Here is an 85,347-nt window from a genome sequence, read left to right as displayed (position 1 = left end):
GTGGCGGGGTCCAAGAGCTGGGGAGGATTTGGGGGTTGTTGGGGCAACCTGGGGAATGTGGTTGCGGTGGGGGTTTTTTTTTTTTTGGTGCTCCCTGGGCCGGGGGCGCACCGGCGTGCGCGGGCCCGCGCACACGAACGCGCCCCCGGGCCCCCGAACCCACCCCCGCGCTTTCCCGGCAGGCCGGTTACGCTGCTGGAATGAACGGCAGCGGCACCGCCCCAGCAGTACCCCGACCCGCCTACCGCAGGCTCAGCGTCGAGCAGCGCCGCTCCCAACTCCTGACCGCCGCCCTGGGCCTGTTCGCCCAGCGCGCCCCGGAGGACGTCTCACTGGACGACGTCGCGGCCGCCGCGGAGGTGTCCCGGCCGCTCGTATATCGCTACTTCCCGGGCGGCAAGCAGCAGTTGTACGAGGCCGCACTGCGCAGCGCGGCCGACATACTGGAGGGCTGCTTCGACGAGCCGGAGGACGGCCCGCTGACGCAGCGCCTCGGCCGGGCGCTCGACCGCTATCTGGCGTTCGTCGACGAGCACGACGCGGGGTTCAGCGCCCTGCTCCAGGGCGGCAGCGTCGTCGAGACGGCCCGTACGTCCGCGATCGTCGACGAGGTACGGCGCACGGCCGCCGAGCAGATCCTGCACCACCTCGGCGCCACCGCCCCCTCCCCCCGGCTGCGGATGGCGGTCCGTACGTGGATCACGGCCGTCGAGGCCGCCTCCCTGATCTGGCTGGACGAGGACAAGCAGCCGCCGCTGGACGAACTGCGGGACTGGCTGGTCGACCACTTCGTCGCCCTGCTGACCGCGACGGCGGCCACCGACGAGCAGGCCGCACAGGTGGCGCGGGCGGCGCTGGCGATGGAGACCTCCGAGGGCCCGGTCGGCGTGCTGGCCCGGCGCATCCTGCCGATCGTGGCCGACGCCGCCCACCTCCTGTGACCCGGGCCGCGTTCCACGGCCCGCGTTCCGGCACGGCCCTGCTCCAAGTGGCCTGACCTGCGCTTTCACCGGCCCGTCAATCGATGTGAGACTGGTGGGGTGAGAAGCGAGAACACCCCGTTCACCGGCGGCCCGCTCGATGGGCGGGTGCTGCCGGTCCTCGTCGGCGCGACCGGCCAGCCGCCGAAGACGTACGAGATCCCGGTACCGAACGACGACGGCACCCCGCCGACGGTGCATCTGTACCGGCGGGCGCCGGGGCGCGTGGGGCGGCTGGGGCTGCCCCGGGGGTGGAAGTACGAGTACGACCCGGAGGGCAGGCCGCAGGGCGGGCCCAAGTGGGCGTGGATGAAGCGGCGTTGAGCGATCGGCGAGACAGCGTCCACCCCTTCCCGTCTTGGTCCGGACCATTGACAGTACTGGTCTAGTCCTGTTTGCTGCCTGCCCAGGGGGAGCCGCGCCTGCGCCTCCCTGGCAAGGCCCCGCTCCGCAGGGGCGGCCCCCTCCCACCTTCGGCACCCGCGTACGTCCCCTCCGTACCGCCGTCGACAAGGAGACCCCCCATGCGCCGCAGCCCCAGTCATGGACGCGTTCCGTTCAAGAGACCCCTGGCCGCCGTGGCCGCCGGCCTTCTCGGTGCCGCGGCCCTGTTCGCCTCCCCCGCCCAGGCCGGGCCGCCGCCCGCCACGGCCGGCCACCCGGGACCGGCCGCCCGCACCCAGGCCCTCCCCGAGCACGCCCTCGTCGGCTACCTCCACGCCAGCTTCGCCAACGGCTCCGGCTACACCCGTCTGGCCGACGTACCGGACAGCTGGGACATCATCGACCTGGCCTTCGGCGAGCCGACCTCCGCCGCCTCCGGCGACATCCGCTTCTCGCTCTGCCCCAGGACGGAGTGTCCCGGAGTGGAGACCGAGGCGGAGTTCAAAGCCGCGGTCAAGGCGAAGCAGACCGCCGGCAAGAAGGTGCTGATCTCGATCGGCGGGCAGAACGGGCAGGTGCAGCTGACCACCACGGCCGCCCGCGACCGGTTCGTGCAGTCGGTCGGCGCGATCATCGACCGGTACGGGCTGGACGGCCTGGACATCGACTTCGAGGGCCACTCCCTCTCGCTGGCCACCGGCGACACCGACTTCAAGAATCCGAAGACCCCGACCATCGTCAACCTGATCTCGGCGGTGAAGACCCTCAAGGCCCGGTACGGCGCCGGGTTCACCCTGACCATGGCGCCGGAGACGTTCTTCGTCCAGCTCGGTTACCAGTTCTACGGTTCGGGGCCCTGGGGCGGCCAGGACCCGCGCGCCGGCGCGTACCTGCCCGTCATCCACGCGCTGCGCGACGACCTGACCCTGCTGCACGTACAGGACTACAACTCCGGCCCGATCATGGGCCTGGACAACCAGTACCACTTCATGGGCAGCGCGGACTTCCACATCGCGATGACCGACATGCTGCTTACCGGCTTCCCGGTCGCCGGCAACCAGAACAACCTCTTCCCCGCGCTCAAGCCGTCCCAGGTCGCCATCGGCCTGCCCGCCTCCCCGTACGCGGGCAACGGGCACACCGCGCCCGCCGAGGTCACCAAGGCCCTCAACTGCCTCACCCGGGACACCGACTGCGGCGGCTACCGCACCCACGGCCGCTGGCCCGGCATGCGGGGCCTGATGACCTGGTCGGTCAACTGGGACCGCTTCGGTACCTGGGAGTTCCAGAAGAACTTCGATGCGTACTACGGAAGCTGACTGCACCTCAGCAGCGCGACGACAGCACGCCGGGGGCGCTTCCGGGCGCCGGGACACGCCGTCGGCCGCCGATCGGGTGACCATACCGCTCCGGTGGCCGCACCCCCACGGCAGGGATACGGCCACCGTGGCACGATCCGAACGAATCGGGCGGCGGGCCACGGGTCCGCCGGGCCGCAGCTGTCCGTCGGAGGTGGGTTCGTGTCGCAGCGGTGCATGTCGGCCCGGCCCGGGCCGGGTCGGTCCCGGCCGGGGCGGATCGTACGGTCGGTCTGCGTGACGGCGCTGGTGGGCGCGGTCGCCCTGACGCTGCCCGCCGCCCCCGTACACGCCGTCCCGGAGCCGGACCCGGCCGCGACCACGGCCGAGACCACGGCCGGGACAGGAGAGGTGGCTGGGGCGGCGGGGGCCGGTACCGAGGCAGCAGCCGGGGCCCTGGAGCTGCCGGATGTGTCCGGCGCGGCCGGCACCGGCGACGATGCCTCGCTCCGCCGTCTGCTGACCCGGCTCCAGGACCTCTACCGGCGGACCGAACAGGCCACCGAGACGTACAACGCCACCGAGGAGGACCTGAAGGCACAGCGCAAGGAGACACAGGACCTCAACGTCCGGCTGGCCCGGGCGCGTACCCGGCTCGCCGACGGGCAGGCCGACGCGGGGCGGCTGGCGCGCCAGCAGTACCAGGGCAGCGCCGCCGCCGGACTGTCCACGTACCTGCGCATGCTGCTCTCCGCCGACCCGCGGGAGGTGCTGGAGGAGGGCCACCTCCTCCAGGAGGCGGCCGGCAGCCAGGCCGCCACCGTCGCCCGGCTCACCGGCAACGAGAAGCGCGCGAACGAGCTGGCGAAGGCGGCGCGCGCCGCGCTGGACGAGCAGCAGGTGCTCACCGAGCGGCGCCGGCAGCAGCGGGACGCGGTCGAGGGCCGCCTCAAGGAGGTCGAGGAACTGCTTTCGACACTCTCCGAGGACCAGCTCGCCGAACTGGGACGGCTGGAGCAGGAAGGTACGGACGAAGCGCAGCGCAGCCTGCTGTCCTCCGGCGAGCTGAGCGGGTCCCGGGAGCCGTCGGCGAGCGGGGACCGGGCCGTCCGGTACGGCCTCCGGCAGGTCGGCAAACCGTACGTATGGGGCGCGCAAGGGCCCGACTCCTTCGACTGCTCCGGCCTGACCTCACAGGCCTGGTCGCACGCCGGACGCGCCATTCCGCGCACCAGCCAGGAGCAGTGGCGGCGACTCCCGCATGTGCCGCTGCGGGCGCTGCGCCCCGGTGACCTGGTGCTCTACTTCCCCGGCGCCACGCACGTCGCGATGTACCTGGGCGACGGCATGGTGGTCCAGGCGCCCCGCCCGGGCGCCCGCGTCAAGGTCTCCCCCATCGCGTCGAACCCGCTCCTGGGCGCGGTCCGCCCCGACCGCGGGGTGGCACTGGTGCCACCGCACAAGTGAAGCCTGTGTGATCGATTCGCCCGGCCCCGCACCGCAGCATCGTTCCCGTACGGCTGCACAGCAGTACTGCCATACGGGCGTACGCATGCCTCGGGGAGGAACGACGACGATGCGGATATGGGGAAAACGGCGGCGTGGCTGCGCCGTCGCGGGACTGGTGACCGCGACGGTCGCGGCCCTGCTGCCGGCGGCCACCGGGCCGGCGGCGGCAGCGACGGGAGCCGTCACGGCGGCAGGCAGTGGCGGTACGGGCCTTCCCGCGCGCTATACGCAGCAGCGGCTCGCCTGGCAGGCCTGCGAAGGCGCGCCATCGCTGGAGTGCGCGACGATGACCGTGCCGCGCGACTGGCACCACCCGGCGAACGGCCCGGACATCAGCGTCTCCGTGTCCCGGCACCGGGCGGCCGGACCGGCGGCCCGGCGGGGCGTCCTGATGATGGCGGCGGGCGGGCCGGGCGGCCAGGGCCTGCTCAGACCGGCGGGCTTCGCCGAGGAGTCGCCCGCGGTGGCCGCCGCGTACGACATCGTGAGCTTCAACCAGCGCGGCCTGCCGCTCAGCACGCCCCTGACCTGCCAGACGCAGGAGGAGTTCGACGCGTTCTTCGGCGACGACTCCCGGGACCGCTCGCCCTCGGCGGTGCGGGGCGTCGTACGGCGTTCCCGGCAGTTGGCCCGGGCCTGCCAGGAACGCGGCGGCGGCCTGGCCCCGTACCTCACCACGGACCAGACAGTCCGCGACATGGATCTATTCCGTGCGCTGCTCGGCGCCCGCAAGGTCGCGTATTACGGGCCCTCGTACGCGGGCATGATCGGCGCCTATTACGCGACGGAGTTCCCGCACCGCGTGGACCGGCTCGTCCTGGACAGCAGTGTCGCTTTCGACGGCACCTGGGAGTCCTTCCTGGTGGACCAGCCGCGCAGCTTCCAGCGCCGGTTCGAGCGGGACTTCCTGCCCTGGCTCGCCGCGCGCGACGCGACGTACCACTACGGGCGTACGGCCGCGGCGGTGCAGGCGAAGTGGGAAGCGCGGCGCCGGGCCCTGCGCGACCACCCGTCCGATCTGGGCAATGGGCGGCGAATGACGCCGAACCGGCTGGACTCCGGCACCAGCCAGGCCCTCTACAACGCGGCCGAGGGCTTCGCCCCGCTGGCCACCGCGCTCGCCGCCCTGGACCACTGGGACACCGCCACACCGGCCGAGCGCGACACGGCGGAGAAGGTCTTCGGCCGCTACCTCAGCCCGGGGTTCCTCGCCGAGTACACGGCGGTGACCTGCAACGACACTCCGTGGAGCCGGGACATGGACGGCTGGATCCGCCGTACGGCCGCGTACACCACGACGTACCCGCTGCTCGGGGCGCGGGCCCTGGCCTTCACGGCGGCCTGCGCCGCCTGGCCCGCCTCCCGCGCCCCACGCGTCCACGTCACCGGCAAGGGCCTGCCGACGACGCTCATGCTCGGCTCACGGCACGACCCCGCCACCCACTACGAGGGCGTCCTGCGGTCCCACCGTGCCCTGCGCGGCTCCCGGCTGGTCACCGTCGCGGGCGGCGACCACGGCCAGTACCGGAACCACAATCCTTGCGTGGACGCCCTCGTGGACCGCTACCTGCTCACTGGCGCGGCCCCGGCGAAGGACGTCAGCTGCCCGGCTCCCGGATCGGCCCGCTAGGCGAGCGAGGCGAGGTACGCCTCGGTCTTCTCCGGCTCGAAGAAGAAGTTCTCGAAGTCCGCCGGGTCGTTGAACCCGTTCGCGAACCGGTCGGCGACCGGCTGGAGCTGCCCGGCCGCGCCGATCAGGTTCAGCACGTGCTCCGGCGGCGGCGCCAGCATCGCGTTGGTCCACTTCGTGACGTGCTGGGCGGTCTGCCAATAGCGGTCGAACGCGGTCTGCATCCACTCCGCGTCGAAGGGCCGGTCGCCGTGCTCGACGATCGAGGCGAGGTACGAGGCGGCGCACTTGGAAGCCGAGTTGGAGCCCTGGCCGGTGATCGGGTCGTTGGCGACGACGACGTCCGCGACGCCGAGGACCAGCCCGCCGGAGGGGAGCCGGCCGATGGGGTTGCGCACGGTCGGCGCGTAGCGCCCGGCCAGGGTGCCGTTGGCGTCGGTCAGCTCGACCTTCGTGGCTCGCGCGTACTCCCAGGGAGTGAAGCGCTCCATCAGCTCCAGGGTCGTCGCCAGGTGCTCGTTGGGGTCCCGCACACCCGCGAAGGCGTCCAGCGGGCCGCCGGGTATCCCCTCCCAGAAGAGGATGTCGGCACGGCCGGAGTTGGTCAGCGTCGGCATGATGAACAGCTCGCCGACGCCCGGTACGAGGTTGCAGCGCACCGCGTCGAAGTCGGGATGCTCGGGGCGCGGGCCCAGGCCGTGCACGTACGCGACGGACAGCGCGCGCTGCGGGGCGTCGTACGGGGAACGGGAGGCGTCCCGGCCGAACATCGACACCAGTTCGCCCTTGCCGGCGGAGACCAGCGTCAGGTCGTAGCGGCTCGCGAAGAAGTCGAGGTCGGAGACGGCGGCGCCGTGGATGACCAGCTGCCCGCCGCGCTGCGCGAAGGTCTCCATCCAGCCGGCCATCTTCAGGCGCTGGTCGACGGACTGGGCGTACCCGTCCAGCTTGCCCACCCAGTCGATGGCGCGCTGGGTGCCGCCGGGCTCCGCGTGGCTCCCGGGGGCGGCGACGGAGACGCCCAGGCCCTCGATGCGCGGGGCCTGGCTCTCCCAGAAGTTCAGCGCCAGGTCACGCTCGTGCTGGAGCGCGGTGTGGAACATGCACTGCGTGGACATGACCCGGCCGGAGCGGATCTCGTCCGCGGTGCGGTTGGACATGAGGGTGACCTCATAGCCCTGGGACTGCAGCCCGAGGGCGAGCTGGAGACCGGACTGGCCGGCTCCGACGATGAGTATCTTCCGCATGGTGGTGCTCTCTTCCCAGGTACGGGGGGGCGGCGGTACGGGGGGGCGGTACGGGGCCGCTCGGGTGCTATTCGGGAGTGGCTTCGAGGGCGTGGGCGACCAGCGCGAGCAGCGCTTCGACGACCGTGATCCGCCGCCGCGCGTCCATGATCACGACGGGTACGTGCGGCGGCACGGTCAGCGCCTCGCGCACGTCCTCGACGGCGTACTCGGCCGTCCCCTCGAAGTGGTTGACCGCGACGATGTACGGCAGGCCGCAGCTCTCGAAGTAGTCCAGCGCGGGGAAGCAGTCGTCCAGCCGGCGGGTGTCGGCCATCACGACGGCGCCGATCGCGCCGCGTACCAGGTCGTCCCACATGAACCAGAAACGTTGCTGCCCCGGCGTACCGAACAGGTACAGCACCAGGTCGGAGTCGAGAGTGATCCGCCCGAAGTCCATCGCGACCGTGGTCGTGGTCTTCTCCGGCGTGGCGGACAGATCGTCCGTGCCCTCGCTGGCCTGCGTCATCACCGCCTCGGTCTGCAAGGGGGTGATCTCGGAGACCGAGCCCACGAACGTCGTCTTGCCCACGCCGAAGCCGCCCGCCACCACGATCTTGGTCGCTATGGGGGCGCGGGAACGATCCGTCTGCCAGCTCTGCAGCCCCGCCTCCTCGGCGGCCACCACGGGCGCTTCGGGCGCTCCGGCGGCCCCGCCCGCGGCGGCCGTCATCGTGTCAGAGCCTGCGAAGTCCACCCAACACCCTTTCGAGCAGCGCGCGGTCGGGCCGGCCGGTGCCGTGCCCGGTGCCGTAGACGCGGATCTTTCCTTGGTCGGCGAGGTCGCTGAGCAGCACGCGGACCACGCCCAGCGGCATCTTGAGCAGCGCGGAGATCTCCGCCACCGAACGCATCCGGCGGCACAGCTCGACGATCGCCCGCATCTCCGGCATCACCCGGTCGCCCCAGCCGCCGGAGGTCAGCTCCCGCCGCTCCTCGGGAGCGTCCAGCGCGGCCACGAACGTCTCCACGAGCAGCACATGGCCGAAGCGGGTCCGCCCGCCGGTGAGCGAGTACGGGCGCACGCGCGAGGGTTTCTTGTCCCCGCCGCGCACGGGGAGCTTCGGTGCGGTGCTCACTGGGCGCTCTCCATCGACTTGCGCAGCTCGCTGCGGAGTTCGGGGGTCAGGACGTGGCCGGCCCGGCCGACGAACAGCGCCATGTGGTAGGCGATGACGTTCATGTCGCAGTCCGGGGTGGCGTGCACCCCGAGCAGCGAGCCGTCGCTGACCGACATGACGAAGAGACTGCCCTCGTCCATCGCGACCATCGTCTGCTTGACCGACCCGCCGTCCATCAGCCGGGCGGCGCCCGTGGTGAGGCTGCCCAGCCCAGAGACGATGGTGGCGAGGTCCGCGCTGGACCCGCGGGGTCCCCTCGGCGCACCGGGCTGCCCGGCCGTGAAGACCGCCGCGGCGGCTCCCGGGTCGGAGGAGAGCAGCAGCAGTCCGTCGGAGGAGACCACGGCGACCGAGCGGATGCCCGGCACCTCATCGACCAGGTTGGTCAGCAACCAGTGCAGATTCCGTGCCTCACTGCTCAGTCCGTAAGCAGCCGGCGCTTGCGCGTTCAATCGCGTGCCTCCTCGACAACGTGGCTCTGTCCCGGGGCCCCCGCTCCGTCGGTGTCCGTCTGTGGGATGGTCTGCTCCGCTGTACGTTCCGCGATCTCGGCCTCGACGTCGCGCCGGCCGTTCCGCGCCCCCTGCTGGAAGCCGCCGAGCCGGGCCCGCAGCGACTCGGCGGTGGCCGCCGCGTTGCCCGTACGGGGAGCGGCCGGCGGCTTCTGCGGCACGATCCTGGGTGTGCGCTTGGGCAGGCCCTGGCTGGTCAACCGGGGCCGCGGCGGCGCGTCGGCGCCCTCGTCGGCGGGTACGGCGTCGCCCTCCTGCGGACGGGCGTGCCGACCGGGGGGCGGGGTGTCGGTGGTCGCGTTGTCCGGGGTCGGGGCGTCGGGCGTTGTGGTACCCGGCCGGGTGTGCTCGTCGGTGCCGGCGGCGTACGGGCCGGGCGACTGCGGTCCGTACGGGCTCGCCGAGGGCTCCGGGCCGTCGCCCGGCGCGGTCGCGGCGGGCGCCCCGGGTCCGGCGGGCGCCTCCGGTCCGGCGGGCGCCTCGGGTCCGGCCGCCTGCACCGCGCGCTCCGCGGCCTCGACGAAGGGGTCGGTCGCGGCGGGCGCCGGTGCGTTCGCGGCGGGCGCCGCGTTGGGTTCCGTACCGGGTGCCGGGGCACTCGTTGTGGCGGGTTCCGTGGCCGGTTCGGCGGCCGGAGCCGTGGCCGGTTCCGGGGCCGGAGCCACGGGCGCATCCGGGTTCACGTCCGGGGCCCCGTCCGCATCCGAAGTCGCCTCCGCGGACTGCGGCTCGGCGTCCGCCCCGCCCGGTGCCAGCCGCGGCAGCCGCGTCTGGAGCGTGTTGGAGTTGGCCTCGGCGACCGAGCCCGGCAGATTCTGGATGACGCCACCCTCGCCGGGCAGCGGCGGCGCGACGGAACCCGGCGCCGGCCGGGTGGGCAGGATGGCGGCGGGCAGCACGACGACGGCCGTGATCCCGCCCTGCTGCTGGTCCCGCAGCTGTACGCGCACACCGTGGCGGGCGGCGAGCCGTACGACGACGTACAGGCCGAGCCCGAGAGTCTCGTCCGCCGTGTCCGGACTGTCGCCGCCGGACCCGTCCGCGAGGCGGTCGTTCAGCTCCGCCAGCCGGTCCGCGGTCATCCCTATGCCCTCGTCCTGCACCGAGAGCATGACCTCGCCGCTCTCCAGCAGCCAGCCGGACAGCTCGACATGGGCGTCCGGCGGGGAGAAGGCGGTGGCGTTCTCCAGCAGTTCCGCGACGAGGTGGCTGATGTCGTCGGCGGCGAACCCGGCGACCTGGGAGTGCGGCGGCAGCGACTGGACGCGTACCCGCTCGTACCGCTCGATCTCGCTGATCGAGGCGCGCAGCACGTCCAGCAGCGGCACCGGCCCCGGCTGCCCGGCACTGTGCTCCGTACCGGCCAGGACCAGCAGGTTCTCGCTGTTGCGCCGCATCCGGGCGGCGAAGTGGTCCAGCTTGAAGAGGGTCTCCAGCCGGTCCGGGTCCTGTTCCTTCTGCTCCAGCGACTCGATGACGGTCAGCTGGCGCTCGACCAGGTTCAGGGTGCGCAGCGCCAGGTTGACGAACCGGCCCTGGACGCCGTCGCGCAGCGCCGCCATCCGCTCGGTGAGGTCCGCGATCTCCTGGCGCAGCGACTCCCGCTCGCCCTGGAGCACCTCGCGCTCGGCGGCCAGCCGCCGGCGTCCGCCGACCAGCCGGGAGCGTTCGCCCTCCAGTTCGGCGACCCGGCGCCCGACCTCGCCCACCTGGGCGTGCAGGGCGTTGACGGACCGTACGGCGTCCGCGAACTCGTCGTTGCGGCCCTTGAACGCGACCGGCGGCTCGCCCGCCGGATCGGCCGCCACCCGCTTGGCACCCAGCCGCAGCGCCGCGAGGGGCCGGGTCACCGAGCGCCACGCGGAGACGCTGGCACCGATCGCCAGCAGCAGGCAGACACCCACCAGCGCGATACGGATCTCCAGCGCCGTCACGTCGTCGTCGCGCAGCGCGCCCAGCCGGTCGATGTCGGCGGTGGCCATCGACGCCTCGACGCTGCGCATCAGACCGATCCGCGCGGTGAGGGCGGTCTTCACCCGCGCGCTGCTCAGCCGCTGGTCGTCGGAGTCCAGGCGTGGCTGGTCGGTGAGCTTGGCGAGGTAGCTCTCGGCGGTGTTGACGTCACCGCCGTTGACGGTGCGGTCGTAGGACTCCCGCGCCTTGGGGCTCGCGGACTGCTTGAAGGCGGCCAGCGCGGCCTGTTCGCGTACCGAGGCCCGCTGCGCGGCCGCGGTCAGCCGGGGCTGCGGGCCGCCCGAGGCGAGCGCCGGGACGAGCAGGGCGCGGGCCGCGGCCGCCTGGTCGGTGGCGCGGCCGAGCTGCGGCAGGGCCCGTACGTCCGGGGCGACGCCGCTCGCACGGGCGGGCAGGTCGCGGGCGATGGCGTCGGAGAGCGCACCCAGCGCCTCGACAACGGCCGTGTAGGCATCGAAGGTGTCGATGACCTGCCCCGGCCCGGACAGCGCCTTCTGGCGGGTCTGCGGCAGCGCGGCGAGCAGCTTGTCGGCCGCCCGGTACGCCTCGGTGGCGCCGGCCACGCCGGGCGACTCGGCGCGCAGTTCGCTGATCTGGCGGTCCACGCGGCCCCGCTGGGCCTCCGTCACCCCGGCGCCGCCGGACTTGGCGGAGCGCCCGCCCGCGACGTACTCGGTCATCGCGTCCCGCTCGTCGGCGAGGGAGTGCGCGAGGGTGACCGCGTGGGCGTTCAGACCGGCGAGGTCGACCAGCCGCTGGGAGTCGTGGGTGTCGTCCACGGCCGACACGACGGCGGGCGCACCGGCGCCGAGCACGGCCAGCGCGGCGACAGCCACCGCACCGACCAGCCGGTTGCGCACGCGCGCGGGACGGCCGGTGGGGGCGGGGACGGGGGTGGTGGGGGTGGGGGCAGGCTTGGGTGCGGGTGCGGGCTCGGGGGGCTTCGCGGCCTCGGAGGTGTTCGCAGCCTTGGGGGTGTTCGTGGCCTCGGGCTTCTCAGGCCCGGCGGGCACGGAGTTTCCGACCCCTTCGTCGCTGGGCACGGTGTCACCGGACGCCGGCTTCCCCGGCGGGACGGCTCCGAACGCGGTGTTGCCCGGCACCGCACCGGTCACGAGAGGCGGCGTGCCGGAGGCCGGGGGCAGGCCGGCGACCGGAGGCACGCCAGAACCCGCGTCCACACCCACGCCCGGAGCCGTACCCGAAAACGAACCGGCCGGTGATCCCGGCCCGACCGCGCCGTCCCGAAGCCGCTTCTTCCGCACCGCTGCTCGCATTCCTGTCTCGCCTGCCCACACCGTGTGGTCCCGCGGACCCGGTTCGCCCTCGCTCGCGGCGCGTACCTGCGCGAAGACCGCGGCAATTCACACGTCCGCGAGGGAAGCAGCCCGGCTCTGCGCGTCGCGACGAGCGTTCTGGCGCCTCCCAAGATCCGGGCCACGACCATTCCACCGGCATCGCGCAGCGGCCCGGCAACGTACACCCGGCCACTCGAATGAGTGAACATCAATCGGAAGTTGGCCATCAACTTGCGACGCAGGCCGTTCCGGGATGCAACCTCGCGCAACCCCCGAGCGGGTTTGGAGAACCGTGCGGCTCCTGGAAAGATGCGCGCCCGCACCTTGGACGACCGCGATTTTTGGCCCTTGTCACGCCCCCTGACCTGCTGATACGTCCCCGAGCCCGGCGAAGTCCGCACACCGCGGGAAACCGGACGCGCTGCGGCAGACTGGCCGCCATGCGCATCGAACTGGCCACCGAGCCGGGAGACCCCCAACACCCGAACGAGGACTACGCGTCCGTCGCCCTGCCCGCCTCCGGCCAGGGCGGAGTGCTGGTCCTGCTGGACGGTGTGACCCCACCGCCGGACGACACCGGCTGTGCGCACGGCGTGCCGTGGTACACCGCACGACTCGGCGGAGCGATGCTCGAACTGTCCGGTTCATTCCGGGATATGACGCTCCCTGAGTCACTTTCGGCCGCCATCTCCCGGACGGCCGAAGTTCACCGTTCCACCTGTGACCTTTCTCACGCACGGACTCCGCAGGCAACCGCGGTGGCCGCCCGGTGGTCGCCGGACACCGTCGAGTACCTGGTCCTGTCCGATTCCGTACTGCTTGTCGAGCATCCGGACGGTACGGTCCGGCCGGTCCTGGACACCCGCCTGGACGAACTGCCGCCCGCCGTACAGGCCCTGCGCGACGCCGTGCGGGCCCTGCCGCGCGGCTCCGCCGAACGCGTCGCCGCAGGCCGCGAGTACGGGGCTGCCGTCGAGGCGCTGCGCAACGCCGAGGGCGGCTTCTTCACCGCGGCGGCCGATCCGTCGGTGGCCGCCCGCGCGGTCACCGGTTCCACCCCGCGCGCCGAAGTACGGTCGCTGACCGCGCTCAGTGACGGCGCGTCACGGTGGGTCGAGGTCTTTCGTGAGGGTTCGTGGGCGGACTGTCTCGCGGTGGTGCGCAAGGAGGGGCCGCAGGCGCTGGTCGACCGGGTACGGGCGCTGGAGGGTGCCGATCCGGAGGGGGCGCGGTTCCCGCGCGGCAAGTCGCGGGACGATGCGACGGTGGTGCTGGTCGAGCCGTAAGAGCTTGTGTCGCGACCCGGCCGGACCGGACGCCGGTTGCCGTCCGCCGCCGATCACCGGGCGCCGCACCGATTCTCGCCGTACGGCCGGAAACAGCCTTACTTGGCAGGCGCCTCCCCTCCTACGTTGACTCTGTGACCAGATGAGAAATCTGGTCACAGAGTCAGGGAGGACCGTGGAAGCCGACGAGCGTACGGAACGGGGCGAACGCATCCTGGACGCCGCGAGCGAGCTGCTGCTCGCCTGGGGCTACCGCCGCGTGACCGCCGACGAGATCGCCCGCCGCGCGGACGTCGGCAAAGGCACGGTCTACCTGCACTGGAAGAACAAGGACGCGCTGCTGCTGGCCGTGGTGCTCCGCGCCAAGGCGGCCGACCACGGCAGACAGCTGGCACGGATGCGGGCCGACAGCCGCAACATCCTGCCCAGCCGGGCCCTGCGCGGGTGCCTGCTGGACTTCATGGACGACCCGGTGCTGCGCGCCCTCTACCTCGACGACTCCGACATCCTCGGGCGCCTGAACGACATCGCCAAGAAGGAACTGGTGGAGCTGGTCGAGGCGGGCACCGACACGCTGCGCTCCCAGCTGTCCACCCTGCGCGCCCACGGTCTGGTGCGCGAAGACCTGACCGTCGACCAGCAGATGTACGTCTGCATGTCGACAGCCACCGGCTTCTTCCAGGCCGAGGTGCTGTTTCCCGAACGCGCTCCGGCCCGGGACGAGGAGCGGGCCGACCTGCTGTGCCACACGGTCCGCAACGCCCTGGAGTCGCCCGGCGAGCCCGACCCGCAGGTCACCGCCGCGGCGGCCCCCGCCATCGTCAAGCGCTTCGCGCGCCTGGAGGAGCTGAGCCGGCAGGAAGTGCGGCGCCAGCTCCGCCAGTGACCCCCGGTCACACCCTGATCAGGAGGAGAACGCACGATGACCACATCGCACACCGAGTCCACGGCGGTCACCCCGCCCGACTCCACCACCTCCCCCTCGACCACCACCATCGAGCCCACCGCCGACGCCACCACGCTGCCCTCCTACGTCGGGCTGCACCCCGGCGAGCCGAACCTGATGGAACCGGAGCTGCTCGACAACCCGTACACCGGGTACGGCACGCTGCGCGAACAGGCCCCGCTCGTCCGCGCCCGGTTCATCGACGACTCGCCCATCTGGCTGGTCACCCGCTTCGACGTGGTACGCGAGGTGATGCGCGACCAGCGCTTCGTCAACAACCCGACCCTGGTGCCCGGCAGCAGCGCGGACCAGGACCCGCGCGCCCGGCTGATCGAGCTGTTCGGCATACCCGAGCACCTGGCCCCGTACCTCGTGGACACCATCCTCACCAGCGACCCGCCGGACCACACCCGGCTGCGCCGCCTGGTCTCCCGGGCCTTCACCGCCCGCCGTATCCAGGACCTGCGGCCGCGCGTCGAGCGGATCACCGACGAGCTGCTGGACCAGTTGCCCGGACACGCCGAGAACGGTGTCGTCGACCTCGTCGAGCACTTCGCGTACCCGCTGCCCATCACGGTCATCTGTGAACTGGTCGGCATCGACGAGGAGGACCGGACACTGTGGCGGCGGTTCGGCGCCGACCTCGCCTCCCTGAACCCCAAGCGCATCGGCGCCACCATGCCCCAGATGATCGCGCACATCCACGAAGTGATCGACGAGCGCCGCGCGGCCCTGCGGGACGACCTGCTCAGCGGGCTCATCCGGGCGCAGGACGACGACGGCGGCAAGCTGAGCGACATCGAGATGGTCACCCTGGTCCTCACGCTGGTGCTGGCCGGCCACGAGACCACCGCCCACCTCATCAGCAACGGCACGCTCGCCCTGCTCACCCACCCCGACCAGCGGCGGCTGCTGGACGCGGACCCGGAGCTGCTGCCGCGCGCCGTCCATGAGCTGATGCGCTGGTGCGGGCCGATCCAGGCCACCCAGCTGCGGTACGCCACCGAGGACACCGAGGTGGCCGGGGTCCGGGTCAGCCGGGGTGACGCGCTGGTGTTCAGCCTCGTCGCCGCCAACCACGACCCGCGGCACTACACCGAGCCGGAGCGGCTCGACCTGACGCGGCAGCCGGCGGGCCGCGCCGAGGACCACGTGGGCTTCGGCCACGGGATGCACTACTGCCTGGGCGCCACGCTGGCCCGGCAGGAGGCGGAAGTCGCTTACGGCAAGCTGCTCGCGCGCTACCCGGACCTGGCGCTCGCCCTCACCCCGGAACAACTGGAGGAACAGGAACGTCTGCGCCAGCCCGGCACCTGGCGGCTGCGCCGGCTGCCGCTGCGGCTGCGCGCGGAGAACTGACCCGCCCGAGATGCCGGCCGTCCGCGGAGGAGGCGGCCGTCACGGATGACCGACCGAGAGCCGGTGCGCCAGGGCCCGCAGGGGCCCGCGCGCACCGGCTTCTCCCCTGCCCACCATCCCTCTCACGCCCCTACCGGCCGTCCCGCTCCCCCTTGCCGGCGGCCCCGCACCCCTCTTCCGCGTCCTGCTCCCCGTTCAACCGGTGCAGCAGCCGGGCCAGTTCCGCGACCTCGCGGCGGTCCCAGGAGGCGAGCCGTCGCGCGTACTGGGCGCGGCGGCTGTTGCGTACGCGGCCGAACCGGTCGCGGCCCTCGTCCGTGAGCCGGACCAGGACGGCCCGCCCGTCGGCCGGGTCCGGCTCGCGGGCGATCAGACCGAGGTCCTCCAGGGCACGCAGCTGCCGGCTCATCGTCGCCTTGCCCACGCCGAAGTAGCCGGCGAGTTCGGTGGCCCGCTGCTGCCCCGCGTCGGCGAGCCGTACGAGCAGGCCGTACGCGGCCGACTCCAGCTCCGGGTGCACCTCCCGCGCCAGCTCGCCGGACGTGGCGCGGGCGCGGCGCAGGAAGACCGCCAGCTCCCGCTCCAAGGAGAGGAACACCTGGTCCACACCACTGGGTTCGTCCGCCCCGGCCATGCCGTCGGATCTGGTGTCGTGCACGTCAGCGCCCTCTCCCGCTTTCCGGACCGTGAAAGTTTCTTCCAGCGACGGCCGAAGCCGCAGCTTGTCCAGTATTTCGCAGGATTAGACCAACGGAAGCCCGGCTCCCCTCTTTGCCCCTTGCATCTACGCGCGTACCGTCAACCGCACGCACTTGGCATGACCACACCACACGGGTCGGTGCGGCCGCACCACTCCCCTCGTTCCGCTCCGCGCGCCCCACGGCGCGCCGCGGCCCGCCCGGCCGGTCCCCCCTCAGGTCAGTTCACCGAAATCCTCGGAGGCACGTATGCCCGTGCACAGATCCGGCCCCGCCGCCCGTCGCCGCCCGCACCCGACGGCGGCCCTGCCCGGCATCCTCCTCGCCGTCCTGGCCCTCCTCCTCGGACTGCCCGGCACCGCCGGCGCCACCCCGCACGGCCCGGCCCCCGAACCCACCCACCCCGGCCAGGACTGGGCCGGCTCCCAGATCGCCCGGCACGAGGGCGACGCGCCGGGCGAGGCGCCACCCCCCACCCTCGCCTCCGTAGAAGGCGTCGACGTCAGCAGCCACAACGGCAACGTCCCCTGGCAGACCCTGTGGAACGGCGGAGTCCGCTTCGCCTACGTCAAGGCCACCGAATCCACCAGCTACACCAACCCCTACTTCGCCCAGCAGTACAACGGCTCCTACAACGTCGGCATGATCCGCGGCGCCTACCACTTCGCCACCCCGGACACCTCCAGCGGCGCCGCCCAGGCCACCTACTTCGCGGACCACGGCGGCGGCTGGTCCAAGGACGGACGCACCCTGCCCGGCGCCCTCGACATGGAGTACAACCCGTACGGCTCGACCTGCTACGGCAAGAGCCCGTCCGGCCTGGTCAGCTGGATGAAGGACTTCTTCGCCACCTACAAGGCACGCACCGGCAGGGACGCCGTCATCTACACCTCCACCAGCTGGTGGAAACAGTGCACCGGCAACTACACCGGCTTCGGCTCCGTCAACCCCCTGTGGATCCCCCGCTACGGCTCCTCGGCCGGCGAACTCCCGGCGGGCTGGGACTTCCACACCATCTGGCAGTACACGTCGTCGGGCACCACGGTCGGTGACCGGAACCGGTTCAACGGGGCGTATGAGCGGTTGCAGGCGTTGGCTGACGGGTGAGACGCGGCCGGGCCCAGGCGCGGGGTGCGTCGGGGCCCGGGGCGGCGTGCGCCGTCACTCCCGGCCGAATTCCGCCGTCTCCAGCGTCAGGCCGACGACTGTCCCGGTCAGGTCGACCGGATCGCCGAACTTGATGACCGGGCCGAGGCGGTAGGAGCCGTCCTGGGGATCCGTGTAGAGGTGGCACTGCCCGAGATACGGATCGACGATGAGGTAGACGGGCACTCCTGCCAGCGCGTAGGCGTCCTTTTTGGGGCCGTAGTCGTTGCGCGACGTGTCCTTGAAGATGACTTCAGCGACGAAGTCGATGTCCTGGTACCGCCAGCGCCCCTTCTCGTCGCTCTCCGCGCCCTCCCTCAGCGCGATCACGTCGGAAGCGAAACCGTTGAGGCGGCCGGGAAAGTCGATGCGAACATCGGACTTCACTCGCTTCCTCGGATAGCGGGTCCGCAACTGGTCATAGATCGAAGCGATGATGTCCCAGTGGTTGTCCCGTTGCGGCGACATGAAAATGGCCCGCTCCAGCCAGTCGAACATCATGTCCAGGCTGAGCTCGTCGCTGTCGGCCATCTCGATCTCGATCCTGTTGTCGGTCAGCTCGATGGTCATCATGCGCTCCTCCCCACCGCCGCGAAGTGCGGGCAGTCGCGCAGTACAACGATACGCACGGTGGCCCGGAGTCCCCTGACACGCGCGGCCCGGAGCCCCCGTGTCAGGGGACTCCGGGCCGCTGTGGCCGGCCGCGTCCGTCACGCCGCGACCGGGACCTCCGGAGCGGCCGGGGCCGAGGCCGGGGTCAGGGCCAGTTCGAGGACCTGACGGACGTCGGAGACCGGGTGGACGTCCAGCTTCTCCAGGATCTCCGCGGGCACGTCGTCCAGGTCCGGCTCGTTGCGCTTGGGGATGACCACGGTCGTGATCCCCGCCCGGTGCGCCGCGAGCAGCTTCTGCTTGACGCCGCCGATCGGCAGCACCCGCCCGGTCAGCGAGACCTCACCGGTCATCGCCACATCCGGGCGCACCTGCCGCCCGGACAGCAGCGAGGCCAGCGCCGTCGTCATCGTCACGCCCGCGCTCGGACCGTCCTTCGGCACGGCACCCGCCGGTACGTGCAGATGGACGCCCCGCTCCTTCAAATCACCCACCGGCAGCTCCAGTTCCGCGCCGTGCGAGCGCAAGAAGGACAGCGCGATGTGCGCGGACTCCTTCATCACGTCGCCCAGCTGGCCGGTGAGCTGGAGCCCGGACGCGCCGGTCTCCGGGTCGGCGAGCGAGGCCTCGACGTAGAGCACGTCACCGCCCGCGCCGGTGACCGCCAGACCCGTGACCACACCGGGTACGGACGTCCGCCGCTCGGACGGGTCCTGCGCCGCCTCCGGGGTGTGGTGCGGCCGCCCGATCAGCGGGCGCAGTTCCTCCACGCCCACCGTGAACGGCAGGTCACGCTCGCCCAGTTCACTCTGTGCCGCGACCTTGCGCAGCAGCCGCCCCACGGCCCGCTCCAGATTCCGTACGCCCGCCTCGCGGGTGTACTCCCCGGCCAGCTTGCGCAGCGCCCCGTCCGTGAGCGTGACCTCGCCGGACTCCAGGCCGGCCCGCTCCAGCTGACGCGGCAGCAGGTGGTCCCGGGCGATGACGACCTTCTCGTCCTGGGTGTAACCGTCCAGCCGGACCAGCTCCATACGGTCGAGCAGCGGCTCCGGGATGGCCTCCAGGACGTTGGCGGTGGCCAGGAAGACCACGTCGCTCAGGTCCAGCTCGACCTCCAGGTAATGGTCACGGAACGTGTGGTTCTGCGCCGGGTCGAGGACTTCGAGGAGAGCCGCCGCCGGGTCGCCCCGGAAGTCCGAGCCCACCTTGTCGATCTCGTCGAGCAGGACGACCGGATTCATCGAACCGGCCTCCTTGATGGCACGCACGATACGGCCGGGCAGCGCGCCGACATACGTACGCCGGTGACCGCGGATCTCCGCCTCGTCCCGTACGCCGCCGAGCGCGACCCGTACGAACTTGCGGCCCATCGCACGGGCCACGGACTCACCCAGCGACGTCTTGCCGACACCGGGCGGCCCGACCAGCGCCAGGACCGCACCCCCACGGCGCCCGCCGACCAAGCCGAGACCACGGTCCGCGCGCCGCTTGCGCACGGCCAGGTACTCGGTGATCCGCTCCTTGACGTCCTCCAGGCCCGCGTGGTCGGCGTCCAGGATCTCCTTCGCGCCGGGGATGTCGTACGCGTCCTCCGTACGCTCGTTCCACGGCAGCTCCAGCACCGTGTCCAGCCAGGTCCTGATCCAGCTGCCCTCGGGGCTCTGGTCGCTGGACCGCTCCAGCTTGTCGACCTCCTTGAGGGCCGCCTTGCGGACGCCCTCGGGCAACTGGGCGGCCTCCACGCGGGCGCGGTAATCCTCGCCCTCGTCTTCCGGGTCGCCGTTCAGCTCCGCCAGCTCCTTGCGTACGGCCTCCATCTGGCGGCGCAACAGGAACTCGCGCTGCTGCTTGTCGACGCCCTCCTGGACGTCCTTGGCGATGGACTCCGCCACGTCCTGCTCGGCGAGGTGCTCGCGGAGTGCTTCGGTGGCCTGCTTCAGGCGCGCCACCGGGTCGGTGGTCTCCAGCAGGCGCACCTTCTGCTCGGTGCTCAGGAACGGCGAGTAGCCCGAGTTGTCCGCCAGCTGCGAGACATCCTCGATCTGCTGCACCCGGTCCACGACCTGCCAGGCACCGCGCTTCTTGAGCCAGTCGGTGGCCAGCGCCTTGTACTCCTTGACCAGCTCGGTGACGGCACCGGGCAGCGGGTCGGGCACCGTCTCGTCGACAGTGGTGCCCTCCACCCACAGGGCGGCGCCGGGACCGGTGGTACCCGCGCCGATCCGCACACGGCCGAGACCGCGTATCAGCGCACCCGGGTCCCCATCGGAAAGGCGCCCGACCTGCTCCACGCGGCCGAGCACACCGATCGCCGCGTACGCGCCGTCAACCCGGGGCACAAGCAGCACCCGCGGCTTGTTACCCGGTTCAGCGGCGGACTGCGCGGCCTCCACGGCGGCCCGCACGTCCGCCTCGGACAGGTCCAGGGGCACCACCATGCCGGGCAGCACTACCTCGTCATCGAGGGGCAGCACGGGCAGAGTGAGCGAGGTGGACGTCGAAGCCATGATCTCCCCTTCGGCAGGCAAGTTGAGCTATGCCCACTCAATGCGTTTGGGGTGGTGGATGTTCCCTGGTCCCTGTTCGCTGTGAGCGATCACCCACATACCGGTGTTCGGGTGTCCCGCCGCGGGGGTGCGGTTCGGGTGTCCTCAAACGCCGGACGGGCTTGAATTGGCGCTGGTCGGGAGGGGGGACAGGCTGGCTGGCTGCGCCTACGGTTCGGTGAGTGGGGGCGCGCGAGCGGCGCGGTCTGTGCGTGGGTGGGGGCCCGGGCCCCAGCGGCCAACCCACCGAACCCCGACTACCCCTGAGCCATGTACATCAGCTCCCAGACATGCCCATCCAGATCCTGGAAACTGGCCCCATACATGGGCCCAGCCTCCATAACCGGCTTCCACACCCCCGCCCCACCCTCGCGAGCCTTGGCGAGCATCGTGTCGACCTCGTCGCGGCTGTCGCAGGACAGGCAGGTGAGGACTTCCGTCGTCTTCGTGGCGTCGGCGATGTCGCCGTTGATGAAGTCCCGGAAGCGGTCTTCCTGGAGGAGCATGACGCAGATGTTCTCTTCGACGATCATGCACAGGGTGTGCTCGTCGGAGAACTGCGGGTTGAAGGTGAAGCCGAGGCGGGTGAAGAATTCGCGGGATGCGGCGATGTCCTTGACCGGCAGGTTCACGAAGATCATGCGCATGGTGTGGGCCTCTTCCTGACGGAGCGGGGCCCCGGTCGTCGCGGCCGGGTGCAACCCTCGCTCCACCTCCCCGTGAAGCCGTGGAGAAGCGTGTTCAGGAAGCTAGCAACGGCCACTGACAATCGCCCCCCGGTGCGGCCCGCCCGGCCGTCCCAGGAGGGGCCGGGCGAGCGTGCCGAGGATGAGGGCGAGGAGGTGGCCCGCGTCGCTGACGGGGTCGCCGGAGACCAGGAGGCTGGTGACGGCGAACCAGGTCACGCCTGCCAGGAGCGGCCATCGGGCCCAGGCGGGCAGCAGGCCCGCCAGGGCACCGGTGCAGGCCATCACGCCGAAGCTGATGCCGTAGTCGAGGCGTTGCAGGGAGTCGGCGGGGAGGTGGCCGAGGGCGACCGCGGCGCCGACCGGGAGTTCGGTGGCGAGGGTGGCGATCGCGTGGCCGCCGAAGAAGACCGCGGCGGTCCGCAGGGCGCCGGCCCGGCGTTCCAGTGCGGTCAGGACGAAGAGGAAGGCGATGGCGTACGCGGAGGTCATGCCGCCGGCGATCCACAGGGCGCTGGCGACGAGGACCAGCAGCGGAGCGTGCGCCAGGTGTTCGACGTCGGTGCTGGAGCTCTGGAGCAGGGCGTGGACGAGGTCGGGGTCGGCGTGTTCGGCGAAGAGGGAGGTCGCGACGAGGAGGGCGGTGTAGGCGAAGGTGAAGGGGGTGCTCAGGGGGCCGGGGAGCAGGCGCCAGGGTCTGGGCAGGCTCCGCGCCGGCCGGACGGCTCGCGGGAGGCCGGGGCGCGCCACGATGTCGACCCTCGGCGCCGGTTCGCGCTGCCTCGGTACTCCGTTCAGAGGCTCCGCCTCCCCGCTTCGCGTTCCCGCGGAAGAGGCCGTTTGCCCGGTGGGGGCTCCCTCGTGGGGTGGCGTCTCCTCGGAGGCGTCTGCCGCGTTCGCCCGGCTCACTGGTGCCTGGCCCCTTCCGTTCGTGCCCCTCTGAGGTCTACGTAGGGCACAGCCTGCACGTTCATTCCATGAGCCCGCTGTGTGCGTGAGGTGCGTCACGCACCGGCGGCCCGGGAAACCGGTTGGACCCGTGGCGCACCGGTTCGCCAGGATGGCCGCCATGTCCGTCCCCGCACAGGTAACCGGTTCGCCCGCGCCCGGCAGTGGGCCGCGGGTCCTCGACCGCCGTGAGGGCCCGTACGGCGAGGTCGTCCTGCGGGAGCGGGGCGCGCACTTCGAGATCATCGCCAACGGGTGTTTTCTGATGGACACCTCGGACGGGCGCTCCGAGCGGCTGCTGGTGGATGCGGCGCTGGGGGAACTGGGGCGCGAACGGGCGCTGCCCAGTGTGCTGATCGGCGGGCTGGGGGTGGGGTTTTCGCTGGTCAGAGCGGTGGAGGAGGCCCGTTGGGGGCGGATCACCGTGGTGGAGCGGGAGGCCGCGGTCATCGACTGGCACCGTGGCGGGCCGCTGTCCGCCGTGTCGGGGGCGGCGTTCGACGATGCCCGTACCGAGATCGTCGCCGCCGATCTGGTCGCGTACGTGCGGGAGGGCGCCGGGGCGCGGACCTTCGACGCGCTGTGCCTGGACATCGACAACGGGCCGGAGTGGACGGTCACCGAGGACAACGGCGGCCTCTACTCCCCCGCCGGTCTCGCGGCCTGCCGGGAGCGGCTGACGCCCGGCGGTGTGCTCGCGGTGTGGTCGGCGCAGCCGTCGTCCGCGTTCGAGGATGCCCTGCGAAATGCCGGGTTCACCGGCGTACGTACCGAAGAGATCCCCGTTGTCCGAGGCGTCCCCGACGTGGTGCACCTCGCGCGCAAGGGCGCGTAGCCGACGGTCACACCCTGCCCTTACGCTGCTGCCCAGCAGTACGCGACCATGCAGCACGGGGACACGCAGGGGCGGGCGATGGATCAGACGCAGACCACCCAGGGCGGCACCGCCGCGGCCACGCCCGGCGCCCAGCGCCGGATCCTCGTCGTGGAGGACGACCCGACGATCGTGGACGCCATCGCGGCCCGGCTGCGCGCCGAGGGTTTCCAGGTGCAGACGGCCACCGACGGGCCGGCCGCGGTGGACACCGCGGAGGCGTGGCAGCCGGACCTGCTGGTCCTGGATGTGATGCTGCCGGGCTTCGACGGGCTGGAGGTGTGCCGCCGGGTGCAGGCGCGGCGCCCGGTGCCGGTCATGATGCTCACGGCGCGCGACGACGAGACGGACATGCTGGTCGGGCTCGGTGTCGGCGCGGACGATTACATGACCAAACCGTTCTCCATGCGGGAGCTGGCGGCCCGGGTGCACGTACTGCTGCGGCGTGTGGAGCGGGCGGCGCTGGCCGCGCACACACCGCGCAGCGGCATTCTGCGCCTGGGTGAGCTGGAGATCGACCACGCGCAGCGCCGGGTGCGGGTGCGCGGCACGGACGTACATCTGACGCCGACCGAGTTCGACCTGCTGGTGTGCCTGGCGAACACGCCGCGCGCGGTGCTCTCCCGTGAGCAGTTGCTGGCCGAGGTGTGGGACTGGGCGGACGCCTCCGGCACCCGTACGGTCGACAGCCACATCAAGGCGCTGCGCCGCAAGATCGGCGCGGAGCGCATCCGTACGGTGCACGGTGTCGGGTACGCGCTGGAGACTCCGCCGGTATGACGGCTCCCACCCGCCAGCGGGAGCGGGCCGGACGCCAGGACCGCGAGCACCCGCCGGACGGGCTGCGGGAGCGGGTCTGGGACCCGTTCTGGCGGCGGGTCTGGGAGGGGCTGCGCCCGCTGGACCCGTACCGCTCGGTCAAGGCGGCGCTCGGCGCGCTGGTCATCGTCTCGGTGATCATCACGACGCTGCTGGTGTTCGTCGCCATCCACTCCGACACCGAGCTGCGGGTCATCACGGTCTTCTCGATCATCGCTTCGCTGCTGGTCACCCAGTTCGTCGCGCAGGGTCTGACCGCACCGCTGGACGACATGACGGACGTGACCCGGGCGATGGCGGACGGTGACTACACCCGCCGGGTGCGCGGCGGGCGGCGCGACGAGTTCGGTGACCTGGCGGACGCGTTCAACCGGATGGCCGCCGACCTGGAGGCGGTGGACACCCACCGCAAGGAGCTGGTCGCCAACGTCTCGCACGAGCTGCGCACCCCGATAGCGGCCCTGCGCGCCGTCCTGGAGAACGTGGTGGACGGGGTCTGCGAGCCCGATCCGGAGACGATGCGTACGGCGCTGAAGCAGACGGAACGGCTGGGGCGGCTGGTGGAGCATCTGCTGGACCTGTCGCGGCTGGACAACGGTGTGGTGCCGCTGCACGCCCGCCGCTTCGAGGTGTGGCCGTACCTGTCGGGGGTGCTGAAGGAGGCCAACATGAGCCGCGGCGCCTCGACGCTGTCGGGGCTCGCCGGCTCCGGCACCCACACCCGTACGGATGTCCATCTGCACCTGGACGTCTCGCCGCCGGAGCTGACCGCGTACGCGGACGCCGAGCGGCTCCACCAGGTCGTGGCGAACCTGATCGACAACGCCATCAAGCACAGCCCGCGGCACGGCCGGGTCACGGTACGGGCGCGGCGCGGCGAGGCGCCCGGGGGCCTGGAGCTGGAGGTGCAGGACGAGGGTCCGGGCATCCCGGAGGCCGAGCGGCACCACGTCTTCGAGCGTTTCAACCGGGGCGACCCGGCGACGCCGGGGCCGGGCAGCGACGGCGGTACGGGGCTGGGCCTGGCGATCGCGCGCTGGGCGGTGGATCTGCACGGGGGCCGTATCCGGGTCGCCGAATCGCCTCGCGGCTGCCGTATCCGCGTCACTCTTCCGGGGAGCGACTCCGTACGGGGCTGACGTCGGGTGTCGTAGGGTCGGTGGTGGAAGCACACAGTCCTGGGTGCGGCGGCGATGCCGCGTACCCGAACGCAGGCAAACCAAGTGTGTTTCCCACCAAGTCATGCCCCGAAACCCGCTGCGGAATGTGACGTGCGCGACGACTGACGGCCCCGGACTGCACCAAAGGTCCGGAGAGGCGTAGCCTTTATTCCCGCTGTCCACCACCTTAGGAAGCGGAAGAGGGCGGTTGCCGCCGTGTCGCCACAGTCCCCCAACAGTTCGAGCACTTCGACTGACCAAGAGGGGCAGGGTAAGAACCCTGCTGCCGCGTTCGGTCCGAATGAGTGGCTCGTCGACGAGATCTACCAGCAGTACCTCCAGGACCCGAACTCGGTAGACCGAGCCTGGTGGGACTTCTTCGCCGACTACAAGCCGGGAGCGGGCGCCAGCACGCCGGCCCCGGCGAGTGAAGGCAGCCCCGCCGCTCCGGCCTCCGGAACGCCCCAGGCGGCGCCGAACGCGCCCGCGGCACCCGCCGCGCAGCAGCCCGCGCCGAAGGCCGCCGCGCCCGCCGCGGCGCAGCCCGCCGCCCCGGCCAAGCCCGCCGCGAGCGCCCCGGCGCCCGCCAAGGCCGCTCCGGCGAAGACCGCACCCGCACAGCCCGCTCCCAAGAAGGACGACGTGAAGCCCGACGAGGCGCCCGCAGGCCCGGAACTGGTCACTCTCCGTGGCCCCTCCGCCGCCGTGGCGAAGAACATGAACGCCTCTCTGGAGCTGCCCACGGCCACGTCCGTGCGCGCCGTCCCGGTGAAGCTGCTCTTCGACAACCGCATCGTCATCAACAACCACCTCAAGCGCGCCCGCGGTGGGAAGGTCTCCTTCACCCACCTCATCGGGTACGCGATGGTGCAGGCTCTCAAGGCCATGCCGTCGATGAACTACTCCTTCCAGGAGAAGGACGGCAAGCCGACGCTGGTCAAGCCCGAGCACGTCAACCTGGGCCTGGCCATCGACCTGGTGAAGCCCAACGGTGACCGCCAGCTCGTCGTCGCGGCCATCAAGAAGGCCGAGACGCTCAGCTTCTTCGAGTTCTGGCAGGCGTACGAGGACATCGTCCGCCGCGCCCGCAACAACAAGCTGACGATGGACGACTTCACCGGCGTCACCGCGTCGCTGACGAACCCGGGCGGCATCGGCACCGTCCACTCCGTGCCCCGCCTGATGCCCGGACAGGGCCTCATCATCGGCGTCGGCGCGATGGACTACCCGGCCGAGTTCCAGGGCACCTCTCAGGACACCCTGAACAAGCTGGGCATCGCCAAGGTCATGACGCTGACCAGCACGTACGACCACCGCGTGATCCAGGGCGCCGCCTCCGGCGAGTTCCTGCGCATCATGAACCAACTGCTGCTCGGCGAGAACGACTTCTTCGACGACATCTTCAAGTCGCTGCGCATCCCCTACGAGCCGGTGCGCTGGCTGCGGGACATCGACGTCTCCCACGACGACGACGTCACCAAGGCGGCCCGGGTCTTCGACCTGATCCACGCCTACCGGGTGCGCGGCCACGTCATGGCCGACACCGACCCGCTGGAGTACGAGCAGCGCAAGCACCCCGACCTCGACATCATCGAGCACGGGCTGACGCTGTGGGACCTGGAGCGGGAGTTCGCCGTCGGCGGCTTCGCCGGCAAGACCATGATGAAGCTGCGCGACATCCTGGGCGTGCTGCGCGACTCGTACTGCCGCACCACCGGCATCGAGTTCATGCACATCCAGGACCCCAAGCAGCGCAAGTGGATCCAGGACCGGGTCGAGCGCGGGCACTCCAAGCCGGAGCGCGAGGAGCAGCTGCGCATCCTGCGCCGCCTGAACTCCGCCGAGGCGTTCGAGACGTTCCTGCAGACGAAGTACGTCGGCCAGAAGCGGTTCTCCCTGGAGGGCGGCGAGTCCGTCATCCCGCTGCTGGACGCGGTCATCGACTCGGCCGCCGAGTCGCGCCTGGACGAGGTCGTCATCGGCATGGCCCACCGCGGCCGGCTGAACGTGCTCGCCAACATCGTCGGCAAGTCGTACGCGCAGATCTTCCGCGAGTTCGAGGGCAACCTCGACCCGAAGTCGATGCACGGCTCCGGCGACGTGAAGTACCACCTGGGCGCCGAGGGCACCTTCACCGGCCTGGACGGCGAGCAGATCAAGGTCTCGCTGGCCGCCAACCCCTCGCACCTCGAAGCGGTCGACCCGATCGTCGAGGGCATCTCCCGCGCCAAGCAGGACATCATCGGCAAGGGCGGCACGGACTTCACCGTCCTGCCGGTCCAGCTGCACGGTGACGCGGCCTTCGCGGGCCAGGGTGTGGTCGCCGAGACGCTGAACATGTCGCAGCTGCGCGGCTACCGCACCGGCGGCACCGTGCACATCGTCATCAACAACCAGGTCGGCTTCACCGCCGCGCCGGAGTCGGCCCGCTCCTCCATGTACGCCACGGACGTGGCCCGCATGATCGAGGCGCCGATCTTCCACGTGAACGGTGACGACCCGGAGGCCGTGGTGCGCGTCGCGCGCCTCGCCTTCGAGTTCCGCCAGGCGTTCAACAAGGACGTCGTCATCGACCTGATCTGCTACCGGCGCCGCGGTCACAACGAGACCGACAACCCGGGCTTCACGCAGCCGCTGATGTACGACCTGATCGACAAGAAGCGCTCGGTGCGCAAGCTCTACACCGAGTCGCTGATCGGCCGTGGCGACATCACCCTGGAGGAGGCCGAGCAGGCCCTCCAGGACTTCCAGGGCCAGCTGGAGAAGGTCTTCACGGAGGTCCGCGAGGCCACCACCGCGCCGGCCGCCCCCGAGGTGCCGGAGCCGCAGGCCGAGTTCCCGGTCACGGTGGAGACCGCGATCTCCCAGGAGGTCGTCAAGCGGATCGCCGAGTCCCAGGTCAACATCCCCGAGCGGGTCACCGTCCACCCGCGCCTGCTGCCGCAGCTGCAGCGCCGCGCGGCCCAGGTGGAGGACGACACGATCGACTGGGGTACGGGCGAGACCCTCGCCTTCGGCTCCCTGCTGATGGAGGGCACCCCGGTCCGCCTGTCGGGCCAGGACTCCCGCCGCGGCACCTTCGGCCAGCGCCACGCGGTGCTGGTGGACCGGGAGACCGGCGAGGACTACACCCCGCTGCTCTACCTGTCCGAGGACCAGGCACGCTTCAACGTCTACGACTCGCTGCTCAGCGAGTACGCGGCGATGGGCTTCGAGTACGGCTACTCGCTGGCCCGCCCCGAGGCGCTGGTCATGTGGGAGGCGCAGTTCGGTGACTTCGTCAACGGCGCGCAGACCATCGTCGACGAGTTCATCTCCTCGGCGGAGCAGAAGTGGGGCCAGACCTCCGGCGTCACCCTGCTGCTGCCGCACGGCTACGAGGGCCAGGGCCCGGACCACTCCTCGGCCCGTATCGAGCGCTTCCTCCAGCTGTGCGCGCAGAACAACATGACCGTCGCCATGCCGACGCTCCCGTCGAACTACTTCCACCTGCTGCGCTGGCAGGTGCACAACCCGCACCACAAGCCGCTGGTCGTCTTCACCCCGAAGTCGATGCTGCGTCTGAAGGCGGCGGCGTCGAAGACGGCGGAGTTCACCACGGGCGGCTTCCGGCCGGTGATCTCGGACGACGCGGCGAAGGCCGAGGACGTCACCAAGGTCATCTTCTGCTCCGGCAAGGTCTACTACGACCTGGAGGCGGAGCGGGTCAAGCGCGGCGCGTTCGACACGGCGCTGGTCCGTATCGAGCGGCTGTACCCGCTGCCCGGCAAGGAGCTCCAGGCGGAGATCGCCAAGTACCCGAACGCGGGCAAGTACCTGTGGGTGCAGGAGGAGCCGGCGAACCAGGGTGCGTGGCCGTTCCTGGGTCTGAACCTGATCGACCACCTCGACCTGTCCGTCGGTGCCGACGTGCCGCACGGTGAGCGTCTGCGCCGCATCTCGCGGCCGCACTCCTCGTCGCCGGCCGTGGGTTCGGCCAAGCGCCACCAGGCCGAGCAGGCCGCGCTGATCGCCGAGGCGTTCGACGCGTAGTCCGTAGTCACGGGTTGACGGCCCGGGGCCCCGCCGCGAACGACCGACGTTCGCTGCGGGGCCCCGGGCCGTTCGGCGTCCGCGGCCGGTGTCCGTGCCCCGGCCGGGGCACGGACACCGGCTCTCAGACCGGCTGGGGTTCGAAGTCCCAGTAGGGGCGGCGCCTGCGGCGTGCGGAGAGGGTGTGCGGGTGTTCGCCGCCCAGCGTCTCGGTGAGCTGCTGTACGGCCAGCTGCTCCAGCTTGGACGCCTCCTGGCCGCGCCGCAGTGCCCGCAGGTCGTCGGCAAGCGCCGTCTTGGCGGACAGGGTCAGCGGGTGGGTGTCGCCGAGCGCCTGCTTGGCGCGCTCCAGCGTCTCCCGGCTCAGCTGGGCGGCGCTCTCCTCGTCGTCGACGCGGTTGCGGGCGCCGGCGGTGTTCAGGGCGCAGCCCAGGGTCCAGGGATGGTCGGGGCCCACCGCCCGGGTCATGCCCCTGAGCGCCTCCTCGGCGATGGCCAGCGCGTTGTCCCGCTCGCCGAATTCCCAGCACACCAGGCCGGTGTTGCCGAGCGCGCCGACGGTGTACGGGTGGGCCTCGCCGACCAGGGTGCGGTACCGCTCGGCGGCCTCCTCGCCCAGTTCCCTGGCCCGGCCGAGGTCGCCGTGCTCCCGCAGGAACGTGGCGTAGTTGGCCTGCATCATGAGCGTTTCCGGGTGCCGGGGGCCGTGCACCCGGCGGGAGCGCTCCACGACGTCGCCCATCAGCGCGTCGGCCTGGGTGACGGCGCCGGAGCGGCGCAGGCACAGCGCAAGGTTGTGCTCGGCGCGCAGGGTCAGCGGGGTGTGCTTGCCCATGACCTGGTGGTAGAGCCGTACGTTCAGCTCCTGGCGGGAGAGTGCGTCGGTGTAGCGGCCGAGCAGGCGCAGCATCCGGGCGTAGGAGTAGGCGGCGCCGAGGGTGAGGTGGTGCCGGGCGCGCAGTTCGCGCTCCCAGACGAGCAGCACCTCGCCGAAGAGGTCGAGGGCTTCCTGGTAGCGGCCGAGGGCGCTGAGCGCGGAGGCGAGGTTGCTGCGCGAGGAGAGGGTGAGCGGCGCGTCGGGGCCGAGGAGTTCCGTACGGCCCTGGACGACCGATTGGAAGATGTCCAGCGCCTGGCCGTAGGAGCCCAGCGCCATCAGGGTGCCGGCGAGGCCGTCCTGCGCGCGCAGCAGCGCGCCGTCGCCCGCTTCCCGTTCGGCGGTCAGTTCCTCGACGATGGCGCTGCCGACCGCCTCGGCCTCGCGGTAGCGGCCCAGCCTGCGCAGCATGTTGGCGTGCTGGTGGGTGACGACGAGCATGGTGCGCTGGGTGGGGGCGATACGGGTGCGCCAGCGGGCGAGGAACTGTTCGCACAGCCGCAGGCCGATGCGGTACTCGCCGCGGACCCGCAGGTACTCGATGCAGTTCAGCAGCAGTTCCTGTACGGAGGTCTCGGGGCTGTCCAGGACGCCGGCCGGCTCCAGGTGCGGGATGAGGGCGGCGTACTGTTCCCAGGTCCGGGTGTCGGAGGGGCTCTGCGGGTCGGCGGTGGCCAGCACCCGGCAGGCCGTGGCGGCCATGCCGTCCCGCTCGTCCTCGGCCATGTCGCTGCGCAGGAACCGGTGGTAGAGCCGGTGCATCTGCGCGGTCTCGACGGCGGGGTCCGTGGTGGTCTGCGCGACCTGGTAGTCCAGGCGTACTGCGGTGGACTCGGTGAGCCGGCGCAGCGCGGTGTTCCAGGCGATGGGTTCGGCCGCCAGGTCGGCGAGGTATTCGGGCAGGTCGCCGCGGCGGGCGCGGGCGAGCATCGGTACGGGGATGGCGTCGGGCGCGAAGAACGCGAACAGTTTGAGCAGTTCGACGGCGGCGGGGCTGCGTTCGCGCAGGGTGTTCAGCGTTATGGCCCAGCTGGTCTGGAAGGCCATCGGGTAATCGGTGGAGATGCGGATGCCGACCAGGCTCGGTTCGCCGCGGCGGATCAGCTCGATGTACTCCTTGGGCGCCATCGGGTTGGCGTCCAGCCAGGCGGCGGTCTGGGCGAGCAGCAGCGGCAGGTCCTGTACGGCGTCGGCGAGCAGGTCGGCTTCCATGGTGGTCAGCCGGGGTGCGCGGCGCCGCGCGTAGGCGCAGGACTCGATGCGGGTGAAGGGCAGCACCTCGATCTCCTGGGCGCTGCCGGAGCCGGACCAGTCGCGGGTGAGGGTGGTGATCAGGACGTGGCCGCGGCCGTCCGGGACCAGGTCCTCGATCTGCTCCATGTCGTCGGCGCTGTCGAAGATCAGCAGCCAGCGGCGGTACGGGCGGCCGACGCGCAGCGCCTCGTGGACGGCGCGGATCCGGTCGCCCAGCTCCTGTCCGACCGGCAGGCCGAGGCGGGTGGCCAACTCGGCGAGCTGCTCGCGGGCGGCGCCCCGGTTGGTGGCGCTGATCCACCAGACCACGTCGTAGTCGTTGCCGAAGCGGTGGGCGTACTCGGCGGCGATCTGGCTCTTGCCGACGCCGGAGATGCCGTACAGGGCGATCCGGGTCTCCAGCGGCTGGCCGAGGCCGGGCACCGGGCCGGCCAGCTTGCCGTGCAGCTCCTCCAGCGCGGTGTCGCGGCCGGTGAAGCGGTTGTTGCGGCGGGGGATGTTCCAGATCTCGGGCGGGTCGTTGGGGAAGCGCGGCGCGTTGGCGGCGGGGTCGGCGGGGCGCCGGCCGGCGGCCGGGACGCCGAGGCGGTTCAGGACGCGGCGGTTGGCCTCGACGGCGTCCAGGTCGCGCAGGTCGGCGGGGCGCAGCACGGAGGCGGTGGCGGGCAGCCGCTGGGTGGCGACGCTGACGGCGGCGAACCGGTCGGCGTGGCCTGGCACGACCGCCTGGAGGGCGGCGGTCCACTCGTCGTGGGTCTTGGGGCCGAGTTTGAAGTACCAGTCGTCCAGCACCATCAGCAGGCGGCCCTCGGCCGCGAGCAGGCCGGCCAGCTCCTCGGTGAGGGGACTGTCGGCCGGCGGGTCCCAGCGCAGCATGGTGGTGCCGTGCCCGAGCTGTTCCAGCTGATGTGAAATCCAGGCCGCCCATGGCCGGTTGAACCCCGCGTAGCTGATGGTGATGTGCTCTGCGGAGCCGGTGTTACCGGACTGATCGACCATGCGACCGTCTCCTCCGTATGCGGTGGTTCGCGCGTGCGCGAGCTGGCTGTTCGGCACGATAGCCCAAGTATCATCCCGCGCGGCGACGCCACGTCAGGTCTTGTTTGCCGTACGCCAGTTGACGGATACGGGCGCGGGCGCGGATCGGCCGCCGCGGTCGGCCGCGCGGACCTCGGTGGCGAGCCGGGCGGCGATGTGCCGGATCACCCGTTCCAGGTCGGCGCAGTACACGGACGGGTTTCGGAAGCCGCTGCCGCCGGCCCGGTAGCGGTGGGCGTAGTTGCCGCCGCCGCAGACCGTCAGCAGGGGGCAGGCGCGGCACTGCGCGCACAGGCCGTCCGCGCCGAGCCGCCGGGCGGTCATTCCGGGGTGGTGGAGCGCCTCGTCGAAGCTGTTGCGGAAGACGTCCAGGCCGGTGGCGGCGGCGCCCTCGTACGCCGATTTGAGGGAGTCGACCTGCTCGATGGCGCCGTCGGTGTCGACGACGAGCGCGACGACGGGTGACAGGCCGACCGCCTCGCTGGTGCTGGGGCGGCCCAGCAGCAGTCCGATGATCTCGGTGAAGAGGCGGACGCGGGGGGCCGGCTCCCGTTCGGCCCACCACAGGTCGAAGACGGTGCACAGCCAGTCGCCGTACGGGGTGCGGCCCGCCGGGCCGGGCGGCAGGGGCGGGCGGCTCGTCCAGTTGGCGTGCGGGAGGAGGAAGTCGAGCATCGGGGGGCCGAGCGCGCGCAGCGAGCCGTAGACCCGGGCGGGGTCGGCGGTGAGGTCGATGGTGCACAGGATGCCGGCGAAGACGTCGGGGCGGCCGGCCAGCAGCCGGGCGGCGCGGGACGCCGCGGGCCAGGAGGCGCGGCCGGCGTGGTCGATGCGGCGGCGGTTGAGGCCGGGGGTGCCGCCGTCCAGGCTGAGGCCGACGCGGAAGCCGGCGCCGGCCAGGGTGTCGAGGGCCGCCGGGGTCAGAAGGGTGCCGTTGGTCTGTACGCCCAGGTGCGCGCGGCAGCCGGCGGGGAGCGCGGCGCGCAGCGCGGCCGCCTGGTCGAGGAGCGGGCCGGGGCCGGTGAGCAGGGGTTCGCCGCCGTGCAGGTCGACGCGTATCTCGTCGAGGCCGTGGGCGCGTACGTGCTCGGCGATGCGCCGCGCGGTCTGGCGTACGGTGCCGGGCGGGGCGTGCGGCGGGCGGTCGCGCCAGCTGCGGTCCGGGCCCGCGTAGATGTAGCAGTAGGTGCAGGCGAGATTGCAGCGGCTGTGCACCTTCAGGACGAACTGCCGGAAGGGGATCGCGGCCCCCTGCGCAAGGCTCTGGCACACCACGACGCCGCCCCCCTGCCTGCGTCCGACGTCCGGGCACCCCGAAGACGGCCCGCTGTCGCCATACATGGCTCGGCCATCCACCGGACATGCGCAGGACACCGGCAACTGGCCGGATACGCTGCCCGATTGCCCAAAAACCGCCGCTCGGGACCGGTCGCCGTGGTGGTCAGCGTACGGTCGGGCCCGGCCCGTCGTCGTAGTACGCCACCGCCCGCTCGGCGGGGACCCAGTTGCGCAGCAGGAGGGCGGTCACCTCCCCCAGCACCGGGTGGCCCGTCCCTGCGGCCACCGCGGCCACATCGACGCCGCCGAAGTCCGGCAGCGGCTCGGCCGACGGGCCGGACGGCTCGGCCGGTGCGGCCGGGGCCGGACCGGTGACGGGGACTGTCGCCACGCTGTTCTCCTCTGGGGCGGGTGGACGGGTGTCTTCCCGCGCGCCCGAGCACGGAAACCCCCGGACCCGGCCGGGTCAGCCGTTCATTCGGACGGTTCCAGGGCGCGCATCCGCTCCCTCGTGCGCCGGGCCTCGGGGCCGTTCTCCTCGGACGCGCGCTGCCACTGCTCCCAGCTCTCCCGGTACGCCACCAGCGCGGCCTGCGGCCCCGCCGTGTCCTCCAGGACCCCGGCCCGCCGGTGGTGGGCGCGCGCCGCCAGCAGGGGGGTGCCCGCGCGGTCGGCGTCGGCCGCGGCCCGGCGGTAGCACGCGGCGGCGCGGTCGTGCCGCTCCCGTGAGCCGAAGCGCCGGTCGAGCGCGACCTGGACGTCGCCGACCTCCAGCCAGGCCTCCGCGCCGACGGCGGGGTCGTCCGCGCTGCGCGCCGCCAGTTCCAGGACCCAGTCGGCCTCGTGCAGGTCGGCCAGCGAGGGCCGGCGGTCGTGGCGCAGCCGCAGGGCGCGCCCGAACAGCAGCCGGTGGGCGGCCAGTTCGGGGTCGTTCGGGGCGACCCGGCCGAGTGCCTCGCGCAGCACGTGCACCGCCTCGTTCGCCAGGCGTTCGCCCAGTTCGCCGGGGGGTTCCAGGCGGGCGCGCAGCAGCAGGGCCGCGCCGCGTTCGGCGAGCAGGGAGCTGTGCTCGGACGAGTCGGGGATGGTCAGGCGCAGCGCGGCGGCCAGCGCCTCGATGGCCTCGTCGAGGGCTTCGGTGTCGCCGGTGCGGGTGTGCACGGCACGGTGCGCGGCGGCCGTACGGCTCAGGCTCTCCGCCTCCAGGGTCGGGTCGCGCAGTTCGCGGGCCATCGCGCGGGCCCGCTCCAGGACGGGCAGTACGGAGTCCGGTCCGGTGCCGGCGCCGAGCAGCGATCGGGCCTGGGCCAGTTCCAGGAGCGTCTCGCAGACCTTGCGGTCGGCGGAGCCGCCCCGGCGGCGCAGCAGGACCGTGGCGGCGTCCAGGTCGGCGGTGGCGCGCAGCGCGAGCGCTCCGGTGTGCGCCTCGGCACCCGTGTCCGCGCCGGCGGCGCGGCGCGCCTGGTCCAGCAGGACGCCGCCGCGCGCGGCGTAGATCTCGCCGGGCACCTGTTCGCCGCTGGGCCACTGTTCGAGGAGGGTGGTCAGGGCGTGCTCGGCCTCGTCGAGCGGGTCGCCGGGGCGGCCGGTGCCGCCCCCGGTGGCCGGGGGCAGTGCGGCCAGCCGCCGCAGCACTTCGGTACGCAGCACCATGCTCTCCAATACGCGGGGGTCCAGCAGGCCCATCAGCCCGCACGCGGTGTGCAGGTGGCGCGCGGCGTCCTCCAGCGCGCCCCGTTCACCGTCCGGGTACCCCGCGGCGCCGCGTTCCTGCGAGGCGGCGTAGCGCACCCGGGCGAGCACGATCAGGGCTCTGACGCGGGCCTCGCCGTCCCCGTCCGGCGACTGCGCCGGATCCCCGCCGACGGCCTCGGCGGCCGCCCGGACCGCCCGTTCCGCCTCCTCCAGGGCGTCCGGCTGCCGCCACTCCGCCCAGCCGTGCAGCAGCGCGCGGGCGAGGTCGGTGCCCGCCGCGGGCAGCTGCCGGGCCGCGGCGCGCAGCAGACGCACCGCTTCGATCAAATCGCGTACCGCGCCGTCCTGTTCGTAGCGGTCCAGCAGCGCGGCGCCCTCGGCGGCGGGGCCGTCGGGTGCGTACGGCAGCTGGACGGGCGTCCTGAGCGCCGGTTCGAAGCGGCGCAGCACCCGCTCGGAGATCCGTGCGAACGGCTCGGGCACGGCACGCTGCCCGGTCGTCGGCTCCCGGCCGCTGCCGGAGAGCATGGCGACCGCCACGGCCGGGAAGTTACGGGCACTGCGGCCGAACGTGCGCTCGATATACAGGGAACAGTGCTTGAGGACGAGCGCGGCCTCGCCGGCGCTCAGACGGCTCAGCAGCTCGTCCCGTACGCCGGGCACGAACTCGTACCAGGGGCCGCCGGGCGCGCCCGTCGGGTCGGGAAGCTGTTCGACCAGGCCGCTGAGCAGCACCTCCGCCAGTTCGGCGGGGCCGGTCTGGGGCAGCATGGCGCGCTGCACGAGCTGGATGACGGGCAGCGCGAGCGGCACGGCCGACAGGTGGACGGCCAGATGCCAGGCGTCCGGTGAGGCGGTCTGTTCGAAATCGGCGACCAGGCGGCGCGGTGCGGGGCGCTCGGCGCGGCGGGTGCGGTCGCCCGCCCCGAGGCCGTGGTCGCTGCGTACGACGGCGGCGGCGCCGCGCAGCGAGAGGCCCGACTCGGCGGCGGCCAGCCGGGCCCAGGAGCCGAGGGCGGCGGGCGCGGCCGACAGGACCGGCACGGCGCGCTCGCGGACCTCGCCCTGCGGGCGCCCGGCCCCGGCCCCGGACGCGGCGCGGCGGCGCCGGGCGGGCCGGAAACCCAGGACGCCGTACGGGCCCTGGCGCCGTACGAGTGTGCCCGCGACGGCCGGGAGCAGGGTGCGCCCCCACATCCGCTGCGGCAGCGGCTGCACCACGGCGAGCGGCGCGTCGGCCGCCCAGCGGTACAGCAGCCGCTGGATGCGCCCGTCCCGCCACAGCGGGCCCGCGCAGTCGCTGACGACGAGGGTGAGGTGGTGGCCCGTGGGGTCGTGCAGCTGGGCGGCGGGGCGCAGCGGGGCGTCCCGGCCCGGTCCGGCGGCGACGCCGACCTCGTCGCCGTGCGGGTGGAGGTAGTGCACCGTGACGTCTCGGAAGGCGCCGACCCGTTCGCAGACCTGCCGCAGGTCGTGCAGCATCTGCTCCCACACGGCCATGGAGGACGAGCCGTCCATCAGCAGCCGCAGGCTCGCCGCGCGGCGGCGCACACCGCGCAGCACCGGGATGATCAGTTCGGCGTGTGCGGAGAGGTCGGCGGTGGCGTCCTCGTCCAGCTCCTGGCGGGCCGGGGCGACCGGCGGATGGTAGCGCTGGACCGGCCGCAGGGCGCGCTGCAGCGGCAGCAGTCCGGGGAAGGCGGACGCGACGGGGATGCCGACCTCGCCCAGCCGCCCCTGCCCGGGGCCCAGGGGGCGGTCGTCCTGCGCGGGCAGCAGGTCCACCTCCGGGCGGCGGGGGCGCTCGCGCGGGGCGGGCTCCGTACGGGACGGCGCGTCGCGGGACGGCTCGCGGCTGCGCGGGTCCACGGAGAAAGTGGCCGGTTTTGGCCTCTGCCCGGCGGGCGGAACGGCCCCGTCGGCAGACTCCTCGTCGTCACCGGCGGGCTCGGGGGTGATCCACCGCGACAGCCACAGCGCGTCCGCCATGGCGCGGGCGTCGGCGGGCAGCCCGGCCGCGCGCAGCCGCGCGACGATCTCACCGAGAGGGCCGAAGCCCGGTCCGCCGGCCGGCACCGCGGGTCACCTGGTCCGATCCAGAGGCCGCAGCAGTTCGGCCGTCAGGCGCCGCCGCGTCTCCTCCTCGTCCTCGTCCGCCCAGCCGGCCTTCTGCGTCAGGTGGATGGCGTTGAGCAGCTGGTCGACGGCGCGTACGTCGCCGGGCTCGCGGTCCAGGAACCGGTCGATCAGCGACTCGTAATCGGCGGCCGCGCTCTCGCCGAAGTGCGCCCGGACCATGTCGGCGAGCCGTTCCTTGTCCGGCGTGGGGATGTTCAGGTGGATACAGCGGCGCAGCAGCGGGGCAGGGAAGTCCCGCTCGCCGTTGCTGGTCAGCACGATGAACGGGAAGGCGCGGCAGCGCACCCGGCCGTCCCGCACCGTGACATGGCCGCCGTCGTCGCTGAGCACCGGCACCTCGGGGGCGGATCCGGCCAGCCGCTCCAGCTCCGGAATCCTGAACTCCCCCTCCTCCAGCACGTTGAGCAGGTCGTTCGGCAGGTCGATGTCGCTCTTGTCCAGCTCGTCGACGAGCAGCACACGCGGCTTCACGGCAGGCAGCAGAGCCGTACCGAGCGGGCCGAGCCGGATGTAGCGGCCGATGCCGCCGCCCGGCTCGTCCGGCGTCCCCGGGCGCCCCTCCGCCGGACCCGGCCCGGCCTGCGGCCTGGCCTCGCGGGCGATCTGGAGATCCTGGAGACGGCCGATCGCGTCGTACTCGTACAGCCCGTCACGCAGCGAACTGCGGCTGACGATGGACCAGTTCAGCACCCGGCCCAGGCCCAGCTCATAGGCGACCGAATGCGCGAGGGTGGACTTGCCGCTGCCCGGCGCGCCGGTCACCAGCAGCGGACGGCGCAGATAGAGCGCGGCGTTGACCAGCTCGCGCTCGGTCTCCCCCGGCCGGTGATAACTCGCCTCCCGGCGCTGCACGCCGAGCCTGCGCTCGGAGGCGTGATCGAGGGCGGCGGGCGGCGCCACCGGCGGACCGCCGTCGAAATCCCGCCACGGCGGGGGCGGGGGTAACTGCTCGATGCCGTCGTGCGGAGCCCCCGCGCCACGGTAGATGAGCCAGTCGCTCACGTCGGAACTCCTCGTCGCCGGCCGGCCATCGGGCAGGGACGAAGGGGCCGCGGAAGAGCAACCCCGGCAAGCGTCGGCATCCGCTTGCCGCCCTCCCCGGATCCGTCCCCCTAGCAATCTCTCACGACGCTGGGACAGTAGCCAGCCGGACGGAAGGATACGGGGCGTTTTCCGGTCTCCAGGGTCGTCATGGGGGCGACAATTGCGTGACGCCGGGGAAGAGTTGGGGGATCGGGTTGCCCGGGTCGTCGTAGAGAAGCACGAGGTCCCGGGCCCAGGAGACGCCGCCCTCCGCCGCCTTGGCGCGCAGCTCACGCACCAGTTCGGGAATCTCCGCGACCGACTTCGGCGCGCCCAGCAGCTGCGCCACCTCCCGGTGGAACTCGTCACACACCCGGTCGCAGTCCCGCTCGTCATGCCCCTCCGCCGGCCACAGCGCCACCGGATGACCGGTGTCCAGCACCCAGCCGACCGCCTCCAGCCCCGTCCCGTCCGCCACCGACCGGCACAGCGTCGGCACCGCGCCCTCCCCCGCCTCCTCCAGCAGCCGGGACAGCCCCGACACCGACGCGCGGGCACCGGCCGGCACCCGCAGCGCCTTCAGCCGCCCCGCCGCCGCCAGCCCCTGCCAGCGCCGCAGCCACACCGGGTCCACCTCCTGGCGCCGCCCCTGGTCGCGCAGCACCACCGCGCGCGCCGGGCCCAGCGGGCGCAGCCGCGCGGCCCGGCGCGTCGAGGCCGGTACGCGCCAGCGGTCCGCCGGCGTGTGCCAGTGCTCCTCCGGCACCGCCACCTCCAGGCGCACCCGGGCGCCGCCCGCCGCGTCGTCGGCGCGCAGCAGCCGCGGCCCGAGCCGCCGCAGGACCTGGTCGCACGCCTCCTCGAAGGTCATACCGTCCCGCGACTCCTGGATCTCGACACGCTGCCACTGGCCCTGCCCGTACCCCTCACTGACCGACCAGTTGAACAGCTGCCGCCCGCCGGCGTCGTCGTAGAACAGCGGCTCGAACTCCACCAGCAGCGCATCCGGGCGCCGCCGCACCGGGCCGATCCGCTCACGGTCCCTCGGCAGCAGCACGACCGCCTTCGCCGTCACGAACAGTTCCAGCCGCTCCGCCGCCACGCGCGTCGCGGCACCCTCGTCACCGGGCGCCTCACGCGCCTCGTCGGCCGCGCGCTGCGCCACGATCCGCAGATAGTGCACGAAGGCACACAGCTCCGTGTACGGATCGCTGCCCTGATAGAGCGCGCCGTGCCCGTCCCGCCAGGTACGCAGCGTCCACGGCCCGGCCCGGCCGCTACGGCCCTCCGGATCCGCGCGCCCCAGCGCCTCGGCGACCGCGGCCGCCACCACCAGCGAATCGCGCGGCGCGGGCAGCTTCGCCAGCAGGTCGAGCGCCTGCAGCCGCTCCTGCACGCCCCACAGCCGGCCGCGCCCCGACATGATCGCGTGCTGCGCGTCGAACCACGTCGGCTCGCCCGGCCTGCCGAGACCCTGCCCGGCCCAGTGCCACCGGTCGTGCAGGCTCATCAGCGCGTGGTACGGATCGTCGCCGAGCCCCGCGGCACCCGGCACGAGGTGGTGCGGCGCCAGCCCGCGCAACTCGGTGACCGGCACCGCGAGACCGAGCAGGTCCTCACGGTGACTGCCCTTGACGATCCCGACGACCTCCCCACGGTCACAGTCCAGCAGCGGCCCGCCGGAGGCGCCCGGCGTCACACGGACATCACTGCCGAACTGGAGGCCGCGGGCGTCCCGGGCCCCGAAGCGGACGGCTGCGAAAGGGGGCCCGGGGGCGGGGCCCCCGGGCCCGTCTCCCCCACCGGCGGGCTCACCGCCGGGGCCCTCCCCCGGCTGGACGTGCCCGCGGAAGATGAACGCGTCCTCCAGGAGGGCGGCGGGCTGGTCGCTGAGCCAGGCGCACGGGTGCGGGGGCTCCGGGGCGAGCAGCCGGAGGAGGGCGAGGTCGACGCGGGGGGCGGGGACGGGAGCCGTTCCGGGTGGTTCGCAGTGCGCTTGCGGGTCCGGTCTGCTTTCCCCGGCCGCTCCTTCCGGCGAGGGGGGCGTTCCGTACGACGAGGTGGCCGCCGGGGCAGGGGCCGGGCGGCTCAGGTCGTACTCCAGGCGCGCGGCGACCACCCGGCCGCCGAACTCCACACCGATCTCCCCGTCCGGGTCCGTGACACGACGCCGACCATCCCCGCCGGCCAGCACATGGGCACAGGTCAGCACCCACCCGGGGGCGACGAACACCCCACTGCCCCACAACGGCGCCGGCCGCACACCGGGGGCCGGACGGATGGCCACGGTGGCCCGGCCCGCGTGCTCCAGAAGATGCGCGTACTTCTCCCGGTCCGCACGCTCACCCCGTCCGGGCCCGTGACCGCCTTCCGGGGCCGCCATCACGCACCCGAATCGTTCGGCCCTCGGCCGTCAGCGCGGCCTTCCCCCGGCGCGCGGCCGCCCGCCGGCGCGGAGCCGTTCCCTGGTCCGGGCCCGGGGCCGTCCTCCGGCCTCTCCCGCCTCCGCCACGTGAGCGTCACGGACAGATTCGCCTTGGCCTCACCATCCGCGAGCAGCGCCACCGCCCGGCCGGGCTTGGCCGCCACCTCCACGCCGAAGCTCACGCTGGTCTCGTCCGGCGCCACCCGCTCCGTCGCCTCACGCAAGCTCGCGGCGACCCCGCCGACCAGGTCCCGCAGCCCCTCCACGCGGGCCCCGAGCGCCTCCCACGCCCCCACGTCGTCGAAATCCCCGCCCGGCTCACCCCCGACGTCCAGCCGGGAGACCCGGGCCCAGACCGCCGTCCCGTCGGGCAGCTCGATGAGATGTGCGCGATCGCGCATCACGGCCTCCTGCTCCCCCTGAGCGGCAATGTCGCACTGCCCCAGGGCCGTTGACAGGTGATCAGGTTATCCCCAGGGTGCGAGTGACGCGAGGGGTCGCGGCGCCTGCCTATCCTGGCCGGAAATATCCCGAGAACCTGGGTGGAGAGCACGTGTATTTCACGGATCGCGGTATCGAGGAGCTGGAGAGCCGGCGCGGCGAAGAAGAGGTCACCCTCGGCTGGGTCGCCGAACAGCTGCGCACCTTCGTCGACCTCAATCCCGACTTCGAGGTCCCCGTCGAACGCCTGGCGACGTGGCTGGCGCGCTTGGATGACGAGGACGAGTAGCGCTGCGCGCTGCGCGCGCGGGTTTCGGGTTTTGGCTTTCCCGCCGTGGGGGTGCGGTTCGGGTGTCCTCAAGCGCCGGACGGGCTGTGATTGTGCGGTGCGGGCTGGGTTTGTGCGGTGCGGCTTGGCTGGGGCGTGCGTGGTGCGCGGTCGATCCGGTGGGTGGGGGGCTCGGGCCCCCGCACCCACCCCACAACCCATGCGAACCCGGCGCGACAGCGCCACCCCTCGCGCGAAGCGCGAGAACGTCCACCCCCAAGGGGTGAACCCATTGGCTCACGCGCTAGGCACGATATATCGTGATGGCAAACACGCGATATGTTGCGTCGCACCCCCGCCAGGGAGGCCAGGCCATGCCAGACCCGACGACCACGGAATGGTCGGTATCCGCGCCCCGCACGCTGGAGATCGAGGAGGACGTCACCACGCTCGACGTACGCCTGGTCGGCGGCACCGTCAACGTCGTCGGTACGACGGACCGCGGCCCGGCCCGCGTGGAGGTCAGCGAGGTGTCCGGCCCGCCCCTGACCATCCGCCGCGAAGCGGCCTCGCTCACGGTCACGTACGACGATGTGCCCTGGAAGGGCCTGTTCAAGCTGGTCGGCCGCAGGGCCTGGCAGCGCAGCGCGGTGGTGTCGGTCACCGTGCCCGCCGCGACCCGGGTCGAGGTCGGCACGGTCGGCGCGAGTGCGGTGATCTCGGGGATCGCCGGGCGTACGGAGCTGCGCGGGGTCTCCGGTGACTGCACCCTCGTGCGCCTGACCGGCCCCGTACGGGCCGAGACGGTGTCCGGCCGCGTGCAGGGCCAGGCCGTCACGGGTGACCTGAGCTTCCATTCGGTCTCCGGTGATCTGACACTGATCGAGGGCTCCGGCGGCTCCGTACGGGCGGATTCGGTGAGCGGCGACATGGTCCTGGACCTCGATCCGGCGGCGGAGGGTTCGGACGTGCGGCTGACCACGGTCTCCGGTGAGGTCGCCATCCGGCTGCCCGCTCCGGGTGACACGGAGGTCGATGCGAACACGACCACGGGCACGGTCGCCAACGCCTTCGACGATCTGCGGGTCAGCGGCCAGTGGGGGGCCAAGCGGATCACGGGCCGGCTCGGCTCGGGCAGCGGCACGCTGAAGGTCACCACGGTCTCCGGGGCCCTGGCCCTGCTGCGCCGCCCGTCGGCCGGGGAACAGGCCGAGGAACAGCGTGTGGCGTCCGGGTCCGCGCGGGGCGCCGCCGGTGCCCCCGGAGGCCCGGGCCGCGCTTCCCAGGACGACTCCCCCGCCGACAAGAAGGTGCTCTGACAACCATGCCCCCCGTCTTCGCTCACGGCCGCCTCCGCCTCTACCTCCTCAAGCTGCTGGACGAGGCCCCGCGGCACGGGTATGAGATCATCCGGCTGCTGGAGGAACGCTTCCAGGGCCTGTACGCGCCGTCCGCCGGGACGGTCTACCCGCGGCTGGCCAAGCTGGCGGCCGAGGGACTGGTCACCCACACCACCGAGGGCGGCCGCAAGGTCTACGCGATCACCGCGGCGGGCCGCGCCGAACTGGCGGACCGGGGCGGCGAGCTGGCCGATCTGGAGATGGAGATCCGGGAGTCGGTGGCGGCGCTGGCCTCCGACATCCGGGAGGACGTGAGTGGCTCGGCGCGCAATCTGCGCCGCGAGATGCGCGAGGCGGCCCAGCAGGCGCGCGAGGGGCAGCGGGGCGGGCACGGCGCGGAGCACGCGTTCTTCCCGGACGCCGCCGACTATCTGGAGGGCCGTTTCGGCGACAAGGAGGCCTGGCGGCAGGCGAAGGAGGAGTTCCGCCGCGCCAAGGACGAGTGGAAGGAGCAGGCCCGGCGGGCCAAGGAGGAGAGCCGGCGGGCGAAGCAGGACGCGCAGCGGGCGCGTAAACAGGCCCGGGACGCCCAGTCGTTCGTACGCGACGAGGTACAGCAGGCCATCAAGCGCGTACAGGAACAGGCGCAGGAACACGTACGTACCGGGGACTGGGCGGGGGCGCTGCGCGAGGCGCTGTCGGAGGTCTCGCGCGAGATGGGCCGCTTCGGGTCCGCCGCGGAGCCGTCCGGCGGCGGGCCGGCGGACGCGGACCGGGCCGGCGGCCCGGGCGAGGAGGGGCCGGCGAGTGCGGTACGGGTCGGTCTCACCAAGGAAGACGTCGCGGCGGAGGCCGGTGGCGGGGGCGGCTCCGGCGCGGTGCGGGCGGGGGCCGGGGACCGGTCCGTACCGGAGCCCGCGTGGGCGTCCGAGCCCGGTTCGGGCGATCCGGCGCGGGACTTCGACCGGCTGCTGGACCGCTTCCGCGACGACCTGCGGGACGCCGCCCGCGATCACGGCGTCACCGCCGAGCAGTTGAAGGACGTACGTCGCCGTCTGTCTTCGACTGCTGCGCACGTCGGAGCGTTGTTGCGGGACCCGGAGGCATATGCGGCGGGGCAGGAACCGCCGCGCTGACCGCTTCGGCAGCTCACCCGTCGGTCACGCACAGTTGTCAGCGGGGGTCTGGGTTCACCGCACGTAATCGGGGAACTCAGACCCTCGCACGGCTTTTTGCCCGACGCCGGGATCTGCCGGGAGAAATCGCAGACCTGTGGCCGTGTCCGCCTTTACAGTCAACTCTCCTTGTCTGAACGGATCTTGAAGGCCAAGAGGTAAGCGATGTCGGAATACCCTGCCGTGGCCCGCCGGATGTGGCGCCAGCTGGAGCCCGTCCACGCCCTTCTCTACTTCGCACCGGAGGCGTTCGAGGAGGCGACGGCCCTCGGTTACGACACCGATTCCCGCTGGCCCAGTTACTTCGCCTGGCGCTCGGCGCCGCTCGGTGCCGCCGGGCCCGAGCTGGTGGCCGCGACGTTCTACAGCTTCAGCCCGCGGATGATCGCCCGGTATGTGCCGGCGATCTGGTCGACGGCGGCGCCCGGCAAGGTGCTGGACGCCCGGCTGCAGGCGGTGGACCGCATACTGACCGGCCTGCTGAGAGCCGGGCGGGTGTCCGCCGCCCAGATCGCCGAGGCGGCCCAACTGGCCCGCCAGGCAGCCGAGAACGCTTCCACGGCGGCCCGTCCGCTGGCCGCCGCCAACCGTGACCTGCCCTGGCCGGACGCCCCGCATCTGGCGCTCTGGCAGGCCATCACGGTGCTGCGCGAGCACCGTGGCGACGGCCATCTGGCGGCCTTGCTGACCTGTGATCTCGAACCGTGCGAGGCGCTGGTGTCGTTCGCCGCGATCGGGGCCGCGCCGAAGGCGAATTTCAAGGGGCGCGGCTGGACGTCGCAGGAGTGGAGTGCCGCGCACGACCGGCTCGCCGCGCGCGGCTGGATCGACCCGGCCGGCCGGCCCACGGACCGGGCCCGTGAGGGGCGGGACGAGGTCGAGCGCCTGACGGACCGGCTGGCCGCCGCCCCGTGGCGGGCGCTGGGCCGGTCCCGTGCGGAGCGGCTGGCCCAGTTGCTGAACCCGCTGCTCGGGGCGATTTCGGAGGCCGGACTGCTGCCGCGGCAGGGGACATTGGGGATCGGGGCGGTGAAGGTCGCGTACCCGTAGCGGACGGCGGGCCGCCTCCTAACCGGTGGCGGCCCGCTCCCCCAGCACCCGTACGACGTCGGCGTGCGTGACGCCGTGTTCGGCCAGGATGGACGCGGCGAGGCCGGGCTTGGCCACCAGGGCGAGGAGCAGGTGCTCGTCGCCGATGTACTTGTCACCGCGGCCGAGGGCGATGCGCAGCGAGCGTTCCAGTACGGACTTGGCCTCCGAGGTGAACGGGCTGCGCAGGGAGCGTCCGCGCCGGGCGGATGGCGCCGCGGCGGTGTCGAGCGCGCCGGTTCCGTGCGCCTGCTCGACCCTGGTGACGATTTCCGTCACGTCGATGCCGAGCCCGGCCAGCGCTTCCGCGTCGGCGGCCGTCAGTCCGCCCCTCCGGCGGGCCTCGTCCAGCGACCGCGCCACGGACGCCCGGCGCTCGCGCACGCCAAGGGTGGCGAGCGCCTCTGCACCCGGGGAGTCCCGGCCGTCCAGCAGGGCGAGCAGCAGTTCGCCCTCGCCGACCGTGCCGGGGCCCGGGCGTACCGCGTGGGCGGGGGCGCCGCGCACCGCGTCGCGGGCGCTCGCCGTGAACCGTTCGAACATCAACGCCTCCCGTGCTTCTTGTGGACCGCCTGCCGGCTGACTCCCAGCTCGGCGGCGATGTCCTGCCATGACCAGCCCTTGGCGCGGGCGCTGCGTACCTGTACGGCTTCCAGTTGCTCCAGCAGCCGGCGGAGCGCGGCGACGGCGCGCAGGCCGATCCGGGGGTCCTGGTCGCCCGCCCGTTCGGCGAGCTTCGTTGCTTCGCTCATGATGTCAATCTAGGTTGACGATCGACGGATGTCAATGGCGGTTGACGTGGCGGCCGGGCCTCCTTGACCTCAAGCGCGCTTCACCTTGCAGGCTGCGTACCGAGGAACCGGCCCGAGGAGCGAGGAATCCCGATGACCAGCACGACCGCCTACCCCGACGTCCGCCGGCCGGACGCCGGCTCGGTTCTCGTCAGCCCCTGGATCGTGCCCGCACCGGAGGCCCAGCAGCGGGCCGCCGACGCCGTACTCGACGCATGGCAGCAGCAGTCGCGCCCGGAGGCGATGCTGTCACTCAGTACCTTCCTGAGCGACGACGGCAGCCACGTACTGAACTACGCACAGTGGACGGACGACGACGCGCACCGCGACTGGGTACGCCATCGGCGCCCCGCCGCCGTCGGCCGTATCGACGAGTCGATTCCCGGCATCCGGCGGCCCGGCGTGACCCGGTACGCGCCCTACCGCAGCTACGTATCCCGGGGGACGCCCGGGCGGCACCCCGGCCTGCTGGTCACTCCGACGTTCGCCACCACCGGACCGGCGGCGCAGCGCGCGCTGGCCGACACGGTGCTCGACGCGCTGGAGCGGGAGGAAGTACCCGGTCTGCTCGGCGCCCACCTCCACCTCTCCAAGGACGGTGGCCGCGTGCTCAACTACGCGGAGTGGGAGGACACCGACGCCTGGCGGAGCTTCGCCGCGGGCGGTGCGGCACGCCGGCTGCGCGCGGCCGTCGAGGCCGTCGAGGGCGTGACGGCCGATACGGCGGCGCCCACGGTGCCGGGGCGCGCCGGAGTGACGCACTACCGGCTGCACAGGAGTCTGGTGAACATCCCGTCCCCCTGAGCGGCCAAGCCGGGACCGGGGCCGTGGCCGTGGCCGTTCAGGAGCAGATCCGGTCGAGGTGATAGTCGATAGTGGCCTGTACGTCGGCCATCGTGCGGCGCCCGTGAAGCACGTCCATCCCCAGCCCGGTGACGCCCGACACCAGCAGATCCGCCTCGCGCACGGGGTCGGCACCGGGCCGTACCGCGCCGAGCCCCCGGATCAGGCCGGCGACCAGGGTCTCCACGGTCTGTTCGCCGTGCAGGAACACCTCGGCGATCGCGGGGTCGGCCAGGCTGCGCACGAAGTACGCGGTGAACACACGGAGCGCCAGGGCCCGTTGCTCGTCCAGCGGGAGGAATTCGATCAGTACGGCGCGCAGGACGGCCCGCAGGTCGCCGCCTTCGTACAGGCCGCTCATGCGCGCGCGGGCGCGCCGGTCGTTCTCCTCGTGCAGCATCCGCAGCGCCTCGACCAGCAGGCGGTGCTTGCTGCCGAAGTAGTACTGGACCACCCGCAGCGACACCCCCGCCTCCGCCGCGACCTCACGCATGCTCACGGCTTCCAGGCCGCGCCCGGCCGCGATCCGCCAGACGGCCTCGGCCACCTGGCGCCGACGCCGTTCCCGCGCGCCGTCGCCCGGTGGGGGCTCGGGCGGCGGGGGCTGCTGCCCGGGTACGGCGGCTCCCTCTTCGGGGTGGTCCGCCGTACGCGCCTTCCTGCGCCGCCGGTACGCCTTCGCCTGGCAGCTCCGCGAGCAGTACGCGGGTGGCCGCCCCCGAACCGCCGCGGGCAGCCCCGTACCGCAGATCCGGCACCCGGCCGTCTTTTCGTCACGCACGTAAACAGCATATCTCGCCACGGAAAGCGTGACGAATATCAGAGAACTAAGGGATAGTCAAGGCGGCGGCCGCGACTCTTTGATACGGTCGTATCCATCGCACGGGAGATACCCGCACGGCTACGGGGAGACGACCATGAATGAAGCCTGGTACCGGCTGCTGTCCATCCTGGTGTTCACCGCGGGCTTCTGGGAGGGGCCCGCGGCCATCCTCTACCGGCTCATCGGCGACGACCACGGCACCGCGATGCGGCCCGTCAACCACCTCGACGCCCCCTGGAACTACGTCGCGTCGGCCACCGCCATCGTGGTGGCCGTCGTTCTGCTCGCCGTCCTGGACAAGGGGCGCGAGAAGGCGCTCGGCCGCGACCGGGACGCTCGGGCCGCCCGCACGCACACCGGCACGCACGCGGGCTGAGCGCCCCGGCCCGGGCCCCGGCACCTCACAGGTGTCACACCGGCTCGTAGACCTGCCCGGTCTGCCCGCCCTCGACCGACCGCACGTACGCCGCCGCCACCTGCGCCAGGTCGACCGGCTTGATGCCGGGGAAGAAAGCGCCGTAGTCCGCGAGGGATTCGGTGACCACGGTCGGGCTCACGGCGTTCACGCGCTGCGGGGCGATGTCGATCGCGGCGGCCCGTACGAACGACTCCACCGCGCCGTTGGCCATCGCCGCAGCGCTACTGGTGGGGATGGGGTCGCGGGAGAGCACTCCGGTGATCAGGGTGAAGGAGCCGCGGGCGGCGATGCGGGCGGTGCCCTGGCGGACCAGTTCGAGCTGGCTGAGCACCTTGCCGCGGAAGCCCGCCGCGTAGTCCTCGGCGGTCATCTCGGCGACCGGCTTGAACGGGACGTCGCCGGCCGCGCTCACCACCGCGTCCAGGGCCCCGGCCCGCTCGATCGCCCGGTCGTACGCCTCGGTGACCTGGGCAGGATCGCAGATGTCCAGCCGCAGGTCGCCACCGCTGCGCCCGACGGTGATGACCTCGTGGCCGCGGCCGGCCAGCGTCTCGTGTACGGCGGCGCCCAGTTTCCCGGTCGCGCCGATCAGCAGGATCTTCATACGGCCGACGCTAGGCCGGGCCGCTCGCGGGAGGGAAATACCTTCCGCGGGGGATTTATGCTCGGGGGTTATGAGTGACCGGCGGTGTGGGAACGGACGACCGGGCCGGGGCCCGGACGGGGGCGCGCGATGAACGTGGACCTGCGGCACCTCCGCGCCCTGGCCGCCATCGGGGACGCGGGCACGATCACCGGCGCGGCGGCGGCCCTGCACATCAGCCAGCCTGCGCTGTCCCGCACGCTGGACCAGTTGGAGAGCCGTCTGGGCAGCACCCTGGTCGAGCGGACCACCCGCCGGCTGCGGCTCACCCCGTCGGGACGGCGGCTGTACGAGCACGCCCACCGCATCCTCGCCCAGCTCGACGACGCGCTGGCCGAGGCTGCGGCCGGACCGCGCCCGCTGCGCGTCGGCTTCGCCTGGGCCGCGCTCGGCCGCCACACGGTCCCGCTGCTGCGCGACTGGCGGCACGAGCACCCCGGCGAGCCCGTCGAGGTGCACCGGCTCGCCGACGCCGAGGCCGCGCTGCGCCGTGGCACCGTCGACCTGGCCTTCCTGCGCACGGTCCCGGCGGACGACGGGGTGCTGGACACCGTCGCGCTGTACCGCGAACGCCGGATCGCGGCCCTGTGCGAGAGCGACCCGCTGGCCGCGGGGACGGACGTCACACTGGACGACCTGGCGGACCGCGCCATCGCGCTGTGCGCCACCGCGCGCACCACCAGCACCGCGCTGTGGCCCGCCGGGCGGCGTCCGCGCAGCACCTTCGAGGTCGCCAACGTCGACGAGTGGCTGACGGTGATCGCGACCGGTGAGGCGGCCGGGGTGACCGCCGAGGCCACCGTGCACAGCCATCCGCACCCGGGCGTCCGCTACCTGCCGATCACCGACGCCGGGCCGGTCACGGTCCTGCTGGCCCGGCCCCGTACGGCCACCCATCCGGCGACCGGCGCTTTCACCGCCCACGCACGGCACACCCTGCGGCGCGGCGGCGCGACCGGCGCCCCGGTCCCGGAAGACGGCCCGGGCATGGACGGAACTACGGTCACGGACGGCGCGTCCGCTCCTCCGGCCGCCGGCCCCCGTGCCGCCCGCGGGTGAGCCACACCCCCCGGGCGTCCACCGCGGCACACGGCCGTGCGAGCGCGCACGGCAGGACCGTACGGACGAACAGGCCGATCGCCCCGAGGAAGAGCAGGCACAGCACCCCGGCGCCGATCCGCGCGTCGGCCGTCACCGCGCCGGGCGCGGTGGTGGCGGGCGGTTCAGGCCGTGCGGGCATCGGGCGCCGCCGTCCGTACTGTGAGGGTGACGACGGCCGCGACACCGTCGGTGTGCAGCGAGACACACGCGTCCGCGGGCAGCAGCGCGGCGTCGTGCCGCTCCAGTGTCAGCGTGCGGCCGGGGCGGAGAACGTCCGTACGGCCGGACAGCGCGACCACCAGCCGCGACCGCCGCTCCCCGGGCGTCTCCGCGGCGTCCGCCGGCCGCGGCCCGGCCACGTACCGCCCGCGGGCCATCTCCACGGCCGCCGTCGAACGCCCGCGCCGCAGCATGACGTTGAAGTTGACCACGGGGCCGTCCAGGAGACGGCAGCCGGCCGGGACGTCGCCGGGGAAGGCGAACGGGCGGTACCCGCCGGGCAGTACGTGGCGGGTGCCGTCGACGGTCAGTTCCAGCCCGGCGCCTTCGGCCACCGTCAGGACGCGGTCCACGCCGGGCAGTGCGGAGTACGGGCCGTCCCGGCCCACCTCGGCCAGGCTCACCCGCCAGTCGAAGGCGTCCCAGCCCGCGCCGGGCGGCGCGGCGGCGATCTCCCGTGTCACCCCGCCGCCGTTGCTCCAGGCCGACGCCGTACGTCCGGCCGCGCGCAGCACCCGCACCCGCGCCCCCTCTCCCGCTCTGCCGCGTGCTCCGGCGCTTCAGACGGTCAGGACGACCTTGCCGAACATCTCGCCCTCGGCCAGCTTCGCGAAGCCCTCGCGCGCCCGGTCCAGCGGCAGCGTGGTGTCGATGACCGGCCGGACGCCCTTGGCCGCGCAGAAGTTCAGCAGCGAGGCCAGTTCGTCCTTGCTCCCCATGGTCGAGCCGACGACCTTCAGTTCCAGGAAGAAGATCCGGTTGAGTTCGGTGCGTTCGGGATGGAAGCCCGAGGTGGCGCCGGAGATGACGAGCGTGCCGCCGGGCTTGAGGGACTTCACCGAGTGCGACCAGGTGGCGGCGCCGACCGTCTCGATCACGGCGTCCACCCGCTGCGGCAGCCGCTCGCCGCTGGGCAGGGCGGCCTCGGCGCCAAGTTCGACGGCGCGCTTGCGCTTGTCCTCGCTGCGGCTGGTCGCGAACACCCGCAGGCCGGCCGCCGCGCCCAGCACGATGGCCGCGGTGGCCACGCCGCCGCCCGCGCCCTGGACGAGCACGCTGTCCCCGGGCCGTACGCCGGCGTTGGTGAACAGCATCCGGTACGCGGTCAGCCAGGCCGTCGGCAGGCACGCGGCCTCGGCGAAGGACAGTTCCTCCGGCTTGGGCAGCACGTTCCAGGCCGGGACGGTGACCTGTTCGGCGAAGGTGCCCTGGTAGCGCTCGGTGAGGATGGAGCGCGGCTCGTCCGGGCCGACGCCGTGGCCGCTCTGGCCGATCACCGAGTGCAGGACGACCTCGTTGCCGTCCTGGTCGGTGCCGGCCGCGTCACAGCCGAGGATCATGGGCAGCGCCTCCTCGCCCAGGCCCACGCCGCGCAGCGACCACAGGTCGTGGTGGTTGAGGGAGGCGGCCTTGACGTTGACGGTCGTCCAGCCGGGGCGTGCCTCGGGGGCCGGGCGCTCGCCCAGTTCGAGGCCGTTCAGCGGCTGGTCGTGGTCGATGCGGGCGGCGTAGGCAGCAAACATGATCCCAACGTAGGGCGCCCGGGGGCCGGGCGGTACCGCGCCGCGGTGTGACACGCGCCGCGCCGCACGGGCCCGTACCGCAGCGAAAAGGCCCCGCCCGGGATTCAGGCGGGGCCTTCCCACGTCCACGCGGTCAGCGGCGCGCCACGCCCTCCGCGCGGGCGGCGGCCGCGACCGCCGAGGTGACCGCCGGGGCGACCCGCTCGTCGAACGGTGACGGGATGACGCAGTCGGCGCTCAGGTCGTCGGCGACCACCGAGGCCAGCGCCTCGGCGGCGGCCAGCTTCATGCCCTCGGTGATACGGCTGGCGCGCACCTGGAGGGCGCCGGCGAAGATGCCGGGGAACGCCAGCACGTTGTTGATCTGGTTGGGGTAGTCGCTGCGGCCGGTGGCGACCACCGCCGCGTACTTGTGCGCGACGTCCGGGTGGATCTCCGGGTTCGGGTTGGCCATGGCGAAGATCAGCGCGTCCTTCGCCATCTTGGAGACCGCTTCCTCCGGCACCGTGCCGCCGGAGACGCCGATGAAGACGTCCGCGCCGTCCAGGGCCGACTCCAGCGAGCCGGACAGACCCGCCTTGTTGGTGAAGGAGGCCAGCTCGCGCTTGACGTCGGTCAGGTGCTCGTCGCGGTCGGCGGTGACGATGCCCTTGCGGTCACAGACCGCGACGTCACCGATGCCCGCCTCGACGAGGATCTTGGCGATGGCGAAGCCGGCCGCGCCGGCGCCGGAGATGACGGCGCGCAGCTGTCCGAGCGAACGGTTCGTCAGCTGGGCGGCGTTGCGCAGCGCGGCCAGGGTGACCACGGCGGTGCCGTGCTGGTCGTCGTGGAAGACCGGGATGTCCAGCCGCTCCTGGAGCTTGCGCTCGATCTCGAAGCAGCGGGGCGCCGAGATGTCCTCCAGGTTGACGCCGCCGAAGGACGGCGCCATCCGCACGACGGTGTCGACGATCTCGTCGGCGTCGGTCGTCCCGAGCGCGATCGGCACCGCGTCCACGCCGCCGAACTGCTTGAAGAGGATGGCCTTGCCCTCCATGACGGGCAGCGACGCCTCGGGGCCGATGTCACCGAGGCCGAGGACCGCGGTGCCGTCCGTGACGACGGCCACGACCTGGGACTTCCAGGTGTAGTCGTGCACCAGCTCGGGTTCTTCGGCGATGGCGCTGCACACCTTGGCGACGCCGGGGGTGTAGGCGAGGGAGAGGTCCTCGCGGTCACGCACCGGAACGGTCGCCTGGATCGCCATCTTGCCGCCGCGGTGCAGGAGGAAGGCGGGGTCCTGGCCCTGCCCGCCGTCCGGTCCGGAGCCGGATGCGCCCTTGGCGTCCGTGTCCGCGGGCGTGTTGCCGCCGTCGTGGGCCTGGGCGGTCTTGGCTGTCACTGGTTCAACCCCTTTGTTCGTCAATCAGTTGAGGGTGACCACTCCCTGGTCAAGGGGTGGGCGGGCACCGCGTCCGTGCCCTGCGTGACGGATGGCCGCCCCACGGGGGGAGGTACGGACGCCGGGCGCGCCGCACGCGCGCCCTGAGCCCCGGATGAGGGGTGTAACGAACCTTTCTACCGGACGGGCGTGCGCCCCGACGAGTCGGATTCGTTACCCTCCGGTTCGTAACTCCGACAATAGGCGCGAACAGCGCTAATCATCGGAAGTGCCCTGCAAGTTGTCCGTCATACGAGACAACGGCCCGCACCGCCCGCCCCGCCACCCGCCGTCGGGCGCGCGTTCCCCTAGGGGCGCCTGGCATGTGGGGCTTCGTTCACGTCCGTTATCCGATTTTGACCTGTACGACAGTCCGGATAGCGGTGTCCGGATGGCAAGATTCCGTCACCAAACGAGGTCGCGACGCCCGAAGGTGTGTGCCCGGCCCCTGCCAGTCGGCTTCTCCCTCATCCGCAGGAGGATCAGCATGACCGCAAGCCCCACCCGTCGCCCGGCCCCCGGCAGGTCTCGTTCAGCCGTGGCCGCCGCGACCGCGGTCGCGGCCTCGCTGCTGCTGCTCACCGCCTGCGGCGACCAGACCGACGCGGCGATCGCCAAGCGCGAGGCGGCCAAGAACCGCAACCCCGACGCACCCCTGTTCAAGCTGCTGCCCCAGGACATCCAGGACAAGGCGATGATCCAGGTGGGCTCCGACATCACGTACAAGCCGGTGGAGTTCCGCACCAACGGCCAGGTCACCGGCATCGACCCGGACCTCGCGGCCGCCCTGGGCAAGGAGCTGGGCGTCAAGCTGAACTTCAACAACGCCACCTTCGACACCCTCATGGGCGGCATGAAGTCCAAGCGCTACGACATCGCCATGTCCGCGATGACCGACACCAAGGACCGCCAGCAGGGCGTGGACAGCACCACCGGCAAGAAGGTCAGTGACGGCGTCGACTTCATCGACTACCTGGACGTCGGCGTCTCGATCTACACGCAGAAGGGCAAGACCCAGGGCATCGACGGCTGGGAAGCCCTGTGCGGCAAGAAGATCGCGGTGCAGCGCGGCACCGTCTCGCACGACCTGGCCAAGGACCAGTCGAAGAAGTGCGAGGAGTCCGGTACGGACGCGATCTCCATCGAGGCGTTCGACAACGACACCGAGGCCCAGACCCGGCTGCGCACCGGCGGTGTGGACGCGGTCTCCAGCGACTATCCGGTCGCGGCGTACGCGGTCAAGACCTCCGGCGGCGGCAACGACTTCCAGCTGGTCGGCGGCGAGCCGGTCAAGGCCGCCCCGTACGGCATCGCGGTGCCCAAGGACAGGGCGAAGCTGCGCGACGCCCTCAAGGCGGCCATGGAGGCCATCGTGAAGAAGGGCAGCTACGCCGAGGTGCTCAAGAAGTGGAACGTCACCGACGCCGCGGTCAAGGAAGTCAAGCTCAACGGCGGCAGCTGAGCCGCCCGTCCGAGCCCGCCCGGCCGCGTGCCCGACCGGCCCGCGCACGGCCCGTCCCTCCCGCCGAACGCTGAAAGGCAACACCCGTGTCAGTTGACGTCGACAAGCCGGCCCAGCCGCCGGCGGACGCCCCGCCGCCCGCACCCGAGCCGATCAAGGCCATCCCGGTCCGCCACTACGGGCGCTGGGTCGCGGCGCTGGTCGTCCTCGCGCTGCTCGCCCTGCTCGTCCGGGCCTTCGCCGCCGGCAAGGTCAACTGGGGCGCGATACCCGAGTACATGTTCAACGCGGACATCCTGCGGGGTCTGCGCAACACCCTGATCATCACGGTGCTGTCGATGGTCATCGGCATCGTCCTCGGCGTGATCCTGGCCGTGATGCGGCAGTCGAAGAACCCGGTGACCTCGACGGTCGCGTGGTTCTACGTCTGGTTCTTCCGCGGTACGCCGGTCTACGTCCAGCTGTTCCTCTGGTTCAACCTGGGCCTGGTCTTCCAGTACATCGACATCATGCCGGTCTACAAGGACGAGTGGTCGGACTTCATGACCCCGTTCCTGTGCGCGCTGCTGGGCCTCGGGCTCAACGAGGCCGCGTACATGGCGGAGATCTGCCGCGGCGGTCTGCTCGCCGTCGACGAGGGGCAGACCGAGGCGGCGCACGCGCTGGGCATGAGCCACGGCAAGACGCTGCGCCGGATCGTCGTGCCGCAGGCGATGCGGGTGATCGTGCCGCCGACCGGCAACGAGGTCATCAACATGCTCAAGACCTCCTCGCTGGTCATCGCCGTGCAGTACTACGACCTGCTGCAGTCGGCGCAGAACGTGGGGCGCGACGCCGGCCCCGTCGTCGAGATGCTCATCCTCGCCGCGGCCTGGTATCTGATCGCGACCACGGTGCTCAGCATCGGCCAGTACTACCTTGAGCGTCACTACGCCCGCGGCGCCAGCCGCCAGCTGCCGCCCACCCCGGTCCAGCGGCTGCGGGCCCGGTTGTCCGGTGGTGCCAACCGTTCGTCGGCCGGAGGTGCCGCATGACCAGCAAGTCCACCCCGATGGTCAAGGCCGAGGGCGTCCACAAGTCCTTCGGCGCGGCCCATGTCCTCAAGGGCATCGACCTGGAGGTCGCGCCCCGTGAGGTGTTCTGCCTGATCGGCCCGTCCGGCTCCGGCAAGTCGACGTTCCTGCGCTGCATCAACCACCTGGAGCAGATCAACGCCGGCCGGCTGTCGGTCGACGGCGAGCTGGTCGGCTACCGGGAGGCCAACGGCAAGCTGTACGAGCTGCGCGACCGCGAGGTCGCCGCGCGCCGCCGCGACATCGGCATGGTCTTCCAGCGCTTCAACCTCTTCCCGCACATGACGGCGCTGGAGAACATCATGGAGGCGCCCGTCCAGGTCAAGGGCGAGTCCAAGGCGACCGCCCGGGAGCGTGCGGGCAAACTGCTGGACCGGGTGGGCCTGGCCGACAAGGCCGGCAACTATCCCTCGCAGCTCTCCGGCGGCCAGCAGCAGCGCGTCGCGATCGCCCGCGCGCTGGCCATGGAGCCGAAGCTGATGCTCTTCGACGAGCCGACCTCGGCGCTCGACCCGGAGCTGGTCGGCGATGTACTGGACGTGATGAAGGACCTGGCCGCGGACGGTATGACGATGGTCGTCGTCACGCACGAGATGGGTTTCGCGCGGGAGGTCGGCGACTCGCTGGTCTTCATGGACGACGGTGTGGTCGTCGAGTCGGGCCACCCGCGTGACGTGCTGGGCAAGCCGCAGCACGAGCGCACCAAGTCCTTCCTGTCCAAGGTGCTCTGACACCGGCGGGAGAGCGGCGGACACCGATGACGGGCGGTACGTACGGGCGCGGCAGGCGCCTTCGTACGTACCGCCCGTCATGGGCGCGGCCCGCCGGACGGGCCGTGCGGGGTTTACTTGAGTCCGAGGACCAGCGCATCCATGGGCGAGCGCCACACCGCGCGGGCCTCGCCGAAGCCGGACTCCCGCAGGACCTCGCAGTGCCAGGACACCGAGGGGGTGTCGCCGTCGGCGTGCTCGCCGTAGATCGCGAAGCGCTCGGCGGTCGGTCCGGCCAGCACCGGGTCGGCGGCGGCCCGGTCCCACCAGGCGCGCCAGTCCAGTGCGCCCGCCTCCTTGGCCTCGTCCTGCCGGGCGTGCCGGAAGACACGCTCGGCGGCGTCGATGCGCGGGGTGTCCCCGTCGGGCATGTGGTCGGCGTTCATGAAGACGCCGCCTTCCCTGACCAGCCCGCCGAGCTGTCCGTACAGTCCGCGCAGCGGTCCGGTGTGCATCCAGTGCAGGGCGGTGGCGGTGAGCACGGCGTCGTAGGAGTCGTGGGGCAGGGCTTCGGTCCACCGGGGGTCCTTGAGGTCCGCGCGGACGAACGTCACGCGGTCCTCACCCGCGAAGTACCCTTCGGCGATGGCCAGCAGCGCCGGGTCGAGGTCCACGCCCACGCTGACGGCCTTGGGGAAACGCTTGAGCAGCCGGTCGGAGATGCTGCCCGTGCCGCATGCGAGGTCCAGCACCCGGGGTTCGGTGCCCACCAGCGCCTCGACCATGTCCAGCATCACGCGGAACCGCTCCTCGCGGTCCGGCATGTACCACTCCTGCTGGCGGTCCCAACTGTCCTGCCACCCTTGCCAGTCAGCACCGACGACGGTCTCGGTCATACCGTTACCTCCAGGCCGTAATACCCTCGTAGCAACAACACCTCTTACGAACCCTAGACCGCGCCCGTAAGGACTACAAGTGGAACTGGCCTATTACTCGGACTACGCCGTTCGCCTGGTCAACACCGAGCAGCCCGAGCGCGGCGACGACACCCTCACCTCGGTCGAGGCCGTACGCGGGCTGTTCGGACCGGCCCAGCAGATGGCCCGCCGGGCCACCGACAGCGACGTGACACGGCTGCGCGGGGTACGCGCCCGGCTGCGCGCCGTCTTCGAGGCCGCCGACGAGGGCGACGAGGTACGGGCCGTCGACCTGCTCAACGCGCTGATGATGGAGTTCCCGGTCAGCCCGCAGATCTCCGGGCACGAGTTCCGCGACGACGACGGACGCCCCAAGTGGCACCTGCACATCGCCGACCACGCGGCCAACGCCACCGCCGGCTACACCGCCACCGCCACCATGGGCCTGGCCTTCCAGCTCACCGAGCTGGGCGTGGACCGGCTCGGCATCTGCCAGGCACGCCCATGCCGCAACGCCTACCTCGACACCTCGACCAACCGCTCCCGGCGCTACTGCTCGGACCGCTGCGCGACCCGCGCCAACGTCGCCGCCTACCGGGCCCGCAAGCGCCTGGACAGCGAGCGGCCGGCCCGTACCGGCCGGACCGCGGAGACCACCCAGGACAGCACGCCCGGCACCGAGCGCTGAACACCGCGCGGCGACCGCACCCGCACCCGGGCGCGCGCGACCACCAGCTCGTCGGGCACCACCCCGAACTCGCGGCTGTCGTTCGCCACGAACGGATTGTCCCCCTGGACCCACCAGCCGCCGTCGCGCCGCTCGACGGCCCGTTTGACGATCAGCAGGTCCTGCCGGAACGGGTGCCGCAGCACGACGACGTCACCCGGCCGTACCACCGCTCCGTACTGGACCACCAGCTGGTCGCCGGGCCGCAGCGTCGGCACCATCGACGGGTTGTAGACCTCGGCGAGGCCGAAGGCCCGCAGCAGTCCCCTGCGCTCCCGCCCGTGCTCCGCACCCTGCTCCGGTCCGCGTTCTTCCACCCGCTCCGGCATCCCCGCCACACCTCCCGGTCCCGGTCCGGTGACCGCCACGGCCCGGTCGCCCGTCACCGTTCCCATCCTCCATCAGTCCCGGCCCGGAACCGGCCTTTTGCCCTAAGACCCCCGGGCCACCCGAGAAAAGCCTTCCCGCGGCGAGTAATCTCGCACCTGAGAAGACGATCACGAGGAAGGACTGAACATGCTTTCCCGCCTGTTCGCCCCCAAGGTGAAGGTCAGCGCCCACTGCGACCTGCCGTGCGGCGTGTACGACCCGGCCCAGGCCCGTATCGAGGCCGAGTCGGTCAAGGCCGTCCAGGAGAAGTACCAGGCCAACGAGGACGCGGACTACCGTACCCGCGCCGTCCTCATCAAGGAGCAGCGCGCCGAGCTGGCCAAGCACCACGTCTCGGTGCTGTGGAGCGACTACTTCAAGCCCCCGCACTTCGAGAAGTACCCGGAGCTGCACCAGCTGGTCAACGACACCCTCAAGGCGCTGAGCGCCGCCAAGGGATCCAACGACCCGGCGACCGGCCAGAAGGCCCTGGACCACATCGCCCAGATCGACAAGATCTTCTGGGAGACCAAGCAGGGCTGACCCGCCCGCCGCCGGGCCGGCCGCGCGTTCCCCACCAGGGACCGCGCCCGGCACGGCCCCGTTCCACCGCCGCACCCGGTCCGCGCGGCGCCGTCCGCCGGCGCCCGTGGGCCGGGTGCGGCCGTTTTCCCACGTTGGCACGTACGCGTACCCGCCACCGGGCCCGGCTTTCGATAAGCTCGGAACGTGACGGCAGACCGCAGCGCAGCGGACCACTTCGAGGTCGTGGCCCTCGCGTCGTCCGCGGGCGGCATCAAGGCCCTGACCGCGGCCCTCGGGCCCCTCGGCCCGGACTTCCCGGTTCCGGTCCTGGTCGTCCAGCACCTGGACCCCCGGCGCCGCACCGTCATCGCCGAGGTGCTCGGCCGGCGTACCGGCATGCGGGTCAAGCTGGCCGAGGCCGAGGAGCGGGCCCGGCCCGGCACGGTCTACATCGCACCCCCCGACCGGCACCTTCTGGTGGGCCCCGGGGGTACGCTGACGCTTTCCGGGAGCGAACTGATCCATTTCCTGCGCCCCTCCGCCGACCTGCTCTTCGAGTCGGTCGCCGGGGCCTTCGGGGCGCAGGCGATCGGCTGTGTGCTGACCGGGACCGGCAGCGATGGCGCCATGGGCGTGGACGCCATCAAGGCACGTGGCGGCACGGTGATCTCCGAGGATCCCCGTACGGCCGAATTCAAGGGGATGCCGGAGGCGGCGGTGGGTACGGGTTCGGTGGACTTCGTGCTGCCTCTGGAAGAGATCGCCGCGGTGATCCGCGGTCTTGTCGAGACCAAGAGGCGGTAATGGGGCAAGCTCGGGATATCGAGACGGATGAGGAACTGGAGCAGCTGCTCGGTTTTCTGAGGGACGCCCGCGGGTTCGACTTCACCGGTTACAAGCGCTCGTCGCTGGGCCGGCGCATCCGCAAGCGGATGGCCGATGTCGAAACCGAGACCTATGCGGACTACCGCGACCGGTTGGAGACGAACGCCGATGAGTTCAACGCCCTCTTCAACACGATCCTGATCAACGTGACGTCGTTCTTCCGCGACCCGGACGCCTGGACGTTCCTCCAGCGCGAGGTCGTGCCCGAGCTGCTCGCGGACGCCGGTTCCGACGAGGAGATCCGGGTGTGGAGCGCGGGCTGCTCCAGCGGCGAGGAAGCGTATTCGCTCGCCATGATGTTCGCCGAGGCGATGGGCGTCGAGGAGGCCCTGAACCGGGTCAAGATCTACGCCACGGACGTGGACGAGGAAGCGCTGCGCGACGCGCGCTCCGGCCTGTACACGGCGAAAGCCCTGGAACCGCTCTCCCCGGAGTTGCGCGACACCTACTTCGAGCAGAACGGCATCCGCTTCAACTTCCGCACCGACCTGCGCCGCCGGGTCATCTTCGGACGGCACGACATCACCCGGGACGCCCCGATCTCCCGGCTGGACCTGCTGGTCTGCCGCAACGCCCTGATGTACTTCAACGTCGAGGCGCAGCGGCAGATCATCGACCGGTTCCACTTCGCCCTGCGGGACCGCGGCTTCCTCTTCCTCGGCAAGGCCGAGATGCTGCTCAACGACGCCGAGCGGTTCGAGGTGCTGAGCATGCGCCAGCGCGCCTTCCGCCGGCGCCCCGGCGACTCGGGACCGCCGTACCCCCCGACGCCCGCGAAGGTCCGGGCCGGGATGGGCACCGAGAAGCTGACCACCGCCGCCCGCAGCCGGCAGCTGCGCGACCTGATCCTCGACGCCGCCCCGGCCCCGTCCATCGCGGTCGACGGCGAGGGCACCGCCGTACTGATCAACAGCCAGGCGCGGGCGCAGTTCGGCCTGGCCTCCAACGACATCGGCCGGCCCTTCCAGGACCTGGAGATCTCCTACCGGCCCGTGGAGCTGCGCTCGCTGATCGAGCAGGCCACCCACGAGCGCCGCACCCTGCGGGTCAACGGCGCCGAGCGGCGGGTCGGCGAGGAGACCCAGTACTTCGACATCCTCATCCAGCCGCTGATGGGTTCCAACGGCCTGCTGGCCGCCACCAGCATCACCTTCACCGACGTCACGGTCTCCACCCAGCTGAAAGCCGAGAACAAGCGGGTGCGCGAGGACCTGGAGACGGCGTACGAGGAGCTCCAGTCCACCAACGAGGAGCTGGAGACCACCAACGAAGAGCTCCAGTCGAGCATCGAGGAGCTGGAGACCACCAACGAGGAACTCCAGTCGACCAACGAGGAACTGGAAACGACCAACGAGGAACTCCAGTCGGGCAACGAAGAGCTGGAGAAGATGAACGAGGAGATGCGCACCCGTACGGAGGAGCTGGACGAGGCCCGTGCCTTCCTCGAAGGGGTCGTCACCTCCATCGCCGCGGGTGTGGTCGTCCTCGACAAGGAGCGGAAGGTCAAGAGCTGGAACCGCGGCGCGGTGGACATGTGGGGCCTGCGCCCGGACGAGGTGATCGACGAGCCGTTCTTCTCGCTGGACTTCGGGCTGCCCACCGAGATGCTGCGCCCGGCCGTCGAGAAGTGCCTGGAGTCGGGCAAGCGTACGGCCCCCTCGCGCGTCTCCGCCGTCAACCGGATCGGACGCCCCATCACCTGCAACGTGCTCTGCTCCCCGTTCGACCGGCACAACGGCGGAGTCGTCCTCCTGCTGGAGGCGGACCGCAGCGATAGCGACGACTGAGCGCCACCACGGGCGTACGCTGAGAACATGGTTTGGGGCCAACGCAGGGACGTCCAGGTGCAGCTGGCGCGTCGCCGTGCGGCCAGGGCCCGGCAGCGTGCCGAGCACGCCACCGCCTGCGCCGAACAGCAAGAGATCCTGGCGGCCTCGGCCGGCGGTGGTCTGCACCTGCATCTGGCGGACGCCTACCGGCGGTCGGCGGAGTGCCATCTGTCCTCCGCACGCCTCCAGGAGGCGTACGCCGACCGGATCTCCGCCTGGCGCGGGGACGAGACCAGCCGCCCGCGCTTCATGACCGGTGTCGCGGAGGCGTGCGGAACGCCCAGCGCGGCACTCACGCTGACGGGTCCCGACCACGGCCAGCTCTCCGTCGCCTCGTCGGACGAGCCCTCCCGGGCCGCGCAGGACCTGGAGTTCATGCTCGGCGAGGGGCCGGCGCACGACGCTTCGGTGAGCGGCTGCCCGGTCTCCGCGGCCGGGCGCGCCATCGAGAGCCGCTGGCCCGCCTACGGGCCCGCGCTGACCTCGCTGGGCATCCGCGAGGTGCTCTCGGCACCGTTGCGGACCGAAGGCTCGTGCATCGGCGCGCTGGCGGTCTTCGACCCCGGTGACGGCGTGGCCGCCGCCGGCGTCCTCACGGTGATCGCCGACGCGCTGACCCGTACGGTGCTGCTCGGCCCCGACGCCGATCCCGAACTGTACGACGGCGCCGACCACCGGGACTGTGTCCAGCAGGCCGCCGGGATACTTTCCGTCCAGGCGGGCTGCCGGGTGCAGGACGCGCTCGCCATGATCAAGGCGCGGGCGTTCGCCGACGGGCAGCCGCCGGACGCCGTCGCCGCGCAGATCGTACGCGGAACGCTGAAACTCGCCCAGGGCAGCTGAACCCACCGAGGGGACCTCACCCAATGACCACAGCTCCGCACCACCTCGCGTCCGTCTTCGTGGAGCTGGCGGGCGGCGGAGGGCAGGGGCCGCCCGGTGTGCCCACGCTGCTGGCCCGGCTCACCGAACGCAGCAGGGAACTGCTCGCCGTCCGGGCGACGGCGGTCGTCTTCGCCCCCGGAGCCCGGGAAGCCCTCCAAGTGGCGGCGTCCGACGCCGACGTGTGCCGTCTGGAACGGGAAGCGGCCAACTGGAACGAAGGCCCCGGCCCCGCCTGCCGCCGTTCCGGCACGGCGCTCGGCGGTACGGCCCTGACCGGGGCGGTGGCCCGGCAGCGCTGGCCGCGCTACGCGCCCCGCGCGCTCACCCTGGGCTGCACCCACACGGCGGCCCTGCCGATAAGGGGGCACACCGGGCCGGTCGGCGCCCTGGTCCTGCTCGCCACCCGCGACACCCCGCTGACCGGCGACCTGATGGCGCTCGGCCAGTCGCTGGCCGACTTCGCCGCCGTGACCCTGCTGCGCGAGCACGAAGTCGAGGCGGGCCGCACCCTCGCCGCCCAGTTGGAGCACGCCCTGACCACGCGGGTCATCATCGAGCAGGCCAAAGGTGCGCTCACCGCCCGGCACGGTCTCTCCCCCGAGGCCGCCTTCACCGTGCTGCGCCGCTACGCCCGCTCCCACCAGCGGCTGCTGACCGACGTGGCCCAGGAGGTGGTCGCGGGCCGGCTCGACCCCAAGCGTCCGCGCGGATGAGGTCACACGGCGCCGTGCGGCGCGGTCCGGCTCCTCGTACGACGGCTCCTGGGAACCGCCGTGCGCGGAGCCGGACCGCCGAGCGGACGCGCTCCGGCGGCTCCCCTCACGTCGCGATCGGCAACGGGCCGTCGTGCCGTACGAGCCACTCGCGGTACGCCGTGCTCTCCCAGGCCACTTCCATGTACGCGGCGGTCAGGTCGGCGAACAGGGCGTCGGCGGGCGCGGCCGGGGCGGCACCGGGACGGTGGGCCATGAAGAGGCGGACGGCCAGCGGGTCGCCGCGCAGCGGACGCACGGCCATGCCGTGCCGGGGCCGGGAGGTCGGCTGGCAGGGCGTCACCACCTCGCCCGCCGCGACCAGGTCGGCCGCGGTGAGGTAGTCACCGTGCACCACCCGGGGATTCAGGCCCGCCGCCGTGAAGACCCGGCGCAGCCCGGTCCACTCGCCGTCCACCGACGGGTCGACCATCCACTGGTCACCGGCCAGCTCGGCGAGGTCGACCACCGGGTGGCGGGCCGCCGGGTGCTGGGCCGGCAGCGCGACGAACTGCGGCTCGCGGGCGATCAGTTCCCGCTCGACCAGTCCGTCGGGCCGGCGCAGCGGCGCCCCCTCCACCTCGTGGACGAACGCGACGTCGAGCTGCCCCATCGCCACCATCTGCAGCAGCGCGTTGGCGGACACGTCGATCCGGATGGCGGTCTCCGTGTCGGGCAGCCTGGCCCGTAGCCGCCGCAGCCAGCCCGCCACGGCCCGGCTGCTGGTGCTGCCGATGCACAGCCGCGCGACGCCGGACCGCAGCGAGGCGGAGGCGATCTCGTCGACCAGTGCCCGCATGTCGGCCACTATCGGCCGGGCCCGGCTCAGCACCGAGTGCCCCAGCGGCGTCGGCCGGCTGCCGGTCCGCTCGCGCAAGAACAACTGGCCGCCCAGGGCGTTCTCGATGCGGCGGAGCTGGGTCGTCAGGGAAGGCTGGGACATGCCCAGCTGCCGCGCGGCCTTGCGTACGCTGCCCGCGTCGGCGATCGCGCACAGCGCACGAAGATGCCTCACTTCGAGCTCCACGACCGGAGCATAACGACGTTTGCGCACGTCACACCAGACTCTTCGGACACGCTCGGTCCGCTTTCCCCCGGGGATATCACCTGGTGCTATCACCACCTGGCATCTCCGCGCCCCGGACGATCTCGAACAGACTCACCGGCACCAAGAGTTCATCCGCAGGGCCCCGGCCGCCTCCCCACACGGCGACCGTACGGCCCCACGGACGATAAGGAGTCCCCCCATGAGATCTCCCAAGACGGCGCTGTCGGCAGCGCTCGGCCTGGGCCTCGTCGCCACGCTGGCCGCTGCGGCCCCCGCGACGGCGACCTCCGTCTCCTCCGCCCCCCAGACCCACCGGGTCACGGCCGCCGCGTACGCCGGCTCGGCCGCCGAAAAGGCCGACACCAAGGCGTTCTTCCAGGCCGTCATGAAGTCGGTCAAGGCCAAGCAGGCGGCCCACCCGAACCTGAAGGTCGTCACCGTCACCTACGACGCGAGCGCGGCCCCCACGTTCAAGAGCCAGATATCCCAGAGCGCCCAGATCTGGAACGGCGCGGTGCAGAACGTCAAGCTGCAGGAAGGCAGCGGCGGCGACTTCCAGTACCGCGAGGGCGACGACGCGCGCGGCTCGTACGCCAGCTCCGACGGCCACGGCAAGGGATTCGTCTTCCTGGACTACAAGCAGAACCAGGAGTACGACTCGACCCGCGTGACCACGCACGAGACCGGCCACGTGCTGGGCCTGCCGGACCACTACGAGGGCCCGTGCAGCGAGCTGATGTCCGGTGGCGGCCCCGGCCCGTCCTGCACCAACTCCCAGCCGGACCAGACCGAGCGGGCCAAGGTGAACCAGCTCTGGGCCAACGGCCTCAAGGGCGTACGCCCCTGACGGGCCCCTCCCCCGGCAGCTCCGGTAAGGCGTGACAACGCCACGGACCCGGGAAACTACGGTGCGCGAGCGCCGCGGTCCGACACCGTCTACGCGCGCGGCGAGCTCCCCGGAGCCCTGCCGCGCGCGTACGCGTTCCGCGCCGCGCGCCCGGCACTCTTCGTACGGATGCGCCGTGCGTCAGTGCGCCAGCTCCCGGCTCCACGCCTCCAGTTCCGGTTCCCCGTCGTCGGACCGGCGCAGCCGGCCCGTGGGCTGCCACCCCCAGGCCCGTACCGCGGAGCGCGCCGCTCCGTTCGCCGTCTCGACGAGGGTGACCACCATCGTGGCGTTGCTGCGGATCAGCAGTGTCTCCTGAAGCCGGGTGGCCACATGGCCGCGCCGGTGCGCGGGCAGCACCATCAGCTCGGCGACCACGAACACCCGGCCGGAGGCGGTCAGTTCCTCCAGGTCACGCGGCACCTGCCCGTTGAACCCCTGCCACCACCGGCCGTCCCGCTCGGCGGGGAAACCGTAGGCGCAGCCGACCAGCGCCGGGTCGCTGGCGATGACCATCTCGAACCCGGGACGCTGGATGTGCTCCGCGAACCGCTGCAGAAAGGCCCCCCGTCCGCGGAACTCCTCACCCGAGGGGCCGCGGTACGCCTCGACGTACAGATCGGCGACGGCCTCGCGCTGTGCCTCGGCCTGCCACCTGGTCAGGCGCCGCAAGAAGACTTCTGCCATCCGGTCCTCCACAGGGTCCAGGAAATCACCTTCGGTTGAGGAAGTACTCCATGACGAGGTCGCTGTCGAGCGTGCCGTCGACGACCCGGCGGGCCAGGTCGGGCAGTCGGCAGCGGTGGGCGCGCGCGTAGGCCCGGAAGACCGCGAACGCTTCGTCCACGCTAGTTCCCCAGCGTTCGGCCAGCATCCCCTTGGCCTGTTCGATGACGACGCGGGAGCTGAGCGCGTGCTGCAGCTGCGTCCGCTCGATGTTGCTGCGCTCCAGGCTCCGGTGCTGTATGACGGTGACGGCCAGCAGTTCGGCCAGCGACCGGGCGAACGTGCCGACCTGCTCGCCGAGCGGCGCGGCGGTGCCCGAGAAGAGGGCCAGCACGCCGACGGGCCGCGCACGCAGGCACATGGGCAGAACGTGCGCGGTCACATGGCCGCGTTGCCGCGCGAGGGCGGTGAACCGCGGCCACCGTGCGGCGGTGTGCGGGTCGGTGAGGTCGATGTCCGTCTCGGCCGTGCCGGTGCGGTGGCAGTCGCCGCACGGTCCGCAGGCGTCCTGCGGCCCTTCCGGGTCCGGGTCCAGCAGGCGGGCGGTGTCGTCGGACGCCGCGATCACCCGCAGCCGGCCGTGGGCGTCGGCGAGGAGCACGGCCGCCGTGTCGGCGCCGATCAGGCCGGCGCAGTGCGCGCACAGGCGGTGCAGCAGTTCCACGCAGTCGCTGCCGCTGATGAGCCCTTCCGGCAGGTCCGCCCATGCGTGTGCCGGGGGTTCGTCACGGGCCATGGAAATCATCCCTTTCCACCGTCGGCCGGTCGTGGCCCGTGTCCATCTTCTCTCGGATCGAAGCCGCAGGGCTACTATGCCTCCGGCAAGGCTCCGGCGGGAGGCCGCCGTCATCAGGCGGGTCAGGGCGAGCAGTTGGCCAGCTGGTCGCAGCGTGCGTCGCTGACGCTCGCGTATCGGGGAAAGCGGCCGGTCAGCCGGGTCGCCCGCAGCAGGATGGCGATGCCGCGCTGGGCGTGCACGACCCGCAGCCAGCCGCCCTGCTCCACGGCCCAGCTCTGCGCGGCGCACAGCTCCCGCAGTGCGGAGCAGTCCATGAAGGTGACCGCGCCGAGGTCGACGATCAGCCGGGGAGGCCCGGTGGCCCGGCTGTGGCCCCGTCGCAGCAGGGTCCGCAGGCGCGGCGCCGTCATGAGGTCCAACTCGCCCTCGGGCCGGACTACTTCGATGCTGGAGACACCGATCCGGTGGTGGAGGTCCATAGCGATCCCGCCCCTGAAATCAGACATGCCGCACTGACATTTCTTCGTGCGAACCGGGGTCCGGGGCACCGCGCCATCAGGGTATTCCGGCTTGGCGTCGGACGACGGTGAAGAAAGGTTCCGTTCGAAAGTCGACCCCATTCGTTCACCCGCACGGGGGTGATGTCGCACAGGCGCTCCCACCCGGTCCGCCCGGTCACGCCCGTACCGCTCAGAGCCACAGCGCGCGGGCGAGAGCCACACCGGCGAACACCGCGCCGAGGCCGCCGGCCACACTCGCCGCCACGTTCGCGGCGGCGTGCCACCGCGCCCCGCCGGACGCCAGCCGGAACGTCTCGTACGAGAAGGTCGAGTACGTCGTCAGCGCCCCGCACAGCCCCGTACCGAGCAGGAGGTACACGTGCGAGGAGGCCGCGCCCGCCGCCACCGCGCCGGTGACCAGGCCCAGCACCAGCGAGCCGGCGACATTGACCGTGAACGTCCCCCAGGGGAGGCCGGTGCCGTGCCGGGACTGCACGAAACGGTCCGTCAGGAAGCGCAGCGGCGCGCCGGCCATCGCGCCGGCCACCACGAGCAGCCAGTTCACCGTGCGCCTCCGAGCCGGGTCAGCGCGTACCGGGTGCCCGCGTGCGCGGCCCACACCGCCGCCAGCGCGGCGAGCGGGGTCGCCGCCAGGTAGGCCAGTCCGAGGGCGAGCCGTCCGGTGTCCGTCAGGTGCGCGAAGTCCGCGGTGTAGGTGGAGAAGGTGGTGAACCCGCCGAGGATGCCGGTGCCGAGGAACGGGCGCAGCAGCGGGCGCGGCGACCCCCGCTCGGTGATCAGCGCCATCAGCACGCCCATCAGCGCACAGCCGGCGACGTTGACCAGGAGGACGGTCGCGGGGAAGGCCCCGGGGGCGGTGGGCCACAGCAGGGTGGCGCCGTAGCGGGCGGCCGCGCCGATGCCGCCGCCGGCTGCCACCGCGCCGACGGCCGGCCACTGGCCTCGCCGGGGCGGTCGGGGGCGGGGGCGGTCCGGGCCCCCGGGTCGTCCGGCAGTGTGCGGCGCGGACGGGTCGGCCGTCAGCGGGCGGGGGGCTCCGGTGCTCATACGTCTCCTACTCGCGCGGTGCGTGCGTGGCTGCGTTCCGCTCTGCAAGCAGGGACCGTTGGCGGCGTACGACGGCCGCGGTTCTGGTCCGGCGGGCCCCACCGCCGTGCCGGGATGCGGAGATCACCGGTGTCCCCAGGCTAACTCCGGCTGTTTGACACCGCCAAACATGGGATGTTCCCATCACCGGTGGAATCGAGAGTCACCGGTGGAACCGAGAGGACGGCGTCCATGCCGCTGCGCAGCACCGCCCGCACCAGCCTGGTGGACCTGGTCATCGAGCAGATGGAACGGCTCATCACCGACGGCGAGTGGGAGGTCGGCGGGAAGATCCCCGCCGAGCCCGTGCTCGTCGAGACGCTGGACGTGGGCCGCAACACCGTCCGTGAGGCGGTCCGCGCCCTCGTGCACACCGGGATGCTGGAGCCGCGGCAGGGCGACGGGACGTACGTACGGGCCAACAGCGACTTCGGCGCGGCCGTGCAGCGCAGGCTGCGCCGGGCCGCCGACCTGGAGGCGTACGAGGTCCGGGCGTCCTTGGAGCGCGACGCGGCCCGCTACGCGGCGCTGCGCCGCACCGACGACGACCTGGCGGCCCTGCGGGCCGCGCTGGCCGAGCGCGACCGCGCCTGGGAGGACAGCGACGTCAGCGCCTTCATCGACGCGGACATGCACTTCCACCGGACCGTCGCGGCGGCGGCACACAACAGCGTGCTCGCGGACCTGTACGAGCATTTGAGCGACGCCCTGCGCGGCGCCCTCCAGGCCGTCCTCCGCAGGCCGCTGCCCGATTCCGTACGCCACCAGTTCGACGCGCACACCGCCATCGTCGACGCCATCGAGGCCCGGGACCCGGACACCGCCGAACAGGCCGCACTGGCCCACCTGACCGAGGCCATGGACGCACTGCGCGAGACCCGGCCGGACGACGGCAGTGACGCCCCGGTGGCGGGCACCCCGGCACGAACAGCAAGCCCAGGAGAAGAACACCATGTATGACGACGGACCGGCCGCCCCCCGGAGCGCCCCCGGCACCGGCGGCGGCGCGCGACCGGCCGCGCCCCACGGGGACACCGCCCCGCACACCCCGCCGCCGGGCGCCACCGGACGCCGCGCCCTCTACCTGGGCGCCGGCGTCATCCTCCTCGCGCTCAACCTGCGCCCGGCCCTCGTCGCCGTGTCCCCGCTGGCCGGCACCATCCGCGACGAGAGCGGCATGTCGGCCGCGGCCACCAGCCTCCTGACCGCGCTGCCGCTGCTCTGCTTCGGCCTGCTCGCCCCGATCGCGCCGCGGCTCGGCCGCCGCTTCGGCATGGAGCGCTCGTTGCTCGCCACCATGGTGCTGATCTGCGCCGGTACGGCGCTGCGGCTGCTGGACTCGGTGGTCGCGCTGTTCGCCGGGACGATCGTCATCGGCGCGGGCATCGCCGTCGCCAACGTGCTGCTGCCCGGTCTGATCAAGCGCGACTTCGCGGCCAGGTCCGGGCTGATGACCGGCCTGTACTCGATGTCACTGTTCGGCGGCGCGGCCCTGGCCGCCGGTGTCACCGTGCCGGTACAGCGCGCGGCCGGGCTGAGCTGGCAGGCCACGCTGGCGTGCTGGGGCTCGCTGGCGGTCATCGCGCTGGTGGTGTGGCTGCCGCAGACCCGCAGCCGTACGCGGACCGCCGCGGCCACCGCCCGCGAGGCGGCCCACCCCGTGCGCGGCCTGTGGCGCTCCCCGCTGGCCTGGCAGGTCACCGCGTACATGGGCCTGCAGTCGCTCAGCTACTACGCGGCGGCCGCCTGGCTGCCGACCATGCTCACCGACGCCGGGATGAGCGCGGGCGACGCGGGCTGGATGCTGTCCTTCTCCTCGCTGCTGGGCATCGCGGGCTCCTTCCTCGCCCCGGTGATCGTCGGGCGGCGGCTGCCGGCGGGCGCGCTGGCCACGCTCGGCGCGGTGCTCTGCGCGGCCGGGTTCGCCGGGATGCTGGCCGCGCCGGCCGGTGGCGCGTACGTCTGGATGACGCTGCTGGGCCTCGGCCAGGGCGCGGCGATCAGCCTGGCCCTGCTGTTCATCGTCCAGCGCGCCCCGGACATCCGGCACACCGCGCAGCTGTCCAGCATGGCCCAGTGCTTCGGCTACATCCTGGCGGCCACCGGGCCCGCCGTACTGGGCGCCGTGCACGACGCCTCGGGCGGCTGGGCAGTGCCGGTGATCGTGCTGCTGGCCCTGCTCGTCCCGCAGGTGGTGGCGGGCCTCGGCGCCGCGCGCCCGCGGCACGTCGCGGGGCGCTGACTCCGGTAGGTACGTGACGGAGCGGGAGAATCCGTACGGGCGGGAGGTGTGCGGAGCCGCCGCCACGCCTCCCGCTCTCCCGTACGGCCGGGCCATACTGGTGCGGTGTCGGTGATCAGCAACCTCCGTAAAGCGGTCCGCCTGCCGCAGCAGCGACGCCGTGGTGTCGACCTCAGCCACCCGGCGCGCTCGCCGCTGGGCACCGCCGTGGTGAACTGCGCGGTCTACGAGAACGGGATCCGCCAGCCCGGCGACCACCCGGCCGAGGACGCCGTCCGCCGGGTCCGCGACTCCGGCGACGGCTTCGTGTGGATCGGCCTGCACGAGCCGTCGGAGAAGGAGTTCGCCGGCGTCGCCGAACTGTTCGGGCTGCACCCGCTCGCCGTCGAGGACGCGGTGCACGCGCACCAGCGGCCGAAGCTGGAACGCTACGACAGCTCGCTCTTCACGGTCTTCAAAACGGTCTGCTACGTCGACCACGACCGGCTCACGGAGAGCAGCGAGGTGGTCGACACCGGCGAGATCATGGTCTTCACCGGCGCCGACTTCGTCATCACGGTCCGGCACGGCGGCCACGGCTCGCTCGGCCCGCTGCGCGAGCAGCTGGAGGCGGAGCCGGCACAGCTGGCCATCGGCCCCTCGGCCGTCCTGCACGCCATCGCGGACCTGGTCGTGGACGATTACCTGGACGTGGCCGCCGCCGTCCAGGACGACATCGACGACGTCGAGAGCGAAGTCTTCGCCGAGAGCCCACGCCGCAACCGGAGCGAGGAACGGCGCGGCGGCACCAAGGGCTCCGGCCCCGGCGGCGCGGGCCGGATCTACCAGCTCAAGCGCGAACTGCTGGAACTGAAACGGGCGGTGGCACCGCTGGCCCGCCCCCTGCAGTCCCTGGCCGGCCAGCCGATGGCACTGGTGGACCCGCACATCACCACCTACTTCCGCGACGTGTCGGATCACCTGGAGCGGGTGACCGAGCAGATCAACGCCTTCGACGAACTGCTCAACTCCATACTCCAGGCGCACCTCGCGCAGGTGACCGTGGCGCAGAACGAGGACATGCGGCGGATCAGCGCCTGGGTCGCGATCCTCGCCGTACCGACGATGGTGTGCGGCATCTACGGCATGAACTTCGACCACATGCCGGAGAAGCACTGGACGTTCGGCTATCCCCTGGTCATGGCCGTCACGCTCACCCTCTGCTTCCTCATCCACCGCGGGTTCAAGCGCAACGGGTGGCTGTAGCCCGGACGTCAGGGCCCGCGCCGCTCCAGGGCACAATCGCGGTACGCACACCAGGCGTCGAAGGCGGACTCGGCGGAGTCCGCTGTGAGGAAGCCGCCCTCTCCGGTCTCGAAGGCCCGTGCGCGCAGGGCGTCGGTGATCGCGAGGGCCGCGTGAGCCGCTGCCGCGCTGCCGCCGTGGACGAACAGGCTGACTCCGGTGACCGGTGCGTCGTCGTCCTCCTTGACCGGCGTGCTGAGGGAGAAGCCGGGGCCCTCGTAATCACCCCACCCATCCGCGAAGGCGATGCCGGGCAGCATCTGCGCGAGGACGGCGCGGATCTCCCGGCCCGTGCCCAGGCTCGGTGGATCCCAGTCGCCGGGGATCTCTCCCACGTCCCTGACCTCGGGCGGAAACCTCATGATGAACACGTCCCAGCTCATCCGCCCAACCTACGCGCGGGCACTGACACTCGGCCGGTCACCGGTCACCGGTCACCGGTCACCGGTCGCCTCACCGGACCGGACGCCGACCGGCGTGGTCAGGCCAGGTAGCCGTCCGGGCGGATCAGGAAGGTGTCGCCCGGCGCGGCCGCGTAGCCCGTGAAGGCGTGGCCCTCGGCGTCGACGACGTACCGTCCGCCGCCGGGCTCCTGGCCGGGGCGCAGTACGGCGTAGGAGTGCTCCTCGGCCGGGGCGGGCGCGCCGAAGACCAGCCGCGTGAAGTGCGGGCCGCGGAAGAGGTCGAAGAGGCGGACGTGCTTGCCGTCCGCGTCGAGCAGCGGGGCGTCCGGGGCGCGGTCGCCGGTGACGAGGGGGCCGGTGGCGTCCGGGGCCCGGTAGGTGATGTCGAGGCCGAAGCTCTCCTCGCCGCGCTTGTGGGCGTCGGCGCTGCCCTCGACGTACTTGTCCAGCAGGCCGGTGCTGACGCCGAGGACGCGGGCCGCGACCGCCCGCCGCTCCGTCTCGTAACTGTCGAGCGCGGTCTCCGCGGCCAGCTTCCAGCCCAGGTTGCAGGCGTCCTGTACGCCCGTGTTCAGGCCCTGGCCGCCGGTCGGCGGGTGGACGTGCGCGGCGTCGCCGGCCAGGAAGACCCGCCCCACCCGATAGCGCTCGGCCAGCCGTACGTTCGGCCGCCACACCGTCGACCAGCCGTGCCCGGTCAGGCGCACCCCGGCCGCGAACCGGTCGAGTGCGGCCTGCATCGTCTCCAGTGAGGCGTCGTCGCCCGCGCCCAGCGGCGAGATGAACTGGAACCGTCCGGTGCCGGGCAGCGGCGTCAGCGCGACGCCGAACACCGGGTTGTCCGGCCCGGCGAACCAGTGGCCGACCGTCGGGTCGAGGCCGGGGACGGACACGTCGCCGACCAGCACCCGGAAGGTCTCGTCGGTGGTGCCGGGGAAGGCCACGCCGATCGCCTTGCGGACGAAGCTCGCGCCGCCGTCGGCGCCGACGAGGTAGTCGAACCGGGCCTCCTCACCGGTGCCGAGCCGCGCGGTCACACCGTCCGCGTCCTGCTCCAGGCCGGTCAGCGCGGTGTCCAGCTCGACGCGTACGCCGCACTCCAGCAGCCGCGCGCGCAGGATCTCCTCGGTCTGCGACTGGCCCAGTACCCACCCGTTCGGATACGGCACGCCGGGGCTGGGCTCGCGCGGCTCGCTCATCCAGTGCTCGCCCACGAACCGCCCGTCGATGTGCACGCGGAGCGGCGCCGGCGGCGCCCCGGCGGCCCGTACGGCGCCCAGCACGCCGAGGTCGTCGAAGACCTCCAGCGTGCGCGGCTGGAGGCCGTCCCCGCGCGAGCCGTCGAAATACGCGGTCGCCTTGTCCACGACCCGGACGGCGACGCCGCGCCGGGCCAGTTCGATCCCCAGCGTCAGTCCGGTCGGGCCGGCGCCCGCCACGAGCACTCGCATAATGAATCTCCATTCACTGAACTTGGATTCATCGTGGCGGCTGCTAGCGTGCGCTGTCAAGGGAGCTGGAGGAGACGTGAAGCGCGCGGAGCAGGCGGTCGAGACGAGGACGGCGCTGATCGAGGCGGCCAAGCGCCTGTTCGCCGACCGCGGCTACCTGAACACCAAGATCACCGACATCACGGCCGAGGCCGGCCGGGCGGCGGGCTCCTTCTACCGCCACTTCACCGGCAAGGAAGACCTGCTCAAGGCACTGCTGGACGAACTGGCCACGGCGGGCGACGCCTACGCCGGCGCCGACGGGCACAAGGCGGACTTCACCGACCCGGACGCGATCCGCTACCACGTGGCCGGCTATTGGCGCGTGTACCGGGAACACGAGGCGACCATGGTCGCGCTGCGCCAGGCGGCCCTCGTCAGCGAGGACTTCGCCCGCACCTTCGAACGGTTCCGCCGGGCACAGATCGACGACCTGGCCGACCACCTGACCCACGTACGGAACCTGCCGGCCTCCCCCAAGACCACCCTGCTGCTGATGACCGTGCTGCTGGACGCCCCCGCGCAGATGGGCCCCGACATGCCGGAGGACGAGGGCGTCGAAGTGACCACACGGTTCCTCTACCGCGCGCTGAACGGCAGGGACTACACGCCGTAGAAACGGGTGGCGTGCGGTCCCTGCCGGTTGGGTCAGTGCGTCACGGCTTCCTCGGTCGTGCGCAGTCCCCCGTCCGTACGCGTCGTACGCGCCGCATGTGCCGTACGCGGCTTCCCCGGCAGCAGGAACAGCAGCAGGAAGATGACCACCAGACCGGCCGCGACCCACCACAGCGAGGTGACCGTCGCATCGACGACCGTGGCCCGCGGGTCCCGGCCGGCCGCTCCGTCGAGGACGCCGAAGAAGGCCACCGACGACAGACCGAGTCCGCATGCCATGCCCAGCTGACCGGTGGTGTTGAAGACCCCGGACGCCGATCCGGAGTGCTCGGCCGGCACCTCGGAGAGGGCCGCGTCGGTGATCGGGGCGACGATCAGCCCCATACCGCCGCCCATCAGCAGCAGCGCGGGCACCGTCTGCCAGGACGTCAGCCCGGTGCCGTACCGGCCGGCCTCCCCTATGTAGAGCAGCACACCGGACAGCATGATCAGCGCGCCGGCCTGCATCACCTTCCGCCCGAAGCGCGGCACCAGTTTCTGTACGGAGACGCCGGCCGCCGCCGAGCAGGCGACCGAGAACGGCACCCCGGTCAGCCCGGCGCGCAGCGGGCTCCAGCCCAGGCCGAGTTGCATGTACAGGGTCCAGACGAGGAAGAACAGCCCGGACAGCGCCCCGAAGGTGAGCTGCACACCCGCGCCCGCGACGAACGTCCTGAGCTTGAACAGGGCGAGTTCGACGAGCGGCGAGCCGTCCTTGCGGGCCTTGGCACGCTCGTACCGTACGAAGACGGCCGGGCTCGCGGCCATCGACACGAAACCCCAGACGGGCCAGCCCATTTCGCGGCCCTGGGTGAGCGGGTAGAGCACCATCAGGAGCGCGAGCGCGGCCAGGAGCATGCCGCCGAGGTCCAGGCGCAGTGCCTTGGGGGCGCGGGACTCGGTGATGAAGCGGCGCCCGAGGAGCATGCCGGCGATGCCGACCGGCAGGTTGATCAGGAAGATCGGCCGCCACTGGAGGCCGAGCAGGTCCCACTGCGTCAGCAGCGCGCCGATCAGCGGACCGCAGACCGCGCCCAGGCCGATGACGGCGCCGAACATGCCGAAGACCTTGCCGCGTTCGTGCGCGGGGAAGGTGACATGGATGATCGCCAGTACCTGCGGCACCATCAGCGCGGCCATCGCGCCCTGGAGGACGCGGGCGGCGATCAGCATCCCCGGGTCGGCGGCGATGCCGCACAGCGCGGAGGCGACGGTGAACCCGCCCATCCCGAGCAGGAAGAGCCGGCGGCGGCCGTGGATGTCGCCGAGCCGGCCGCCGGTGATCAGGCCGACCGCGAAGGCCAGCGCATAGCCCGCGGTGATCCACTGGATGGCGCCGAACGAGGCGCCGGTGTCCCGCTGGATGCTGGGTACGGCGATGTTGACGATGGTCGCGTCCACCAGGTCCATGAAGGCGGCGGTCAGCACGACGGCGAGCGCGATCCAGCGTCTGCGGCCGGTCGGGGCCGTCGGTCCGGTCGGGCCGGGGGTGGTCGTGGGCGGGGTGGGCATGGCGGGTGTCTCCTGGTGGGTGTTCCGGGTCCGGGGTTCCGGGGCTCCGAAGTTCCGGCGTTCCGGCATTCCGGCGTTCCGGGGTTGCGTGGAGGGGCCGCTCCGGGGGCCATCCACGGGCGACTTCGAAGCTACGGCCCGTATAGGACAGCTCCGGTCCTACTGCGCCCGGCATCATCGACGGCATGAGCGAGACATCGGCCCGGCTGCTGAACCTCCTGTCCCTCCTCCAGACCCCCCGCGAATGGCCCGGCAGCGAACTGGCCGGCCGGCTGCGGGTCACCACCCGCACCATCCGCCGCGACATCGAACGGCTGCGCGACCTCGGCTACCCGGTGCACGCCACGATGGGCGCGGAGGGCGGCTACCGGCTCGCGGCGGGCACCGCGATGCCTCCGCTGCTGCTCGACGACGAGGAGGCGGTGGCCATCGCCGTCGGGCTGCGTTCGGCGGCCGGGCACACCGTGGACGGCATCGAGGAGGCGTCCGTACGGGCCCTGGCCAAACTGGAGCAGGTGCTGCCGTCCCGGCTGCGGCGACGGGTGGGCACGCTGGGCACCGCAACCGTACCGATGCCCTCCGGGGACGGCCCGACCGTCGATCCGGCGCACCTGACCACCTTGGCGGCGGCCGTCGCCAACCGGGAGCGGGTGCGCTTCACCTACCGGGCCGCGGCCGGTGTCCGCTCCAAGCGTCTGGTGGAGCCGCACCGGCTGGTCGCGGCGGGCCGCCGCTGGTACCTGGTGGCGTACGACAACGAGCGCGACGACTGGCGGATCTTCCGCGTGGACCGGCTGAGCGAGCCGTACCCCACGGGGGTACGTATGCCACCGCGTGAACTGCCCGCCGAGGACGCCGCCACGTTCGTCACGGAGCGGATGCAGGGCATGGGGCCCGGCTGCGCCGCGGTGGTCACGGTGCACGCGCCCGCCGCGGAGGTGTGTGACCGGCTGGGGCGCGCGGCGGCCGAGGTGGAGCCGCTCGGCGAGGGGTCGTGCCGGGTGCGCACCCGGCCCGATTCCCTGGAGTGGACGGCGTTCCGGCTGGCGATGCTCGGCACCGAGTTCACGGTGCACGAGCCGCCGGAGCTGGCGGGGTATCTGCGGCGGCTGGGCGGGCGGGTGCTGCGGGCGGCGGACGGAGGGGGCGGCCTGCCGGTGGACGGGGCGGGCGAGGACGCGCCCCCCGATACCCAGGAGGGGTGGCATTGATACCCCCTAGGGGTATACAGTCCAGGCAGTGGACGACGGCGCCCCCGCCGCCACCCCCGCTTCCGAAGGAGCAGCCATGACCACCACCGCCGACGAGCGCCGTATCGAGCTGGAGATCGGCGGTATGACCTGCGCCTCCTGCGCCGCCCGCGTCGAGAAGAAGCTCAACCGCATGGAGGGCGTCACCGCCACCGTCAACTACGCCACGGAGAAGGCGAAGGTCACGTACGAGGACGGCGCCGGCATCGACGTCGCCGACCTGATCGCCACCGTCGAGAAGACCGGCTACACGGCCGCCGTACCGGAACCCCCGGCCCCCGCCCCGCCGCCACCGGAGCCCGGTGCGGCCCCGGCGCCGGAGCCGGGCGCCGATCCGCTCGCCCCGCTGCGGCAGCGGCTGACCGTCTCGGTGCTCCTGGCCGTACCGGTGATCCTGATGGCGATGGTCCCGGCGCTGCAGTTCACCAACTGGCAGTGGCTGTCGCTGACCCTGGCGGCGCCGGTCGTGGCGTACGGCGCCTGGCCGTTCCACCAGGCCGCCTGGACCAACCTGCGGCATGGTACGGCCACCATGGACACCCTGGTCTCCATGGGCACGCTCGCCGCGCTCGGCTGGTCGCTGTGGGCCCTGTTCTTCGGCGACGCCGGGATGCCCGGCATGACCCACCCGTTCGAGCTGACCATCGCGCGCGGCAACGGCAGCGGCAACATCTACCTGGAGGCCGCGGCCGGGGTCACCGCGTTCATCCTGGCCGGGCGCTATTTCGAGGCCCGTTCCAAGCGGCGGGCCGGGGCCGCGCTGAAGGCGCTGCTGGAGCTGGGCGCCAAGGACGTCGCGGTGCTGCGGGACGGGCGCGAGGTACGCGTACCGGTGGGTGAGCTGGCGGTCGGCGACCGGTTCGTGGTCCGGCCGGGCGAGAAGATCGCCACCGACGGCACGGTCGTGGACGGCTCCTCCGCCGTGGACGCCTCGATGCTCACCGGCGAGTCCGTGCCCGTCGAGGTCGCCCCCGGCGACCGGGTCACCGGCGCCACCGTCAACGCGGGCGGCCGGATCGTCGTCGAGGCGACCCGGGTCGGCGCGGACACCCAGCTGGCCCGGATGGCACGGCTGGTCGAGGACGCGCAGAACGGCAAGGCCGCGGCGCAGCGGCTGGCCGACCGGATCTCCGCCGTCTTCGTCCCGGTCGTCATCGCGCTGGCCCTCGGCACCCTCGGGTACTGGCTCCTCACGGGCGAGGGCGCGGTCGCCGCGTTCACCGCCGCGGTCGCCGTACTGATCATCGCCTGCCCGTGCGCGCTGGGCCTGGCCACCCCGACCGCGCTCATGGTCGGCACCGGCCGCGGCGCCCAGCTCGGCATCCTGATCAAGGGGCCGGAGGTCCTGGAGACCACCCGCCGCGTCGACACCGTCGTCCTGGACAAGACCGGCACGGTCACCACCGGCGCGATGGCCCTCACCGGCGTCCACCTCGCCGACGGCGTGTCCGGGGCCGAGGCGCTGCGCCTGGCGGGCGCGCTGGAGCACTCCTCGGAGCACCCCATCGCCCGCGCGGTCGCCACCGCGGCGGCCGAGCGTACGGGTGAGCTGCCCGCCCCGGAGGACTTCGCGAACGTACCCGGGCTCGGTGTCCAGGGCGTCGTCGAGGGCCACGCCGTCCTCGTGGGCCGTACGTCGCTCCTCACGGAGTGGGCCATCGAGCTGCCCGCCGCCCTGGCCGACGCGAAGGCCGCCGCCGAGGAGGCCGGGCACACCGCGGTCGCCGTCGCCTGGGACGGCCGGGCGCGCGCCGTGCTCGTCGTCGCCGACGCGGTCAAGCCCACCAGCGCCGAGGCGGTCCGGCGGCTGCGCGCCCTGGGCCTCACCCCGGTCCTGCTGACCGGCGACAACGCGGCCGTCGCCCGCTCGGTGGCCGCCGAGGTCGGCATCGACGCGGAACACGTGATCGCCGACGTACTGCCCGAGGACAAGGTCTCGGTCGTCAAGGCGCTCCAGGCGGAGGGCAAGTCGGTGGCCATGGTCGGCGACGGCGTCAACGACGCGGCCGCCCTCGCCCAGGCCGACCTGGGCCTGGCGATGGGCACCGGCACGGACGCCGCCATCGAGGCCGGCGACCTGACGCTGGTACGGGGCGACCTGCGCGCCGCGGCGGACGCCATCCGCCTGGCCCGCCGTACCCTCGGCACGATCAAGGCCAACCTGTTCTGGGCGTTCGGCTACAACGTCGCCGCACTGCCGCTGGCCGCCGCCGGACTGCTCAACCCGATGATCGCCGGGGCCGCGATGGCCTTCTCCTCGGTCTTCGTGGTGGCCAACAGCCTGCGCCTGCGCCGCTTCAAGCCGCTCACCTGAGCGACGGGAGCCCACCCGCCGGCCCGGCCCGCGCAGCGCTCCGCTGTGCGGGCCGGGCCGGCGGCGGGTGCGGCCCCTGGGCCGTTCCTGGCGTTCCCTCCAGAACTCGCCCCCGAACATTGGCGTAACACGCACTGCCCCGGAGAGCCGCACCCTTGACACTGAGCGGGTACCGTCCGCACACGCTCAGGGGTTCCCCATGACGGGCTCACGCGTCCTGTCTCTCGGCCACTACCAGCCCTCCGAGGTGCTCACCAACGACGACCTCGCGAAGATCGTCGACACCGACGACGCCTGGATCAGCAGCCGCGTCGGCATCCGCACCCGGCACGTCGCGGCGCCCGACGAGACGGTGGACGCGATGGCCGCGGCCGCGGCGGCCAAGGCACTCGCCGGGAGCGGCCTGGCGGCCCGGGACATCGACCTCATACTGGTGGCCACCTGCACGGCCGTCGACCGCAGCCCCAACACCGCGGCGCGGGTCGCCGCCCGGCTCGGCCTGCCGGCCCCCGCCGCCATGGACATCAACGTCGTCTGCGCGGGCTTCACCCACGCCCTGGCCACCGCCGACCACGCCATCCGGGCCGGGTCGGCCGTCAACGCGCTGGTCGTCGGCGCCGAGAAGTTCACCGACGTGGTGGACTGGACGGACCGCTCGACCTGCGTACTCGTCGGGGACGGCGCGGGCGCCGCGGTCGTCACGGCGGCGCCGGAACCGGAGATCGGCCCGGTGCTGTGGGGCTCGGTCCCGGAGATGGGCAACGCCGTCCGCATCGAGGGCAACCCGGCCCGCTTCTCCCAGGAGGGCCAGTCCGTCTACCGCTGGGCCACCACCCGGCTGCCGGCCATCGCCCGCCAGGTGTGCGAGCGGTCCGGCATCGAGCCGGAGGACCTGGCGGGCGTCGTCCTGCACCAGGCCAACCTGCGGCTGATCGAACCGCTGGCGGAGCGCATCGGCGCGGTCAACGCCGTGATCGCGCGCGATGTCGTGGAGTCCGGCAACACCTCGGCCGCTTCCGTGCCGCTGGCCCTGTCCAAGCTGGTGGAGCGGCGGGAGATCCCGTCCGGCGCCCCGGTGCTGCTCTTCGGCTTCGGCGGCAACCTCTCGTACGCGGGGCAGGTCATCCGCTGCCCGTGAGGCCGGTCGCCGCCCCGTGCCCGCACCGGTGTCCGATTCGTTCAAGACCAGGACGCGCGGTGCTTCCTACGCTCCTCGTATGAGCAACGAAACGCACCCCACCCGCGAGACTCCCGGAGCTTCCGGCACCACGACGCCGCGCCTGGCGGCGATCGGCATGGCCGTCGCCGACATGGCGGTCTCCCTCGCCTTCTACCGCCGCCTCGGCCTCACGGTCCCGGCGGAGGCCGACTCCGCCCCGCACGCCGAGGCGACGCTGCCCGGCGGTCTCCGGCTGATGTGGGACACCCATGCCGTGGCGCGCTCCATCGACCCCGAGTGGACGCCAACGACTGCCGGCACCCCGACGGGTCTGGCGTTCGAGTGCGCCGGGCCGGAGGGGGTCGACAAGGTCTACGACGAGCTGACCGCCGCCGGGTACACCGGTGACAAGGAGCCGTGGGACGCGCCCTGGGGGCAGCGGTACGCGGTGGTCCTGGATCCGGACGGGCACGGGGTCGATCTGTTCGCGGCGCTCCCGTAGCCGTACGGGCGCGTCGGGCCCCGGCTTCCGCTAGGTCCTGTCGTCACATTCCCGTCGTCCGCCCGGAGGGCGGGCCGCGCGGCGTCTGGTGCGTGCGATCGCAAGGCGCCGGGGCGCCCTCGTAGCGGAGCTACTAGGGCGTTTCGGCAACGCAGCGAGCGTGCGTGCCAGGCGTCGCGCGGCAGGCGGGAATTTGACGACAGGGCCTACGGCACCTCCCGCAGGTACAGCGCCCCGCAGGAGTGGCAGAAGGGCACGGCCGCGGCCGTGCCCCAGGCGTCCGCGGGCTGTACCGCCGCGTCCGGTCGCAGTTCGCGGCCGCACATCGACTGGGTATCGTCCAGCCGCACCATGTGCCACAGCTTCACCGGGGCGTCTTGCGGAGGCGAGTCGGCCTCCGTGTACTCGGCGCGCATCTCGTGCTCCATGGCGACGCACCTCCTCCTCGCCCCACGATGCGCCGGAAGGAGGGCCGCCCGCCACCCGGCAGGCGGTCCGGAGCCCCCGAAGGCGCTCCGGGCGCCGGCCCTCAGAACACCGACCAGCCGGTCAGCGACGTGAAGTGGTCCAGCGCCGCCGCGCCCGCGACCGAGTTGCCGCGGCTGTCCAGGCCGGGGCTCCACACGCACAGGGTGCAGCGCCCTGGCACGACCGCGACGATCCCGCCACCGACACCGCTCTTGGCGGGTAGCCCCACCCGGTAGGCGAACTCTCCGGCCGCGTCGTAGGTGCCGCAGGTCAGCATCACCGCGTTGATCCGCTTGGCCTCGCGGGCCTCCAGCAGACGGCTGCCGTCCGCGCGCAGTCCGTGCCGGGCCAGGAACCCGCCGGCCGCCGCCAGGTCGCGGCAGCTCATCTCGATCGAGCACTGCCAGAAGTAGTGCTCGATGACGCTGGGGACCGGGTTCTCCAGGTTGCCGAAGCTGGCCATGAAGTGGGCGAGGGCCGCGTTGCGGTCGCCGTGGTCGGCCTCGGAGTCCGCGACGGCCTGGTCGAAGGCGAGGTCCGGGTTGCCGCTCTCCTCGCGCAGGAAGTGCAGCATCGTGGTGCTGGCGTCGCCGGTCAGCGTCTGGAGGCGGTCGGTGACGACGAGCGCGCCCGCGTTGATGAAGGGATTGCGCGGGATGCCGTTCTCCCACTCCAGTTGCACGAGCGAATTGAACGGCGTTCCGGACGGCTCGCGGCCGACCCTCTTCCAGATGTCCTCGTTGTCGTTGGCCATCACCAGCGCCAGCGAGAAGGTCTTCGATATGGACTGCACGGAGAACGGGACCTCCCAGTCCCCCACGCCGTACACCTCGCCGTTGATGTCGGCGAGCGCTATGCCGAAGCGGTCCCGCGGCACGTTTTCCAGCGCCGGTATGTAATCGGCAACCTGCCCATGTCCGACATACGGCCTCGCAAAGGCCGCTACCTCCTCAAGAACGGCCTGGTAGTCCATGACGGACAAGCTACCCCGGGGCCACGATCACCCCCAGCGGGGCCCCCGCCAGCGCCTTCACCTCACGCGCCAGGTGCGCCTGGTCCGCGTACCCGGCACGAGCCGCCACGTCCGCGTACGGCAGCCCGCCGCGGGCCAGCTCCAGCGCGCGCACCAGGCGCAGCACCCTGGCCAGCGTCTTGGGGCCGTACCCGAATGCCTCCAGGCACCGGCGGTGCAGCTGCCGCTCGCCGACGCCCACGGTCCGGGCGACCTCCGCCACGGACCGGCCGCGGCCGAGCGCCGAGGCGATCGCGTTCCGCGCCGGGTCGGCTCGGCCGGCCGCCTCCCGTAGGCGGTGTACGGCGATGTCCTCCAGCACCCGTCCGGGTGAACCGGTCCCGGCCACTGTCGCGGCCAGCCAGGCCACCAGGTCCCGGGGCCACAGTTCCTCCAGGGGCACCCGCCGATCACGCAGCACGTGGGCCGGCACACCGAAGACGGCAGGCCCCTGACCAGGGGCGAAGCGCAGCCCGACGACGGTCTCGCCCGGCCGCGTCGCAGGGATGTACGCGGTGGTGTCCGGCCCGGCCACGGTCAGCCGGCCGTTCCACCACAGCAGGTCCGTACAGCCGTCGGGCAGCACTCGCTGCGACGCCGGCACCGGGCCGCCGGGAGCCCGCGCCGGGCCTTCAGCGGGCCGCTTCGCCCAGACGACCGCGCCGGCCAGCCGCGAGACCCGCTCCCGGTACCCGCCTGTTTCCGCTCCGGCGACCGGGGCCGCGCCCGTGCCCGGAGCCGCGTCCGCGCCCGCCTCCGTTCCGCTGTCCACATCCCCAGACTGGCACGGGAACGCGGGTAACGTCCGGGCCGTTGATCCGGTACGGCACCGCGACATCAGCGGGACCGTGCGCCCCTCCCCCAACCTCACCGGAGGCAGCAATGGCAGGCTTTCTCGACCGCGCCAAGGAGCAGGCCCAGAGCGCGCTGAACCAGGGCAAGCAGAAGGTCGACGAGGTCCAGCAGCAGAGGGCCGGCAACGACCTGCTGAAGAAGCTGGGCGCGGCCTATTACGCGGAGCGTCGCGGCAGCGGCTCCGCCGACGCCACCCAGGAGGCGCTGAGCGCGCTGGAGGCTCACATCGCCACCCACGGTGACGGCTTTCTGCGCGGCTGAAAGGCTCCGCTCTCCGCGGCTCAAAGCGGTGGATAGCGGCTGAAACCGCTCGCTCACCCGCTCGTACACGCGACGAACGGCTGGTCTGTGACCTGACGTTCCAGTACAAGCGTTTTATGAGGCGGTGCGCGGTCGGCGGCCGCCGCGCACCGAACGGAGTCGGCCATGGCCCCACCCATGTCCGCGAACACCTTCCTCCAAGCCCTCAGAGACGAGGGGCTGGAGATCGTCGAGGTCGGCGAGTGGCGCACCCACAACCGTGAGGGTCACGGCGGCTGGGGCCCGGTGCACGGTGTGGTGATCCACCACACCGTCACGTCCGGGACCGAGCGCACGGTCCGCCTGTGTTACGACGGCACCTCGGCGCTGCCGGGTCCGCTGTGCCACGGCGTGATCACCAAGGACGGCCGGGTGCACCTGGTCGGCTGCGGGCGTACCAACCACGCGGGCAGCGGCGACCGGGACGTCCTGAACGCCGTGATCGCCGAGAAGAAGCAGCTGCCCCCCACCAACGAGTACAACGCCGACGGCAACGTCCACTTCTACGGCTTCGAGTGCGAGAACATGGGCGACGGCGAGGACCCCTGGCCCGAGGCCCAGCTGGCGGCCATCGAGAAGGCCGCCGCAGCCCTGTGCCGGGTGCATGGCTGGAACGAGTACTCGGTCATCGGCCACCTGGAATGGCGCGCGGACAAGATAGACCCCAAGGGCTTCACGATGAAGGACATGCGCGCGCGTATCGGCGCCCGGCTGAAGTGACACCCGGCGGCACGTGAAGCCGTACCGCCGGCACGTAAAGCACCCCCTCCGGCACGCGACAATGGCCGGGTGACCTCCACCGTCCCCGACCCCGCCGCACTGCGGCCGCGCCTGCCGTCCCCCCTCCAGGACATCGAGGACGGACGGTTCGCGCGCCGTGGTGTGCGGCTGCTGCTCAAGCGGGACGACCTGATCCACCCCGAGCTGCCCGGCAACAAGTGGCGCAAGCTGGAGCTGAACCTGCGGGCGGCGGGCGAGGCCGGGGCGCACACCCTGCTCACGTTCGGGGGCGCGTACTCCAACCATCTGCGGGCCACCGCGGCGGCCGGCCGCCTCCTGGGGTTCGCGACGGTGGGCGTCATACGCGGCGCCGAGCTGGCGGACAAACCCCTCAATCCGTCCCTGGCGCGCTGCGCCGCCGACGGTATGCGGCTGCACTTCGTCGACCGCGCCACCTACCGCCGCAAGGCCGAACCGGAGATCGCCGCGGCGCTCCGGGAACGTTTCGGCCCGCACTACGCGATACCGGAAGGCGGCAGCAACTTCCTCGCCGTCCAGGGCTGCACGGCCCTGGGCCGGGAGCTGCACGGCGCTTCGGACGTCGTCGCCGTCGCCTGCGGCACCGGCGGAACGCTCGCCGGCCTGGCCGCCGGTCTGGCACCGGACCAGCGGGCCCTCGGCATACCCGTCCTCAAGGGCGGCAGCCCGCACTTCCTCGCCGCGGAGACCGAACGCCTCCAGTACGCGGCCTTCGGCGGCCGGCGCGGCACATGGGACCTCGACGACCGCTTCCACTGCGGCGGATACGCCCGCCGCCCCCCCGAACTGGACGCCTTCGCCGCCGATTTCGAGGACCGCCACGGCATCCCCGTGGAGCGCCTCTACGTGGCCAAGCTCCTCCTGGCCCTGACCACCCTGGCCCAGGAGGACGCCTTCCCGCCCGGCACCACGGTCACCGCGGTCGTCACGGGGGCTCCGGCGGCCGATTTCTGAGGCGTCCCCCGCGCACACCCGCTGCCTAGGGCGTTTCTGATGGATCTCCGCGGCATCGCGACTCCCCCAGCTACCGCTGGGAGGTGCCCCCAGGCACGCACCCTCGCCGCACGGCGCA

General features: G+C 72.5%; 79 protein-coding genes and 1 pseudogene. 41 read left to right on the top strand and 39 right to left on the bottom strand.

What is annotated here, in order from left to right; translation table 11 throughout:
• Positions 1-200 precede the first annotated feature (200 nt).
• The 5 genes and pseudogenes from ACZ53K_RS36410 to ACZ53K_RS36390 all read left to right on the top strand — a co-directional run bounded on the left by ACZ53K_RS36410 (position 201) and on the right by ACZ53K_RS36390 (position 5,801).
• Positions 201-941 carry a TetR/AcrR family transcriptional regulator gene (locus tag ACZ53K_RS36410; protein WP_468845515.1) on the top strand — a complete coding sequence of 247 codons (741 nt, stop codon included), beginning with the start codon at positions 201-203 and terminating at the stop codon, positions 939-941.
• A 99-nt stretch (positions 942-1,040) separates the two neighbouring features.
• Positions 1,041-1,304, top strand: coding sequence for a hypothetical protein (locus ACZ53K_RS36405; protein WP_468845512.1), 264 nt, complete (start codon positions 1,041-1,043; stop codon positions 1,302-1,304).
• A 362-nt stretch (positions 1,305-1,666) separates the two neighbouring features.
• Positions 1,667-2,683, top strand: a pseudogene (locus tag ACZ53K_RS36400) (chitinase); the annotation flags it as partial.
• A gap of 276 nt (positions 2,684-2,959) precedes the next feature.
• Positions 2,960-4,129, top strand: a complete 1,170-nt coding sequence (locus ACZ53K_RS36395; protein ID WP_468845509.1) for a C40 family peptidase — start codon at positions 2,960-2,962, stop codon at positions 4,127-4,129.
• A 109-nt stretch (positions 4,130-4,238) separates the two neighbouring features.
• Positions 4,239-5,801, top strand: coding sequence for an alpha/beta hydrolase (locus ACZ53K_RS36390; RefSeq protein ID WP_468845507.1), 1,563 nt, complete (start codon positions 4,239-4,241; stop codon positions 5,799-5,801).
• Here the strand turns inward: ACZ53K_RS36390 and ACZ53K_RS36385 are convergent.
• The 5 genes from ACZ53K_RS36385 to ACZ53K_RS36365 form a co-directional block, all read right to left on the bottom strand.
• Positions 5,798-7,048: a styrene monooxygenase/indole monooxygenase family protein gene (locus ACZ53K_RS36385; RefSeq protein ID WP_468845505.1), complete on the bottom strand. Its 1,251-nt coding sequence runs from the start codon at positions 7,046-7,048 to the stop codon at positions 5,798-5,800. The genes ACZ53K_RS36390 and ACZ53K_RS36385 overlap by 4 nt on opposite strands.
• Positions 7,049-7,115: 67 nt before the next feature.
• Entirely contained in the window at positions 7,116-7,760 is a 645-nt protein-coding gene (locus ACZ53K_RS36380) for a GTP-binding protein (RefSeq protein ID WP_468845503.1), read from the bottom strand.
• 4 nt (positions 7,761-7,764) lie between these two features.
• A complete protein-coding gene (locus ACZ53K_RS36375) occupies positions 7,765-8,166 on the bottom strand; it encodes a DUF742 domain-containing protein (RefSeq protein WP_468486404.1) in 402 nt (133 codons plus the stop codon).
• Entirely contained in the window at positions 8,163-8,660 is a 498-nt protein-coding gene (locus tag ACZ53K_RS36370) for a roadblock/LC7 domain-containing protein (protein WP_468845501.1), read from the bottom strand. The genes ACZ53K_RS36375 and ACZ53K_RS36370 overlap by 4 nt, the downstream gene beginning before the upstream one ends.
• Positions 8,657-11,971, bottom strand: coding sequence for a sensor histidine kinase (locus ACZ53K_RS36365; RefSeq protein WP_468845498.1), 3,315 nt, complete (start codon positions 11,969-11,971; stop codon positions 8,657-8,659). Before ACZ53K_RS36365 ends, ACZ53K_RS36370 begins: the two co-directional genes overlap by 4 nt.
• A 461-nt stretch (positions 11,972-12,432) precedes the next feature.
• Here ACZ53K_RS36365 and ACZ53K_RS36360 point away from each other — a divergent pair, with 461 nt between their 5' ends.
• The 3 genes from ACZ53K_RS36360 (at position 12,433) to ACZ53K_RS36350 (ending at position 15,583) form a co-directional block, all read left to right on the top strand.
• On the top strand, positions 12,433-13,278 hold the full coding sequence (locus tag ACZ53K_RS36360; protein WP_468845496.1) for a hypothetical protein: 846 nt from the start codon (positions 12,433-12,435) through the stop codon (positions 13,276-13,278).
• A 175-nt stretch (positions 13,279-13,453) separates the two neighbouring features.
• Positions 13,454-14,164, top strand: coding sequence for a TetR/AcrR family transcriptional regulator (locus tag ACZ53K_RS36355; RefSeq protein ID WP_468845494.1), 711 nt, complete (start codon positions 13,454-13,456; stop codon positions 14,162-14,164).
• A 36-nt stretch (positions 14,165-14,200) separates the two neighbouring features.
• The gene (locus tag ACZ53K_RS36350; RefSeq protein WP_468845491.1) at positions 14,201-15,583 is read left to right on the top strand and encodes a cytochrome P450 family protein; all 1,383 of its coding nucleotides are present in this window, start codon (positions 14,201-14,203) and stop codon (positions 15,581-15,583) included.
• A 130-nt stretch (positions 15,584-15,713) separates the two neighbouring features.
• On the opposite strand, the gene ACZ53K_RS36345 is transcribed toward ACZ53K_RS36350, so the two are convergent.
• On the bottom strand, positions 15,714-16,217 hold the full coding sequence (locus ACZ53K_RS36345; RefSeq protein WP_468845527.1) for a MarR family winged helix-turn-helix transcriptional regulator: 504 nt from the start codon (positions 16,215-16,217) through the stop codon (positions 15,714-15,716).
• 313 nt (positions 16,218-16,530) lie between these two features.
• On the opposite strand from ACZ53K_RS36345, the gene ACZ53K_RS36340 reads away from it, so the two are divergent.
• On the top strand, positions 16,531-17,388 hold the full coding sequence (locus ACZ53K_RS36340; RefSeq protein WP_468845489.1) for a lysozyme: 858 nt from the start codon (positions 16,531-16,533) through the stop codon (positions 17,386-17,388).
• Positions 17,389-17,442: 54 nt separating this feature from the next.
• Here the strand turns inward: ACZ53K_RS36340 and ACZ53K_RS36335 are convergent, their stop codons facing one another.
• From ACZ53K_RS36335 to ACZ53K_RS36320, 4 genes are all read right to left on the bottom strand, one after another.
• Positions 17,443-18,000 (bottom strand): Uma2 family endonuclease, encoded by a 558-nt coding sequence (locus ACZ53K_RS36335; RefSeq protein ID WP_468845487.1) that lies wholly within the window; start codon positions 17,998-18,000, stop codon positions 17,443-17,445.
• Between the two features lie 137 nt (positions 18,001-18,137).
• Entirely contained in the window at positions 18,138-20,546 is a 2,409-nt protein-coding gene (gene lon / locus ACZ53K_RS36330) for an endopeptidase La (protein WP_468845485.1), read from the bottom strand.
• Positions 20,547-20,842: 296 nt separating this feature from the next.
• The gene (locus ACZ53K_RS36325; protein ID WP_468845483.1) at positions 20,843-21,226 is read right to left on the bottom strand and encodes a VOC family protein; all 384 of its coding nucleotides are present in this window, start codon (positions 21,224-21,226) and stop codon (positions 20,843-20,845) included.
• Between the two features lie 108 nt (positions 21,227-21,334).
• Positions 21,335-22,021: a rhomboid-like protein gene (locus ACZ53K_RS36320; RefSeq protein ID WP_468845481.1), complete on the bottom strand. Its 687-nt coding sequence runs from the start codon at positions 22,019-22,021 to the stop codon at positions 21,335-21,337.
• Positions 22,022-22,340: 319 nt separating this feature from the next.
• Between ACZ53K_RS36320 and ACZ53K_RS36315 the strand changes: the two genes are divergently transcribed.
• From ACZ53K_RS36315 to ACZ53K_RS36300, 4 genes are all read left to right on the top strand, one after another.
• Positions 22,341-23,054, top strand: a complete 714-nt coding sequence (locus ACZ53K_RS36315; protein ID WP_468845480.1) for a spermidine synthase family protein — start codon at positions 22,341-22,343, stop codon at positions 23,052-23,054.
• A 78-nt stretch (positions 23,055-23,132) separates the two neighbouring features.
• Positions 23,133-23,873 (top strand): response regulator transcription factor, encoded by a 741-nt coding sequence (locus tag ACZ53K_RS36310; RefSeq protein ID WP_031001263.1) that lies wholly within the window; start codon positions 23,133-23,135, stop codon positions 23,871-23,873.
• Entirely contained in the window at positions 23,870-25,051 is a 1,182-nt protein-coding gene (locus ACZ53K_RS36305) for a HAMP domain-containing sensor histidine kinase (RefSeq protein WP_468845477.1), read from the top strand. The genes ACZ53K_RS36310 and ACZ53K_RS36305 overlap by 4 nt, the downstream gene beginning before the upstream one ends.
• Positions 25,052-25,288: 237 nt before the next feature.
• Positions 25,289-29,104, top strand: coding sequence for a multifunctional oxoglutarate decarboxylase/oxoglutarate dehydrogenase thiamine pyrophosphate-binding subunit/dihydrolipoyllysine-residue succinyltransferase subunit (locus ACZ53K_RS36300; RefSeq protein WP_468845474.1), 3,816 nt, complete (start codon positions 25,289-25,291; stop codon positions 29,102-29,104).
• 124 nt (positions 29,105-29,228) lie between these two features.
• On the opposite strand, the gene fxsT is transcribed toward ACZ53K_RS36300, so the two are convergent.
• From fxsT to ACZ53K_RS36265, 7 genes are all read right to left on the bottom strand, one after another.
• Complete coding sequence (gene fxsT / locus ACZ53K_RS36295) at positions 29,229-32,234, bottom strand: FxSxx-COOH system tetratricopeptide repeat protein (RefSeq protein ID WP_468845472.1); 3,006 nt, start codon at positions 32,232-32,234, stop codon at positions 29,229-29,231.
• A 93-nt stretch (positions 32,235-32,327) separates the two neighbouring features.
• The gene (locus ACZ53K_RS36290; protein ID WP_468845469.1) at positions 32,328-33,614 is read right to left on the bottom strand and encodes an FxsB family cyclophane-forming radical SAM/SPASM peptide maturase; all 1,287 of its coding nucleotides are present in this window, start codon (positions 33,612-33,614) and stop codon (positions 32,328-32,330) included.
• 100 nt (positions 33,615-33,714) lie between these two features.
• Positions 33,715-33,942, bottom strand: coding sequence for a YxD-tail cyclophane-containing RiPP peptide (locus ACZ53K_RS36285; RefSeq protein WP_468845466.1), 228 nt, complete (start codon positions 33,940-33,942; stop codon positions 33,715-33,717).
• 83 nt (positions 33,943-34,025) lie between these two features.
• On the bottom strand, positions 34,026-37,322 hold the full coding sequence (locus ACZ53K_RS36280) for an SAV_2336 N-terminal domain-related protein (protein ID WP_468845463.1): 3,297 nt from the start codon (positions 37,320-37,322) through the stop codon (positions 34,026-34,028).
• A 6-nt stretch (positions 37,323-37,328) separates the two neighbouring features.
• On the bottom strand, positions 37,329-38,387 hold the full coding sequence (locus ACZ53K_RS36275) for an AAA family ATPase (RefSeq protein WP_468845460.1): 1,059 nt from the start codon (positions 38,385-38,387) through the stop codon (positions 37,329-37,331).
• Positions 38,388-38,574: 187 nt separating this feature from the next.
• Entirely contained in the window at positions 38,575-40,791 is a 2,217-nt protein-coding gene (locus ACZ53K_RS36270) for a VMAP-C domain-containing protein (protein WP_468845457.1), read from the bottom strand.
• The gene (locus ACZ53K_RS36265) at positions 40,791-41,234 is read right to left on the bottom strand and encodes a CU044_2847 family protein (RefSeq protein ID WP_468845454.1); all 444 of its coding nucleotides are present in this window, start codon (positions 41,232-41,234) and stop codon (positions 40,791-40,793) included. Before ACZ53K_RS36265 ends, ACZ53K_RS36270 begins: the two co-directional genes overlap by 1 nt.
• 152 nt (positions 41,235-41,386) lie before the next feature.
• On the opposite strand from ACZ53K_RS36265, the gene ACZ53K_RS36260 reads away from it, so the two are divergent.
• From ACZ53K_RS36260 to ACZ53K_RS36245, 4 genes are all read left to right on the top strand, one after another.
• Complete coding sequence (locus ACZ53K_RS36260; protein WP_468845451.1) at positions 41,387-41,563, top strand: DUF6104 family protein; 177 nt, start codon at positions 41,387-41,389, stop codon at positions 41,561-41,563.
• Positions 41,564-41,916: 353 nt separating this feature from the next.
• Positions 41,917-42,861: a DUF4097 family beta strand repeat-containing protein gene (locus ACZ53K_RS36255; protein WP_468845449.1), complete on the top strand. Its 945-nt coding sequence runs from the start codon at positions 41,917-41,919 to the stop codon at positions 42,859-42,861.
• A 5-nt stretch (positions 42,862-42,866) separates the two neighbouring features.
• Entirely contained in the window at positions 42,867-44,018 is a 1,152-nt protein-coding gene (locus tag ACZ53K_RS36250) for a PadR family transcriptional regulator (protein WP_468845447.1), read from the top strand.
• 204 nt (positions 44,019-44,222) lie between these two features.
• Positions 44,223-45,107 (top strand): SCO6745 family protein, encoded by an 885-nt coding sequence (locus ACZ53K_RS36245; protein ID WP_468845444.1) that lies wholly within the window; start codon positions 44,223-44,225, stop codon positions 45,105-45,107.
• Between the two features lie 18 nt (positions 45,108-45,125).
• Here ACZ53K_RS36245 and ACZ53K_RS36240 read toward each other — a convergent pair whose 3' ends face one another.
• The gene (locus ACZ53K_RS36240; RefSeq protein ID WP_468845441.1) at positions 45,126-45,689 is read right to left on the bottom strand and encodes a Clp protease N-terminal domain-containing protein; all 564 of its coding nucleotides are present in this window, start codon (positions 45,687-45,689) and stop codon (positions 45,126-45,128) included.
• Complete coding sequence (locus ACZ53K_RS36235) at positions 45,689-45,898, bottom strand: helix-turn-helix domain-containing protein (protein ID WP_385226248.1); 210 nt, start codon at positions 45,896-45,898, stop codon at positions 45,689-45,691. Before ACZ53K_RS36235 ends, ACZ53K_RS36240 begins: the two co-directional genes overlap by 1 nt.
• A 132-nt stretch (positions 45,899-46,030) precedes the next feature.
• Here ACZ53K_RS36235 and ACZ53K_RS36230 point away from each other — a divergent pair, with 132 nt between their 5' ends.
• The gene (locus ACZ53K_RS36230; protein WP_468845439.1) at positions 46,031-46,741 is read left to right on the top strand and encodes an antibiotic biosynthesis monooxygenase family protein; all 711 of its coding nucleotides are present in this window, start codon (positions 46,031-46,033) and stop codon (positions 46,739-46,741) included.
• Positions 46,742-46,778: 37 nt separating this feature from the next.
• On the opposite strand, the gene ACZ53K_RS36225 is transcribed toward ACZ53K_RS36230, so the two are convergent.
• Positions 46,779-47,561 carry a TetR/AcrR family transcriptional regulator gene (locus ACZ53K_RS36225; protein ID WP_468845436.1) on the bottom strand — a complete coding sequence of 261 codons (783 nt, stop codon included), beginning with the start codon at positions 47,559-47,561 and terminating at the stop codon, positions 46,779-46,781.
• Between the two features lie 136 nt (positions 47,562-47,697).
• Between ACZ53K_RS36225 and ACZ53K_RS36220 the strand changes: the two genes are divergently transcribed.
• A complete protein-coding gene (locus ACZ53K_RS36220) occupies positions 47,698-47,979 on the top strand; it encodes a hypothetical protein (protein WP_468845434.1) in 282 nt (93 codons plus the stop codon).
• Between the two features lie 34 nt (positions 47,980-48,013).
• Here ACZ53K_RS36220 and ACZ53K_RS36215 read toward each other — a convergent pair whose 3' ends face one another.
• Positions 48,014-48,625: a short chain dehydrogenase gene (locus tag ACZ53K_RS36215; protein WP_468845432.1), complete on the bottom strand. Its 612-nt coding sequence runs from the start codon at positions 48,623-48,625 to the stop codon at positions 48,014-48,016.
• Between the two features lie 129 nt (positions 48,626-48,754).
• Here ACZ53K_RS36215 and ACZ53K_RS36210 point away from each other — a divergent pair, with 129 nt between their 5' ends.
• Positions 48,755-49,723 (top strand): LysR family transcriptional regulator, encoded by a 969-nt coding sequence (locus tag ACZ53K_RS36210; RefSeq protein ID WP_468845430.1) that lies wholly within the window; start codon positions 48,755-48,757, stop codon positions 49,721-49,723.
• Here the strand turns inward: ACZ53K_RS36210 and ACZ53K_RS36205 are convergent.
• The 4 genes from ACZ53K_RS36205 to ACZ53K_RS36190 form a co-directional block, all read right to left on the bottom strand.
• The gene (locus ACZ53K_RS36205) at positions 49,668-49,904 is read right to left on the bottom strand and encodes a hypothetical protein (RefSeq protein WP_468845428.1); all 237 of its coding nucleotides are present in this window, start codon (positions 49,902-49,904) and stop codon (positions 49,668-49,670) included. The genes ACZ53K_RS36210 and ACZ53K_RS36205 overlap by 56 nt on opposite strands.
• A complete protein-coding gene (locus ACZ53K_RS36200; RefSeq protein WP_468845426.1) occupies positions 49,888-50,505 on the bottom strand; it encodes a HutD/Ves family protein in 618 nt (205 codons plus the stop codon). Before ACZ53K_RS36200 ends, ACZ53K_RS36205 begins: the two co-directional genes overlap by 17 nt.
• A gap of 39 nt (positions 50,506-50,544) precedes the next feature.
• A complete protein-coding gene (locus tag ACZ53K_RS36195; protein ID WP_468845423.1) occupies positions 50,545-51,507 on the bottom strand; it encodes a zinc-binding dehydrogenase in 963 nt (320 codons plus the stop codon).
• Positions 51,508-51,640: 133 nt separating this feature from the next.
• Positions 51,641-52,891 carry an NAD(P)-dependent malic enzyme gene (locus tag ACZ53K_RS36190; RefSeq protein ID WP_468845421.1) on the bottom strand — a complete coding sequence of 417 codons (1,251 nt, stop codon included), beginning with the start codon at positions 52,889-52,891 and terminating at the stop codon, positions 51,641-51,643.
• A 526-nt stretch (positions 52,892-53,417) separates the two neighbouring features.
• On the opposite strand from ACZ53K_RS36190, the gene ACZ53K_RS36185 reads away from it, so the two are divergent.
• The 3 genes from ACZ53K_RS36185 to ACZ53K_RS36175 all read left to right on the top strand — a co-directional run bounded on the left by ACZ53K_RS36185 (position 53,418) and on the right by ACZ53K_RS36175 (position 56,196).
• Complete coding sequence (locus ACZ53K_RS36185; protein WP_468845418.1) at positions 53,418-54,392, top strand: ABC transporter substrate-binding protein; 975 nt, start codon at positions 53,418-53,420, stop codon at positions 54,390-54,392.
• Positions 54,393-54,478: 86 nt separating this feature from the next.
• A complete protein-coding gene (locus tag ACZ53K_RS36180) occupies positions 54,479-55,426 on the top strand; it encodes an amino acid ABC transporter permease (protein ID WP_468845415.1) in 948 nt (315 codons plus the stop codon).
• Between the two features lie 17 nt (positions 55,427-55,443).
• On the top strand, positions 55,444-56,196 hold the full coding sequence (locus tag ACZ53K_RS36175) for an amino acid ABC transporter ATP-binding protein (protein ID WP_468845524.1): 753 nt from the start codon (positions 55,444-55,446) through the stop codon (positions 56,194-56,196).
• 113 nt (positions 56,197-56,309) lie between these two features.
• On the opposite strand, the gene ACZ53K_RS36170 is transcribed toward ACZ53K_RS36175, so the two are convergent.
• Complete coding sequence (locus ACZ53K_RS36170) at positions 56,310-57,071, bottom strand: class I SAM-dependent methyltransferase (RefSeq protein ID WP_468845411.1); 762 nt, start codon at positions 57,069-57,071, stop codon at positions 56,310-56,312.
• Between the two features lie 79 nt (positions 57,072-57,150).
• On the opposite strand from ACZ53K_RS36170, the gene ACZ53K_RS36165 reads away from it, so the two are divergent.
• Positions 57,151-57,780: a CGNR zinc finger domain-containing protein gene (locus ACZ53K_RS36165; RefSeq protein WP_468845408.1), complete on the top strand. Its 630-nt coding sequence runs from the start codon at positions 57,151-57,153 to the stop codon at positions 57,778-57,780.
• Here ACZ53K_RS36165 and sodX read toward each other — a convergent pair.
• The gene (gene sodX, locus ACZ53K_RS36160; RefSeq protein WP_468845521.1) at positions 57,684-58,148 is read right to left on the bottom strand and encodes a nickel-type superoxide dismutase maturation protease; all 465 of its coding nucleotides are present in this window, start codon (positions 58,146-58,148) and stop codon (positions 57,684-57,686) included. The genes ACZ53K_RS36165 and sodX overlap by 97 nt on opposite strands.
• Positions 58,149-58,335: 187 nt before the next feature.
• On the opposite strand from sodX, the gene sodN reads away from it, so the two are divergent.
• From sodN to ACZ53K_RS36135, 5 genes are all read left to right on the top strand, one after another.
• Positions 58,336-58,731 (top strand): superoxide dismutase, Ni, encoded by a 396-nt coding sequence (sodN, locus tag ACZ53K_RS36155; RefSeq protein WP_468845405.1) that lies wholly within the window; start codon positions 58,336-58,338, stop codon positions 58,729-58,731.
• A gap of 186 nt (positions 58,732-58,917) precedes the next feature.
• Entirely contained in the window at positions 58,918-59,517 is a 600-nt protein-coding gene (locus tag ACZ53K_RS36150) for a chemotaxis protein CheB (RefSeq protein ID WP_468845403.1), read from the top strand.
• On the top strand, positions 59,517-61,385 hold the full coding sequence (locus tag ACZ53K_RS36145; RefSeq protein ID WP_468845400.1) for a CheR family methyltransferase: 1,869 nt from the start codon (positions 59,517-59,519) through the stop codon (positions 61,383-61,385). Before ACZ53K_RS36150 ends, ACZ53K_RS36145 begins: the two co-directional genes overlap by 1 nt.
• A 27-nt stretch (positions 61,386-61,412) precedes the next feature.
• Positions 61,413-62,270 (top strand): GAF domain-containing protein, encoded by an 858-nt coding sequence (locus ACZ53K_RS36140; protein ID WP_468845398.1) that lies wholly within the window; start codon positions 61,413-61,415, stop codon positions 62,268-62,270.
• Positions 62,271-62,293: 23 nt separating this feature from the next.
• A complete protein-coding gene (locus ACZ53K_RS36135) occupies positions 62,294-63,025 on the top strand; it encodes a GAF and ANTAR domain-containing protein (RefSeq protein WP_468845395.1) in 732 nt (243 codons plus the stop codon).
• A gap of 106 nt (positions 63,026-63,131) precedes the next feature.
• On the opposite strand, the gene ACZ53K_RS36130 is transcribed toward ACZ53K_RS36135, so the two are convergent.
• Positions 63,132-64,091, bottom strand: coding sequence for a LysR family transcriptional regulator (locus tag ACZ53K_RS36130; RefSeq protein WP_468845393.1), 960 nt, complete (start codon positions 64,089-64,091; stop codon positions 63,132-63,134).
• 220 nt (positions 64,092-64,311) lie between these two features.
• On the opposite strand from ACZ53K_RS36130, the gene snpA reads away from it, so the two are divergent.
• Complete coding sequence (snpA, locus tag ACZ53K_RS36125; protein WP_468845391.1) at positions 64,312-64,959, top strand: snapalysin; 648 nt, start codon at positions 64,312-64,314, stop codon at positions 64,957-64,959.
• A gap of 180 nt (positions 64,960-65,139) precedes the next feature.
• Here snpA and ACZ53K_RS36120 read toward each other — a convergent pair whose 3' ends face one another.
• The 5 genes from ACZ53K_RS36120 to ACZ53K_RS36100 all read right to left on the bottom strand — a co-directional run bounded on the left by ACZ53K_RS36120 (position 65,140) and on the right by ACZ53K_RS36100 (position 68,031).
• On the bottom strand, positions 65,140-65,685 hold the full coding sequence (locus tag ACZ53K_RS36120; RefSeq protein WP_468845389.1) for a GNAT family N-acetyltransferase: 546 nt from the start codon (positions 65,683-65,685) through the stop codon (positions 65,140-65,142).
• A 25-nt stretch (positions 65,686-65,710) separates the two neighbouring features.
• Positions 65,711-66,460, bottom strand: a complete 750-nt coding sequence (locus ACZ53K_RS36115) for a GAF and ANTAR domain-containing protein (RefSeq protein WP_468845387.1) — start codon at positions 66,458-66,460, stop codon at positions 65,711-65,713.
• A 122-nt stretch (positions 66,461-66,582) separates the two neighbouring features.
• Entirely contained in the window at positions 66,583-66,969 is a 387-nt protein-coding gene (locus tag ACZ53K_RS36110) for an STAS domain-containing protein (RefSeq protein WP_468845385.1), read from the bottom strand.
• 184 nt (positions 66,970-67,153) lie between these two features.
• Positions 67,154-67,528 carry a fluoride efflux transporter CrcB gene (gene crcB / locus ACZ53K_RS36105; protein ID WP_468845383.1) on the bottom strand — a complete coding sequence of 125 codons (375 nt, stop codon included), beginning with the start codon at positions 67,526-67,528 and terminating at the stop codon, positions 67,154-67,156.
• Positions 67,525-68,031: a fluoride efflux transporter FluC gene (locus ACZ53K_RS36100; protein ID WP_468845381.1), complete on the bottom strand. Its 507-nt coding sequence runs from the start codon at positions 68,029-68,031 to the stop codon at positions 67,525-67,527. The genes crcB and ACZ53K_RS36100 overlap by 4 nt, the downstream gene beginning before the upstream one ends.
• A 231-nt stretch (positions 68,032-68,262) precedes the next feature.
• On the opposite strand from ACZ53K_RS36100, the gene ACZ53K_RS36095 reads away from it, so the two are divergent.
• The 3 genes from ACZ53K_RS36095 to ACZ53K_RS36085 all read left to right on the top strand — a co-directional run bounded on the left by ACZ53K_RS36095 (position 68,263) and on the right by ACZ53K_RS36085 (position 71,557).
• Positions 68,263-69,030 carry a FadR/GntR family transcriptional regulator gene (locus tag ACZ53K_RS36095; protein ID WP_468845378.1) on the top strand — a complete coding sequence of 256 codons (768 nt, stop codon included), beginning with the start codon at positions 68,263-68,265 and terminating at the stop codon, positions 69,028-69,030.
• Complete coding sequence (locus ACZ53K_RS36090; RefSeq protein WP_468845375.1) at positions 69,023-70,312, top strand: CynX/NimT family MFS transporter; 1,290 nt, start codon at positions 69,023-69,025, stop codon at positions 70,310-70,312. The genes ACZ53K_RS36095 and ACZ53K_RS36090 overlap by 8 nt, the downstream gene beginning before the upstream one ends.
• Before the next feature lie 111 nt (positions 70,313-70,423).
• Positions 70,424-71,557, top strand: a complete 1,134-nt coding sequence (locus ACZ53K_RS36085) for a magnesium and cobalt transport protein CorA (RefSeq protein WP_468845518.1) — start codon at positions 70,424-70,426, stop codon at positions 71,555-71,557.
• 8 nt (positions 71,558-71,565) lie between these two features.
• Here ACZ53K_RS36085 and ACZ53K_RS36080 read toward each other — a convergent pair whose 3' ends face one another.
• Positions 71,566-71,979 carry a hypothetical protein gene (locus tag ACZ53K_RS36080; RefSeq protein ID WP_468845372.1) on the bottom strand — a complete coding sequence of 138 codons (414 nt, stop codon included), beginning with the start codon at positions 71,977-71,979 and terminating at the stop codon, positions 71,566-71,568.
• 98 nt (positions 71,980-72,077) lie between these two features.
• Positions 72,078-73,451 carry an FAD-dependent monooxygenase gene (locus ACZ53K_RS36075; RefSeq protein ID WP_468845369.1) on the bottom strand — a complete coding sequence of 458 codons (1,374 nt, stop codon included), beginning with the start codon at positions 73,449-73,451 and terminating at the stop codon, positions 72,078-72,080.
• 76 nt (positions 73,452-73,527) lie between these two features.
• On the opposite strand from ACZ53K_RS36075, the gene ACZ53K_RS36070 reads away from it, so the two are divergent.
• Positions 73,528-74,106: a TetR/AcrR family transcriptional regulator gene (locus ACZ53K_RS36070; RefSeq protein WP_468845366.1), complete on the top strand. Its 579-nt coding sequence runs from the start codon at positions 73,528-73,530 to the stop codon at positions 74,104-74,106.
• Positions 74,107-74,138: 32 nt separating this feature from the next.
• Here the strand turns inward: ACZ53K_RS36070 and ACZ53K_RS36065 are convergent, their stop codons facing one another.
• A complete protein-coding gene (locus tag ACZ53K_RS36065) occupies positions 74,139-75,656 on the bottom strand; it encodes an MFS transporter (RefSeq protein WP_468845364.1) in 1,518 nt (505 codons plus the stop codon).
• Between the two features lie 185 nt (positions 75,657-75,841).
• On the opposite strand from ACZ53K_RS36065, the gene ACZ53K_RS36060 reads away from it, so the two are divergent.
• From ACZ53K_RS36060 to ACZ53K_RS36045, 4 genes are all read left to right on the top strand, one after another.
• Positions 75,842-76,867 carry a helix-turn-helix transcriptional regulator gene (locus ACZ53K_RS36060; protein WP_468845361.1) on the top strand — a complete coding sequence of 342 codons (1,026 nt, stop codon included), beginning with the start codon at positions 75,842-75,844 and terminating at the stop codon, positions 76,865-76,867.
• Positions 76,868-76,943: 76 nt separating this feature from the next.
• The gene (locus ACZ53K_RS36055) at positions 76,944-79,220 is read left to right on the top strand and encodes a heavy metal translocating P-type ATPase (RefSeq protein WP_468845359.1); all 2,277 of its coding nucleotides are present in this window, start codon (positions 76,944-76,946) and stop codon (positions 79,218-79,220) included.
• Between the two features lie 199 nt (positions 79,221-79,419).
• Positions 79,420-80,358: a beta-ketoacyl-ACP synthase III gene (locus ACZ53K_RS36050; RefSeq protein WP_468845356.1), complete on the top strand. Its 939-nt coding sequence runs from the start codon at positions 79,420-79,422 to the stop codon at positions 80,356-80,358.
• A 79-nt stretch (positions 80,359-80,437) separates the two neighbouring features.
• On the top strand, positions 80,438-80,881 hold the full coding sequence (locus tag ACZ53K_RS36045; RefSeq protein WP_468845353.1) for a VOC family protein: 444 nt from the start codon (positions 80,438-80,440) through the stop codon (positions 80,879-80,881).
• A gap of 206 nt (positions 80,882-81,087) precedes the next feature.
• Here the strand turns inward: ACZ53K_RS36045 and ACZ53K_RS36040 are convergent, their stop codons facing one another.
• The 3 genes from ACZ53K_RS36040 to ACZ53K_RS36030 all read right to left on the bottom strand — a co-directional run bounded on the left by ACZ53K_RS36040 (position 81,088) and on the right by ACZ53K_RS36030 (position 83,133).
• A complete protein-coding gene (locus tag ACZ53K_RS36040; RefSeq protein ID WP_468845350.1) occupies positions 81,088-81,309 on the bottom strand; it encodes a hypothetical protein in 222 nt (73 codons plus the stop codon).
• Positions 81,310-81,410: 101 nt separating this feature from the next.
• Positions 81,411-82,322 (bottom strand): glutaminase, encoded by a 912-nt coding sequence (locus ACZ53K_RS36035; RefSeq protein WP_468845347.1) that lies wholly within the window; start codon positions 82,320-82,322, stop codon positions 81,411-81,413.
• A gap of 10 nt (positions 82,323-82,332) precedes the next feature.
• Positions 82,333-83,133, bottom strand: a complete 801-nt coding sequence (locus ACZ53K_RS36030) for a helix-turn-helix domain-containing protein (RefSeq protein WP_468845345.1) — start codon at positions 83,131-83,133, stop codon at positions 82,333-82,335.
• Positions 83,134-83,243: 110 nt separating this feature from the next.
• On the opposite strand from ACZ53K_RS36030, the gene ACZ53K_RS36025 reads away from it, so the two are divergent.
• The 3 genes from ACZ53K_RS36025 (at position 83,244) to ACZ53K_RS36015 (ending at position 85,229) form a co-directional block, all read left to right on the top strand.
• Entirely contained in the window at positions 83,244-83,477 is a 234-nt protein-coding gene (locus ACZ53K_RS36025; protein ID WP_468845342.1) for a hypothetical protein, read from the top strand.
• A 165-nt stretch (positions 83,478-83,642) separates the two neighbouring features.
• On the top strand, positions 83,643-84,236 hold the full coding sequence (locus ACZ53K_RS36020) for a peptidoglycan recognition protein family protein (protein ID WP_468845339.1): 594 nt from the start codon (positions 83,643-83,645) through the stop codon (positions 84,234-84,236).
• A gap of 69 nt (positions 84,237-84,305) precedes the next feature.
• Complete coding sequence (locus ACZ53K_RS36015) at positions 84,306-85,229, top strand: 1-aminocyclopropane-1-carboxylate deaminase/D-cysteine desulfhydrase (RefSeq protein ID WP_468845337.1); 924 nt, start codon at positions 84,306-84,308, stop codon at positions 85,227-85,229.
• Positions 85,230-85,347: the final 118 nt, after the last annotated feature.

The sequence above is a fragment of the Streptomyces sp. NPDC033221 genome (genome assembly GCF_055577005.1).
This window is presented reverse-complemented; position numbering and strand designations above follow the sequence as displayed.

What these genes read in the sequence shown, in the direction of transcription:
- ACZ53K_RS36410 (WP_468845515.1), top strand. Translation starts at nt 201, where the DNA reads ATGAACGGCAGCGGCACCGCCCCAGCAGTACCCCGACCCGCCTACCGC.
- ACZ53K_RS36390 (WP_468845507.1), top strand. Translation starts at nt 4,239, where the DNA reads ATGCGGATATGGGGAAAACGGCGGCGTGGCTGCGCCGTCGCGGGACTG.
- ACZ53K_RS36385 (WP_468845505.1), bottom strand. Translation starts at nt 7,048, where the DNA reads ATGCGGAAGATACTCATCGTCGGAGCCGGCCAGTCCGGTCTCCAGCTC.
- ACZ53K_RS36380 (WP_468845503.1), bottom strand. Translation starts at nt 7,760, where the DNA reads ATGACGGCCGCCGCGGGCGGGGCCGCCGGAGCGCCCGAAGCGCCCGTG.
- ACZ53K_RS36365 (WP_468845498.1), bottom strand. Translation starts at nt 11,971, where the DNA reads ATGCGAGCAGCGGTGCGGAAGAAGCGGCTTCGGGACGGCGCGGTCGGG.
- ACZ53K_RS36360 (WP_468845496.1), top strand. Translation starts at nt 12,433, where the DNA reads ATGCGCATCGAACTGGCCACCGAGCCGGGAGACCCCCAACACCCGAAC.
- ACZ53K_RS36350 (WP_468845491.1), top strand. Translation starts at nt 14,201, where the DNA reads ATGACCACATCGCACACCGAGTCCACGGCGGTCACCCCGCCCGACTCC.
- ACZ53K_RS36345 (WP_468845527.1), bottom strand. Translation starts at nt 16,217, where the DNA reads ATGGCCGGGGCGGACGAACCCAGTGGTGTGGACCAGGTGTTCCTCTCC.
- ACZ53K_RS36340 (WP_468845489.1), top strand. Translation starts at nt 16,531, where the DNA reads ATGCCCGTGCACAGATCCGGCCCCGCCGCCCGTCGCCGCCCGCACCCG.
- ACZ53K_RS36335 (WP_468845487.1), bottom strand. Translation starts at nt 18,000, where the DNA reads ATGATGACCATCGAGCTGACCGACAACAGGATCGAGATCGAGATGGCC.
- lon (WP_468845485.1), bottom strand. Translation starts at nt 20,546, where the DNA reads ATGGCTTCGACGTCCACCTCGCTCACTCTGCCCGTGCTGCCCCTCGAT.
- ACZ53K_RS36325 (WP_468845483.1), bottom strand. Translation starts at nt 21,226, where the DNA reads ATGATCTTCGTGAACCTGCCGGTCAAGGACATCGCCGCATCCCGCGAA.
- ACZ53K_RS36315 (WP_468845480.1), top strand. Translation starts at nt 22,341, where the DNA reads ATGTCCGTCCCCGCACAGGTAACCGGTTCGCCCGCGCCCGGCAGTGGG.
- ACZ53K_RS36310 (WP_031001263.1), top strand. Translation starts at nt 23,133, where the DNA reads ATGGATCAGACGCAGACCACCCAGGGCGGCACCGCCGCGGCCACGCCC.
- ACZ53K_RS36305 (WP_468845477.1), top strand. Translation starts at nt 23,870, where the DNA reads ATGACGGCTCCCACCCGCCAGCGGGAGCGGGCCGGACGCCAGGACCGC.
- fxsT (WP_468845472.1), bottom strand. Translation starts at nt 32,234, where the DNA reads ATGGTCGATCAGTCCGGTAACACCGGCTCCGCAGAGCACATCACCATC.
- ACZ53K_RS36290 (WP_468845469.1), bottom strand. Translation starts at nt 33,614, where the DNA reads ATGTATGGCGACAGCGGGCCGTCTTCGGGGTGCCCGGACGTCGGACGC.
- ACZ53K_RS36270 (WP_468845457.1), bottom strand. Translation starts at nt 40,791, where the DNA reads ATGGCGGCCCCGGAAGGCGGTCACGGGCCCGGACGGGGTGAGCGTGCG.
- ACZ53K_RS36265 (WP_468845454.1), bottom strand. Translation starts at nt 41,234, where the DNA reads ATGCGCGATCGCGCACATCTCATCGAGCTGCCCGACGGGACGGCGGTC.
- ACZ53K_RS36255 (WP_468845449.1), top strand. Translation starts at nt 41,917, where the DNA reads ATGCCAGACCCGACGACCACGGAATGGTCGGTATCCGCGCCCCGCACG.
- ACZ53K_RS36250 (WP_468845447.1), top strand. Translation starts at nt 42,867, where the DNA reads ATGCCCCCCGTCTTCGCTCACGGCCGCCTCCGCCTCTACCTCCTCAAG.
- ACZ53K_RS36245 (WP_468845444.1), top strand. Translation starts at nt 44,223, where the DNA reads ATGTCGGAATACCCTGCCGTGGCCCGCCGGATGTGGCGCCAGCTGGAG.
- ACZ53K_RS36240 (WP_468845441.1), bottom strand. Translation starts at nt 45,689, where the DNA reads ATGTTCGAACGGTTCACGGCGAGCGCCCGCGACGCGGTGCGCGGCGCC.
- ACZ53K_RS36235 (WP_385226248.1), bottom strand. Translation starts at nt 45,898, where the DNA reads ATGAGCGAAGCAACGAAGCTCGCCGAACGGGCGGGCGACCAGGACCCC.
- ACZ53K_RS36230 (WP_468845439.1), top strand. Translation starts at nt 46,031, where the DNA reads ATGACCAGCACGACCGCCTACCCCGACGTCCGCCGGCCGGACGCCGGC.
- ACZ53K_RS36220 (WP_468845434.1), top strand. Translation starts at nt 47,698, where the DNA reads ATGAATGAAGCCTGGTACCGGCTGCTGTCCATCCTGGTGTTCACCGCG.
- ACZ53K_RS36215 (WP_468845432.1), bottom strand. Translation starts at nt 48,625, where the DNA reads ATGAAGATCCTGCTGATCGGCGCGACCGGGAAACTGGGCGCCGCCGTA.
- ACZ53K_RS36210 (WP_468845430.1), top strand. Translation starts at nt 48,755, where the DNA reads ATGAACGTGGACCTGCGGCACCTCCGCGCCCTGGCCGCCATCGGGGAC.
- ACZ53K_RS36205 (WP_468845428.1), bottom strand. Translation starts at nt 49,904, where the DNA reads ATGCCCGCACGGCCTGAACCGCCCGCCACCACCGCGCCCGGCGCGGTG.
- ACZ53K_RS36195 (WP_468845423.1), bottom strand. Translation starts at nt 51,507, where the DNA reads ATGTTTGCTGCCTACGCCGCCCGCATCGACCACGACCAGCCGCTGAAC.
- ACZ53K_RS36185 (WP_468845418.1), top strand. Translation starts at nt 53,418, where the DNA reads ATGACCGCAAGCCCCACCCGTCGCCCGGCCCCCGGCAGGTCTCGTTCA.
- ACZ53K_RS36175 (WP_468845524.1), top strand. Translation starts at nt 55,444, where the DNA reads ATGGTCAAGGCCGAGGGCGTCCACAAGTCCTTCGGCGCGGCCCATGTC.
- ACZ53K_RS36170 (WP_468845411.1), bottom strand. Translation starts at nt 57,071, where the DNA reads ATGACCGAGACCGTCGTCGGTGCTGACTGGCAAGGGTGGCAGGACAGT.
- sodX (WP_468845521.1), bottom strand. Translation starts at nt 58,148, where the DNA reads ATGCCGGAGCGGGTGGAAGAACGCGGACCGGAGCAGGGTGCGGAGCAC.
- sodN (WP_468845405.1), top strand. Translation starts at nt 58,336, where the DNA reads ATGCTTTCCCGCCTGTTCGCCCCCAAGGTGAAGGTCAGCGCCCACTGC.
- ACZ53K_RS36145 (WP_468845400.1), top strand. Translation starts at nt 59,517, where the DNA reads ATGGGGCAAGCTCGGGATATCGAGACGGATGAGGAACTGGAGCAGCTG.
- ACZ53K_RS36140 (WP_468845398.1), top strand. Translation starts at nt 61,413, where the DNA reads ATGGTTTGGGGCCAACGCAGGGACGTCCAGGTGCAGCTGGCGCGTCGC.
- ACZ53K_RS36135 (WP_468845395.1), top strand. Translation starts at nt 62,294, where the DNA reads ATGACCACAGCTCCGCACCACCTCGCGTCCGTCTTCGTGGAGCTGGCG.
- snpA (WP_468845391.1), top strand. Translation starts at nt 64,312, where the DNA reads ATGAGATCTCCCAAGACGGCGCTGTCGGCAGCGCTCGGCCTGGGCCTC.
- ACZ53K_RS36120 (WP_468845389.1), bottom strand. Translation starts at nt 65,685, where the DNA reads ATGGCAGAAGTCTTCTTGCGGCGCCTGACCAGGTGGCAGGCCGAGGCA.
- ACZ53K_RS36115 (WP_468845387.1), bottom strand. Translation starts at nt 66,460, where the DNA reads ATGGCCCGTGACGAACCCCCGGCACACGCATGGGCGGACCTGCCGGAA.
- ACZ53K_RS36110 (WP_468845385.1), bottom strand. Translation starts at nt 66,969, where the DNA reads ATGTCTGATTTCAGGGGCGGGATCGCTATGGACCTCCACCACCGGATC.
- ACZ53K_RS36100 (WP_468845381.1), bottom strand. Translation starts at nt 68,031, where the DNA reads ATGAGCACCGGAGCCCCCCGCCCGCTGACGGCCGACCCGTCCGCGCCG.
- ACZ53K_RS36095 (WP_468845378.1), top strand. Translation starts at nt 68,263, where the DNA reads ATGCCGCTGCGCAGCACCGCCCGCACCAGCCTGGTGGACCTGGTCATC.
- ACZ53K_RS36090 (WP_468845375.1), top strand. Translation starts at nt 69,023, where the DNA reads ATGTATGACGACGGACCGGCCGCCCCCCGGAGCGCCCCCGGCACCGGC.
- ACZ53K_RS36080 (WP_468845372.1), bottom strand. Translation starts at nt 71,979, where the DNA reads ATGAGCTGGGACGTGTTCATCATGAGGTTTCCGCCCGAGGTCAGGGAC.
- ACZ53K_RS36075 (WP_468845369.1), bottom strand. Translation starts at nt 73,451, where the DNA reads ATGCGAGTGCTCGTGGCGGGCGCCGGCCCGACCGGACTGACGCTGGGG.
- ACZ53K_RS36065 (WP_468845364.1), bottom strand. Translation starts at nt 75,656, where the DNA reads ATGCCCACCCCGCCCACGACCACCCCCGGCCCGACCGGACCGACGGCC.
- ACZ53K_RS36060 (WP_468845361.1), top strand. Translation starts at nt 75,842, where the DNA reads ATGAGCGAGACATCGGCCCGGCTGCTGAACCTCCTGTCCCTCCTCCAG.
- ACZ53K_RS36055 (WP_468845359.1), top strand. Translation starts at nt 76,944, where the DNA reads ATGACCACCACCGCCGACGAGCGCCGTATCGAGCTGGAGATCGGCGGT.
- ACZ53K_RS36050 (WP_468845356.1), top strand. Translation starts at nt 79,420, where the DNA reads ATGACGGGCTCACGCGTCCTGTCTCTCGGCCACTACCAGCCCTCCGAG.
- ACZ53K_RS36045 (WP_468845353.1), top strand. Translation starts at nt 80,438, where the DNA reads ATGAGCAACGAAACGCACCCCACCCGCGAGACTCCCGGAGCTTCCGGC.
- ACZ53K_RS36040 (WP_468845350.1), bottom strand. Translation starts at nt 81,309, where the DNA reads ATGGAGCACGAGATGCGCGCCGAGTACACGGAGGCCGACTCGCCTCCG.
- ACZ53K_RS36035 (WP_468845347.1), bottom strand. Translation starts at nt 82,322, where the DNA reads ATGGACTACCAGGCCGTTCTTGAGGAGGTAGCGGCCTTTGCGAGGCCG.
- ACZ53K_RS36025 (WP_468845342.1), top strand. Translation starts at nt 83,244, where the DNA reads ATGGCAGGCTTTCTCGACCGCGCCAAGGAGCAGGCCCAGAGCGCGCTG.
- ACZ53K_RS36020 (WP_468845339.1), top strand. Translation starts at nt 83,643, where the DNA reads ATGGCCCCACCCATGTCCGCGAACACCTTCCTCCAAGCCCTCAGAGAC.